This window comes from Marivivens sp. JLT3646, from assembly GCF_001908835.1.
In the GTDB taxonomy this organism is placed as follows: Bacteria; Pseudomonadota; Alphaproteobacteria; order Rhodobacterales; family Rhodobacteraceae; genus Marivivens; species Marivivens geojensis.
Genome location: NZ_CP018572.1, coordinates 2062963 through 2178305 on the forward strand (window position 1 = coordinate 2062963; position 115343 = coordinate 2178305).

General features: G+C 55.9%; 113 protein-coding genes, 1 tRNA gene, 1 pseudogene and 1 riboswitch (2 of these 116 only partly in view). Of the genes and pseudogenes, 45 read left to right on the forward strand and 70 right to left on the reverse strand.

The window, feature by feature from the left end; translation table 11 throughout:
* Both BSK21_RS10300 and BSK21_RS10305 read left to right on the forward strand, forming a co-directional pair.
* A protein-coding gene (locus BSK21_RS10300) for a Zn-dependent alcohol dehydrogenase (protein ID WP_067551325.1) crosses the window boundary here: on the forward strand, window positions 1-602 show its 3' portion. The gene continues 481 nt to the left of window position 1, outside the view; 602 of the gene's 1083 nt are visible here — the last part of the coding sequence; its start codon lies beyond the left edge, outside the window; it ends in the stop codon at window positions 600-602.
* 27 nt (window positions 603-629) lie between these two features.
* Window positions 630-1859, forward strand: a complete 1230-nt coding sequence (locus BSK21_RS10305) for a mandelate racemase/muconate lactonizing enzyme family protein (protein WP_067551328.1) — start codon at window positions 630-632, stop codon at window positions 1857-1859.
* Window positions 1860-1874: 15 nt separating this feature from the next.
* On the opposite strand, the gene BSK21_RS10310 is transcribed toward BSK21_RS10305, so the two are convergent.
* Window positions 1875-2606 (reverse strand): class II aldolase/adducin family protein, encoded by a 732-nt coding sequence (locus BSK21_RS10310; protein ID WP_067551331.1) that lies wholly within the window; start codon window positions 2604-2606, stop codon window positions 1875-1877.
* Window positions 2603-3751 carry a TauD/TfdA family dioxygenase gene (locus BSK21_RS10315; protein WP_067551334.1) on the reverse strand — a complete coding sequence of 383 codons (1149 nt, stop codon included), beginning with the start codon at window positions 3749-3751 and terminating at the stop codon, window positions 2603-2605. Before BSK21_RS10315 ends, BSK21_RS10310 begins: the two co-directional genes overlap by 4 nt.
* A 112-nt stretch (window positions 3752-3863) precedes the next feature.
* On the opposite strand from BSK21_RS10315, the gene BSK21_RS10320 reads away from it, so the two are divergent.
* Entirely contained in the window at window positions 3864-4748 is an 885-nt protein-coding gene (locus BSK21_RS10320) for a LysR substrate-binding domain-containing protein (protein WP_067551337.1), read from the forward strand.
* 1 nt (window position 4749) lies between these two features.
* On the opposite strand, the gene BSK21_RS10325 is transcribed toward BSK21_RS10320, so the two are convergent.
* The 6 genes from BSK21_RS10325 to BSK21_RS10350 all read right to left on the reverse strand — a co-directional run bounded on the left by BSK21_RS10325 (window position 4750) and on the right by BSK21_RS10350 (window position 12195).
* On the reverse strand, window positions 4750-6372 hold the full coding sequence (locus BSK21_RS10325) for an ABC transporter ATP-binding protein (RefSeq protein ID WP_067551340.1): 1623 nt from the start codon (window positions 6370-6372) through the stop codon (window positions 4750-4752).
* Window positions 6365-7183: an ABC transporter permease gene (locus tag BSK21_RS10330; RefSeq protein ID WP_067551343.1), complete on the reverse strand. Its 819-nt coding sequence runs from the start codon at window positions 7181-7183 to the stop codon at window positions 6365-6367. Before BSK21_RS10330 ends, BSK21_RS10325 begins: the two co-directional genes overlap by 8 nt.
* Window positions 7180-8139, reverse strand: coding sequence for an ABC transporter permease (locus BSK21_RS10335; RefSeq protein WP_067551346.1), 960 nt, complete (start codon window positions 8137-8139; stop codon window positions 7180-7182). Before BSK21_RS10335 ends, BSK21_RS10330 begins: the two co-directional genes overlap by 4 nt.
* A 10-nt stretch (window positions 8140-8149) precedes the next feature.
* Window positions 8150-9739 carry an ABC transporter substrate-binding protein gene (locus BSK21_RS10340; RefSeq protein ID WP_067551349.1) on the reverse strand — a complete coding sequence of 530 codons (1590 nt, stop codon included), beginning with the start codon at window positions 9737-9739 and terminating at the stop codon, window positions 8150-8152.
* 96 nt (window positions 9740-9835) lie between these two features.
* On the reverse strand, window positions 9836-11278 hold the full coding sequence (locus BSK21_RS10345) for a carnitine 3-dehydrogenase (protein ID WP_067551352.1): 1443 nt from the start codon (window positions 11276-11278) through the stop codon (window positions 9836-9838).
* The gene (locus BSK21_RS10350) at window positions 11275-12195 is read right to left on the reverse strand and encodes a 3-keto-5-aminohexanoate cleavage protein (protein ID WP_067551355.1); all 921 of its coding nucleotides are present in this window, start codon (window positions 12193-12195) and stop codon (window positions 11275-11277) included. The genes BSK21_RS10345 and BSK21_RS10350 overlap by 4 nt, the downstream gene beginning before the upstream one ends.
* 148 nt (window positions 12196-12343) lie before the next feature.
* On the opposite strand from BSK21_RS10350, the gene BSK21_RS10355 reads away from it, so the two are divergent.
* Window positions 12344-13279, forward strand: coding sequence for a GlxA family transcriptional regulator (locus tag BSK21_RS10355; RefSeq protein ID WP_067551358.1), 936 nt, complete (start codon window positions 12344-12346; stop codon window positions 13277-13279).
* On the opposite strand, the gene BSK21_RS10360 is transcribed toward BSK21_RS10355, so the two are convergent.
* The 4 genes from BSK21_RS10360 to BSK21_RS10375 are packed head-to-tail and all read right to left on the reverse strand — an operon-like array spanning window position 13276 to window position 18125.
* The gene (locus BSK21_RS10360; RefSeq protein ID WP_067551663.1) at window positions 13276-14145 is read right to left on the reverse strand and encodes an alpha/beta hydrolase; all 870 of its coding nucleotides are present in this window, start codon (window positions 14143-14145) and stop codon (window positions 13276-13278) included. The two genes, BSK21_RS10355 and BSK21_RS10360, sit on opposite strands and share 4 nt — an antisense overlap.
* Before the next feature lie 2 nt (window positions 14146-14147).
* On the reverse strand, window positions 14148-14933 hold the full coding sequence (locus tag BSK21_RS10365; RefSeq protein ID WP_067551361.1) for a carnitinyl-CoA dehydratase: 786 nt from the start codon (window positions 14931-14933) through the stop codon (window positions 14148-14150).
* The gene (locus BSK21_RS10370) at window positions 14930-16963 is read right to left on the reverse strand and encodes an acetate--CoA ligase family protein (RefSeq protein ID WP_067551365.1); all 2034 of its coding nucleotides are present in this window, start codon (window positions 16961-16963) and stop codon (window positions 14930-14932) included. Before BSK21_RS10370 ends, BSK21_RS10365 begins: the two co-directional genes overlap by 4 nt.
* A gap of 1 nt (window position 16964) precedes the next feature.
* The gene (locus BSK21_RS10375) at window positions 16965-18125 is read right to left on the reverse strand and encodes an acyl-CoA dehydrogenase family protein (RefSeq protein WP_067551368.1); all 1161 of its coding nucleotides are present in this window, start codon (window positions 18123-18125) and stop codon (window positions 16965-16967) included.
* 77 nt (window positions 18126-18202) lie between these two features.
* Between BSK21_RS10375 and BSK21_RS10380 the strand changes: the two genes are divergently transcribed.
* Entirely contained in the window at window positions 18203-19159 is a 957-nt protein-coding gene (locus tag BSK21_RS10380) for a GlxA family transcriptional regulator (RefSeq protein WP_067551372.1), read from the forward strand.
* Here the strand turns inward: BSK21_RS10380 and BSK21_RS10385 are convergent.
* The 8 genes from BSK21_RS10385 to gcvT form a co-directional block, all read right to left on the reverse strand.
* On the reverse strand, window positions 19125-20213 hold the full coding sequence (locus BSK21_RS10385; RefSeq protein WP_067551666.1) for an N-acetylglucosamine-6-phosphate deacetylase: 1089 nt from the start codon (window positions 20211-20213) through the stop codon (window positions 19125-19127). The two genes, BSK21_RS10380 and BSK21_RS10385, sit on opposite strands and share 35 nt — an antisense overlap.
* Window positions 20206-21084: an ROK family protein gene (locus tag BSK21_RS10390; RefSeq protein WP_067551376.1), complete on the reverse strand. Its 879-nt coding sequence runs from the start codon at window positions 21082-21084 to the stop codon at window positions 20206-20208. The genes BSK21_RS10385 and BSK21_RS10390 overlap by 8 nt, the downstream gene beginning before the upstream one ends.
* Window positions 21085-21159: 75 nt before the next feature.
* Window positions 21160-22407: a saccharopine dehydrogenase family protein gene (locus tag BSK21_RS10395; RefSeq protein WP_067551379.1), complete on the reverse strand. Its 1248-nt coding sequence runs from the start codon at window positions 22405-22407 to the stop codon at window positions 21160-21162.
* A gap of 60 nt (window positions 22408-22467) precedes the next feature.
* Window positions 22468-23559, reverse strand: coding sequence for a carboxynorspermidine decarboxylase (locus BSK21_RS10400; RefSeq protein ID WP_067551669.1), 1092 nt, complete (start codon window positions 23557-23559; stop codon window positions 22468-22470).
* 87 nt (window positions 23560-23646) lie between these two features.
* A complete protein-coding gene (locus tag BSK21_RS10405) occupies window positions 23647-24288 on the reverse strand; it encodes a Crp/Fnr family transcriptional regulator (RefSeq protein ID WP_067551382.1) in 642 nt (213 codons plus the stop codon).
* Window positions 24289-24599: 311 nt separating this feature from the next.
* Window positions 24600-27449: an aminomethyl-transferring glycine dehydrogenase gene (gene gcvP / locus BSK21_RS10410; protein WP_067551385.1), complete on the reverse strand. Its 2850-nt coding sequence runs from the start codon at window positions 27447-27449 to the stop codon at window positions 24600-24602.
* 109 nt (window positions 27450-27558) lie between these two features.
* A complete protein-coding gene (gene gcvH, locus BSK21_RS10415) occupies window positions 27559-27918 on the reverse strand; it encodes a glycine cleavage system protein GcvH (RefSeq protein ID WP_067551388.1) in 360 nt (119 codons plus the stop codon).
* A 22-nt stretch (window positions 27919-27940) separates the two neighbouring features.
* On the reverse strand, window positions 27941-29047 hold the full coding sequence (gene gcvT, locus BSK21_RS10420) for a glycine cleavage system aminomethyltransferase GcvT (RefSeq protein ID WP_067551672.1): 1107 nt from the start codon (window positions 29045-29047) through the stop codon (window positions 27941-27943).
* Between the two features lie 111 nt (window positions 29048-29158).
* Window positions 29159-29244, reverse strand: a riboswitch (glycine riboswitch).
* A 145-nt stretch (window positions 29245-29389) separates the two neighbouring features.
* On the opposite strand from gcvT, the gene BSK21_RS10425 reads away from it, so the two are divergent.
* Window positions 29390-30289: an MBL fold metallo-hydrolase gene (locus BSK21_RS10425; RefSeq protein ID WP_067551390.1), complete on the forward strand. Its 900-nt coding sequence runs from the start codon at window positions 29390-29392 to the stop codon at window positions 30287-30289.
* Between the two features lie 39 nt (window positions 30290-30328).
* On the opposite strand, the gene hemA is transcribed toward BSK21_RS10425, so the two are convergent.
* The 11 genes from hemA to BSK21_RS10480 all read right to left on the reverse strand — a co-directional run bounded on the left by hemA (window position 30329) and on the right by BSK21_RS10480 (window position 40004).
* A complete protein-coding gene (gene hemA, locus BSK21_RS10430) occupies window positions 30329-31552 on the reverse strand; it encodes a 5-aminolevulinate synthase (protein WP_074039023.1) in 1224 nt (407 codons plus the stop codon).
* A gap of 2 nt (window positions 31553-31554) precedes the next feature.
* Entirely contained in the window at window positions 31555-31989 is a 435-nt protein-coding gene (locus BSK21_RS10435; RefSeq protein WP_067551393.1) for a DUF302 domain-containing protein, read from the reverse strand.
* A 120-nt stretch (window positions 31990-32109) separates the two neighbouring features.
* Window positions 32110-33333 carry a c-type cytochrome gene (locus BSK21_RS10440; protein ID WP_067551396.1) on the reverse strand — a complete coding sequence of 408 codons (1224 nt, stop codon included), beginning with the start codon at window positions 33331-33333 and terminating at the stop codon, window positions 32110-32112.
* Window positions 33317-34591, reverse strand: coding sequence for a sulfite dehydrogenase (gene soxC, locus BSK21_RS10445; protein ID WP_074039024.1), 1275 nt, complete (start codon window positions 34589-34591; stop codon window positions 33317-33319). Before soxC ends, BSK21_RS10440 begins: the two co-directional genes overlap by 17 nt.
* A gap of 16 nt (window positions 34592-34607) precedes the next feature.
* Window positions 34608-36311, reverse strand: a complete 1704-nt coding sequence (soxB, locus tag BSK21_RS10450) for a thiosulfohydrolase SoxB (protein ID WP_067551399.1) — start codon at window positions 36309-36311, stop codon at window positions 34608-34610.
* Window positions 36312-36398: 87 nt separating this feature from the next.
* On the reverse strand, window positions 36399-37244 hold the full coding sequence (gene soxA, locus BSK21_RS10455) for a sulfur oxidation c-type cytochrome SoxA (protein ID WP_067551402.1): 846 nt from the start codon (window positions 37242-37244) through the stop codon (window positions 36399-36401).
* Window positions 37245-37274: 30 nt separating this feature from the next.
* Window positions 37275-37604, reverse strand: a complete 330-nt coding sequence (gene soxZ, locus BSK21_RS10460; RefSeq protein WP_067551405.1) for a thiosulfate oxidation carrier complex protein SoxZ — start codon at window positions 37602-37604, stop codon at window positions 37275-37277.
* Window positions 37605-37621: 17 nt separating this feature from the next.
* Entirely contained in the window at window positions 37622-38038 is a 417-nt protein-coding gene (gene soxY, locus BSK21_RS10465) for a thiosulfate oxidation carrier protein SoxY (RefSeq protein ID WP_067551408.1), read from the reverse strand.
* A gap of 25 nt (window positions 38039-38063) precedes the next feature.
* Window positions 38064-38540, reverse strand: coding sequence for a sulfur oxidation c-type cytochrome SoxX (gene soxX, locus BSK21_RS10470; protein ID WP_067551411.1), 477 nt, complete (start codon window positions 38538-38540; stop codon window positions 38064-38066).
* 140 nt (window positions 38541-38680) lie between these two features.
* Window positions 38681-39247, reverse strand: a complete 567-nt coding sequence (locus BSK21_RS10475; protein WP_067551414.1) for a thioredoxin family protein — start codon at window positions 39245-39247, stop codon at window positions 38681-38683.
* 22 nt (window positions 39248-39269) lie between these two features.
* Window positions 39270-40004: a cytochrome c biogenesis CcdA family protein gene (locus tag BSK21_RS10480; protein WP_067551417.1), complete on the reverse strand. Its 735-nt coding sequence runs from the start codon at window positions 40002-40004 to the stop codon at window positions 39270-39272.
* Window positions 40005-40089: 85 nt separating this feature from the next.
* On the opposite strand from BSK21_RS10480, the gene BSK21_RS10485 reads away from it, so the two are divergent.
* The 3 genes from BSK21_RS10485 (at window position 40090) to BSK21_RS10495 (ending at window position 41988) form a co-directional block, all read left to right on the forward strand.
* Window positions 40090-40446: a hypothetical protein gene (locus tag BSK21_RS10485; RefSeq protein ID WP_067551419.1), complete on the forward strand. Its 357-nt coding sequence runs from the start codon at window positions 40090-40092 to the stop codon at window positions 40444-40446.
* Window positions 40447-40548: 102 nt separating this feature from the next.
* Window positions 40549-40884: a helix-turn-helix transcriptional regulator gene (locus BSK21_RS10490; RefSeq protein WP_067551422.1), complete on the forward strand. Its 336-nt coding sequence runs from the start codon at window positions 40549-40551 to the stop codon at window positions 40882-40884.
* Between the two features lie 48 nt (window positions 40885-40932).
* On the forward strand, window positions 40933-41988 hold the full coding sequence (locus BSK21_RS10495; protein ID WP_067551425.1) for a YeeE/YedE family protein: 1056 nt from the start codon (window positions 40933-40935) through the stop codon (window positions 41986-41988).
* Here BSK21_RS10495 and BSK21_RS10500 read toward each other — a convergent pair whose 3' ends face one another.
* Window positions 41989-43050 carry a dipeptidase gene (locus tag BSK21_RS10500; protein WP_067551428.1) on the reverse strand — a complete coding sequence of 354 codons (1062 nt, stop codon included), beginning with the start codon at window positions 43048-43050 and terminating at the stop codon, window positions 41989-41991.
* A gap of 94 nt (window positions 43051-43144) precedes the next feature.
* On the opposite strand from BSK21_RS10500, the gene BSK21_RS10505 reads away from it, so the two are divergent.
* From BSK21_RS10505 to BSK21_RS10540, 8 genes are all read left to right on the forward strand, one after another.
* The gene (locus BSK21_RS10505) at window positions 43145-43804 is read left to right on the forward strand and encodes an HAD family phosphatase (RefSeq protein ID WP_067551431.1); all 660 of its coding nucleotides are present in this window, start codon (window positions 43145-43147) and stop codon (window positions 43802-43804) included.
* Window positions 43801-44760, forward strand: coding sequence for a sugar-binding transcriptional regulator (locus BSK21_RS10510; protein WP_067551433.1), 960 nt, complete (start codon window positions 43801-43803; stop codon window positions 44758-44760). The genes BSK21_RS10505 and BSK21_RS10510 overlap by 4 nt, the downstream gene beginning before the upstream one ends.
* 244 nt (window positions 44761-45004) lie before the next feature.
* Window positions 45005-46309 (forward strand): sugar ABC transporter substrate-binding protein, encoded by a 1305-nt coding sequence (locus tag BSK21_RS10515; RefSeq protein ID WP_067551436.1) that lies wholly within the window; start codon window positions 45005-45007, stop codon window positions 46307-46309.
* A gap of 115 nt (window positions 46310-46424) precedes the next feature.
* A complete protein-coding gene (locus tag BSK21_RS10520) occupies window positions 46425-47291 on the forward strand; it encodes a carbohydrate ABC transporter permease (RefSeq protein WP_067551440.1) in 867 nt (288 codons plus the stop codon).
* 13 nt (window positions 47292-47304) lie between these two features.
* Window positions 47305-48135 carry a carbohydrate ABC transporter permease gene (locus tag BSK21_RS10525; protein ID WP_067551443.1) on the forward strand — a complete coding sequence of 277 codons (831 nt, stop codon included), beginning with the start codon at window positions 47305-47307 and terminating at the stop codon, window positions 48133-48135.
* An 11-nt stretch (window positions 48136-48146) separates the two neighbouring features.
* Window positions 48147-49151 (forward strand): ABC transporter ATP-binding protein, encoded by a 1005-nt coding sequence (locus tag BSK21_RS10530; protein ID WP_067551446.1) that lies wholly within the window; start codon window positions 48147-48149, stop codon window positions 49149-49151.
* On the forward strand, window positions 49148-49921 hold the full coding sequence (locus tag BSK21_RS10535) for an L-iditol 2-dehydrogenase (RefSeq protein ID WP_067551449.1): 774 nt from the start codon (window positions 49148-49150) through the stop codon (window positions 49919-49921). Before BSK21_RS10530 ends, BSK21_RS10535 begins: the two co-directional genes overlap by 4 nt.
* Before the next feature lie 2 nt (window positions 49922-49923).
* Window positions 49924-51393 (forward strand): mannitol dehydrogenase family protein, encoded by a 1470-nt coding sequence (locus BSK21_RS10540; protein ID WP_067551679.1) that lies wholly within the window; start codon window positions 49924-49926, stop codon window positions 51391-51393.
* 32 nt (window positions 51394-51425) lie between these two features.
* Here the strand turns inward: BSK21_RS10540 and BSK21_RS10545 are convergent, their stop codons facing one another.
* The 3 genes from BSK21_RS10545 to BSK21_RS10555 form a co-directional block, all read right to left on the reverse strand.
* The gene (locus BSK21_RS10545; protein ID WP_067551452.1) at window positions 51426-52274 is read right to left on the reverse strand and encodes a DMT family transporter; all 849 of its coding nucleotides are present in this window, start codon (window positions 52272-52274) and stop codon (window positions 51426-51428) included.
* 67 nt (window positions 52275-52341) lie between these two features.
* Window positions 52342-53979: a chaperonin GroEL gene (gene groL, locus BSK21_RS10550; RefSeq protein ID WP_067551455.1), complete on the reverse strand. Its 1638-nt coding sequence runs from the start codon at window positions 53977-53979 to the stop codon at window positions 52342-52344.
* 44 nt (window positions 53980-54023) lie between these two features.
* Window positions 54024-54311: a co-chaperone GroES gene (locus tag BSK21_RS10555; protein ID WP_067551458.1), complete on the reverse strand. Its 288-nt coding sequence runs from the start codon at window positions 54309-54311 to the stop codon at window positions 54024-54026.
* A 171-nt stretch (window positions 54312-54482) separates the two neighbouring features.
* On the opposite strand from BSK21_RS10555, the gene BSK21_RS10560 reads away from it, so the two are divergent.
* Complete coding sequence (locus tag BSK21_RS10560; RefSeq protein ID WP_082959462.1) at window positions 54483-55478, forward strand: TraB/GumN family protein; 996 nt, start codon at window positions 54483-54485, stop codon at window positions 55476-55478.
* Here BSK21_RS10560 and BSK21_RS10565 read toward each other — a convergent pair.
* Window positions 55459-56121, reverse strand: coding sequence for a DUF2161 domain-containing phosphodiesterase (locus BSK21_RS10565; RefSeq protein ID WP_197498207.1), 663 nt, complete (start codon window positions 56119-56121; stop codon window positions 55459-55461). The genes BSK21_RS10560 and BSK21_RS10565 overlap by 20 nt on opposite strands.
* Window positions 56122-56259: 138 nt before the next feature.
* Here BSK21_RS10565 and BSK21_RS10570 point away from each other — a divergent pair, with 138 nt between their 5' ends.
* The 8 genes from BSK21_RS10570 (at window position 56260) to BSK21_RS10605 (ending at window position 62805) form a co-directional block, all read left to right on the forward strand.
* Window positions 56260-57180: a manganese-dependent inorganic pyrophosphatase gene (locus BSK21_RS10570; RefSeq protein ID WP_067551464.1), complete on the forward strand. Its 921-nt coding sequence runs from the start codon at window positions 56260-56262 to the stop codon at window positions 57178-57180.
* A 55-nt stretch (window positions 57181-57235) separates the two neighbouring features.
* A complete protein-coding gene (locus BSK21_RS10575) occupies window positions 57236-57709 on the forward strand; it encodes a GNAT family N-acetyltransferase (RefSeq protein WP_067551467.1) in 474 nt (157 codons plus the stop codon).
* A gap of 60 nt (window positions 57710-57769) precedes the next feature.
* Complete coding sequence (locus BSK21_RS10580) at window positions 57770-58642, forward strand: TIGR01459 family HAD-type hydrolase (RefSeq protein ID WP_067551470.1); 873 nt, start codon at window positions 57770-57772, stop codon at window positions 58640-58642.
* A gap of 93 nt (window positions 58643-58735) precedes the next feature.
* Window positions 58736-59179: a MaoC family dehydratase gene (locus BSK21_RS10585; protein ID WP_067551686.1), complete on the forward strand. Its 444-nt coding sequence runs from the start codon at window positions 58736-58738 to the stop codon at window positions 59177-59179.
* 37 nt (window positions 59180-59216) lie between these two features.
* Window positions 59217-60155 (forward strand): bifunctional riboflavin kinase/FAD synthetase, encoded by a 939-nt coding sequence (locus tag BSK21_RS10590; protein WP_067551473.1) that lies wholly within the window; start codon window positions 59217-59219, stop codon window positions 60153-60155.
* Window positions 60148-60615, forward strand: coding sequence for a YcgN family cysteine cluster protein (locus BSK21_RS10595; RefSeq protein ID WP_067551476.1), 468 nt, complete (start codon window positions 60148-60150; stop codon window positions 60613-60615). Before BSK21_RS10590 ends, BSK21_RS10595 begins: the two co-directional genes overlap by 8 nt.
* Window positions 60615-61664: a low specificity L-threonine aldolase gene (locus BSK21_RS10600; RefSeq protein ID WP_067551479.1), complete on the forward strand. Its 1050-nt coding sequence runs from the start codon at window positions 60615-60617 to the stop codon at window positions 61662-61664. Before BSK21_RS10595 ends, BSK21_RS10600 begins: the two co-directional genes overlap by 1 nt.
* A 121-nt stretch (window positions 61665-61785) precedes the next feature.
* The gene (locus tag BSK21_RS10605) at window positions 61786-62805 is read left to right on the forward strand and encodes a ribose-phosphate pyrophosphokinase (RefSeq protein WP_067551482.1); all 1020 of its coding nucleotides are present in this window, start codon (window positions 61786-61788) and stop codon (window positions 62803-62805) included.
* A gap of 77 nt (window positions 62806-62882) precedes the next feature.
* On the opposite strand, the gene BSK21_RS10610 is transcribed toward BSK21_RS10605, so the two are convergent.
* From BSK21_RS10610 to BSK21_RS10640, 7 genes are all read right to left on the reverse strand, one after another.
* Window positions 62883-63233: an H-type lectin domain-containing protein gene (locus tag BSK21_RS10610; RefSeq protein WP_067551485.1), complete on the reverse strand. Its 351-nt coding sequence runs from the start codon at window positions 63231-63233 to the stop codon at window positions 62883-62885.
* A gap of 122 nt (window positions 63234-63355) precedes the next feature.
* Window positions 63356-63784 carry a F0F1 ATP synthase subunit epsilon gene (locus BSK21_RS10615; protein ID WP_067551489.1) on the reverse strand — a complete coding sequence of 143 codons (429 nt, stop codon included), beginning with the start codon at window positions 63782-63784 and terminating at the stop codon, window positions 63356-63358.
* A gap of 11 nt (window positions 63785-63795) precedes the next feature.
* A complete protein-coding gene (atpD, locus tag BSK21_RS10620; protein WP_074039025.1) occupies window positions 63796-65220 on the reverse strand; it encodes a F0F1 ATP synthase subunit beta in 1425 nt (474 codons plus the stop codon).
* Window positions 65221-65238: 18 nt separating this feature from the next.
* On the reverse strand, window positions 65239-66108 hold the full coding sequence (locus tag BSK21_RS10625) for a F0F1 ATP synthase subunit gamma (protein ID WP_067551492.1): 870 nt from the start codon (window positions 66106-66108) through the stop codon (window positions 65239-65241).
* 23 nt (window positions 66109-66131) lie between these two features.
* The gene (gene atpA, locus BSK21_RS10630) at window positions 66132-67670 is read right to left on the reverse strand and encodes a F0F1 ATP synthase subunit alpha (protein WP_067551495.1); all 1539 of its coding nucleotides are present in this window, start codon (window positions 67668-67670) and stop codon (window positions 66132-66134) included.
* Window positions 67670-68230, reverse strand: coding sequence for a F0F1 ATP synthase subunit delta (locus BSK21_RS10635; RefSeq protein WP_067551689.1), 561 nt, complete (start codon window positions 68228-68230; stop codon window positions 67670-67672). Before BSK21_RS10635 ends, atpA begins: the two co-directional genes overlap by 1 nt.
* Before the next feature lie 300 nt (window positions 68231-68530).
* Entirely contained in the window at window positions 68531-69298 is a 768-nt protein-coding gene (locus BSK21_RS10640; protein ID WP_067551498.1) for a class I SAM-dependent methyltransferase, read from the reverse strand.
* Between the two features lie 63 nt (window positions 69299-69361).
* Here BSK21_RS10640 and gloB point away from each other — a divergent pair, with 63 nt between their 5' ends.
* The 3 genes from gloB to BSK21_RS10655 all read left to right on the forward strand — a co-directional run bounded on the left by gloB (window position 69362) and on the right by BSK21_RS10655 (window position 73591).
* Window positions 69362-70129: a hydroxyacylglutathione hydrolase gene (gene gloB, locus BSK21_RS10645; protein ID WP_067551501.1), complete on the forward strand. Its 768-nt coding sequence runs from the start codon at window positions 69362-69364 to the stop codon at window positions 70127-70129.
* A 178-nt stretch (window positions 70130-70307) separates the two neighbouring features.
* A complete protein-coding gene (gene clpA / locus BSK21_RS10650) occupies window positions 70308-72635 on the forward strand; it encodes an ATP-dependent Clp protease ATP-binding subunit ClpA (protein ID WP_067551503.1) in 2328 nt (775 codons plus the stop codon).
* A gap of 104 nt (window positions 72636-72739) precedes the next feature.
* Window positions 72740-73591: a M23 family metallopeptidase gene (locus tag BSK21_RS10655; protein ID WP_231924825.1), complete on the forward strand. Its 852-nt coding sequence runs from the start codon at window positions 72740-72742 to the stop codon at window positions 73589-73591.
* Here the strand turns inward: BSK21_RS10655 and BSK21_RS10660 are convergent.
* From BSK21_RS10660 to BSK21_RS10670, 3 genes are all read right to left on the reverse strand, one after another.
* Window positions 73578-75221, reverse strand: a complete 1644-nt coding sequence (locus tag BSK21_RS10660) for a peptidoglycan -binding protein (protein ID WP_067551509.1) — start codon at window positions 75219-75221, stop codon at window positions 73578-73580. The two genes, BSK21_RS10655 and BSK21_RS10660, sit on opposite strands and share 14 nt — an antisense overlap.
* A complete protein-coding gene (locus BSK21_RS10665; protein ID WP_067551692.1) occupies window positions 75221-76318 on the reverse strand; it encodes a biopolymer transporter ExbB in 1098 nt (365 codons plus the stop codon). Before BSK21_RS10665 ends, BSK21_RS10660 begins: the two co-directional genes overlap by 1 nt.
* A gap of 143 nt (window positions 76319-76461) precedes the next feature.
* A complete protein-coding gene (locus BSK21_RS10670; RefSeq protein ID WP_067551512.1) occupies window positions 76462-77010 on the reverse strand; it encodes a gamma-glutamylcyclotransferase in 549 nt (182 codons plus the stop codon).
* Between the two features lie 46 nt (window positions 77011-77056).
* Here BSK21_RS10670 and BSK21_RS10675 point away from each other — a divergent pair, with 46 nt between their 5' ends.
* Window positions 77057-78004, forward strand: coding sequence for a DUF2125 domain-containing protein (locus tag BSK21_RS10675; protein ID WP_067551514.1), 948 nt, complete (start codon window positions 77057-77059; stop codon window positions 78002-78004).
* A 1-nt stretch (window position 78005) separates the two neighbouring features.
* Here BSK21_RS10675 and BSK21_RS10680 read toward each other — a convergent pair whose 3' ends face one another.
* Both BSK21_RS10680 and hisC read right to left on the reverse strand, forming a co-directional pair.
* Window positions 78006-78926 carry a prephenate/arogenate dehydrogenase family protein gene (locus BSK21_RS10680; RefSeq protein ID WP_067551517.1) on the reverse strand — a complete coding sequence of 307 codons (921 nt, stop codon included), beginning with the start codon at window positions 78924-78926 and terminating at the stop codon, window positions 78006-78008.
* Window positions 78926-80011, reverse strand: a complete 1086-nt coding sequence (gene hisC, locus BSK21_RS10685; RefSeq protein ID WP_067551521.1) for a histidinol-phosphate transaminase — start codon at window positions 80009-80011, stop codon at window positions 78926-78928. Before hisC ends, BSK21_RS10680 begins: the two co-directional genes overlap by 1 nt.
* A gap of 131 nt (window positions 80012-80142) precedes the next feature.
* On the opposite strand from hisC, the gene BSK21_RS10690 reads away from it, so the two are divergent.
* Window positions 80143-81195, forward strand: a complete 1053-nt coding sequence (locus BSK21_RS10690) for a bifunctional transcriptional activator/DNA repair enzyme AdaA (RefSeq protein WP_067551523.1) — start codon at window positions 80143-80145, stop codon at window positions 81193-81195.
* Window positions 81196-81255: 60 nt separating this feature from the next.
* Here the strand turns inward: BSK21_RS10690 and rpsD are convergent, their stop codons facing one another.
* The 3 genes from rpsD to BSK21_RS10705 form a co-directional block, all read right to left on the reverse strand.
* Window positions 81256-81876, reverse strand: a complete 621-nt coding sequence (rpsD, locus tag BSK21_RS10695) for a 30S ribosomal protein S4 (protein ID WP_067551526.1) — start codon at window positions 81874-81876, stop codon at window positions 81256-81258.
* Between the two features lie 158 nt (window positions 81877-82034).
* A complete protein-coding gene (locus BSK21_RS10700) occupies window positions 82035-83105 on the reverse strand; it encodes a Hint domain-containing protein (protein WP_067551529.1) in 1071 nt (356 codons plus the stop codon).
* Window positions 83106-83221: 116 nt separating this feature from the next.
* Window positions 83222-84145 carry a lipid A-modifier LpxR family protein gene (locus BSK21_RS10705; protein ID WP_067551532.1) on the reverse strand — a complete coding sequence of 308 codons (924 nt, stop codon included), beginning with the start codon at window positions 84143-84145 and terminating at the stop codon, window positions 83222-83224.
* A 145-nt stretch (window positions 84146-84290) separates the two neighbouring features.
* On the opposite strand from BSK21_RS10705, the gene BSK21_RS10710 reads away from it, so the two are divergent.
* The 4 genes from BSK21_RS10710 to BSK21_RS10725 all read left to right on the forward strand — a co-directional run bounded on the left by BSK21_RS10710 (window position 84291) and on the right by BSK21_RS10725 (window position 86011).
* Entirely contained in the window at window positions 84291-84761 is a 471-nt protein-coding gene (locus BSK21_RS10710; RefSeq protein WP_067551535.1) for a DMT family transporter, read from the forward strand.
* Entirely contained in the window at window positions 84761-85195 is a 435-nt protein-coding gene (locus tag BSK21_RS10715) for a DMT family transporter (protein ID WP_067551538.1), read from the forward strand. Before BSK21_RS10710 ends, BSK21_RS10715 begins: the two co-directional genes overlap by 1 nt.
* Before the next feature lie 56 nt (window positions 85196-85251).
* Window positions 85252-85326: transfer RNA gene (locus BSK21_RS10720), tRNA-Glu, on the forward strand.
* Between the two features lie 208 nt (window positions 85327-85534).
* Entirely contained in the window at window positions 85535-86011 is a 477-nt protein-coding gene (locus BSK21_RS10725) for a polymer-forming cytoskeletal protein (protein ID WP_231924826.1), read from the forward strand.
* A gap of 147 nt (window positions 86012-86158) precedes the next feature.
* Here the strand turns inward: BSK21_RS10725 and BSK21_RS10730 are convergent, their stop codons facing one another.
* Window positions 86159-86833 carry a UPF0149 family protein gene (locus tag BSK21_RS10730; protein ID WP_067551541.1) on the reverse strand — a complete coding sequence of 225 codons (675 nt, stop codon included), beginning with the start codon at window positions 86831-86833 and terminating at the stop codon, window positions 86159-86161.
* Between the two features lie 127 nt (window positions 86834-86960).
* Between BSK21_RS10730 and BSK21_RS10735 the strand changes: the two genes are divergently transcribed.
* Window positions 86961-87320 (forward strand): hypothetical protein, encoded by a 360-nt coding sequence (locus BSK21_RS10735; protein WP_156529611.1) that lies wholly within the window; start codon window positions 86961-86963, stop codon window positions 87318-87320.
* A gap of 3 nt (window positions 87321-87323) precedes the next feature.
* Entirely contained in the window at window positions 87324-87752 is a 429-nt protein-coding gene (locus tag BSK21_RS10740; RefSeq protein WP_067551546.1) for a hypothetical protein, read from the forward strand.
* Window positions 87753-87754: 2 nt separating this feature from the next.
* On the opposite strand, the gene BSK21_RS10745 is transcribed toward BSK21_RS10740, so the two are convergent.
* Window positions 87755-88087, reverse strand: coding sequence for a hypothetical protein (locus tag BSK21_RS10745; protein ID WP_067551549.1), 333 nt, complete (start codon window positions 88085-88087; stop codon window positions 87755-87757).
* Between the two features lie 85 nt (window positions 88088-88172).
* On the opposite strand from BSK21_RS10745, the gene BSK21_RS10750 reads away from it, so the two are divergent.
* Window positions 88173-88469 carry a hypothetical protein gene (locus BSK21_RS10750; protein ID WP_067551551.1) on the forward strand — a complete coding sequence of 99 codons (297 nt, stop codon included), beginning with the start codon at window positions 88173-88175 and terminating at the stop codon, window positions 88467-88469.
* Between the two features lie 318 nt (window positions 88470-88787).
* On the opposite strand, the pseudogene BSK21_RS16185 reads toward BSK21_RS10750, so the two are convergent.
* The 8 genes and pseudogenes from BSK21_RS16185 to BSK21_RS10790 all read right to left on the reverse strand — a co-directional run.
* Window positions 88788-88991 (reverse strand): annotated as a pseudogene (locus tag BSK21_RS16185) (IS6 family transposase); the annotation flags it as partial.
* Window positions 88992-89115: 124 nt separating this feature from the next.
* Window positions 89116-90189: an ABC transporter ATP-binding protein gene (locus tag BSK21_RS10760; protein WP_067551554.1), complete on the reverse strand. Its 1074-nt coding sequence runs from the start codon at window positions 90187-90189 to the stop codon at window positions 89116-89118.
* 3 nt (window positions 90190-90192) lie between these two features.
* On the reverse strand, window positions 90193-91173 hold the full coding sequence (locus BSK21_RS10765) for a levansucrase (RefSeq protein ID WP_067551557.1): 981 nt from the start codon (window positions 91171-91173) through the stop codon (window positions 90193-90195).
* Window positions 91174-91187: 14 nt separating this feature from the next.
* Entirely contained in the window at window positions 91188-92066 is an 879-nt protein-coding gene (locus BSK21_RS10770) for a carbohydrate ABC transporter permease (RefSeq protein ID WP_067551560.1), read from the reverse strand.
* Window positions 92066-93145 carry a carbohydrate ABC transporter permease gene (locus BSK21_RS10775; protein ID WP_067551563.1) on the reverse strand — a complete coding sequence of 360 codons (1080 nt, stop codon included), beginning with the start codon at window positions 93143-93145 and terminating at the stop codon, window positions 92066-92068. The genes BSK21_RS10770 and BSK21_RS10775 overlap by 1 nt, the downstream gene beginning before the upstream one ends.
* 75 nt (window positions 93146-93220) lie before the next feature.
* Window positions 93221-94477: an extracellular solute-binding protein gene (locus tag BSK21_RS10780; RefSeq protein ID WP_067551566.1), complete on the reverse strand. Its 1257-nt coding sequence runs from the start codon at window positions 94475-94477 to the stop codon at window positions 93221-93223.
* Entirely contained in the window at window positions 94474-95571 is a 1098-nt protein-coding gene (locus BSK21_RS10785; protein WP_067551569.1) for a LacI family DNA-binding transcriptional regulator, read from the reverse strand. The genes BSK21_RS10780 and BSK21_RS10785 overlap by 4 nt, the downstream gene beginning before the upstream one ends.
* 209 nt (window positions 95572-95780) lie before the next feature.
* Entirely contained in the window at window positions 95781-96431 is a 651-nt protein-coding gene (locus BSK21_RS10790; RefSeq protein ID WP_067551571.1) for an IS6 family transposase, read from the reverse strand.
* Between the two features lie 618 nt (window positions 96432-97049).
* Between BSK21_RS10790 and BSK21_RS10800 the strand changes: the two genes are divergently transcribed.
* Complete coding sequence (locus tag BSK21_RS10800) at window positions 97050-98084, forward strand: IS110 family transposase (RefSeq protein WP_067551574.1); 1035 nt, start codon at window positions 97050-97052, stop codon at window positions 98082-98084.
* 414 nt (window positions 98085-98498) lie between these two features.
* Window positions 98499-98819, forward strand: a complete 321-nt coding sequence (locus BSK21_RS10805) for a sugar-binding domain-containing protein (protein WP_232230429.1) — start codon at window positions 98499-98501, stop codon at window positions 98817-98819.
* Window positions 98820-99009: 190 nt separating this feature from the next.
* On the opposite strand, the gene BSK21_RS10810 is transcribed toward BSK21_RS10805, so the two are convergent.
* From BSK21_RS10810 to BSK21_RS10840, 7 genes are all read right to left on the reverse strand, one after another.
* A complete protein-coding gene (locus tag BSK21_RS10810; RefSeq protein ID WP_067551579.1) occupies window positions 99010-99852 on the reverse strand; it encodes an SMP-30/gluconolactonase/LRE family protein in 843 nt (280 codons plus the stop codon).
* On the reverse strand, window positions 99849-100451 hold the full coding sequence (locus BSK21_RS10815) for a 2-dehydro-3-deoxy-6-phosphogalactonate aldolase (RefSeq protein ID WP_067551582.1): 603 nt from the start codon (window positions 100449-100451) through the stop codon (window positions 99849-99851). Before BSK21_RS10815 ends, BSK21_RS10810 begins: the two co-directional genes overlap by 4 nt.
* Window positions 100448-101320, reverse strand: coding sequence for a 2-dehydro-3-deoxygalactonokinase (locus BSK21_RS10820; RefSeq protein WP_067551586.1), 873 nt, complete (start codon window positions 101318-101320; stop codon window positions 100448-100450). Before BSK21_RS10820 ends, BSK21_RS10815 begins: the two co-directional genes overlap by 4 nt.
* Window positions 101317-103401 (reverse strand): alpha-galactosidase, encoded by a 2085-nt coding sequence (locus BSK21_RS10825; protein ID WP_067551588.1) that lies wholly within the window; start codon window positions 103399-103401, stop codon window positions 101317-101319. The genes BSK21_RS10820 and BSK21_RS10825 overlap by 4 nt, the downstream gene beginning before the upstream one ends.
* Window positions 103398-104243, reverse strand: coding sequence for a carbohydrate ABC transporter permease (locus BSK21_RS10830; RefSeq protein WP_067551591.1), 846 nt, complete (start codon window positions 104241-104243; stop codon window positions 103398-103400). The genes BSK21_RS10825 and BSK21_RS10830 overlap by 4 nt, the downstream gene beginning before the upstream one ends.
* On the reverse strand, window positions 104243-105148 hold the full coding sequence (locus BSK21_RS10835; protein WP_067551594.1) for a carbohydrate ABC transporter permease: 906 nt from the start codon (window positions 105146-105148) through the stop codon (window positions 104243-104245). Before BSK21_RS10835 ends, BSK21_RS10830 begins: the two co-directional genes overlap by 1 nt.
* A gap of 66 nt (window positions 105149-105214) precedes the next feature.
* A complete protein-coding gene (locus BSK21_RS10840; protein WP_156529614.1) occupies window positions 105215-106453 on the reverse strand; it encodes an ABC transporter substrate-binding protein in 1239 nt (412 codons plus the stop codon).
* Window positions 106454-106576: 123 nt separating this feature from the next.
* Here BSK21_RS10840 and BSK21_RS10845 point away from each other — a divergent pair, with 123 nt between their 5' ends.
* From BSK21_RS10845 to BSK21_RS10865, 5 genes are read left to right on the forward strand one after another with little or no spacing between them, the layout of a single operon-like run.
* The gene (locus BSK21_RS10845) at window positions 106577-107371 is read left to right on the forward strand and encodes an IclR family transcriptional regulator (RefSeq protein WP_067551600.1); all 795 of its coding nucleotides are present in this window, start codon (window positions 106577-106579) and stop codon (window positions 107369-107371) included.
* A gap of 20 nt (window positions 107372-107391) precedes the next feature.
* A complete protein-coding gene (locus BSK21_RS10850; RefSeq protein ID WP_067551603.1) occupies window positions 107392-108447 on the forward strand; it encodes an ABC transporter ATP-binding protein in 1056 nt (351 codons plus the stop codon).
* Window positions 108447-109361: a Gfo/Idh/MocA family protein gene (locus BSK21_RS10855; RefSeq protein ID WP_067551606.1), complete on the forward strand. Its 915-nt coding sequence runs from the start codon at window positions 108447-108449 to the stop codon at window positions 109359-109361. The genes BSK21_RS10850 and BSK21_RS10855 overlap by 1 nt, the downstream gene beginning before the upstream one ends.
* 12 nt (window positions 109362-109373) lie before the next feature.
* Window positions 109374-110522, forward strand: a complete 1149-nt coding sequence (gene dgoD, locus BSK21_RS10860; protein ID WP_067551608.1) for a galactonate dehydratase — start codon at window positions 109374-109376, stop codon at window positions 110520-110522.
* Window positions 110494-112692, forward strand: a complete 2199-nt coding sequence (locus BSK21_RS10865; protein WP_232230430.1) for a glycoside hydrolase family 2 TIM barrel-domain containing protein — start codon at window positions 110494-110496, stop codon at window positions 112690-112692. Before dgoD ends, BSK21_RS10865 begins: the two co-directional genes overlap by 29 nt.
* Before the next feature lie 36 nt (window positions 112693-112728).
* Here the strand turns inward: BSK21_RS10865 and glpK are convergent, their stop codons facing one another.
* Together glpK and glpD are read right to left on the reverse strand one after the other, a co-directional pair.
* Window positions 112729-114213, reverse strand: coding sequence for a glycerol kinase GlpK (gene glpK / locus BSK21_RS10870; RefSeq protein WP_067551611.1), 1485 nt, complete (start codon window positions 114211-114213; stop codon window positions 112729-112731).
* Window positions 114210-115343 carry the 3' portion of a glycerol-3-phosphate dehydrogenase gene (gene glpD, locus BSK21_RS10875; RefSeq protein ID WP_067551614.1) on the reverse strand. 435 nt of this gene lie beyond the right edge of the window, so the window shows 1134 of its 1569 coding nt (coding positions 436-1569); its start codon lies beyond the right edge, outside the window; it ends in the stop codon at window positions 114210-114212. The genes glpK and glpD overlap by 4 nt, the downstream gene beginning before the upstream one ends.

Here is a 115343-nt window from a genome sequence, read left to right on the forward strand (position 1 = left end):
CTTGTGGCGTCATCACAGGCGTCGGCGCCGTGGTGAATGCAGCTCAGATTCGCGCGGGTCAGGACGTTGTCGTGATCGGCGCTGGCGGCGTGGGCCTGAACGCAATCCAAGGCGCACGGATCGCAGGTGCGCGTCGGATCGTTGCCATCGACATGTCCGAGGAAAAACTCGAAATCGCAAAGGATTTCGGCGCCACCGATACCGTTCTCGGCACCCAAGAGAATCCGTGGCGCGCCGCGAAAGAGGCATTAGGCCGAGGCGCGGATGCGGTCTTTGTCACCGTGGGTGCTGCGGGCGCGTACAACGATGCCCCCCGCTATATCGCAAAAGGCGGCAAGGTCGTGATGGTCGGAATGCCGCCATCTGGTGCCATGAGCCAGTATGAGCCGGGTAACTTTGCTGCCGCTGGTCAGTCGCTGATCGGCTCAAAAATGGGCGACGCCGTGATCAAGCGCGACATTCCATGGATGATCGACCTCTATGGCCAAGGACGGCTGAAGCTCGATGAATTGATCTCTGAGAAATACAGCTTGGATCAAATCAACGAAGCGATTGAGTCCACGAAAACGGGCACCGCGAAACGGAACGTCATCGTCTTTTAAACCCAGCTATAAACTGGAGGGCCTGATATGAAACTGGCCGATTTGGATGTCATTGTAACCTCTCCAACTGCGCCAGGTTGGGGAGGGCGTTATTGGATCTTGGTGAAAGTCACGACCGACACAGGCATTGTGGGCTGGGGTGAATGTTATGCCTCGACCGTGGGGCCAGAGGCCATGCGCCACGTTATCCGCGATGTGTTTGAACGGCATATGGCGGGCGAAAATCCTGAGAATATCGAACTGATGTTCCGTCGCATTTATTCATCGGGGTTCACGCAGCGTCCTGATCTGACGGTCATGGGCGCTTGGTCTGGGTTGGAGATCGCCTGCTGGGATATCCTCGGCAAAGATCGGGATCGGCCCGTTCATGCCCTGATTGGCGGCAAACTTAACGACCACATTCGCGCCTACACCTACCTTTACCCGACCCGCGACACGCACACCCTGCCCAACTTCTGGGTCGATGCCGCGATGGCTGCAGAGAGCGCGCTGGATATGGTGAACAAAGGCTATACTGCGGTCAAATTCGATCCAGCTGGCCCATACACCATTCGGTCCGGCCACATGCCGGCGATGCGTGACATCAGCCGATCCGTTGAGTTTTGCGCCGCAATCCGAGAGGCAGTTGGTGACCGCGCTGATCTGTTGTTCGGCACGCATGGTCAGTTTTCGACGGGCGGGGCGATCCGCATGGGGGCAGCCATCGAAGCCTATTCGCCTCTCTGGTACGAAGAACCCATTCCGCCCGATACCCTGCGCGAAATGCAAAAGGTGGCCGAAGCCGTGAACATCCCCGTTGCGACAGGTGAACGCCTCACCACAACCCGAGAATTCGCGGAGGCACTAAGGGCTGGGGTTCAAATCCTTCAACCTGCCCTTGGGCGATCTGGCGGGATCTGGGAAACGCGCAAAATCGCGGTGCTGGCCGAGGCGTGGGACGCCCAAGTCGCGCCACACCTCTATGCGGGGCCGATTGAATGGGCTGCGAATATTCAGCTCGCCGCGACGATCCCCAACATCCTCATGGCAGAGACGATTGAGACGCCGTTCCATTCGGCGCTGATCAAGAACAAGCTAACGGTCGAAAATGGTTTTGTGACTGTGCCAAACGGTGCGGGCTTGGGCATCGAAGTGGATGAAGACCTCGCTCGTGCCAATGCCTACGACGGTGATGGCTTGCACCTGCAAATGCAGGAAGCGCCAATCAGTTATCATGAAGAGAACGTATTCGAAGGTGGGGCGCCCTCAAAAACCTGAGGCGCCCCTACCCTGTTATAACGGCGGCAAGGTACTTCGCAGATAGTCAAAGTGCTTCTGAGCCATCCCGCGATACGGCGTCCATCCATCCGCGGTATTCTGCGCCACTGCGTCCGACAAAATAGCCAATGGTTGACCACTGGACCGTGCGAGGATGATCGTCTGCGCGGCCTTCTCAAAGAAATACAAGTCTTCGAACGCGTCAGCCACCGTTTCACCAACGATAGTTACGCCATGGTTCCCCATGACGAGGACCGATTTGTCACCGATGGACTCGGCCAAACGCTCGCCCTCTTCCTCTGCGTCCGCAATGCCGCCGAAGGACAAATCATAAGCGGTGCGCCCAAAGAACCGGGCCGTGTTATTGTCGATTGGGACAACGGTCGGGTCCTTCAAACAGGCCAAGGCCGTAGCGTAGGGCGAATGGGCATGCAGGATCACGCGGGCGTTTGGCAAACGACGGTGCATGGTGCCATGAACGCACCACGCCGAAGCATCAGGTGCATTAGGGCGATCCATGATGCCTTCATCCCGACTGTCGAGCAACAAAAGGTCATCAGGCTTGATCGTCGCGAAATGTTGCCATTTTGCGTTCAACAGGAACTCTTGCCCATCGGCTGAAACTGCAGCACTGAAATGGTTCCCGACGCTCTCGCTCCATCCAAGCATATGGCAGATGCGAAACGCATCTGCCAAATCACGGCGCAGTGTAGCGGTGGCGTCCAACGTCACAGTCGGTGCGTTCATGCCTTGAACCTTCCTTCGCTGACCAGCGCGCGATAGGTCGACCGCATTTCGCCGCGATCCACGTAACATCCGCGCAAGTAACGATCCCCGCTCGTCGCCGAGTAGGCCGCACGACCGTGCACAATACGGTGATTATCAAAGACCATACATTCGCCGCCCTTCATCAGGAACCGCATCATATATTTGTCTTCCTGCAGCATTTTCCCAAAGCGACAGAATGCAGGGTAGTAGTCATCAAGCAGCGTCTGATCGAGATCGAAAATATCCGCCATATGCTGACTGATCGTGAGGCCAGAGACTTCGCCATGCTGGTCCAACTCGATCACCGTCTGACGCGACCGCGAGTCATAGGTGTCATGTTCGCAGAAGAACGGGATCGACACTTCGGACAGAAGTTTGAACCCTTCGGGATCGCGTTTGCGGAAATCATTCGCCACAGCCACACCATCCGAATAGAGGCTCTGCCCCCCGTCCACGGTGTTCACCCGACAATGCAGAAACTGAATACCCGGCGCGAATTCTTCGGCGGGAGTGTCCGTGTGTAGTTCGAGTGCCGCAGAGGTATAAGCCGTATTCGTCGGGTTGATGTGGGTCTTCACATCGAAATAGTCGCCAAAGAACGTAGGCCGCACATAGCCCATCAGCTCTGCCGTTTGGGTGAGCCCTTCGTTGCTGTCAGGCATATCGGTCACAATGGTAAATCCGTGGACCAGCATTGCCTCGATCCACGCAGCGCGCTTTGTCTTGTCGGCAACCAACTCTGGCTGGGAAAAACGTGGGACGGTCGGATAATGGTCGCTATACCACGCAACGCGCGGCAAGTCGGCGGGATCGGGGCGCGGCTTGGCGACTTTATACGTGTCCAACCAGTCGAGAGGCATGCGAGTCACATGATCCTCACCTGCCCAGTCGATCACTAAGGCATCACCGTCAACAACGGCGGAATTCGGACGCGGCGCCGCGTCGAGGTGAAAAATGTCAAAGCTCCGCTCACGGGTGACAGAGCTAAACGATGATGGGCAGTTATCACGCAGCCAATAGTAATTGAAGTAATGCGACCCGCCATCGGACAAGGTGATGTGCAGACCCTTGTCACCGACTTCGGTCACATGTGGCGCGGTCATGGTTGAGCTCAGTTCGTTCATTGTATGGCCCCAAGAGGATGTTCGCTGAGGTTAAACGTCTCACGGGAATAGCTTGCGCGATAGCTTGGTTAGTATAATCATTACTTAATCAAATGCTTATACTAATGTCACAATGAATCACTTCCCCCCACTTCGCCTTCTTGTAACTTTTGAGGCCTTATCGCGCCATGGTTCTATGCGTGATGCAGCAGCGCGACTTAACGTGACACAGCCCGCGGTGAGCCAAGCAATCAAGGCGCTCGAAGATTACATAGGGGTTAGGTTAATCGACCGATCAGTCAGGCCTTCTCGCATGACCGAAGAAGGTGAACTCCTCGCCCGTGCCGTTCGCGAAGGACTAGGCCGCATCTCTGCAACCTTGGAAGACATTCGGGCAATGCAAACAGATGCAGACCGTCAGATCACCGTGGCCTGTACGCTCGGCGTGGCCACATATTGGTTAATGCCTCGGTTATCAGGTTTTTATGATCGCCATCCGGAAATCACGGTGAACGTTCAGGCACCTGCATCCGACCTCCCCGTCCTTTCGCCGGGCGTGGATATCGCGCTTCGTTACGGCACAGGCGGCTGGCGTGAGGGCATCAACGGAAAGCTCTTTGATGAAATCGTGTGCCCTGTTGGTTCGCCCGATCTGGTCGCGCGGCTGATGGAAGATGGGGTGGACCTAGACACGGCCCCTCTCATCCATGTGCGCAATCCGCACAACCAGCACTGGGCAGGTTGGGAGGATTACCTTGCCGTAAAAGGCATCACCCGCCCACGCAGCAGCGGTCAAAGCTTCAACAACTATGTTCAAGCCATGCAGGCCGTGATTGACGGACGCGGGCTAATGCTGGGCTGGCGATCAATCACTGAACGCGCTGTCCTAGAGGGTACCCTAACCGAATGGCCGAACGGCACACATGACTTAGGCACCGCCTATTACGTCTCGACGGGTGTTGACCCGTCGAAAGACGCGCTTCTGTTCACCCAATGGCTCCGAGAGGAGGCCACATAGGTTATTCTGCAGCCGTCCCCATCACCTCTTCCATCCAACCCATGCGTAGTTCGGGTACAGATTTCAGCAGCATGTCGGTGTAGTCATCGAACGGCGGGGCGAGGACTTCGGACTTTTTGCCATAACGGACAAGTTTACCGAGGTGCATCACCGCAATCGTATCCGCAATGGCACGAACGGTTGCAATGTCATGAGTTATGAACATGTAGGATACCTGTTCACGCTCTTGCAGATCAGCGAGCAACTTCAGGATTCCCTCAGCCACCAAGGGATCGAGTGCGCTCGTCACCTCGTCGCAAATGATCAGTTTGGGCTTTGCGGCAAGCGCACGAGCGATACACACACGCTGCTTTTGACCGCCCGACAATTCAGCTGGATACCGATCAATGAACTTTTCACCCAGTTCAATCTCATCGAGCAGTTCTACCACGCGATTGCGTAGCACTTTGCCCTTCATCCCGAAATAGAACTGCAACGGACGCCCGATGATCGTGCCAACGGTCTGGCGCGGATTCATCGCAACGTCTGCCATTTGGTATATCATCTGAAGTTCGCGCAAATCATCCCGCGATCGGGATTTTTGATCGGGCGTCAATGGCCTCCCATCAAACACCATTTGCCCCGCGCTCAACGGCAAGAGCCCCGTGATCACCCGTGCTAAGGTCGATTTGCCCGAGCCGGATTCCCCCACCACAGCGAGGGTCGTCCCCGGTTGGATTGCAACGTTGATGTTCGACAGCACATCACGGGTCATTCCGCGATAATTGGCCCGCAGTCCTTTGACTTCGAGGATCGGCGGCAGATCGGAGTTCTTTTCCTCGTGATCCTTGGCGACCACAGACACCAGCGCCTGAGTGTACTCTTCTTTAGGCGCGGTGATGATCTGTTCGGCTGTGCCATATTCGACCGTCTTACCATGCCGCAGAACCATGATGTCATCCGCGATCTGCGCAACAACGGCGAGGTCGTGCGTGATATAGAGCGCGGCCACCCCCTGATCCCGAATAGCTGCCTTGATCGCCGCCAAAACACCAAGCTGGGTCGTCACATCAAGCGCCGTCGTCGGTTCGTCAAAGATCACCAAATCGGGCTGCGGACAGAGCGCCATCGCGGTCATCGCCCGCTGCAACTGACCGCCCGAAACTTGGTGTGGATAGCGGTTCCCGAAGCTTTCGGGTTCAGGCAGGCCCAACTTTCGGAATAGATCTACCGCCCGTTTCTCGGCCTCGGCCTTCGTCGCGCGGCCATGGGTTATAGCGGCCTCTGTCACCTGCTCCATCAACCGTTTCGCAGGGTTGAAAGCGGCCGCTGCGGACTGAGCGACATACGTGACTTCTGCGCCACGCAGCGACCGCAACACACGGCCACGGGCCTTGCGGATCTCACGTCCGTTCAGATGGATTTCCCCACCCGAAAGTTCGATCCCGCCGCGCCCATAGGCCATTGCAGAGAGGCCAATCGTCGACTTACCCGCCCCAGATTCACCAATCAGTCCCAGCACTTTGCCTTTTTCGAGCGACAGAGACACACCATCAACAATCGTAATCCGACGCGGTGCCTCACCCGGTGGATAGGCGGTCGCTTCAATCGTCAGGTTGTCGATCTGGAGAAGTGGCTTATCCATTGCGCCCCCCTTTCAACGATGATGTGCGGTCGAGCACCCAATCCGCCACGAGGTTGACGCTGATCGACAGCGCGGCGATTGCAATGGCAGGTAACAACGCGGCCGGGATGCCGTAAACGATACCGTCTTTGTTCTCTTTCACAATGCCACCCCAGTCCGCATTGGGTGGCTGCACGCCAAGTCCAAGAAACGACAGCGTCGACACAAAGAGCACCATAAAGATAAAGCGCATCCCCGCCTCAGCCACCAAAGGTGACAGCGCGTTGGGCAGGATTTCACGGAAGATGATCCATGCGCGGCCTTCCCCACGAAGCTGGGCCGCTTCGACAAAGTCCATGACTGCAATGTCACTGGCGACGGCGCGAGACAAACGGAACACCCGCGTTGAATCCAGAAGCCCCATAACAAGGATCAGAACTGGAATGGTGACGGGCATAACGGACAGGACGACCAGAGCAAAAATCAGAGTCGGGATCGCCATGATCAGATCGACAAAGCGCGACAGAAGCTGATCAATCCAGCCACCCACAACAGCTGCAAATAAGCCTAGGACAGAACCCGTCACAAAGCTCACTACGGTTGCGGCAATCGCAACAAGGATCGTCGTGCGGCCACCCCAAATGAGGCGGGACAACAAATCACGTCCGATGTTGTCCGTGCCCAGCCAATATTCTGACGAGGCAGGTTCCCACACATCGCCGACGATCTCGCTTAACCCATAAGGTGCGATGACGGGCGCCGCGATGGCGGAGAGGATGAAAAGACCTGTGATGAAAAGCCCGATCAGGGCCGGAATGGGAACACGTCTCATTTCGGGTGCCTCAATCTTGGGTTCGCGAGGATCGAAACGATGTCAGCAAACATGTTCAGGAAAATGTAAACCGCCGCAAAGATCAGACCGCAGGCCTGCACAACAGGTACGTCGCGTTTGGCCACGTGATCGACCAGATACTGTCCCATACCGGGGTAGACAAAGACCACCTCAACCACGACCACCCCTACAACGAGGTATGCCATGTTGAGCATCACGACGTTCACAATTGGCGCGATGGAATTGGGGAAAGCGTGGCGCCAGATCACAGACGAACGGCGGATGCCTTTAAGCTCTGCCGTTTCGATGTAGGCCGACTGCATAACGTTCAACAGCGCCGCCCGCGTCATCCGCATCATATGCGCCAGAACCACCATAACAAGGACGGCAATCGGCAGTGAAATTGCATGCAATTTGTCGAGCATGCTCATCCGATCATTGAGCATCGCAACAGACGGCGCCCAGCCGAGTTGCACAGCAACGTAATACATCAGAATGTAGCTCATCATGAACTCTGGCACGGAAATCGCCGAGAGTGTCACCGCCGAGATCAACTTGTCAGGCCACCGGCCCCGATAAAGAACCGAAATAAGCCCCAAAGTGATCGCCAAAGGCACCGAAATAATCGCAGCCCATGCCGCAAGGAAAAGCGTGTTTCCCATGCGATCCGCAATCGACTGACCGATATCACGACCATTGGTAAGGGACGTTCCCAGATCACCCTGCAAAACACCGCCCAGCCACGACAGATACCGCTGATAGGCAGGGATGTTCAGGCCCAACTCTTCGCGCAGGTTGGCGAGAGACTCAGGCGTTGCAGATTGACCAAGGATCGCTTGGGCGACATCGCCCGGCAAAATTTGTGTGCCGAGAAAGATCATAATCGACACGAAAAAGATGAGAACGAGGCCCAGCGAAATTCGCTGGACCAAGAGTTTTAGAACAAGTGCGTTCATACCGCCGGCCTCAGGCCAGCCAGCACTTGGCAGGAGCCAAACCGTTCATGACTTCCCAGACGCCGTTTTCTTCCCAGCCCTGAACTTGATCGCTGACGCCTTCGACAAAATCGTTGAACATCGGGCAGATCAGGCCGCCTTCGTCAGCAAGGATGTCTGCCATTTCACGGTAGAGCTGCTTGCGACGACCTTCGTCCAGTTCGCCTTTGGCCTCAAAGAGTTTCGCGTCAAATGCCTCGCTCTTAAAGCGGGTGTCGTTCCAGTCTGCGGTCGACAGGTAAGCGGTCGAATACATCTGGTCCTGAACAGGACGACCACCCCAGTAGGAGGCGCAGAACGGCTGAACGTTCCAAACTTCAGACCAGTAGCCATCGTTCGGCTCGCGGCTGATTTCCAGCGGAATGCCACAGGCACGTGCGCTTTCTTGGAACAGCTGCGCGGCATCAACCGCACCCGGGAAGGCACCTTCGGCAACGCGCAGGACGATCGGGCTGCCGTCGTGACCCGATTTCTCGTAGTATTCACGCGCCAGTTCAGGGTTGTATTCACGCTGCGGACGGGTGTCATCGAACAGCGGGTATGCTGCGTTGATCGGAATATCGTTACCAATCGAGCCGTAGCCCTGAAGGATTTTCTCAACCATTTCACCGCGGTTGATCGCATATTTCAGCGCCATCCGCAGGTCAGGGTTGTCGAACGGAGCTGTGTCACAGTGCATGATGAACACATAGTGACCACGGCCCGACACGTTCTTAACCGAGATACCCGGTGCGCGGTTCAGCAGAGCCGCAACTTTTGGCGCCACGCCGTTCACGATATGAACCTGACCCGATTGCAGGGCCGCGTTACGTGCGGTTGCGTCGTTGATCACAGCGAATTCAACACCATCAAAGTGACCGCGGCTGCTGTCCCAGTAATCCGCGAACTTTTCAAAGGTGTAGCGCACGCCCGGCTCGACCTCGACCACGCGATACGGACCAGTGCCGATGCCTGCACCTGGGTTGTCACGACCACCGTTCGGCTGGATCACAAGGTGATAATCCGACATCAAGAATGGAAGGTCAGCGTTCGCATCGGTGAGTTCGACGATGAAGTTGTCGCCATCGACGCTCATGTTCGCGATACCCTTCATGATACCCAGAGCACCCGACTGCGCGTTCTCATCCGAGTGACGCAGCATGGTTTCCATCACGTCGTTCGCGGTCATCTCAGAGCCGTCGTGGAACTTTACACCCTGACGGATTTTGAAGGTCCATGTTTTCGCATCGGGGCTAGAAAACACATCGGTCGCCAGACGCATATCGAGCGAACCATCGCCGTTCACATCCAAAAGCGTTTCACCAAAGGTCCGCATCGCATGGAACGAAACCTGCGCGAGCGACAGCGCCGGATCGAGAGAGTCTGTGCTCTCACCACCGCCAAGACCCATCTTTAGGATGCCACCTTTTACTGGTTCGCTTGCCAATGCCGCACGGAATGGCATTGCGCCCCCGATCAAAGCACCAAAGCCGAGCGCACTGGCTCGGCCCAACAATTGACGGCGTGACAGTCCATTGCTGCTGAAACGCTGATAAGTCGAAGTCTTTTTCTGGTCAGTCATTTCTAGTTCCCTGTTGTTGGTTAGACCATTTTTCGTCCCCGTTTTCGGGGTATTAATGGGCCCCGATTGTTCGGAGCCCTAATCTGAAATCGGCACCTATCGCGCTGTGCGCGGCTGGCCGACATATCGCCCAACACCCTCCGTTTGGTATGCTGCATGGCTTTGCGCTAAATCGGCAAGCTTTTTTGCAACTTCGGGTTTTGGTTCGCAGGTTCGGCGGGCGTTTAAATCGGTGTGAAGAAGAAGGGTTTCCACAGTCGCGGAGAGCGCTCCGTCCGACCGCCATAGGCGATGGAACAAATGCATTTTCTTGCCTTCACCGCTTAAAACCTGCGTCGTGATCGTCAGCTGATCACCTGCGTGCACCTCATCTAAGTACCGAATGTGACTTTCAACGGTAAAGTAACTTAGACCAGAAGCGACGTATTGAGCGTCAGCACCGACCAATTCCATCAACCTATCGGTCGCAAGCGACGCTGCCTCTAGGTAATGTGTTTCGTTCATGTGGCCGTTGTAATCGGTCCAGCTGGTCGGCACTTGGCGACGCACGGTGACGGGCAGTCCGTCCTTTTCTTCAGTTAAATCCAGAGAGGATTCATGAGTTTTCACCACTCCACCTGCGCCCGAGCCCGTGCGTTTCAGCGCCCGCACCATGCCAACGATATTGTCATCGCGCAGACGCTCTAATTCGCGGATCGACATATGACCCGATTGCGCATCCGATTGGCCCGCAATCAGATCAACGAGCTCATCCGTAAACTCGGGGACATCCATCAGTTTCGTCCACGGCCACGACAGGCACGGCCCGAACTGCGCCATGAAGTGCTTCATTCCAGCTTCACCGCCCGCAATGCGGTAGGTTTCGAATAGGCCCATCTGCGCCCAGCGGATGCCAAAGGCCATGCGGATGGCTTCGTCGATCTCCTCTGTGGTCGCGACACCGTCTTGGACCAGCCAAAGGCTCTCGCGCCAAACGGCTTCGAGTAAACGGTCCGCGATATGCGCGTCGATTTCTTTGCGGACAACCAGCGGGAACATCCCAATGCTTTTGAGCGTTTCGGCAGCGGCGGCTGTGCGTTCGGGCGCACCGACCAGTTCGACCAATGGCAAGAGATAGACGGGGTTGAACGGGTGCGCGACGACGGCACGTGCGCCTTTTTCGTTCAGTTCGGACGGTTTGAACCCTGACGTTGACGACCCAATGACCGCCCCTTCAGGTGCCATCTGCGAAAGGGAGCCCAGCACTTTGTGCTTTAGGTCCAACCGTTCGGGAACGCTCTCTTGAACCCAATCCACGTCAGAGACAGCATCGCCCATATCGTCGCAAAAGGTCAGCGTTCCCTCAGCGGGCAACGCACGATCATAGAGCGCCGGCAGCGCACGACGAGCGTTCGCAATCACCTCGCCGATTTTACGTTCAGCTTCGGGATCAGGGTCAAAGACATTGACGTCCCAACCATTCAGCAAAAACCGCGCAGCCCAACCGCCGCCGATGACACCACCACCAATGACGGCGGCTTTTTTACGTTTCGCGATCATGCCATCACCTTGGGTGCACGTTTCACCAAGCCGAGCTTTGCACGGACTTCTTCAGGTCCGATCACACGAGCGCCCAAGTTCTCAATAATCGTGACCGACCGTTCAACGAGTTGCGCGTTGGTCGCCAACTGCCCCTTGCCGAGCCAGAGGTTGTCCTCGAGACCGACCCGCACGTTGCCACCGGCCAGAACCGCAGCAGCCACATAGGGCATCTGATCACGGCCAAGGCTGAACGCAGACCAGTTCCAATCAGCAGGCACCGCATTCACCATCGCAAGGAAGGTGTTCATGTCGTTCGGCGCGCCCCAAGGCACGCCCATGCACAACTGAACCAGTGCCTGACCGTCAAGAGTGCCCTCTTCCACCAATTGCTTAGCGAACCAAAGGTGCCCCGTATCAAAGGCCTCGATTTCTGGCTTAACACCGAGTTTGGTCATCATGCCGCCCATCGCCCGCAGCATCCCCGGCGTGTTCGTCATGACATAGTCAGCTTCGGCAAAGTTCATAGTGCCGCAGTCCAGCGTACAAATCTCTGGAAGGCACTCTTCGATATGAACCATCCGTTCGGTCGCGCCAACCATATCGGTTGCGGCGGCATTCACAGGGAACGGTGCTTCGGTCGATCCGAAAACGATGTCCCCGCCCATGCCTGCGGTCAAGTTCAGCACCACATCGACATCAGAATCGCGGACGCGTTCGGTCAATTCACGATAGAGCGCAGGGTCGCGAGACGGTTTGCCCGTTTCAGGATCACGCACGTGACAATGAACAATCGCAGCGCCCGCTTTTGCTGCATCAATCGCGCTATTTGCGATCTGCTCTGGACTGCGAGGCACATGCGGCGACCGGTCTTGCGTCGCGCCAGACCCTGTAACAGCACAGGTGATAAAGACCTCTTTATTCATTGCCAACGGCATCGAGAACTCCTGACATACTTCGGTACGGGTCAGTTGGCGCAAAGCAGATGTTCGATTCCAACCACCTATTTGTAAAAATGGTATGGCGTAGATGTCGGTTTTATTGTTCCTATTGTGACAATAAATTATCCAATTCGGTCATAATGAAATGAAAACTGTCACCGTCCTGCTCTACGATGGGTTCTCGAATATGGTGCTGTCGTGCCTCATTGAACCGCTCCGCGCGGTTCGGGATCAGGGGCAGGCTGATCTGTCATGGCGCATTGTGACACCACATGACGGCTCTGCGCAAAGTTCGAGCGGGCTTAATATTTCGCCTGATTGTTCCATCGCGGACGTGGGGCGATCTGACCTTCTGATTGTCGTCAGCGGCTACGGATTTCGGGAGTATTCGAAACCCGAGCAACTCGCCCCACTGCGCAGACTGACGCGTCAGGCCGATACGATCCTCGCGGCAGACACAGGCAGTTGGATCTTAGCGGCAGCGGGATTGCTCGACGATCAAACGGCGACGATCCACTGGGCCGTTATCTCTGATTTCACCGAGGAATTTCCACGAACACGGATCAGTTATGATCGCTTTGTCAAAGGCAGTCGCATCTCGACCTGCGGCGGGGCCTCAACCGCGATGGAGTTGATGTTGGCCCTGATCTCGGACCAGTTTGGCCCTGCAAACGCGTTTATTGCCTCAACGATGTTCCTTCATGATGCAGAGCGCCAGCAAACGACGGGGCGTGGGGCTAATAGGTTGGAAGGCAAAGGCACAGCGCAGCTTCGGCAGATCGTTAACCTCATGGTCGAAACCATCGAAACGCCGATTACGCTCGAAGACCTAGCGCAGCGGTCAGGTCTCACGCGGCGAACCCTTGATCGTCTATTCCAAGCCGAACTCACCATGGCACCTGGTCGGTATTATCAACTGATGCGCCTCAGCCACGCGAGGGACCTCGCCGCGAGCACCGATTACGACCTCGATACGATTGCCATTCGCTGCGGATATTCATCTGCATCTTCGTTAGGAAAAGCGTTCAAACACGCATTCGGTCATCCGATCCGAAAATCACATGGCAACCGCCCGCATTAACCCGCCAAATGCGCAATCGCGTTGATGATCTGACCAAAGGCCTGTCGTGTCATATCACTGCGATCCCGCGTACGGAGCCAGCCATGCACCAGTCCGTCCTGCTGGCACAAATGAACCTCGCCTTTGATGGCATCAGCAAATCGAACGGCATCGTCACAAAGCGGATCACATTCCGCAGGGAACAACCACGTGGGTGGCAGCGCGGATAGATCGCCCAACGCGGGGATCAGGCGCGGATCATCAGGCGATCCCCCCCTCACGTCCGCGTAAAATGCCAGATCGGAAGTCGAGAGGAGAGGCGCGTGTGAGTGGACATCAAAGCTCCCGCCACGCGCAGGATACCCAATCATCGGATAGATTAGGACCTGGCCCACAAACCCCAGATCGGCCCGCGTTCCAGCGATTGCAGCGCAAAGCGTTCCACCTGCACTGTCACCACATAGGACAACTGGCCCCTCAGCGCAGAGTATTTCGGCAACCGCGACCGTATCGTCGTAGGCCGCTGGGTGGGGGTGTTCGGGCGAAAGACGGTAATCAACCGACACCACCCGACACCCTGTTCGATCCGCGATCTCAGCGCAAACGTCGTCATGGCTCTCTAACCCACCCAGAACAAAGCCGCCGCCGTGCGCGTATAGAACCGTGGTCTTGGATGGCGGTCCGTAGAGCCGCACCGGAACATCAGCAATCCACTGATCGGACACCTGCAGACCTACTGGCCGACCTGCATGAAAATGCGCAGCCATGGCGTTATAAACCCGCCGTTGCGCAGCCCAATCGGTCGGGTCGAGGTCATCGGGATAAAAGGCCAGAGTCTCGTCGATGAAGGCGAGTACCTCGGGCGAAAGATACTGGCGATAATCCACGATCAGCGGCCCTTCCAAATGGGGTCACGTTTCTCGGCAAAGGCACGCGCTCCTTCCAACTGATCCTCCGACCGATAGAGCCGTTCGACAGTAGCAAACTGGCTTTTGGTGATGCGGTTCATGGCATCTTGGAACTTCATGTCTTCGGCCTCACGCACGATCTCTTTGATCGCCGCAAAAACGAGAGGCGGACCGTCGGCTAATTGCGCGGCGAGTTTATGCGCCTCCTCCATAAGGGTCGCGGCAGGCACAATACGATTGACTAACCCCCAACGCGCCGCCTCTTCGGCGTCGAACCAACGGCCCGTCAATAGCATCTCCATCGCGATGTGATAGGGGATGCGTTTCGGCAATTTGATTGAGGCCGCATCCGCCACCGTCCCCGACCTGATTTCAGGCAGAGCAAATGTCGCGTGATCAGCGGCGAGGATGATGTCGGCGCTCAGGGCCAACTCTAACCCGCCGCCGCAAGCGATCCCGTTCACCGCAGCGATCACGGGTTTATTGAGATCGCGCAACTCTTGTAGCCCGCCAAACCCGCCTTTGCCATAATCCCCATCGACAGCATCACCACCAGCGGCAGCCTTCAGGTCCCAACCGGGGCAAAAGAATTTATCGCCCGCTCCAGTGATGATCGCCACGCGCAAATCGTCGTCGTCGCGGAACTCCGTGAACACCTCACCCATCTGGCGGCTGGTTTCCAGATCAATCGCATTGGCTTTTGGGCGGTCCAATACGACCTCAAGAACGGCACCATGACGGGTGACATGCAGCGGAGATTGGGTCATTGGTTTCCTCCCATTCGGATCAGAGCATCGACCGCGATGGCCTCTTTTTGTCCACAAAGTAGCGGATTGATTTCGACTTCTTTCAACGTGTCTTGGTTCGCTTGCACGAACTCTTGCACAGAGAGAACCGCCGCGACAATCGCATCCACATTGGCGCCAGCCTTACCACGATAGCCCTGCAATAGGGGGAAACAACGCAAGCGGCTCAGCGCATTTTCAACCTCGGCAGAAGAAACCGGCAGGAGGAGCGACACTGTATCTGACAGAATTTCCGTCAGGACTCCCCCTGCCCCAATGGTCAGAACAAACCCGTGTGCAGGGTCACACAAGACGCCGACCAGAAGCTCTGCAACTGTTTCGGTTATCATCTCTTCGATTAAGAAGTCGGAACATGGCATCGCGCTGGCGGCAGCGAGAACCGCCTTAGCACTCGTGAGACCCACGCGAACTGCGCCCGCTTCGGTCTTATGGGCAAATCCAATCCCCTTGAGCACGACGGGGAACTCCAGATCGTTGGCGGCGCCTCCTGCATCCGTGGCACTTCCGACCACGACGGATTTGGGGACACGAAGGCCATGTTGACTAAGCGCTGACTTTGCCTCTGCCTCGGTCAATGTCACCGCATCATCGCAAAGGTTCGGCAATAGCAGCGGCACCTGCGATGCCACTTTGACCTGCGACGCAGCCGCAATCGCGGCAAGCCCATCGGCCATTCCGCACAAGGGCACAACGGACCGTTCCATCGCCTCGGCCGCAATCGTCTCTGGCATCCCTTCAGCCATGCTCGCCAGCAAGGCCATCGGCTTTCCAGTAGCGGCAGCGGTGTCAGCAACGGCGTTCAGAACCAATTTCCACTCCGGCGCGGCAAAGCGATCCTCGCGTGGGAAATCCAGAACCACGCAGCCCATCGCCAAGTCTCCCTCCATCATCGCGGTGAAACAACGAGTCAAAGCGGCCTGATCACCCCAAATATAGGTATGATAATCCAGCGGGTTGGCCAAAGCGACCTTGGGGCCGAGCGCCCCGCGCAGGGCATCCGTTTGGGCAGTATTCAATGGCGGATAATCGACGCCACAGGACATCCCTATGTCCGCCATGAGCGACGCTTCCCCGCCAGAGCAGGACATCGATGCGATCTTGTTCGACGATAGTCCGCCCGTCACATGCAGGACCTTGAGCGTTTCCAAAAGGGCGGAGGGGCTATCAACCTGCGCAAAACCCAACCGCCGCATCAGGGCCTTCGCGCCTGCATCGCTCCCCGCGAGGGAGGCAGTATGGGACACAGTTGCCTGCTGCGCTTGGTCTGACACACCGACCTTCATCACAACAACGGGTTTGCCTAACCGCTTTGCCGTTTGCCCCAAGGCCTCGTAAGCGCGAAGATCATTCACCCCCTCGATATGAAGCCCCAAGGCCGTCACACGCGGATCACAGAGCAACGCCGCGCCAATATCGGCCATGCCCATCTGCGCCTGATTGCCGACCGTGACCACATAAGCCACCGGCAGCCCACGTCGCTGCATGGTCAGATTGATGGCGACGTTTGAGGACTGTCCAACGATAGCAACGCCCGTGTCACATGGCGCCATCCCATGCACATCGGGCCAGAGTGCGGCCCGATCCAACGCATTCACAAACCCATAGCAGTTAGGTCCAAGGATCGGCATATTACCCGCCGCAGCGACGAGTTGTTCTTGGAGACCATCGCCATCGGACAGCTCGGACGACGCCTCTCTAAACCCTGATGCGAAACAGACCGCACCGCCTGCCCCGCGCGCCGCAAGGTCAGAGACAACACCAATCGTTGCATCACGGTTCACCCCGATAAAGGCCGCATCAGGAGCTTCGGGCAAAGCCTCGATCGAGGCATAAGCTGTAACCCCAGCGACCTCTGCTCGGTTGGGATGTACGGGCCAGATATGTCCCTCGAACCCAATCCGCTGACATTCGCGGATGACATTGGCGCACCAACTGCCCCCTCCTACAACCGCGATGGAGCGTGGCTTCATCAGGCGATCAAGTGCCACCATGTTAGGCCCCCAACGGACGGAACAGATCACGGCTAATGATATGGCGCTGAATTTCACTGGTGCCGTCCCAGATCCTCTCGACCCGAGCATCGCGCCAGAACCGTTCGATCGGGAAGTCATCCATAAGCCCCATGCCGCCGTGGATTTGCAACGTCGCATCGGTCACACGCGCCAACATCTCTGAGGCGTAGAGCTTTGCGCTGGCGATCTCGCGGTTCGCCTCCATCCCCTGATCCAGACGCCACGCGCCAGACAGCGTCAGCCAATCCGCCGCGTCGATCTCTGTGATCATGTCTGCGATCTGAAAACTGATCCCTTGGAATTTCGCGATCTGTTGACCGAACTGTTTCCGCTCTGCCGCGTAGCTAAGCGCATGATCGAAGCATCGCCGCGCACGCCCAACGCAGAACGCTGCGACCGTCAGACGTGTCGCATAGAGCCACTCGTTCATGACAGCGAACCCACCGTCGACTTCACCCAAAACCTGCGCATCAGGAAGGCGGCAGTTGTCGAAGTAGAGGATGTAGTTCTTATACCCACGATGCGACACCGAGGCGTAACCCTCGCGCACTTCAAAACCGGGCGTTCCACGGTCGACTAGGAAACAAGTGATCCGCTTTTTCGGGCCTTTCGGCGTGTCATCGACACCCGTTGCAACAAACACGATGAAAAAGTCCGCGTGTTCGGCACCAGAAATGAAATGCTTTGAGCCGTTGATTACCCAATCGCCGCCATCGCGTTGGGCCTGACATTTCATCCCACGTACGTCTGACCCAGCATCTGGTTCCGTCATCGCAAGAGCATCCATTTTTTCACCGCGAACGGCGGGCAAAAGGTATTTCTCTTTCTGCTCACCTTCACAGGCCATCAGGATATTCTGCGGACGCCCAAAGAAGTGGGTCAGCGCCATCGATCCGCGACCAAGCTCACGTTCGACTAGGGTAAAATCGAGGTGCGACAGCCCAGCGCCGCCGACCTCTTCGGGGAAATTGCAGGCATAAAACCCAAGGTCGATGACCTTTTGTTTGATCTCTAGGCCCAGTTCCAACGGTACCTGCCCAGTACGTTCTACTATGGCCTCATGCGGGTAAATTTCGTTCTCTACAAACGCCCGCACGGTGTTCACGATCATATCCTGTTCTTCGCTCAGCCCAAAGTGCATGGCGTTCTCCCCTTGTCGCATTGGATTAAGGATGCGAGAAGTTGGCAACGAACATCATGCAGATTTAGGCCGATTTCATGCAGATTTGGAAATCATCTGACACCACTCGCACGGTCGGCATTTTGTTGTTCGATGCGTTTTCAAATCACTGCCTCGCCAACGCGGTAGAGCCACTGCGCGCCGCCAATACCCTCGCCCGCAAGCAGCTTTATCAATGGCAGTTTCTTAGCCTTCAGGGCGGCACGATCACCTCGTCCAGCGGGCTTCCTGTGCATACCGAACACACGCTCAGGGACCATTCTGGCGGCGATTATCTGTTCATCATGCCCAGCTATGACTTTCAGAGCCACGCCACATTGGCCTGCAATCAAGCCCTTAGATCGGCCAGCACCCGCTATAAAACACTGGTCGGCATGGATATGGGAAGCTGGCTTCTCGCCTCGGCGGGTCTTTTGGACGGGCGGTGTGCGACGATCCACTGGGACGAGATTGACGCTTTTGCCGAACGGTTTCCCGATGTCACGGTCAGCGAGGATCGCATCGTGAAAGACGGGAACATCTTGTCCTGCGGCGGGGTGACGACCACCTTTGATCTGGTCCTTTCCCTGATCGAAGATCACCACGGACCGATGCTTGGTTTAGAGGTCAGTTCGCTTTTTATGTACGGCGAAAAGGCGATGATAATCGGCAACCGACCTAGCACCACAAAGCCGCAGAAAATCCGAGCAGCGACAGCCCTCATGCGGCGGAATATCGAAACGCCGATTTCTATTCCTGACCTCGCAGAGCGGATTGGCTTGACCGAAAAGGCCTTCACTGCCGCCTGTAAAACGGCCTACGGATTTGGTCCGCGGCGGCTCTACCAAGCGATCCGACTAAGAGAAGCACGCCGACTGGCGACCCATTCCAGCATTTCCATCGCGGAGATCGCGGACCGTTGTGGCTATCAGAATGCCAGCGCTATGACCCGCGCGTTTCGGGCCGAATTTGGCTGCACGGTCAGTGATCTACGAAAGACGCCAACGGACCAATGAAGCGCCAATTTTGGTTCAGGACAATCACATCCTCAACAGAACGGCCAACCAGTGACGCAAGGTCTGTTCGTCCGATCAGCGTAGCGGGATTTGTGATCGCCATGTGCAAAACATCCTCGGGCGGCACTTCCAACCCGATCAGACGGGCAACGCCCTCTGCCATTGTTGTGTGAGCCCCAGCTAAGGCACCTTCGGCATTCACAAGGCGGCCGTCCTCAACCCGAATGGTAGCCCCATAGAGGTCGAACTGATCTGGACCACCAACTGTCGGCATCGCATCAGAGACAAGGAATATGCGTCCCTGCGTTGCGCGAACGGCAATCTTCAACACACGATCCTCGACATGGATGCCATCCGCGATGAGACCGACAAATGGCGCGCGCTCCATCGCCACGCCAGCTAGACCAGCAGCACGGTGCGTCATCGGCGACATGGCGTTGAACAAGTGGGTCACAGCTTGCGCCCCCGCCTCAAAGCCAGCCTCGGCTTCATCTGCCGTGGCATCGGAATGGCCGAGCGAAACGATCACCCCCATTGCGACGAGGTCTGCGATCGCCGCTGCACCGACGATTTCGGGGGCAAGGGTCATCAAGACGGTGACACCTGCGTCACGCAGTCGTTTCACCGCTGAAAGTGTGTTGTCATCCAAGGGCCGCACATGCGCAGCCGAATGGGTGCCGCGTTTAGACATGGCAATATGTGGGCCTTCGATATGAAGGCCAAGGACATCGCCTTTCATCGCAATGATCGCATCGGTGACGGCGGTCAGAACATCAGGCGCGTCAGTGATTACCGTCGGCATAAGACCAACAGTCCCAAACCGCCGATGGGCCGCACCAATTTCGGAAATGCGGCCGGGGTCTGCATTCAGCAATACGCCACCGCCACCGTTGACCTGCAAATCCAAAAAACCTGGCGCAATTGCGCCCCTGATCTCAGTCCCACGCCGCGCGAGCGGGGCGACCTCTACGATCAGACCGTTTTCGATGCAGAGCGATGCAGGCCCCAAAGAGGACTTGTCGAACACAGTCTCCGAGAAAACCCACTCAGTCATCTGCGCTTTGTCGCCATGCCACATAGGCAGCCCCAAGAGCACCAGATGCATCGCCACCTTTTGCAATTCCAATTTCAGGAATGGGGAAGCCTTTGAACTGCGCATTCGTCAGCGCCACTTTGAGGTCGTCGACTAGATGGGGAACCTTGCTCAGCCCGCCGGCCAAGATGATCAACTCTGGATCGCCAATGGTGTTGAGCGTAAAGAGCATCTCGGCCGTCAATTCGCACCAAATGTGCCAAGCCTTACCCCGTTCGGCGGCGATATCTTTCGGTGTCGTCTCGGGGCTTTTCACTGCCTTTGCGATCCGAACCAGCCCTGGCCCCGCAATGAGCGTTTCCATACAGCCGACGCGACCACAGCCACAGGTCACGAGCGGCAAGTTATACCGCTGCACCAAATGCGCAGGCAACGCGATGTGACCGATTTCACCCGAAGTTCCCGATGTCCCCGCCTGAAGCCGTCCATCGACCGACAGCCCACTGCCGATCCCCGTGCCGATGATGACGCCCGCCACCCGCTTCACGCCTTCTCCGACGCCAAAGACAGCCTCGGACAAAAGCAACGCGCGGGCATCGTTGATCCAAACCAATGGGCGCTTTGTCACTTTGATCACGTCTGAGACAAGCGTTCGGCCTGTCGCGGGAAGGTTCGACGTGAGAGCCACACCCGTTTCAGGGTGGATCAATCCAGCCGCAGAGATGCCAACAGGGACGTCACCGCAGGACGACACCAGTTTTTTGAGCGCAGAGATCAAACCCTCGTAGGTTTTCGGTGTGCTGACACGTTCAGTCGCAACCAATTTCCATCCACGGTCAAAAATCTGTGCTTCGATCTTGGTCCCGCCAAGATCAATTCCTGCTGCGATCATCCTGTCCTCGAAAAGAATAAGGTGGGTCGACGCCCACCTTATCCAAATACCAAACGAAGTTACCAGTCTATTGGATCATTCGTTCCAAGCTTTATCGGTGCCGCCTAGGCCACCAACCTGAACGCGGGTCGGCAGGCCGATCTGGTCCAGAATGGTGAAGAATGGCTTGGGGTCGAGCTCTTCGACGTTGCGCATGGTTTTTGCATCCCATTCGCCAGTGGCAACCAACATCGCCGCAGCAACGGGCGGAACACCTGCGGTGTAGGAAATACCTTGGCTGCCGACTTCTTCGTAGGCTTCTTTGTGATCGGCCACGTTGTAAACGAAAACCTCAACATCTTGGCCGTCTTTGGTGCCTTTCACGAGGTCACCGATACAGGTCTTGCCCGTGTAGTTCGGCGCGAGAGAGGACGGATCAGGCAGGACAGCCTTCACCACTTTCAACGGAACCACTTCCAGACCTTCGGCGGTCGTCACTGGCTGCTCGGACAGAAGACCAAGGTTTTTCAGAACGGTAAATACGTTGATGTAGTGGTCACCAAAGCCCATCCAGAAACGCACGTCAGCCTGTGGATAGTTCGCAGCGAGGCTGTGAACCTCATCGTGGCCCGACTGATAGGCACGGCAAGTGCCGACTACGGGTAGGTCCCAATCGTGGCCCGAGGCAAACATAGTTGTCTCTTTCCACTGCTGGTCTTCCCAATAGTAAACAACGCCGGTAAATTCACGGAAGTTGATTTCGGGGTCAAAGTTCGTAGCAAAATATTTGCCATGCGAACCGGCGTTGATGTCGACGATATCGATGGACTTTACTTCGTCCATGTATTCATCGATCGCGAACCGCGCGAATGCGTTCACAACACCTGGGTCGAAACCAGCGCCCAAGATGGCGGTTACGCCCTTCTCAGCGCAAAGATCGCGTTTTTTCCATTCGTAGTTCGCATACCAAGGCGGAGTTTCGCAGATCTTTGCGGGGTCTTCGTGGATTGCCGTATCGATATAGGCAACGCCCGTTTCGATACATGCATCCAGAACGTACATATTCACAAAGGCAGAGCCTACGTTGATGACGATCTCAACACCCGTCTCGCGGATCAGGGCTGCAACCGCCGCCGTATCCATCGCATCAACCTGATGGGCCGCCAAAACGCCCTCTTGTTTCATCGCGCCCTTTTCGCGGACCGACTCAAGGATCGCTTCACATTTGGAAAGCGTCCGGCTCGCGATATGAATCTCGCCAAGCACATCGTTATTTTGCGCGCACTTATGCGCTACGACCTGAGCGACGCCGCCAGCGCCGATGATGAGAACGTTCTGTTTCAATGCACAGGACCCCCTTTGGTGGTAAGTTTAAGGTTAGTTTATCGCCCTGAGGCGACACATTCACGACAATGCAGCCGAGAAATCTTCGTAGGTGAAATCGCGGACCAATCGTTCGGTCCCATCGAGTTCGCGAATGGCAATCGCAGGCATTTTAACGCCGTTGAACCAGTTCTTCTTTACCATAGTATAGCCTGCCGCATCCTGAATGGACAGGCGATCGCCTGCTTTGAGCGGCGCAGGGAATTTGAACTCGCCAAAAATATCGCCCGCAAGGCAGGATTTCCCGCAGACCATCCATTCTTGATCGCCGCTCTCGTTCATCTTTGCGCTTTCGCGGTAGATCAACAGGTCGAGCATATGCGCCTCGATAGAGCTATCTACGATGGCAAGGTTTTTACCGTTGTGCAGAGTATCAAGAACCGTCACCTCGAGCGTAGTCGATTTGGTGATCGCCGCCTCGCCTGGTTCCAGATAAACCTGCACTTCGTTCTGTTCGCTAAAGCGCTTCAGGCGTTCAGCGAGCTTTTCAAGAGGGTAATCGTGACCAGTGAAATGGATCCCACCACCAAGGCTGATCCATTCCATTTTACGGATAAGATATCCAAACCGCTGTTCGATGCTGTTGAGCATCCCGTCAAACCGATCAAAGTCCGCGTTCTCACAATTGTTGTGGAACATGAAGCCGGTGATCAGATCGGCGACGGGTTCGATATTTTTCGGGTCATGCTCACCCAGACGGCTAAAGGGGCGCGCTGGATCAGCAAGGTCAAAACCAGAAGTAGACACACCAGGGTTCACGCGCAAACCGCGTTTATGGCCGCGTGATACTTCCTCGTGACGGGTCAGCTGACCGACAGTGTTGAAGATAATCTTGTCGGAGTTCGCCAAAACCTCGTCCATCTCGTTGTCTTTCCAAGCGACGGAATAAGCGTGAGTTTCGCCGGGGAATTTTTCGCGGCCGAGCTTTACTTCAAAAAGTGACGACGATGTCGTGCCGTCCATGTATTCGGACATGAAATCAAACACTGACCACGTCGCAAAACACTTAAGCGCCAAAAGCGCCTTAGCCCCCGAGTTTTCGCGGAGCCAAGCAATTTTTTCCATATTAGGAAGAAGACGTGCCTTATCGATAAGGTAGTACGGCGTGTCGATCATCGGTTTCCCCCGTGCGGCAAAGGAACTCAAAGCAGAAACCGGGACATAGGGCCTTTGCCCCCATGGGACAAGGTTAATTCGTGATCAATCCTCTACGGTGTCGATCCATTGGAGCAAAACATCCTCGGACTTGATCTGGATAACACCCTTTTCAATGGCGATCACACCGTCGCGCCGCATACGACCTAGGTTTTTGTTCACGGTTTGCCGCGAACACCCGACAGTATCGGCGATAAAGGTTTGGCTATGCCGAACGCTGTTATCCGAATAGCGCAGTTGAAGAAGATAATGCGCGAGCCGCTGCGGGACGTTCATATCCTTTTCGGCACTTCGGAACATATTGAACCGTAGCATGGCCTCGTACATATGCGCCGCAAGGTTGCGAACAAAACGGGGATCGGTCGTCAGGTCTGAAAGCTGAGCCTTTTCGATCAACAGAACGCAGCTCCCTGCCGTCGCACGCCCACTAGCCGCAGCAGTTTTATTGGCAAGGCATTCGATACCCCCCAATGTCATCCCGACATTGGCAATCAATAACGGAGTGCGGGTGCCGGCAGGCGAGAGGTAGCAGATCTCTACCTGCCCCTGAGCAACCAGATAGAGCCCTAAAGGCACTTGATCCTGATGAATAAAATCTGTCGCCGCGGGGAAGTATTGCATGCGAGCCGCATCGATTAGCCGGATTTTCTCGATTTCCGAAAATCCGTCGAATATCTCGCTCCGCATCAATTGTGGGAACCTTAAGCTATTTCTTATCCCTCGGCTCGGCTTATCAGCCGTGCCTTTGTCCCCAAGCATCGGAACTCCGTCTGTATTATATTTGAAAAAGCGCAGCAGCAGCAGCGATGCGCTGCATGCTGCGCCCATACTAAATACGAACTACAATCTAAAGTATATAAGGTTTATACTTAAGGATATAATGTCTTCGAAGCGACACCATGAACCACTGGATAATTTCCAGTAGAGATTGGTTAACAAGCCCTTAACAAAAAAGGCCCGCGAACACGTCGCGGGCCTTTTCTTGTTTTGATGAAACCTTACTCGGCGGCTTCTTGGTAATTCGAAAGCGGCGGGCAAATGCACATCAGGTTGCGATCCCCCCATACGTTGTCTACGCGATTCACAGGCGCCCAGTACTTGTCCACGCGGAATGACCCAGCCGGATAACAGGCTTCTTCGCGAGTATAAGGACGATCCCAATCACCAATCAGGTCCTCAACAGTATGCGGTGCATTACAAAGTGGATTGTTGTCAGCGGGCCAAGTTCCCGAGGCAACCTTGTCGATTTCAGCGCGTATGGACAGCATCGCGTCGATAAAGCGGTCCAGCTCTGCCTTTGTCTCGGACTCCGTCGGTTCGACCATAAGTGTTCCCGCCACAGGCCAACTCATCGTTGGTGCGTGGAACCCGTTGTCGATGAGACGCTTTGCGATGTCATCAACAGTCACGCCGTGATCATCGGCGAACGGGCGCGTATCAAGGATACATTCATGCGCGACGCGACCGTTGCGGCCTTTGAACAGAACCCCGTACCCAGCCTCTAGTCGTTTCGCGATATAGTTCGCGTTGAGGATCGCGACCTTGGTCGCTTGAGTTAGGCCCTGCCCGCCCATCATCAACACATATGCCCACGAAATTAGCAGGATCGACGCAGATCCCCACGGTGCGGAGGATACCGGCCCCGTTTCGCCACCCGTTTCAGGGTGTCCGGGAAGGTATGGTGCAAGGTGCGCCTTGACCCCAATCGGCCCCATGCCGGGGCCACCACCGCCATGCGGGATTGCAAAGGTCTTGTGCAGGTTGAGGTGCGAAACGTCACCGCCGATTTCACCCGGTTTGACCAAGCCGACCATGGCGTTGAGGTTCGCACCGTCGATGTAAACTTGACCGCCGAACTGGTGTGTAATCTCGCAGACCTCGCGCACGGTTTCTTCGAACACGCCGTGTGTCGACGGATAGGTGATCATGCAAGCCGCCAGACGGTCGCCCGCTTTTTCTGCCTTCGCGCGGAAATCCTCAACGTCGATATCGCCGTTTTCTGCGGACTTCACCACGACCACATCCATACCGCACATTTGCGCCGAAGCAGGGTTCGTGCCGTGGGCAGAGACAGGGATCAAACAGATATTGCGCTGCGTATCACCGTTGGATTTGTGGTATGCCATAATGGTCAACAGACCCGCATATTCGCCCTGCGCGCCAGAGTTTGGCTGCATTGACATCGCGTCATAGCCTGTCACGACGCAGAGCTTTTCGCTGAGATCAGCGATCATCTCTTGGTAACCCGCCGCCTGATCAACAGGGGCAAATGGGTGCAAGAACGCAAACTCTGGCCACGTAATCGGCATCATTTCCGCCGCTGCGTTCAGCTTCATGGTGCACGACCCCAGCGGGATCATTGCCCGATCAAGCGCAAGATCGCGATCCGAGAGACGACGCATGTAGCGCATCATTTCCGTCTCAGCGCGGTTCATGTGGAAAATCGGGTGGGTGAGGTAATCCGACGTGCGGCTCAGATCCTCGGGGATTTCATAATGATGCGTGAGGTCTTCGTCCTTTGCGTCAATGCCAAAGGCACGCCAGACCGCTTCAATCGTCGAACGACGGGTGCGTTCATCGAGGCTGATACCAACCTTGGTTTCGCCAACTTTGCGTAGGTTGATGCCCTCTTCAACGGCCGACTTCATTACGGTGCCTTGCAGCGGGCCGACCTCAACGGTGACGGTATCAAAATAGGCATCGGGTTCGACTTTGAACCCTGCAGCTTCGAGGCCCTTCACCAATCGAACGGTCTTGCGGTGGATACGCTGAGCAATCGCTTTAAGACCGACGGGGCCGTGGAACACCGCATACATCGACGCCATTACGGCCAACAAAGCCTGCGCTGTACAAACGTTCGAGGTCGCCTTTTCACGACGGATGTGCTGCTCACGGGTTTGAAGCGACAGACGCAGGGCACGACCACCACGACTATCAACCGAAACACCCACGATCCGCCCCGGCATGGAGCGTTTGTATGCATCTTTACAAGCGAAATAGGCAGCGTGCGGGCCACCGTAGCCCAGCGGCACGCCAAACCGCTGCGTGGTACCAACGGCAATATCGGCCCCCATCGCGCCCGGCTCTTTGAGCATGGTCAGCGCGAGTGGGTCGGCAATCACGATACCAATAGCGTTAAAATCATGAAGGTCGGCGATCTGGGCCGTGAAGTCACGCACGTGGCCGTAGGTGCCCGGATATTGGAACACAGCGCCAAAGACCTTGGAAGCGTCGAGCTCATCGGGGGAACCCACGATCACTTCAATACCGAGCGGCTCGGCGCGCGTTTTCATGACTGCAATGTTCTGCGGATGGCAGTTTTCATCGACAAAGAATGCTGTTGCTTTCGACTTCGCCACGCGCTGCGCCATCGTCATGGCTTCGGCTGCGGCAGTAGCCTCGTCCAAGAGCGACGCGTTCGCAATTTCGAGGCCCGTCAGGTCACAGACCATCGTTTGGTAGTTCAACAGCGCCTCAAGGCGACCTTGCGAAATTTCAGGCTGATAGGGCGTGTAAGCCGTATACCACGCAGGGTTTTCCAAGATGTTGCGCTGAATAGCGGGCGGCGTCACAGTGCCATAGAACCCCTGCCCGATCAGGGAGGTCATCTGCTTGTTTTTCTTGGCAACATTTCCGAGAAAATACAGAAGCTCACCCTCCGACTTGGGTTTTCCAAAATCGAGAGGTTCCGACTGACGGATGGATGCGGGGACCGTCTGTTCGATCAATTGATCGAGGCTCTCAACCCCCACAACACGCAGCATCTCTTCCATCTCGGCGGGGCTTGGCCCGATGTGACGGCGGTTCGCAAAATCGTAAGGGCGGTAGTCGGTGGGTTCAAACGGCATGGGCCTGTCCTCGGGCAAAAAGGGTCTGACTGGGGGCGACGACCGCCCCCATTTCTGTCGTCCAGCACTGAATGTCACAAGGACCTAACCACATGACATATCAGAGAAATTATCCGATGTGCGCCTTATAGGCGGCTTCGTCCATGTATTCGTCAAGCACGGACAAATCTTCGACTTTCATCTTGAAGAACCAACCATCATTCAACGGATCGTCGTTCACCAAAGATGGGTTGTCAGCCAGAACGTCATTCACTTCGACGATCTCGCCATCCAGCGGAGCAAGGATATCGGAAGCTGCCTTGACCGATTCAATCACCACCACTTCATCGTCTTTGGCGACTTCGGTGCCTTCTTCGGGCAGTTCCACAAACACAATGTCACCAAGCTGCTCGGTGGCGTGTTCGGTAATACCGACAACGACCAGATCACCTTCGACGCGCAACCATTCGTGTTCTTCTGTGTATTTCATGTCCAAAATCTCCTGTCGGACCTTAACGCTTATATGTTGATGGACGGAACGGAAGTGCCGTCACTTTAGCGGGCAGGCGCTTTCCACGCACTTCGCCCCAAATCACTGTGCCTTCTGCCGAGAGGTCGGCAGGGACATAGCCCATAGACATCGGTGCATTGATGCTGGGCCCGAACGCTCCAGAAGTCACCTCACCAATAGGTTCGCCGCCAACCTCATCGGCATAAAGCATCGTATGAGCTCGCATTGGCGCACGTCCATCAGGCAAAAGCCCAACGCGTGCACGGGCAGCACCGTTTTCGAACTCCGCCAAGATACGGTCGGCGCCAGGGAACCCACCAGCGCGATCACCGACGCGACGCGCCTTTTGGATCGCCCACTTGAGGTCAGCCTGAACTGGCGTTGTTGTCGTGTCGATGTCGGACCCATAGAGGCAAAGCCCCGCCTCAAGCCGCAGGCTATCACGTGCGCCTAGGCCAATCGCCGCAACATCATCGTCCGCCAGAAGAGCACGAACAAAGGCTTCGGCCTGATCGTCGGCGACCGAGATTTCGAACCCGTCTTCGCCCGTATAGCCCGACCGCGATACCCAGAGATCTCCAAAGGCGCTCGACACAGTCGCGACGTCCATGAACTTCATCGCAGCGACATCAGCGATTTTCTGAAGCGCGGCTTCCGCTTTCGGACCTTGCAGGGCGACCAGTGCACGGTCGGTGATTTCCTCAACCTCGATGCCCTCAAGGTTTGCACGCATGTAAGCAATATCGGAATCTTTGCAGGCCGCGTTCACGACGACAAAGAGGTGATCGCCACGGTTCGCAAACATCAAGTCGTCATTAATACCGCCTTCGTCATTGGTGAACAGGCCGTAACGTTGACGACCCTCGGTGAGGCCCTGCACATCCATTGGCACCAGCGCCTCGAACGCAGCAGCTACGTCTTCGCCGTGCAGAATCACCTGCCCCATGTGGCTCACGTCAAACAGACCTGCATGCTCGCGGGTCCAGAGGTGCTCTTTCATAACGCCCAAGGGGTATTGGACCGGCATCTCATAGCCAGCGAAAGGAACCATCTTGGCCCCAAGTTCCACGTGCAGATCGTAAAGCCCCGTGCGTTTCAAATCGGACATACTGCCTCCAGCATCCGGACCAATGGCCCGTTTCATGATGCCCCCTCTGTCCATTGCGCCTGAGATCGTTATCCCTTCGGCGGACGCTGTCGCGTCACTCTCCAGAGTGTTGATACGTGTAAGGTCCTTTTGCCTGAGAGTTTCCAGGGGCGGTTGCTCCTTCGGCACTGGTGATCCAGTTCTCCCGAACACGTATGTTTCCGATAGGAAATTTTTCGCCCCTCGTCCAGTGGGAAAATGCGACTCTTTGCATTTCATTTGCGCCATCACGCAATGACTAGGCGAAAGCGAACAAAAGCGCTACATATACAAACATATGAATGTGACTTGGGAGGAGTTACAATGAAGCTTACCAGACGCGCTGCAATATTGGGTGGGGCCGCTTTGGCGGGCACTCTACCATTCCGTAGCTTTGCTTCGGTCGAGATGGGAAACCTAAAGATCGATACGCTATCCGACGGCAACCTCGTATTGCCAGGTTCAATGATCCTCGGGGATCGGGTCGGCGAAGCCGGCGATATCCTCGCTCGCTACGGTCTGACGCCTGACCAATTTACGCCCGATTGTAACGTTACGCTGCTCCGCGATGGCACTAATACTGTGCTGTTCGATACGGGCGCGGGCGCGAATTTCATGCCGACGGCAGGGCGCTTGCTCGACTCGCTCGACACGCTCGGCGTCACGCCTGAAGAAGTCACTCACGTCATCTTTACGCACGCGCACCCTGATCACCTCTGGGGCGTTCTAGATGATTTTGACGAACCTGTGTTCTACAATGCAAAACACATGATCAATCGCGCCGAACGTGATTTCTGGCTCGATCCGAATACGCCGGATGCTATCGGCGAGGCACGTATGGCCTTTGCAGCGGGCGCGATCCGCAATCTCCAAACCATCGAAGACTACCTCGAGACCTTTGAGGATGGCGATGAGGTCGTATCGGGCATTTCTGCATTTGCCACCAATGGTCACACGCCAGGTCACACGTCGTTCGAGATCCGCGGTGGGTCTGACAGCCTGATGATCATCGGTGACGCGATCGGCAATCACCACGTTGGATTCGAAGTCCCATCATGGGCAAGCGGTTCGGACCAAGATCAGGACATGGGCATTGCGACGCGCGAAAGGCTCCTCGACCGTTTGGCCAATGAACAAATGGCAATGATCGGCTTCCACTTCCCCTTCCCCGGTGTGGGACGGGCCGAAAAATCGGGCGACACTTACAAATTCGTCGCAGCATAAAAAGAAGGGCGGCTCTGAGCCGCCCTTTTCGTATCTGGATTATTGAGCCGCCATCGGCATCCGCGCCAATTCACATTGCGCCCAAAGCTCTTCGAGAGCGCCGATCAGACGATCAATGTCGTCTTGGCTATGAACGGGCGAGGGCGTGATCCGCAGACGTTCAGTGCCTTTGGGAACAGTCGGATAGTTGATCGGCTGAATGTAGATCCCGTAACGATCCATCAGCACGTCAGAAATCCACTTACATTTGACTGGATCGCCGACCATCACTGGAATGATGTGGCTCGGATTTTCGATGTGCGGAATACCTGCCGCATCCAGACGTTCCCGCACCTGCGCGACCTTCGCTTGTTGCGCTTCACGCTCGGTAGATGATTGCTTGAGATGTTTGATGGCGGCGCAGGCACCCGCAGCGACCGCAGGCGGCAGGGCCGTGGTAAAGATAAAGCCCGACGCAAAGGACCGTACGAAATCGACCAGTTCTTTCGACGCGGTGATATAGCCACCCATGACGCCGAACGCTTTACCGAGCGTCCCTTCGATCACGGTCACGCGGTCCATCAGACCTTCACGCTCCGCCACGCCGCCACCGCGCGGGCCGTACATACCGACAGCGTGAACCTCATCCAGATAGGTCATTGCATTGTATTTCTCGGCCAGATCGCAAATCTCTTTGATCGGCGCGATGTCGCCATCCATCGAGTAAACGGATTCAAACGCGACGAGCTTCGGGCGGTCGAGCGGCTGTTCGGCGAGAAGTTCCTCGAGGTGAGCCAGATCGTTGTGTTTCCAAAGTTTCCGCTCTGCTTTGGAATGGCGAATGCCTTCGATCATCGACGCGTGGTTGAGGCTATCGGAAATCACGAGGCAATTCGGAATGCGGGACGCCAAGGTGCCCAGCGCGGCCCAGTTCGACACATAGCCAGACGTGAACAAAAGAGCCGCCTCTTTGCCATGCAAATCGGCCAGCTCGCGTTCGAGCAATACATGGTGATGCGTCGTGCCAGAGATGTTGCGCGTTCCACCAGCGCCAGCGCCAACCTTATCCAGGGCATCATGCATCGCCTCAAGAACCTTAGGGTGCTGGCCCATGCCGAGATAGTCGTTCGAACACCAGATCGATACTTTGCGGACTGCGTTCTCAACAAAGTTCGCTGCCTTTGGAAAATTCCCACGCTCACGCTCAAGGTCAGCAAACACGCGATAGTTGCCTTCCTCGCGGAGCTTGTTCAGCTCCGAGGCAAAGAAATTCTGATAGTCCATGGTTATTCTCCGACAGCTTCGCGGGCGATTTCATCGAGCAAACTTTGCACAGCCTGCATCACGCCTTCAGGTTGGTTTCGGTAACCCACAACAACTTCGCCTTCGCGTTCAAAAACGAACACAGCATAAGGACAATGGGCAATATTCAGAGGATCGGCTTCCATCATCTGCCGAGAGATGGTGGCCGAACAAAATTGGAAAATATCAGCTTGATCAAAGATAACCTGATCGGCGCCCAGATCGGCACCAGTTCGGTTGAGCATTTCGCCAGTGTGACTGACCCAATCCACCACAAGACCACGGCCTACAATAGCAGATTCGACGCCAAAGGTGGCGTCGTCAAAACTACCGTCAAAGGTATAAGTGGTTGCGGCCTCTTGGGCAGAGGCGGCAGTCATCGTCAAAGTTAGCAGCGCAGCGACAAAGGTGCGGGTCATGGCGAAGGGCCCCTTCCTGTTGATCTCTCGTTAATCCCACCTCTGCGATCCGACTTTGACATGGATCATATCGGAGAAATGGAAAACCCCGCCCGATTTTCGTGCCGGACGGGGAAAGTATTAGCGCGAGAAAGTCGATAGATACGCGATAATCGCGTCGATATCTTCTTGAGTGCGCAGGCCAGCAAAGGCCATTTTGGTTCCTGCCATCGACCCACGCGGATCAGCAAGGAACTCTGCCAGACGGTCAGCGGACCAAACGTCACCAGCTTCGTTCGCATCTTTGAACGTGTTGGAATAACGGAAGCCATCGACTGCGCCGATCTGAGCACCAACAACACCATTCAGCGCAGGACCCGTTGCGTTACGTGCGCCTTCGCCAACTTGGTGACAGCTACGGCACTGACGGAACACACCTTCACCTGCCGCAATCAACTCAGCCGATGGGCCAGCGTCTGCAGCGGCTTCAGTCGGCTCTGCGGCAGCAGGTTCCTCAACCGCTGCGGCTGGGGCGGCCTCTGCCGCCGCTGCGGCTTCTGCGGCTGCGGCTGCTTTTGCAGCGGTTTCCTCTGGCGTCACGTCCAGAACGGACGCGTGCATAGTGATCTCGACTGCATCTTTACAGTTTTCCATGCAAATTTCGGGACGAACAAATGCAGGGAATTCCGTTGTCAGACGGTCGTCGTCGATGAAGTTCGCCTCGTTCGGCAAACGCACATCTTGGAAGTTCTCATTGCTGAGTTCAAAGTCGTCATCAACCAGATCGTTCACATACAGAAGGTATGCGGTGATTGCATAAACTTCGTCATCAGACAGCGAGGTCGCATCACCGAACGGCATGGCGCGCTTCACGTAGTCATAGACGGTCGACAGATACGGCCAGTAGGACCCGATGGTTTTAACCGGATCTTCATGTTCGAGAGTGCCCTGACCACCCGCGAGGACGGGCCAACGGCCAACAGCCTCACCAAAGTCGCCGTGGCACATGGCGCAGCGTTCGACGAACACTTCTTCGCCAGTGAAGACGTCACCAGAACCAACGGGCAGACCATGGCCGTCCGGACGAACGTCCGTATCCCACGCAGCAACCTCTTCCGAGAGCGCGCCGCGGCCCAAACCGTAGCCACCATCAGCAGACGGCGCAAGGCCAGCCATGGCAAGCTCTGCTGCGCGGGCTTCTGCCTCTGCACGTGCTTCTTCGGCCACGGCAGCATTAATTGCGATAGCCTCGCGAATTGGCGCAGGAATATCTACGATGAACTGGTCAGCGGCCGTGTAAGCCAGCGCGAGCATACCCGCCGCGCCCGTTGCTGCTGGGGCGAAAATCTTAAGAAATTTCGACATTTTCTGCCTCGCCGTTTTCGTTGACATACCAAGTTTGGATGCCGTTGTTGTGGTAGATCGAGTTTTCGCCGCGGAAGTGACGCAGCTCTTCTTTGGTTGGCTGGACATAGCCCGTGCTATCGTGCGCACGAGACTGCAGAAGCAGCGGCGAACCATCCCATTCGAACTCGAAGTAGAAACGGTGCATCGATTTATCGAGCGACGGACCAGACATACGCGCCTGATGCCAGTTCTTACCGCCATCGATGGTCACATCAACACGTGGGATCGTGCCACGACCGGACCAAGCGACACCCGTCAGAACAGTCCAACCTTTGCCGTGAGTGATCGGGGCCTGCGGGCTCGGGTTTGTGATGACAGACTTCGCATCCATCTCCCATGTAAAGCGACGCGCGATGCTGCCTTCGAGAAGGTCAGTGTATTTCGACGTTTCTTCACGGGCATGCCACGGCTCGTCACCGACTTCGATACGACGGAGCCATTTGATCCACATGTTGCCTTCCCAACCGGGAACAACGAGGCGGACAGGATAACCCTGCTCGGGACGTAGTGCTTCACCGTTCATTTTGAACGCGATGAGGCAGTCATCCAGTGCTTTCTCGATCGGGATCGAACGGTTCATACCCGCAGCATCGGCGCCTTCAACCATTAGCCATTTGCCGTTGGTTTTCACTCCAGCTTCTTCGAGAAGCAGACGAAGCGGAACGCCTGTATACATGACGTTGTGGATCATGCCGTGAGTGAACTGACACCCATTGAGCTGCGCGCCCGCCCATTCCATGCCAGAGTTCGCCGCACATTCGAGGAAGTAGACATGGTTCTCACGCGGGAAGCGCATGAGGTCTTCCATCGTGAACACGAGTTCTTTTTCCACGAGGCCGTTGATCATCAGGCGATATTCAGCGGGATCAACATGCGCGACGCCACCGTGGTGACGTTCAAAGCAGAGACCGTTCGGGGTGATGATCCCGTCAAGCTCGTGCAACGGGGTAAAGTTGATCGACGAAACAGCGTCAGCGGTCAGCCACGGAACGCGACGACGGATGACATCCGCCTCGTATTCCGACGGCATGCCGTAGGGTGCTGCGTCCACACCATCGCCAAGGAACTGGCGCCATGGCTGGGTTTCAGTGATTGCAGGATCAGGTGCGCCTTGCGCCCGCGCGTAGGTCGTTCCAACAGCAGCACCGCCAGCGGCAAGTGCTCCGGTCAGGAACGAACGACGGGACGGCTTGGTGCCTTTGTATTTGGTATCCATCCTATGGTCCCCTGTCTTACGCACCAACGACCTGCACCGAAGTATTCGGTGCAACGGACACGGTGCCGAGTTTGCGGATATGGCTTTCAACAACGTCCCAAATTTCAGGACCTTCTGTGCCTTCGTTCACACTCGCCCAGCCTGCGACCACATAGGATTTGGACGGATCGAGTGTTTCGCCTGTCTTGAGGAGCGTGATGTCAGAGATACGCTCACCAATCGGCTTATTGATGTCGATGCGATAGCCGAGGCCACCCATACGAACCATGTCCCCGCCCTGCTGGTAATACGGATCGGGGTTAAAGATGTTGTCCGCGACGTCTTCCATGATGGTGTGAATGAATTCACCCGTCATTTCAGTACGATACGCATTCGGATATGTCATCGAGGTAACGTTCCAGATATCCTCGCGCGTGATCTGCTGGCCCGGCATCATGGACGGTCCCCAACGCACGCCGGGCGACATTGCGATCTCTGCGTCACGTTCGGACAGAAGTGCGTCACAGATCAGGTCATCCCACGAACCGTTAAAGTTGCCGCGGCGGAACAATGTGGTGTCGTCCGCAACGGTGCCGACGACCTCGTTCAGATCGGCCTCATAGGGGGCACGTTCGGCATCAATCGCTGCGGTCATTTCTGCGTCCGCTTCGATCACATCCGAGAAAATCGGGATCAGTTTGTGACGGAAGCCCATCATGCGGCCATCGCGGATATCGAGGTCAACACGGCTGACGAATTTGCCATTCGAGCCCGAGGCCACGATAATCGTTTCACCAACCAGGGCAGGCTCTGGCAGCGCATCGTGGGTGTGGCCCGACAGAATGACGTCGATGCCTTGAACGCGGCTCGCCATTTTCTTGTCCACGTCGAAACCGTTGTGCGACAGGACGACAACGCATTCGGCGCCCATGCCGCGTACTTCGTCCACCATTTCCTGCATGCGCTCGTCACGAATACCGAAGGAGTATTCAGGGAACATCCAACCCGGGTTCGCGATGGGCATATAGGGGAAGGCTTGACCGATGACGGCGATCTTTACGCCACCACGTTCAAAGAACTTGTAAGGCGCGAAGTCTTCTGCAGGTTCGTCCCATTCGCTGTCAAAGATGTTCTGGCCGAGGGAGGCATAGGGCAGATCAGCGATCAGTTCACGAACACGATCGGAACCCAGCGTGAATTCCCAGTGGAACGTCATCGCATCAGGTTTGAGGAGGTTCATGGTGTTCACCATGTCCTGTCCCTGCGTGTGGTAGCAGGTGTAAGATCCGTGCCATGTGTCACCGCCATCGAGGAGGATCGCGTCAGGACGATCGGCGCGGATAGACTTTACGACCGTCGCAATGCGGTCGAGGCCACCCATCTTGCCGTAGGTTTTACCCAGTGCAGCAAAGTCATTGTAGGTCAGCGCGTAGTGCGAAGACGATCCATCGTCGATCCCGTAGAGACGGCGGAAATCTGCACCCGTCACATGTGGAACAGCGCCACGGCTCTCACCAACGCCGAGGTTGATCTCTGGCTCGCGGAAATAGATCGGCTTGAGCTGCGCGTGAATGTCGGTGATGTGGATCAGCGACACGTTGCCGAAGGTTTCGAACGAAAGCAGGTCGTCTTGGGTCAAGACCTGCTGCGCGGCCAAACGTCCCCAATTGCCAAAACCGGACGCGCCCCAGATGGCGCTAGCGGCCATACTGGCCTGAAGAAAATCACGGCGAGAGATCATACCAAGCGATCCTTTTTCGTATTCTTGTTTTTGAATGTTTCAGGATAGACAAAAGCCCGCACCATCGCTGGCGCGGGCCTTAATTTATTACGGACGAACCGACGGTGCTTCGACGCTCAGGCCATTGCCGCGCGACGCGACATAGAGTTCCAGAGCAACGAATTCAGCCGAACCCGGCGAGAAAGTTTCGGCGCGGGTGTCGCGAATACAACCTTTGAAGCGGTTGTGTGTCTGAACCAGACCAGCGGTTTTCAGGCGGTATGCCGGGAAACCGTTGATTTGACCCTGCGACAGGTGGTCAGCACGAATGTTGTTATCGTAGTTCTGTTCGTGGCAGTTTGCGCACGACAGTTCCAACTGACCGTAGCGAGTGTAGTACATCTCGCGGCCCTGCTCCCAAGTGGCAGCAACGGGACCGTCAATTGCAACGTTCACAGGCATGCCCCGCGACTGAACAGAGATCAGAGCTTCCATACCCGACATATCAGCGCCGTCGTACTTCCACGCATCTGCGCCCATCTGTTCGGTACGGCAGTTGTTGATCTGCATCGCAAGAGTGCGGACTTCGCCAGCAGTTTCGTTCCATTTCGGATAAACTGCACGGATACCGACCATGCTTTCCTCTGCACTGCCGTGGCAGGATGCACAGGACTTTTCTGCAGTGCCTTCAACTTGATCCCAAGCAACCATCGCGGCCTCAACAGCCAGCATTCCTGGGTTGTCGAAATCGTCGAGCTGCATGGCTTGAGTGTCGGCCGAACGGAATTCCCAACCAGAGATCAACTCTGGCAGAGCACCATCCAGATAGTCAGGTGTCGGGGCGTGAGTGGTGATCGAGACCTCTCCGTTGATCTCGAAACCACCCTCAGCCATTGCACCACTCGCTACAAGCGCGAGGCCAGCGATAGCGGATTTAAGAACCGTCATCTTCATATTAAAGATCCTCCCTTTGACGGTTCACCCTTAGCTGACAGCGATGTCTTTGGTGTCGGTGTAAACCGAACCGTCGTCATCGTACCAGGTGAAGGTGAACGTTCCCGATTCCGGCACCAGCGACTGGAACTCGAAATAGGGGTTTGTCGAAATCGCTGGCTCGAGAGTGACATCAACCACGCTCTGACCGTTAAATTCGCAAGTGAAGCGGTTGATGATCGACCGCGGGATGAGGTTGCCGTCACCGTCTTTGCGTTGACCGGACTCCATCGGGTGCGAAATCAGCGTTTTAATGACGATAGATTCGCCAGCTGCTGCATCGCGGGGAACGCGGACGCGGGGTGTTACGTTGTCTGCCATTTTGACTCTCCTAAACCTTAGCCGCCGCAGCCGCCGATGGTGACTTTGACTTCCGACGACGCCTGAGCGAACGAACCGTCAGCCATCTTAGCGATTGCTGTGACGTTCTGAGTTTTCGACAGACGGATACGGGTGGATGCGGACTGGGAACCAGCCAGCGGGCCAAAGTTGAAAGTCGCAACCGACGGGGTCGGGTTGCCGGTTGCCAGCAGCATGATCGCTACGGCACCCGGTGCGTCAACTTCTACAGGAACGGTGTTACCGTTTTCTGCGATTTCCGGCGCGATTAGGGTAATGCCAGCATCACCTACGGCAGCGCCGCCAGTGAAAGCATTGATAAGGTCCTCGACGGCTGCATTTGCGGTGAACGGTACCATTGCGGCAGCCGAAGCACCCATCGCAAGCAGGATCGAGTCTCTGCGCGTCAGCTTCATTTTCTCTCCTCTCGGGTTCGGTCGTTTAGTCTGTCAGTGTGAGCAGATAAGCGACGACATCTTCGATTTCTTGGGCGGTCAGAAGCGGAGCGAGAGGCTCGGCGCCTGCTTTGCCGGTGAATGCATCACCCGGACGGGTGTAGCCGCTGGTCTTGTAGAACGAGGGCATAACCGTGTCGGGGAAGGTGTGTTTTGCGTTCGCCACGATACCACGCAGCTCTGCTTCGGTACGATAGCCACCAACGCCGTTCAGCGCCGGTCCGACTTCGCCGTGGAACGGGTAGTCCGCAAGTGCATCAACCTGATGGCACGCAATGCAGTTCCCTTTGCCGCGGTTGGTCATGATGACAATGCCGTTCTCGACGTTGCCAGCTACGCCGGTCAGGGATTGTTCGACCGCGCCGTAATCGTCAAAAACGACTGCGCCGGGTGCGACCTCGTCTGCCGAAGCAACAGAGGCAACAACTGCCAGACCGACCGCCATTTGAATGATGCTCTTCATGAGCCCTCCCTAAATCATCATATGCGGTTCTTTGAATACCGTAGTAGACAAACCCGCCGCCTGACAATCACAAATTCAAATTTTTGAATATTGCTGCATTGCGGCGAGCTGTCGCACCCCTCGATTTGGGGTGCGAATTATCAGTCGAACAGGCCGCCCTCTTCGATCCTACGGGCATGATATTTCTGGAAATTTTCATCTCCTAGGTAACCCTCTTCAACCACCCAGTTTAGCAAGTTGTAGGTGGTCCACTTTCCAAAGGCCCCAGGCATCACCGCTGCAGCTGCAGCCTGACCGAATGCACCGTCCTCTACTTCTGTCGGATAAAAAATCAGCGTCGGAGTGAACAGAATCCCCCAGCGTTGAATCATGTCCTTTTCGGGCAATGTCGTGCCATCAAAGTCCGTGACCTCGACATCACCGAACATATTGAGCTGAACAACGAAGTAGTGGTCACGGATGTATTGATCGATTTCGGGCACGGGAAAGACTTCCTCGTACATCTTGGTGCAGTAGATACAGCCACGTTGCTCGATGATGACCATCAAGCGTTTCCCCTCAGCGTTGGCCTCTTCGAGGTCTTCGCGAAGGTCTTTGAACGTGTCACGTTGCCAATCTACTTTGTGCAGACCGTCGTCACCCAGTTCAGCGGAATGCGCGGCTTGAGCGAACAGAACAGCCGCAAGAATACCTAGTAATTTACGCATGGATTTCCTCCCCCACTGCGACTCATAAAATCGTTGAGAACCACGGCACGTGGCGGATCATCCAATCCGCAATCGTATTCACACTGCCTGTGGCGATCAGAAGGCCGAACAGGATCAGCATCACGCCCATCGCCTTTTCGACGTAGCCCAAATAACGACGATTGCGCCGCGCCCAGCCCAAGAACGGTTTCGCAAAGAGAGCCGCCACGACAAACGGCGCTGTCATCGACAAACCGTAAACCAAGAGAAGCATCCCCCCTTCCCACAGGCTGCCCATGCCGCCCGCGATCATCAGGATCGACGCAAGAGCCGGACCAACGCAGGGAGTCCATCCAAAGCCAAAGGCGAGGCCCATGAGATAGGCCCCGACCACGGTCGAAGGCTCCGCCGAACTTTCCATCCGCGCCTCACGATAAAGGAACGGAATTCGCATGATGCCCAAGAAATGCAAACCAAACACGATCAGGATCGCAGAGGCCACATAGGCCAAAATCGGCTTCCATTGTGCAACCGCCTGCCCGACTGCCGTCGCACCAAGTCCGAGCAGTACGAAGATAGTCGTGACTCCCAGCGCAAACGCTATGGATGACAGAACGAGGCGGCGTTGCGCGCCGGGGGCGATGTCGTCTTCGCCCTGCAGCTCATTCATCGAAAGACCCGCCATGTAGGACAGGTAGAACGGAACCATCGGCAAAATGCAGGGTGTAAAGAACGACAGAAGGCCGGCAAAAGCCGCGCCCATATAGGTCATATCCATCGGCTGCCGCCCTCCCTTGCGACATTCACATATTCATATTATGCTAGATGATGATGTTTCCATCCGTCAATCGGTTTGCATACAGATGCGCACATTATGGAAAGCCTTGGCTCTTTGGGCCCTGACGGCGGTGCCTGCCGCTGCTGAAACCCGACTTCTTATGGGGGTCGAGGATGGTTGCATGTGGTGTGCACGGTGGGAGGCCCAGATCGGCCCCATCTACCCCAAGACTACCGAAGGCGAGATGGCTCCGCTGTGGCAGGTCGATATCAACGACCCGCTGCCGGGCGATGTGACTTTGGACAGACCGATGGTGTTCACCCCCACTTTTGTCGTGATTGAAGACGGCGTAGAGATTGGCAGGATCGAAGGCTATCCGGGCGAAGATTTTTTCTGGGGGCTTTTAGGCCAGATCCTCGGCCTGCCTCCCGCGCAAACTTGACGAGGATGCCACAACCGGAATTTGTGTGCGCATCATCGTTGAATAAAATAGCCGTTTCGCGTAATCGCTGAACAGTACGGCAGGACAATAAGGATCGGCACAATGGGCCTTCCAATTGTAGACGATAAGATTTGTGAGGCTGACCTCGACAAACTTATGGACAACGCCCAAGAGGCGGCGAACTTCCTTAAGGCGATCAGCCATGAGGGACGTCTTCTGATCCTGTGTCACCTCTCTGCAGGTGAAAAATCCGTGACAGAGCTCGAAGATTTGATTTCTGCCCGTCAGGCGGCTGTATCCCAACAGCTCGCGCGTTTACGGCTCGAAGGCTTGGTCACGCCGCGCCGTGACGGAAAAACGATCTACTACCGCTTGACCGATGACCGTCCTCGCCAGATGATTGACCTCGTCTACGACATGTTTTGTGGCAAGTCGTGACCCTATCCGCCGACCCATCGGCGTTTAGGTAAGAGGGAGGAAAATCTGATGCTTGATCTATTGGGCGACGGCAATGCCGCGGCCATCCTTGGCTTGTTGAGTGGGCTTTTGTTGGGGCTTGCCGCGCGTTTGGGTCGGTTCTGCACCCTCGGCGCAATCGAAGATTACCTCTACGGTGATAATGACATGCGTTTGCGCATGTGGGGCGTGGCGATCGGCACGGCTGTAATCGGGAGCTTTGCCCTGATTGGCGCAGGTCTGCTCGATGCGCCATCCACGATCTACCTTGGCTTTGCCTTTGCCCCCATCGGCGCAGTGATCGGCGGATTGGTGTTCGGCTATGGCATGGCCCTTGCTGGAAACTGCGGCTACGGCGCGCTGGCCCGACTGGGCGGCGGCGATCTACGAAACTTCGTTATCGTGGTCGTCATGGGGATTGCGGCTTATGGAACGGTGTCCGGGCCGTTGGCCTATGCGCGGGTCTACCTGTTCCCACAGGACCGAATTTCGGGCGACGTCCCTGGCATCGCCCATAGCATCGCACAAATGACGGGCCTAACGCCCAGCGCAATCGGCATTCTGATCGGTGCTGTTATTCTAGTGACCACAATTGCGCCATCTCGGGTTCGGGCCTCAAAATCAACTTTGTTCTGGGGCGTTGTGGTCGGTCTAGCTGCTGTCTCTGGCTGGGCAGGCACACAATGGATTGCAACGAATGGCTTTGATGGAACGCCAGTGGTGTCGCACACCTTTGCAACCCCGATCGGAGAGACCATCCTCTGGGGCATGACTGCAAGCGGGCAGAGCCTGTCTTTTGCCATCGGGTCGGTTGCGGGCGTTTGGTGCGGCGCTTTCATCGGATCGCTGATCAAAGGTCATTTCCGTTGGGAAGCTTGTGAAGACCCGCGCGAACTGCGTCGCCAAATTTTCGGCGCCGCCCTGATGGGTGTCGGTGCAGTCGTCGCAATGGGTTGCAGCATCGGCCAAGGCCTCTCGGCCATGTCCGTTCTCGCATGGTCCGCGCCGCTCACGCTAGCAAGCATCTTTGCCGGCGCAGCTTTCGGCCTGCGTCAGTTGATCACGGGCTGGCAGCCTGTCGACTGATCAGAGATTTTGATCCAAGTAAGACATCCAGTTCCCGCTGCTGACCTTTGAAACCAGCGCGGGATCATATCCGTGGTCTATCATCGCATCGATCAAATCGGGCAGACCCAGAACGTCCCCAATCACGGACGGGATGACCGCGCCATCGAAATCAGACCCCAAGGCAACTCGATCTTCGCCCAGCGTCCCGATCAAATGATCGAGGTGCGCCATAATACGGTCGAATCCAGTGTTCGCATCCCGTCGTCCATCCTCGCGCAGGAAGGCACAGCCAAAGTTCAACCCAACAATCCCGCCACTTTCTGCAATCATCGCCAACTGACGATCGGTAAGGTTTCGGGATGACGGTGTGATCGAATGAGCGTTCGAGTGGGTAGCAATGAGTGGGCGCGATGAAATCGCAGCGACATCATCGAACCCTTTTTCATTCAGGTGTGACAGGTCGATCAGAATGCCCAGACGATCACACTCACGGATCAGGTCCTTGCCCAAATCCGTAAGGCCAGCGCCGCGGTCTGGAGTTGAGGGAAACGCGAAAGGAACGCCTTCGCCGTAGATCGTGGGACGGCTCCAGACAGGCCCGATGGACCGGAGCCCCATGCGATGCCAAACCTCTAACTGAGACAAATCAGACCCAATCGCCTCTGCCCCTTCCATGTGGAGGATGGCCGCGACTTTGCCCTTCTCAACTGACCGACGGACCTCTGCGCCGCTTCGGCAAACGGTCAGATCACCGCCCGACAGACGCTCCATCTCGAACAGCCCAGCAACCTGCGCCATCGCCGTTGGCAAGGCATCGGCTTGCCCCAAAATGGGCGGCATCGGGAGGTCATAGGGCAAGACCTCCATCATCGCTTCGAAATCGAGGCCGCCAGCATCGTCAGGCGACGGCACCCAAACCGCAAAAAATCCGCCAACGAATCCAGCAGCTTGCATCCGAGGGAGGTCGAGGTGATGCGCCCCTTCACCCTCAATCCACATCGCGGCACGCTGCGCCTTTGACGCCCGCGCATAGCGGAACAGAAAATCATTGTGACCGTCGAAAACCGTATAATCCGTCATTGCTCACCTCACCCAACAGGGTTCACAGTAACGACGCGCATAACAGGTGCAACGGCAATTCGCCCGTGCTAACGGTGCAGCACTTGGAGGCCCTATGATCGACCTGATTATTTTTGACTGTGATGGCGTTTTGATCGACAGCGAGATCATCAGCGCTGATACGCTGATCTCGGAACTTGCGCTGATCGGGATCACGATTGATCGGAATTATGTTCGGAAATATTGCCTCGGGCGCAGTTTTCCAACGGTCGCGAAAAGCCTCCGCGAACAGTTCGACGCGCCCCTGCCTGACGACTTTGAACAACGATATCGGAGCAGCCTTCTGCACCGATTTGAAACTCAGTTAGAGGCCACACAGGGAATCGAAACCCTGCTTGAAACGCTCGATCTACCGATCTGCGTCGCAACCTCGTCGAGCCCGCCACGCGTTGCGCGGTCGCTCGAATTGACGGGCCTCGCTCGGTTCTTTGGTCCGCATGTTTTCACGGCATCCCAAGTCAAAAACGGCAAACCCGCACCCGACCTTTTTCTATTTGCCGCCAAAGAGATGGGCGTCGAACCCTCCCGAACTTTGGTGATCGAAGATAGCATTCCTGGTCTTAACGCAGCGCAGCCCGCAGGCATGCCTCATTTAGCTTACACGGGGGCCAGCCATCTGCGCGGTTTAGGGGTCGAAATGCCCGACGGCGTTCAAGCCTTTGACAACTGGGCAGATTTCACGCAGGTCTTAAAGACGATCAAGGAGGCTCCGTGACAGTCGGTCGATTCACACCTGAAACCACACGTTTGGATGACGCCGCCCGCGCTGGGTGGCTCTACTACGTTGCGGGCAACACTCAGGATGAAATCGCACGCAAGCTCGGGGTGTCCAGACAGTCCGCGCAGCGCCTCGTCGCGATGGCGGTCAGCGAAAAGCTGGTTAAGGTTCGGCTCGATCACCCGATTGCGCGCTGCATGGACCTCTCCAAAGCGGTGACGGATAAATTTGGTCTAGGCTTTTGCGAAATTGTTCCCTCCGACCCCGAGGCACCAAACCTCACGACGGGCGCCGCGATTGCAGCCGCAGCCGAATTGGAACGAACGCTCAAGACAGAAGATGAACAAATCATCGCTCTGGGCACAGGACGCGCGTTGAAAACTACCGTTGAACAGCTTCCACGCATGAATTGCCCACAGCATCGGGTCGTCTCGCGCCTCGGCAACATGATGAGCGACGGGTCTGCCACGCCATACAACGCGACCATTCATCTGGCAGAGCGTATCGGGGCGATCCAATACCCCTACCCGCTTCCCGTTCTGGCGAACTCGCCCGACGAACTTCAAACGCTCCACGGTCAAGAAGCCGTCCGCAATACGTTGAGCCTGTGTGAACGTGCCGACCTTACCCTTGTCGGGATCGGTCAAATGGACATGACCGCGCCGCTGTTTGTTGATGGCTTTATTCCACGTCATGAAATCGAAGAACTGCAATCGGCCGGTGCCGCGGGCGAAATCACCTCGTGGATTTACGACGACACGGGCCAAGTGATCGACTGCGCGTTTAACCGTCGCGTAGCCTCCGCTCCACTCGCTGTAGCGGCAGACCGTCGGATCACGGCCATCGCTGTTGGTCCGTCCAAAGTCCGCGCCATCAAAGCCGCGCTCACTGGGCACCTCATCAACGGATTGATCACGAACGAAGCGACTGCAGAGTCGATTCTCGGCAACTAATTATTTCCACGACACCTTTCCTGTAACCACTCAACAGCTTCGCTGCGCTGCAACAATACGGTTAGCGCTGACAGAATTTGTGCGCGTTTGCAGACAGAAATCCCACTGCAAGACCTTATTTTTATAATGATTTATCCGTTTACTGCATTGCGGCGGGTAATTGGGATTGACAATTTTGAAGCCTTTTGTGAACATTTGCCCACTAACGTAGCATTTGCCCACACGTGGGCATTGGGAAGAAATCATGAAATACACTGTGCGTGCCCTTTTGGGCGCAACCGCTCTGTGTTCGGCTGCTGCCCTTGCGCATGCTGAAACGCTGACCATCGCGACCGTGAACAACGGCGACATGATCCGCATGCAGGGTCTGACCGACGACTTCACCGCGAAAACCGGTCACACCGTTGAGTGGGTCACCCTCGAAGAAAACGTTCTTCGTCAGCGCGTAACCACCGACATCTCGACCAATGGCGGCGCATTCGACATCATGACCATCGGCATGTACGAAACCCCGATCTGGGGTGCGAACGGCTGGCTGGTCCCGCTCGACGATCTGTCTGAAGAGTACAACGTCGCTGACATCCTGCCTGCCATGGCTGGCGGTCTGAGCTACGACGGCACCCTCTACGCTGCACCGTTCTACGGTGAATCGTCGATGATCATGTATCGCACCGACCTGATGGAAAAAGCTGGCCTCGAAATGCCGACCGCTCCGACTTGGTCGTTCATCCGCGAGGCAGCTGCTGCAATGACCGACCGTGATGCTGACATCAACGGTATCTGTCTGCGCGGTAAAGCTGGCTGGGGTGAAGGCGGCGCGTTCATCACTGCGATGGGCAACTCGTTCGGCGCTCAGTGGTTCGACATGGACTGGAACGCAACCTTTGACGGCGAAGCATGGGCAAACACCCTCAACTTCTTCAAAGGCATGATGGATGAATCCGGTCCGGCTGGCTACGCCACCAACGGCTTCAACGAAAACCTCTCGCTGTTCCAACAGGGCAAGTGCGGCATGTGGATCGACGCAACTGTTGCGGCATCCTTTGTCACCAACCCGAACGACTCGACCGTAGCTGACTCGGTTGGCTTCGCGCTGGCACCGGACAACGGTCTGGGCAAACGTTCCAACTGGCTCTGGGCATGGGCTCTCGCGATCCCAGCAGGTTCGCAGAAAACCGACGCTGCGAAACAGTTCATCGAGTGGGCAACTTCGACCTCCTACATCGAGCTGGTAGCTGCAAACGAAGGCTGGGCAAACGTTCCTCCGGGCGCACGCGTATCGCTGTACGAAAACCCGAACTACAAAGATGTTCCTTTCGCACAGATGACCCTGGACTCGATCCTGTCGGCTGACCCGCTGAACGCAACTGTAAACGAAGCACCCTACGTTGGTGTTCAGTTCGCGGCGATCCCGGAATTTGCTGGTATCGCAACAGACGTAAGCCAAGAGTTCTCGGCAGCTTACGCTGGTCAACAGACCGTTGAAGAAGCTCTGGCCAAGGCACAAGCCCTGACCAACGACGCAATGGAAGCAGCTGGCTACCGCTAAGCTTTCCTCCAATGACGGTGGGTGGCCCTCGTGCTGCCCACCGCTCATTTAAATCTACGAATTACGCAAAGAACTTTAAGGTAGCGGCACAGCTACCAACAGAGGAAGTGCATTCATGGCGACCCAACACTCACGCGCTGCAGCTCGCATTATGATGGCCCCCGCGGTCATTCTATTGCTGGGCTGGATGCTCGTCCCGCTCACGATGACGCTCTATTTCTCGTTCAAGAACTACCTGCCCCTGCGTGGTGGCGATCTTGGATGGGCTGGATTTGAAAACTACACGCGCTTTGTGACAAGCAGTTCTTTCTGGCCAAGCATCCTCACCACCCTAATTATCGTTGGTGGCGTGCTATTTATCACAGTCGTGTTTGGCGTTCTGCTGGCGCTCTTGCTCGACCGCCCAATGTGGGGCCAAGGCATCGTCCGCATCCTCGTGATTGCACCCTTCTTTGTCATGCCAACCGTGTCTGCGCTGGTCTGGAAAAACATGTTCATGGACCCGACCAACGGCCTGTTCGCCCACCTGTGGCGTGCCTTTGGTGCGCAGCCCGTTGAATGGATGTCTCAAGCCTCCCTGCCCTCAATTATCATTATCGTAAGCTGGCAATGGCTGCCGTTTGCGACCCTCATTCTGCTGACCGCGATCCAGTCGCTGGACGGCGAACAACTCGAAGCGTCTGAAATGGACGGCGCACCAGCCCTGAAACGGTTCTGGTACATCATCCTGCCTCACCTGAGCCGCGCGATCACCGTCGTGATCCTGATCCAAACGATCTTCCTTTTGGCCGTATTCGCTGAAATTTTCGTCACCACCGGCGGCGCGTTCGGCACCAAGACACTCAGCTACCTCATCTTCCAGCGCGTTTTGGAAAGCCAGAACATCGGTCTTGGCTCTGCGGGCGGCGTCTACGCGATCATCCTCGCAAACATCATCGCCATCTTCCTGATGCGCATCGTCGGCAAAAACTTGGACAACTGAGAGGGGAGCAAACATGGCACGCACCGTCACCACACGCCAAAAGGCGCTCAATACGACCCTCGCTTGGGCTATCGGTCTTCTGATCTTTTTCCCGATCCTGTGGACTATTCTGACCAGTTTTAAAACCGAAGGTCAGGCAATCTCTGATCCGCCCATTTTTTTGTTCTTTGACTGGACGCTGGAAAACTACGCGATTGTTCAGGAACGCTCCGACTACCTGCGGTTCCTGACCAACTCTGTGATTATCGCGGTTGGTTCGACCCTCTTGGGTATCGTCGTCGCGGTTCCTGCCGCATGGTCGATGGCATTCGTTCCCTCGAAACGGACCAAAGACATCCTGATGTGGATGCTCTCCACCAAGATGTTGCCGGCGGTCGGCGTTCTTTACCCGATCTACCTGCTGTTCATCAAATTGGGCCTGTTAGACAACCGTTGGGGTCTGGTCGTTGTCCTGATGCTGATCAACCTGCCGATTATCGTCTGGATGCTCTACACTTACTTCAAGGAAATCCCAGGTGAGATCCTTGAGGCGGCCCGGATGGACGGCGCAACTCTGCGCGAAGAAATCCTCTATATCCTCACGCCGATGGCTGTCCCCGGTATCGCCTCGACGATCCTCTTGAACGTCATTCTGGCTTGGAACGAAGCGTTCTGGACGCTCAACCTGACGGCTGCCAAAGCCGCCCCGTTGACCGCATTTATCGCGAGCTACTCCAGCCCTGAAGGCCTCTTTTACGCAAAACTCTCTGCTGCTTCGACCATGGCGATCGCACCGATCCTGATCATGGGCTGGTTCAGCCAAAAACAACTTGTCCGCGGTCTGACCTTCGGCGCCGTGAAATAAGGAAAAGAATAATGGGACGCATTACGCTAGATAAAGTCACCAAACGTTTCGGCGATGTCGAAGTTATCCCGCCGCTGGACCTGACCATCGAAGACGGAGAGTTCGTTGTATTCGTTGGCCCTTCGGGTTGCGGTAAATCCACCCTTCTGCGCCTGATCGCTGGGCTCGAGGACGTGTCGGGCGGGCAAATCCGCATCGACAGCAAAGACGCCACCGACCTGCCGCCCGCAAAGCGCGGTCTGGCGATGGTGTTCCAATCCTATGCGCTCTACCCGCATATGTCGGTGCGCAAGAACATCGCCTTCCCACTCAAGATGGCAAAGATGGATCAGGCCGAAATCGACCGCCGCGTGGATAACGCTGCAAAGGTTCTGAACCTCGATAGCTACATTGATCGCCGTCCGGGTCAGCTCTCTGGTGGTCAGCGCCAGCGTGTTGCAATTGGCCGCGCGATTGTGCGTGAACCAAGCGCGTTCCTCTTTGACGAACCGCTGTCGAACTTGGACGCAGCGCTGCGCGTTGGGATGCGCCTTGAGATTTCAGAACTCCACGAGCGCCTGAAAACCACCATGGTCTACGTGACACACGATCAGGTCGAAGCCATGACCATGGCCGACAAAATCGTGGTTCTGCAGGCCGGTGTGATCGAACAGGTTGGCTCCCCGCTTGAACTCTACCACACCCCGCGCAACAAATTCGTCGCTGGCTTCATCGGCTCGCCCAAGATGAACTTTATCGAAGGTGAAACCGCTGCCCAACACGGTGCGCATACCATCGGCATTCGCCCTGAGCACCTGACCGCCTCGGCGACCGAAGGTCTGTGGAAAGGCACAGTCAGCGTCTCTGAACACCTCGGTTCTGACACCTTCCTGCACGTTCATGACACGGGCCTCGCGGAATCCATGACGGTGCGTGTTGGCGGCGAATTCCCCGTACGACATGGCGATACTGTCTACCTCACCCCCGAAGCCGACAAGATCCACCGCTTTGACGAAAAAGGGCTGCGGATTGCATGACACGGTTTTCTGGTAAATCGGTTCTGATCACGGGTGCAGCCCGCGGGATCGGTTTTGAATTTGCAAAGGCCTATGCTGCCGAAGGCGCACGCGTTGCGATCGTCGACATCAACGCCTCGGCCGCATTGAAGTCCGCACAAACCATCGGCAATGGCGCAATCGCCGTTGCCTGTGATGTGGCGGATAAAGCTAGCATTGATACCGCCGTGAACACGGTCGAAACAGAACTCGGCGGGATCGATATCCTTGTGAATAATGCCGCGCTGTTCTCTGCCGCGCCGATCATTGAGATCACAGAGGCGGACTATCAAAAACTGTTCTCGATCAACGTCTTTGGCACCATGTTCATGACCCAAGCAGTCGCGAAGGTCATGATCGCAAACGGCAAAGGCGGCAAGATCATCAATATGGCGTCCCAAGCTGGCCGTCGCGGTGAAGCCCTCGTCGGCGTCTACTGCGCAACGAAGGCCGCCGTAATCAGCTTTACCCAGTCTGCGGGCCTGAACCTGATCCAACACGGCATCAATGTGAACGCAATCGCACCCGGTGTGGTGGATGGCGAACATTGGGACGGCGTCGATGCTTTCTTTGCCAAATATGAAAACAAACCCCTCGGTCAGAAAAAACGCGAAGTCGGTGCCGCTGTACCCTTTGGGCGCATGGGCAAAGCCGAAGACCTGACCGGAATGGCACTCTTTCTTGCCTCGCACGAGGCTGACTATGTCGTCGCACAATGTTTCGGTGTGGACGGCGGAAACTGGATGGCATGACCATGGCAATTGAACTCAACACCTCCGCTCTGGCTCAGCTCCCTGACACCATCGGCACCCCTTCTTATAACCGAGCCGCGTTGACGGCGGGCATCCTCCACGTGGGGATCGGCAACTTCCACCGCGCACACATGGCGGTGTATCTCGACCGCCTGTTCGCACTGGGTGAAAGCCACGACTGGGCGCTGTGCGGCGCTGGCGTCCGCGCGGGCGACGCAACGATGCGCGAACGCCTTGCCAAACAAGACTGGCTCACAACGGTCGTCGAACTGGACCCCTCGGGCCTCACCGCCCAAGTCGTTGGTTCTATGATCGACTTCGTCGAGGTCGACCCTGCGATCACCATCGCGAAAATGGCCGATCCCGCCATCAAGATCGTATCGACCACCATCACCGAGGGCGGCTATTACGTCGACGCCCTGACCGATGGTTTCGACATAAAGCATCCCGACATCGTCGCGGATGCTGCGAACCCCGATGCGCCGAAAACCGTATTCGGTATGGTTATCAAAGCGCTCCGCATTCGTCGTGACGCTGGCCTAGCGCCGTTTACCTTTATGTCGTGCGATAACCTGCCAGAAAACGGTCACGTCGCAAAACGCACGGTGATTGGCCTCGCTCGTCTGTCTGACCCAGATTTTGCCGACTGGATCAGCGCAAACGTTGCCTTCCCCAACTCTATGGTTGACTGCATTACGCCTGCGACTTCGGACCGTGAGCGCGCGATGGTTGCCGATAAATTCGGCATCACCGATGCGGTCCCTGTGGCCTGCGAACCTTTCCGTCAGTGGGTCCTAGAAGACAACTTCCCCCAAGGTCGCCCAGCACTCGAGAAGGTTGGCGCGGAATTCGTTGAGGACGTTGCAAAATACGAATTGATGAAGCTCCGCATTCTGAACGGTGGCCACGCTGCGATTGCCTATCCGTCGGCTCTGATCGGGCATCACTTTGTTCACGATGCGATGGCGGACCCGCTGATCTCAGAATGGCTCGACACTTTGGAACAGCGTGAAATCATCCCGACGCTGGCGCCGATTGAGGGCGTTGACTATCAAGCTTACCGCGAAAAGATCATCGAGCGCTTCTCGAACCCAGAAGTCGGCGACACGATCCCGCGTCTGTGCCTCGATGGCTCCAATCGTCAGCCGAAGTTCATTCTCCCGACCCTGCGTGACGCGCTGGCGACGGGTGCGGATGTGTCAGGCCTCGCGTTGGAAGTTGCGCTCTGGTGCCGTTATTGCGCCCGCGTTGATGAAGCTGGCAATGAGATCGCGCCGAATGATGACAACCATGTGGTTCTCAAGTCCCTCGCGGATGAGGCCAAAGGGCGTCCAGTCGCTTTCCTTGAAAACACCGCCGTGTTTGGCGATCTCGCCCAAAATGAGGTATTCGTGGCCGCCTTCGGACAGGCCCTGAACAGCCTCTATGACAACGGTGTCAAAGCCACCTTGACCGCTTACGTCAAAGGCTAAGCCTTTTTGACATCCTGAAACGGCGCTTCTATTCAGAGGCGCCGTTTTGCTATGATCTGCGGCGCAATCGATAGCCCTATCCCACCGAGCACCAGTGCTGCACCGATGAGCCACTGAACCGTGATCGGCTCATTGATCCAGACCAGCCCACCGAGGCTAGCCATTACGGGCACCATCAACTGCCCTACCCCTGCCAGCGCAGGGTCGATAACAGCGACAATCCGATACCAGAGTGCATAGCCTAGCCCCGAGGTGATCCCGCCCGACACCATGGCGAGCATCAATGCTGGGCCACTGAGCGCCCCATTGCCAACCATCAACAACGGCAGCACGAATAGCAGGCACAAGGCAAAGCTCATCGCATTCACACGCACAGGATCACCCGCCCCGCGGCCGAGCAGAGTGTAGAATCCCCAGCTCACCCCAGCGAAGGACATCAGCATCAGATCAATGACGGGCACACTCCCGAGGTCTGATGAGGGTTTCAACAACCAGACCAACCCGAAGAAAGCCACAATCGCACCGATCCACTGAAACACAGACGGGCGGTTACCGCGCACAACGACTGTGGCGAAGATTGTGATCTGAACCCAGCCGAACAGTAGCAGCGCTCCAAAACCTGCGTCGAGTGTCCGATAGGCGAGCGAAAAGCCAACGATATAACCCGCAAGGCATAGCGCTCCAGCGACCGACCGCGCTTTTGTCGGCCATGCCCCTCTCTTCTGCAAAAGAGCCATCGTCATCAGAACGACCGCCCCTGTCGCCACGCGCACGACGGCGAATCCTGCTGGATCTGCGCCATAATCCACCACGGCCAAACGGATCAGAACCGAATTGGCAGCCAACGCGAACAATGCGCCAAGTGCGACGAGGTAGATCATCCATGCCTCCAAACGAAAACGGGGCCGCGACTGCGACCCCGTTTCCTTATCATGCCTTCGGCGATGATTACATCATGCCGCCCATGCCGCCCATGTCGGGCATTGCAGGTGCGCCGCCGTCTTTTGCAGGCTTGTCAGCAACCATTGCTTCGGTGGTGATCAGCAGGCCAGCTACCGATGCCGCATCTTCCAGAGCGGTACGGGTTACTTTTGCCGGGTCGATCACGCCGAATTTGAACATGTCGCCATATTCTTCGGTCTGAGCGTTGAAGCCAAAGTTTTTGTCGTCGGATTCACGAACTTTGCCAGCAACAACTGCACCGTCAACGCCAGCGTTCTCAGCGATCTGACGAAGCGGAGCTTCGAGAGCGCGACGAACAATAGCGATACCGGCGTTTTGGTCAGCGTTCTGACCTTCAAGACCGGCCAGAACTTTCGCAGCCTGAACCAGAGCAACACCACCGCCAACAACGATGCCTTCCTGAACAGCAGCGCGAGTAGCGTTCAGTGCGTCATCAACGCGGTCTTTACGCTCTTTCACTTCTACTTCAGTCATGCCGCCGACGCGGATAACAGCAACACCGCCAGCCAGTTTGGCAACGCGCTCTTGTAGTTTTTCACGGTCGTAGTCCGAAGAGGTTTCTTCGATCTGGGTACGGATCTGTGCAACGCGTGCTTCGATCTCTGCTTTGTTGCCAGCGCCATCAACGATAACGGTGTTGTCTTTGGAGATCGAAACTTTCTTAGCCGAACCGAGCATGTCCATAGTGACGTTCTCGAGTTTCATGCCGAGGTCTTCGGAGATCACCTGGCCGCCGGTCAGGATAGCGATATCCTGCAGCATTGCCTTACGACGGTCGCCAAAGCCCGGTGCTTTAACAGCAGCGATTTTCAGACCACCGCGCAGTTTGTTAACTACGAGAGTTGCTAGTGCTTCGCCCTCAACATCTTCAGCGATGATGATAAGCGGCTTCTGGGACTGGATAACCGACTCGAGCAGCGGAACCATCGGCTGGAGCGACGACAGTTTTTTCTCGTGAAGCAGGATGACAGCGTCTTCCAGTTCAGCGACCATTTTGTCTGGGTTGGTTACAAAGTACGGGGAGAGGTAGCCGCGGTCGAACTGCATGCCTTCGACAACTTCTACTTCGGTTTCCATACCTTTGTTTTCTTCAACGGTGATTACGCCGTCGTTGCCAACTTTCTGCATCGCGTCTGCGATCTGACGACCGATCGATGCTTCACCGTTAGCGGAGATGGTGCCAACCTGAGCAACTTCGTCAGAGTCTGCAACTTCACGAGCCATCGACTTGATCTGCTCAACGACAGTGGTAGTTGCCATGTCGATGCCGCGCTTCAGGTCCATCGGGTTCAGACCAGCAGCAACCTGCTTAAGGCCTTCTTTTACGATTGCTTGTGCAAGTACGGTTGCGGTGGTGGTACCGTCGCCAGCTTCGTCGTTGGTGCGCGAAGCGACTTCTTTAACCATCTGCGCGCCCATGTTCTCGAACTTGTCTTCCAGTTCGATCTCTTTAGCGACAGAAACACCGTCTTTGGTGATGCGCGGTGCGCCGAAAGATTTTTCGAGCACAACGTTGCGGCCTTTCGGGCCAAGGGTAACTTTTACCGCGTCAGCCAGGATGTTCACACCCTTGAGCATACGGTTACGGGCGTCGGTGCCGAATTTGACGTCTTTAGCAGCCATTGCTGTAGTCCTCGTCTAAAATAGTTTCAGGTAAAGGTGCGATCTCAGGCGATGATGCCGAGAATGTCGCCCTCTTTCATGATGAGCAGCTCTTCGCCGTCTACGGTGACTTCAGTGCCAGACCATTTACCGAAAAGAACGCGGTCGCCAGCTTTCACAGCCATTGCGATCAGTTCGCCGGAGTCTTTACGAGCACCTTCGCCGCAAGCAACTACTTCGCCTTCAGCCGGTTTTTCTTTGGCGCTATCAGGGATGATCAGACCACCCTTGGTTTTTTCGTCGCTCTCGACACGGCGGACCAGAACGCGGTCATGCAGCGGTTTAAAAGCCATTTTTTGTAGCTCCTCAGCTATCGTTGAATCCTGTGTTAGCACTCAGTCATATCGAGTGCTAACGGCGCATAGTTAGGAACCTGACCTAAGGGTGTCAACAGTGGTGGAAAGGATTTTTGAATCGCCTCCCCTGCGTGAACAGCCTAAGTTAAGATAAGACTAACAGGAGCCATGATGCGCGCGACCCTCACCGCTATTTTCTTTTCCTCCATTTTACCCACCGCATCCTCGGCGCTCTGTTCAGGCGCATCCATTGAAACCTATCTGTCCGCAGACGTTTTAACTGAGGTAGAGCGCGCGTCAGACGCGACATTGAACGGCCAAGGCCTTATTTGGCAGGCCGATCGAAACAGCCAACAAATCACCTTTTTTGGCAGCTTGCACATCTACGACCCGCGCCTCTTGCCGCTCAGGGAAAAAGCCCGCGAGGCACTAAAAGACGCCGATGTGTTGCTGGTCGAACAGACGACCGAACAGTTGCAAGAAATGCAGCGCGAGCTGCTCGCCGATCCGGCGTTGATCCTCCTGCCCGAAGGTCAAACGTTGATCGGGATGATTGATGATGCGTCATGGGAACTCCTTGCCGAAGCGGGCCGTGCCCGTGGGCTACCCTCGCCGATGACCGCACGCTTTCAGCCTTGGTACCTCGTCGCCGCGCTCGGCACGCCGCCCTGCGCCATGACCGACATTCAGGCAGGGCTGACGGGATTGGACGCGATGGTGATGGAAGACGCCGCATCGATGGGCGTTGAAACGCAGGCGCTAGAGGATTGGCGCGACTCTCTACGTATCCTCTACGACGATCCTATCGACGCCCAGATCGACATGTTGGAGATGTCGCTCTTGCCGCCAGATATCGAAAGCGCACTGTTTGCATCCACGTTCGATGCCTATTTCGCAGGTGACGTTGCCCGCGTTTGGGAACTATCGCGAGCCGCCCTCACCCTCGTTCCGAATGTTGACCTGCCCCATGCGAACAAGGTGTTCGACGATTTCGCCGCGGGGCTCCTTGACGGTCGGAACATGAACTGGATCGACAACCTCGAGACCGCCGCCGCCGAAGGCCCCGTCGTCGCCGTGTTTGGTGCGGCGCATCTTTCGGGAGAAAATGGCGTGTTGAATTTGTTGGCCCAGAACGGCTGGCAGATCACTCGGCTGGACGAATAGCCGCCCGACCTACCTCCGTCAGCCCGTAAATGCCGACGGCCACCCGCTCGAACCAGCCATAGTGATTGTCCGCCATCAGACGGGTCGCGGTTTTGACACCTGTTGATTTGGCTACCACCGCTCCTTTGCTCGACCCTTCGCTGGCGAGGAATTCGGCACAGGCAATTGCATCCTGCCTGTAGCCCGTGACAATCCCCTGCCGCTTGGCACCACCGACATTCGGATCCCCCCTCAGTCGATCAAATTCGCGCAGCAGAGCCTTTGCCTTTTGCGATGACTTGCGCGGGGCATAGGGACCAGGGTCAGCAAGCGTTTCCGTAAACCCGTCCGAGAGGCGAACCGTAATGACGCCGATCCCAAGCCGACGGCAAAGTTTCACATTGGCCTGCAACGCCTTCCAACTCGCCCGCCCGCTCTGCCGTGGCACACAAACATAGACATTGTCCGTAATGGCCAGACGCGCGACAGCCTGCTGCAAGAGCGTAAGAGAAAAGCCCGTTTTGAGTTCGACAATGACGGGCGGCTCGTCCCCTCGACGCCCCATCACATCAACCGCACCGACCTCGGCCTTCACGACGTAGCCCTGCCGTTCCAGCAGCGCCTTTACGGGCGCATAGAGATCAGTTTCGGAAATCTTAGCCATAGCTTAGACCTACCTTGCGCAATTCAACTGCGCAATTGCGGCATGGCCTTTGGTCGCAGTGCGGCGCGAAGTGGTGACAACGGCGCTGGCCGACCATATAAGGCCCGCGAATTGATATCGCACATGAGGCAGACCTCTATGACCACGCTTGTTTTCGGCCACAAATCTCCTGACACCGACTCCACCGGATCGCCCATTGTCTGGGCTTGGTATCTGAACGAAATCAAAGGCATCGAGGCGAAGCCCGTTCTGCTAGGCGAACCCAACACCGAAGCTGCCTTTGTGATCGAGAAATGGGGCTTTGCGAAGCCTGAAATCATCTCGACCGTCGAAGCTGGCCAGAAGGTCGTCATCGTTGACACCAACAACCCAGCCGAACTCCCTGATGCGATCAATGATGCGGATATCACCGCGATCATCGACCACCACAAACTGGTCGGCGGTCTGGAAACCAAAGGCCCGATCGACATCACAATCCGTCCGCTCGCCTGCACCGCGACCATCATGTACGATCTGATGGGCGACGACGCAGACAAAATGCCAGACAACATCAAAGGCGCGATGCTGTCGTGCATCCTGTCCGACACGCTGGAATTCCGGAGCCCGACCACGACTGACGTAGACAAAGCACTGGCCGAGAAACTGGCGGCTGAGCTTAACATCAACATCAGCGCCTACGCGTCTGAACTGTTCGAAGCCAAATCAGACGTATCGTCCTTTTCTGATGCTGAACTGCTGCGCATGGACTCCAAGGAATACAACGTCGACGGCACAGAACTGCGCGTATCCGTTCTGGAAACCACCGCACCAAAAATCATCCTCGACCGCAAAGCGAGCCTGATGGCATCGATGGTTGACGTCGCCAAAGAAGACGGCGCCGATCAGGTTCTCCTGTTTGTCATCGACATCCTGAACGAAGAAGCCACCCTTCTCGTCCCGAACGATCTGGTCAAAAAGATCGCTGAAGCATCGTTCGATTGCACCGTCGAAGGCGACACCGTCGTTCTTCCGGGTGTGATGTCCCGCAAAAAACAGATCATTCCGAGCCTTAAGGTCTGATCTGGTCAAAGGGCGCTTCGGCGCCCTTTTTTACTTTGCAACAGAGGAGCGCCAAATGATTTCACCTGATTTTCTTCGTGAAATGCAACGCGGTGAAGAAGCTGCCGTTGCGGCCCTTCTGACAGATGCTTTCGGCCAACCTGACGAGGCACATCTGGTTGAAAAGCTGCGCAAATCCCGCGCGATCGCAGGGGAAATGGTGCTGCCTTCCGAACAGGGGATCGTCGGTTACCTCGCTCTATCGCAAATGATCGCACCCAAAGGGTGGCTCTGCCTCGCGCCTGTTGCTGTGCACCCTGACCTTCAACGCAACGGTTATGGCCGCCGCATGGTTGGTATGATTGTCGAATGGGCGCGTTTGTCCGGGCAGACTTTAGTCGTTCTCGGTGACCCTGCGTTCTATTCGCGCTGCGGGTTCTCGCCCGCACCTGAGGGGCTCACCTCGCCCTACCCCGTCGAATACACGATGGTTGCTGGCGCCGCCAAAGCGAAATTGATGGACCTGAAGTATCCTGCCGCCTTTGGCTAGACGCTTTTCTTTTACATGGGCGGGCTATACTCAGAACCCAACCGAATAGAAGAGCAGCCCATGACCCAAATTATCGAAAACTTCGCCGAAATCGCTGACCAATATGACGCCCTGTTTGTGGACCTCTGGGGCTGCATGCACAATGGCCTCACCTCATTCCCCGCTGCGGTCAAAGCGATGCAGGACTACCGCAAAACGGGCGGCAAAGTGGTTTTCGTGACCAACGCGCCACGGGCATGGGATCTGGTCGCAAAGCAGATGAATCGCTTCGGCATCCCTGACGATAGCTTTGACGCCATCGCAACCTCGGGTGACGCAGCTCGTGTGGCCTTGTTTACAGGCGCTGTGGGCCAAAAAGTGTATTTCATCGGCGAAGCACACGACTACAGCTTCTTCGAACCGATCAAGGTCGTCGAGAACCCGGTAGAGATCACCCGCGTTCCACTCGAAGAAGCCGAGGGCATCGTCAACTGCGGCCCCTTCGACCCTCATGCGGAGCCTGACGTGATGCGCTCAGAGTTCCTCTTTGCCCGTGAAAAAGGGATGAAGATGCTCTGCGCAAACCCCGATATCGTGATCGACCGCGGCGAAACCCGTGAATATTGCGCGGGAGCCTTGGCGCAACTCTACACTGAAATGGGCGGCGAGAGCCTCTATTTCGGCAAACCTCATCCGCCGATTTATGACCTTGCCCGCCGCCGTTTGGCTCAACTGGACGTGAACGCCGATGAAGCGCGCATACTGTGCATTGGCGACGGTATTAAGACGGACATTTTGGGTGCCGAAGGGGAAGGGTATGATTCCCTTTTCATCACAGGCGGCCTTGCAGCAGAAGAGACTGCGACCAAAGTCCAACCCGACGCAGAATTGCTAAACGCCTACTTGCAAAAGGAAAAACAGTCTCCAACCTTCGCCATAGGCTTTTTGCGCTAGCACAATAGGGGGTTGTTTTTTCTGCGGCTGCAAAGTAATAAAGTTTCAAGTGATAACCCAAAAGGGACCATTTGTTACGCAATGGAGCCGAATATGCTGGATAACTTCCCCCGCGGTACGATCTGTATCGAAGATATCGAAATCGGTATGATCCGGTCGTTGCGTAAGGTCGTCACGGACCGCGACATCGAAATGTTCGCTGAAGTCTCAACAGACCGTAACCCTGTGCACCTTGATGACGACTATGCCCAAGACACGATCTTTGAGGGGCGTATTGCGCATGGGATGCTTACCGCAGGTCTGATCTCTGCGGTGATCGGGGAACAGCTTCCGGGTCACGGCACGGTCTATCTGGGGCAATCGCTGAAATTCCTCGCCCCCGTGCGCCCCGGCGATATGGTATTGGCCGAGGTTGAGGTCACAAACATCGACCATTCCAAACGTCGTGTGACCATGGAAACGCGCTGCCTCGTCAACGGCAAAAAGGTGCTGATCGGCGAAGCAACCGTTCTCGCGCCGTCGCGGAAGTTCGACTGATCTTGCATGCGTCGGCTTGGGCAGCTACGCATCGCCCATGCGCATTATTCGAGACACCCTATTCCTAGACCCCAATGATCGTGGCGCGGCTGCGGCCATCGGAAATTTTGACGGCGTCCATCTGGGCCATCAGGCGGTCATAGATTTGACCCGTAAGGCGGCGTTTGATCTGGGCGCGCCTCTCGGCGTGATGACGTTCGAACCGCATCCGCGTCAGTTCTTTGCCCCCGATGCACCGCCGTTCCGTTTGATGAACGCCGAAGCCAAGGCACATCGCCTGCGCAAACTGGGTGTCCAGAAACTCTACGACGTGCCGTTTAATGCCGCTCTCGCCCAATTCACCCCTCGTGAATTTGCAGAGACGATCATCGTTCAGCGGCTCGGCCTTGTGCATGTCGTCGTTGGGGCGGACTTCTGTTTTGGCGCGAAACGAGCTGGCGATGTCGAAACGCTGAAATCACTTGGTGAAGATCTTGGGTTTGGCGTGACCGTCACCCCGCTTTTGACGTTTGAGGAGGAAGTCTCCTCGACGAATATCCGCAACGCCCTCTCCGATGGCCGTCCTCGTGACGCTGCACGTATGCTGGGCCATTGGCACCGCATCGAAGGCCCCGTGATCCGTGGCGATCAGCGCGGTCGCGACCTTGGCTACCCAACCGCGAATATGTCGATCACCAACCTTCACCAGCCGAAACTGGGTGTTTACGCTGTAAAGGTCGACGTCCTCGAAGGACCGCACGCAGGCAGCTACGACGGCGCAGCTTCTATCGGCGTTCGCCCCATGTTTGGCGAAGACAATGTACCGAACATCGAGACTTTCCTGTTTGATTTCAAAGGGGACCTTTATGGCACCCCGCTTTCGGTCGCGCTTGTGGACTACCTCCGCCCCGAACTAAAATTCGACAGCCTCGATGCGCTCATCGTTCAGATGGCGAATGACTGCGATACAGCCCGAAAGATTCTCAAAGATGTCTGACATCGACCGCAGCGGCCTGCGCCAGAATTACTGGAAAACCGTTCCGATGGAAAAGATGAACCGTCAGGAATGGGAAGCGCTCTGCGATGGCTGCGGGAAATGCTGCCTCAACAAGCTTGAGGACGAAGATACGGGAGAAGTCGCGCTGACCAACGTGGCCTGCCGCCTTCTGGACGACGCGACCTGCCTGTGCAGCCAATACGACATTCGCCACCAATTTGTGCCCGAATGTATCGTGCTGACGCCAAAGACCATTTTGGATAACCTATACTGGCTCCCGCAAACCTGCGCTTACCGTCTGGTTCATGAAAAACGACCACTTTACGACTGGCATCCGCTGATTTCGGGCAATTCGGAAACCGTTCATTTAGCAGGCGTTTCGATGCAATACCGCACCCTATCGGAGTTCGACATCGCCGACGAAGACTGGGAAGACCACATCATCGAGGAACCGATCTAATGTTTTTTGCCTCCGACAATACGAGCCCTGTTCATCCCAAAGTGATGGAGGCCCTTACCGCTGCCAACACAGGCTATGTATCGTCATATGGTAGCGACCCGATCATGGAGACGGTTCGTCAAAAAATCCGCACTCTGTTTGAGGCTCCCGAGGCTGCAGTCTACCTCGTCGCAACGGGATCTGCCGCCAATGCACTGGGCCTCGCCTTGATCACCGACCCGTGGCAAAGCGTGTTCTGCCATCGTAGTTCCCACATCGAAGAAGACGAATGCGGCGCGCCAGAGTTCTACATCGGCGGAGGCAAACTCTGCCTTGTTGAAGGCAAAGACGCAAAGATGTCGCCTGAGGCTCTTCGCAACGCGATCGAATTCACAGGCCGAGGTGGGGTTCACAACCTCCAACGGGGCGTTGTGTCGATCACCAACGTCACAGAGAAAGGCGCAGTCTATTCGGCTGCTGAGGTCGCAGAACTGACTGCCATCGCGCGTGACTACGACTTACCCTGTCATATGGATGGCGCCCGCTTCGCCAATGCCATCGTCGCGAGCGGCGCCACCCCCGCAGAAATGACTTGGAAAGCTGGCATTGATATCCTGTCGTTCGGAGGCACCAAGAACGGCCTCATGGGTGTAGAAGCGGTCGTGATCTTTGATCCAAAACTCGCATGGGAATTTGAACTGCGGCGCAAGCGCGGCGGTCACCTGTTTTCCAAGCACCGCTATCTGTCCGCCCAGATGGATGCCTATCTGACCGACGATCTGTGGCGCGACCTCGCAACCCATGCGAACGCAATGGGCCAATTGTTGTCCGCCGGCATCCAAAAAATCGAGGGAGCGACGCTCTTGCACCCGACCGATGCGAACATGGTATTCGCTGGTTTCCCCCGCGGCGCTCACCAAAAGGCATTTGCCGCTGGGGCCAATTACTATTTTTGGCCGTTCAACCAGAACCTTGAAGGCTCCGCCAACGAAACCCTCACAGCGCGATTGGTGGCCAGCTGGTCGACGACTGAGCAGGATATTGAGGCGTTCCTAAACGCGCTCAACTAAGAAATCCTGCGGCAAAAGCGTATTAAGGCATGGTAAAACTTTGCCTTAACGGTTCCGTGTGCTACGCGGTCCCTGCGTCACGATTCCGTCACACACGGACAACAGCTTGGGACTCTGCCACATGCCGTCGATCACTGAACCGAAACTGATTTCGGGGAACGCCAACAAACCGCTCGCTCAATCCATTGCCCGTCGCATGTCTATGCATCGTGGCATGAATGTTAACCTTGTTGATGCTCGTGTTGAGCGTTTCAACGACGGCGAAATCTTTGTCGAAGTTTTCGAAAACGTCCGTGGCGAAGACATGTTCGTCATTCAGCCGACGTCGAACCCTGCCAACGACAACCTGATGGAGCTGCTGATCATCACCGACGCGCTGAAGCGTTCTTCGGCTGGTCGTATCACCGCAGTGATCCCCTATTTTGGTTACGCACGTCAGGACCGCCGTACTAAGGCGCGCACGCCGATCAGCGCAAAACTGGTTGCGAACCTCATCGCCGAAGCTGGCGTTGACCGCGTTCTGACCATGGACCTGCACGCAACGCAGATCCAAGGTTTCTTTGATATGCCGGTCGACAACCTTTACGCGGCGCCGATCTTTGCGCTGGACATCAAGCACCACTTCAAAGGCAACATGGACGACATCATGGTCGTTTCCCCTGACGTTGGTGGTGTGGCTCGCGCACGCGAGCTTGCTAAGCGTATCAACGCCCCACTCTCGATCGTCGACAAACGCCGCGAGAAAGCTGGCGAAGTCGCTGAGATGACCGTCATCGGTAACGTCGAAGGCAAGAAATGTATCATCGTGGACGACCTTTGCGATACCGCAGGCACGCTCTGCAAAGCCGCTGAACACCTGATGGAAGCGGGCGCGTCCGAAGTGCACGCCTATATCTCTCACGGTGTGATGTCTGGCCCAGCAGTTGAGCGCGTTACAAACTCGGTCATGAAGTCGCTGGTGATCACAGATACCATCCAGCCGTCTGACGCGATCCTCAAGGCTCCGAACATCCGCGTTGTTCCGACCGCACCAATGTTCGCTCAAGCGATCCTGAACACTTGGAACGGCACTTCTGTTTCGTCGCTGTTCGAAGACGAGACCCTGATCCCGATCTACGAAGGCCTCTACAACTCCAATTGAACTGGGTCGAAAGACTAGAAACAAGAAACCCCCGAACGGCAACGTCGGGGGTTTTTCTTTGGCCACTTGCGAATAGGTCAGACAACGTCCCAATCATCGTCATGCGGCACCTCACCAATCGACTGCCATGCCACACGGACACGAGCAATTTTCGTGTCGCCCCAAGTCTGGAAAACGATTGCAAAGCCTGTTTCAGTGATGTCCTCGGCCTGCACATCCGTGCGGCAATTGGTGGTGTTCGAAATATCGACCATCGACAACCAGCACTGAACCATTGGCAGCGAACGATACGGCGACGAAAAGGTAACAGCCCGCCGCAAACTACGGTGACCATCGCCCGACCACATTGGACCGTCGGTTTCAAAGTCCGAGAACAAGACAACTTCGCCTTGATCCACACCAATAAGATGATTTTGAAGCTTCTTCATTACCCGTTACGCTATAAGTCCCAAAATACGTAGACCAGAGAAATTCGTCAAAAACGAGGTTTTCATATGAAAATAGGCCCCCAAAGGGGCCTATTTCGAAGCTTAATTCGTATAGGTCAGGATTATTCCTGATACGACAGACCCATGTGGGTACCAACGGCGACCATGTCAGCCAGAAGGTGAGCCGCATCATCAACCGGACCCGGTTCGTTCTTGAAGTTCGCAAGAGCCTTCTCGTGAGCGGCGCGGTATTCCGCAACCATCTCAGCAAAGATCTCTTGGGTCACTTCTGCGGTGGGCAGTGCGCGTTCAGCAAGAACCGAAACACTCTCTGCACCGATTTCGGCAAAGCCGCCGGAAACGACATATTCGTCGCTGCCGCCCGCATGAACGACCCGCAGGATACCTGGACGCAGGGTGGTGATGGTCGGTGCGTGACCTGCCATCGCCGTCATTGCGCCTTCAGCAGCCGGGATCTGGACCTCGGTGGCCTGAACAGAAGCGAGCTTCCGTTCAGGGGATACGAGATCAAATTGGAGCGTGTCAGCCATTATGCCTCTCCTTAGGCAGCTTCAGCTGCCAGTTTTTCGGCCTTTGCCAGAACTTCGCCGATACCGCCTACCATGTAGAAGGCAGCTTCTGGCAGATGGTCGTATTCACCGGCCACAACTGCTTTGAACGACGAGATGGTGTCTTCCAGCGGAACCTGAACACCGTCCGAACCAGTGAACACTTTCGCAACGTCGAACGGCTGCGAGAGGAAACGCTGGATCTTACGAGCGCGCGAAACGGTCAGTTTGTCTTCTTCCGACAGTTCGTCCATGCCGAGGATCGCGATGATGTCCTGCAGCGACTTGTAGCGCTGAAGGATGTTCTGGACGTCGCGAGCAACCTGGTAGTGCTCTTCGCCAACGATCTGCGGGTCAAGGATACGCGACGACGAGTCGAGCGGGTCAACTGCCGGGTAGATACCAAGTTCCGAGATTGCGCGGTTAAGAACGGTGGTTGCGTCCAAGTGAGCAAAGGTCGTTGCCGGTGCAGGGTCGGTAAGGTCGTCCGCAGGTACGTACACAGCTTGGATCGATGTAATCGAGCCGTTCTTGGTCGAGGTAATGCGTTCCTGCATCGCGCCCATGTCGGTTGCCAGTGTTGGCTGGTAGCCCACAGCAGACGGGATACGACCCAGAAGTGCCGAAACTTCGGAACCAGCCTGAGTGAAGCGGAAGATGTTGTCGACGAAGAACAGAACGTCAGTACCCGAAGCGTCACGGAACTGTTCCGCAAGGGTCAGACCGGTCAGCGCTACACGTGCACGTGCTCCCGGAGGCTCGTTCATCTGACCGTACACGAGAGCCACTTGCGACTCTTCGAGGTTGTCCGGCTTAATAACGTTGGATTCGATCATCTCGTGATAAAGGTCGTTACCTTCACGGGTACGTTCACCAACACCAGCGAACACGGAGTAGCCCGAGTGCACTTTTGCGATGTTGTTGATGAGTTCCATGATGAGAACGGTTTTACCAACGCCTGCACCACCGAACAGACCAATCTTACCACCTTTGGAGTAAGGTGCGAGAAGGTCGATAACCTTGATGCCGGTTACGAGGATTTCGGTTTCAGTCGACTGGTCGCTGAATTCCGGTGCCTCAGCGTGGATCGGACGGGTTTCCGTCGCGTTCACTGGGCCCTTTTCGTCAACGGGTTCGCCAACAACGTTCAGAATACGACCGAGGGTCGCGGTACCAACCGGAACCGAGATCGGTGCGCCGGTGTCGACCACTGCCTGACCACGGACGAGACCTTCGGTCGCGTCCATAGCGATGGTACGTACGGTGTTTTCGCCAAGGTGCTGGGCCACTTCAAGAACCAGCTTCTTGCCATTGTTTTCGGTGTCGAGTGCGTTGAGGATCGCCGGCAGGGCATCTTCGAACTGCACGTCCACAACGGCGCCAATCACCTGCGTGATTTTGCCTTTTGCGTTTGCCATGTTTCGTTACTCCGGTTCTTAGAGCGCTTCCGCGCCCGAGATAATTTCGATCAGTTCGTTGGTGATGACGGCCTGACGCGAACGGTTGAATTCAATGGTCAAGCGGTCGATCATGTCGCCCGCGTTGCGAGTTGCGTTGTCCATCGCGCTCATCCGCGCACCCTGTTCGGATGCAGCGTTTTCTAGCAGCGCCGCAAAGACCGCCGTCGACACGCTGGCAGGCAGCAGGTCTTCGAGGATTGCTTCTTCGCTAGGTTCGTAGTCGTAGTCAGCCACAGCACCGTCGGTTGCTTCAAACTTTGCTGGGATCACCTGTTGCGCAGTTGGGATCTGAGCGATCACAGACTGGAATTGCGCAAAGAAGATCGTCGCAACGTCGAATTCACCGGCTTCGAACCGCTTGAGAAGGTCTTTGCCGATGGATTGTGCGGTCGCATAGTCCATACGCTTAACAGCGGAGAGATCTACGTGATCCACAATCAGATCGCCGAAATCACGGCGAAGCTGTTCACGGCCCTTCTTGCCAACTGTCAGGATCTTGACCGTCTTGCCTTGGGCTTGAAGGTCGCGAACAGCCTGACGGGCTTTCTTCACGATCGAAGAGTTGAAACCGCCGCAGAGGCCACGTTCAGCGGTCATGACCACAAGCATGTGGACTTGATCGCTGCCCGTACCACGAAGCAGCAGCGGCGCAGTATCCGAACCACCAGCCGAAGCAGCAAGCGCGGACACTACAGCGTTGAAACGCTCAGTGTACGGGCGAGCCGATTCAGCAGCGTCCTGGGCACGGCGGAGCTTTGCCGCCGCGACCATCTGCATCGCCTTTGTGATCTTGCGGGTCGATTTGACCGACGCGATCCTGTTTTTTAGGTCCTTAAGACTTGGCACTGCCTTGTCTCCTTATCCGGTGATCAGGCGAAGTCTGCGGCGAATTCGTCCAGCGCAGCCTTCAGCTTGTCAGCATCAGCACCTTTGATCTTCGGGTCGTCGTTCGCGATCCAATCCAAGATGTCCTTACGCTTGGTGCGCAGGAATGCGAGGAGCGCTGCTTCGTAGCGGCCAACTTCTTTTACGTCGACTTTGTCGAGGTAACCGTTGGTGCCAGCGAAGATGATGCAAACGATTTCCGCGTTGGTCAGCGGCGAGTACTGCGGCTGTTTCATCAGCTCGGTCAGACGCGCACCACGGTTCAGAAGACGCTGGGTTGCAGCATCAAGGTCGGAACCGAACTGAGCGAATGCTGCCATCTCGCGGTACTGAGCGAGCGACAGTTTAACCGGACCAGCAACAGACGACATTGCTTTGGTCTGAGCGGACGAACCAACGCGCGAAACCGACAGACCGGTGTTCACAGCTGGGCGGATACCCTGGTAGAACAGCTCGGTTTCGAGGAAGATCTGACCGTCGGTGATCGAGATCACGTTGGTCGGAATAAACGCCGAAACGTCGCCGCCCTGGGTTTCAATGATCGGCAGCGCGGTGAGCGAGCCCGAACCATTGTCTTCGTTCAGCTTTGCCGAACGTTCCAGCAGACGCGAGTGGAGATAGAAAACGTCGCCCGGGTAAGCTTCACGGCCCGGCGGACGGCGGAGCAGAAGCGACATCTGGCGATACGAAACAGCCTGCTTCGAAAGGTCATCGTAGATGATCAGTGCGTGGCGGCCGTTGTCACGGAAGTGCTCTGCCATTGCGGTTGCCGCGTAGGGAGCAAGGAACTGCATCGGTGCCGGATCGGACGCGGTTGCAGCAACAACGATGGAGTATTCCATCGCGCCGTTTTCTTCGAGCTTACGAACGAGCTGAGCAACAGTCGAACGCTTCTGACCAACTGCAACGTAGATGCAGTAGAGTTTCTTGGACTCATCGTCGCCAGCAGCTTCGTTGTAAGACTTCTGGTTCAGGATTGCGTCCAGAGCCACAGCGGTTTTACCAGTCTGACGGTCGCCAATGATAAGCTCACGCTGGCCACGGCCAATCGGGATCATCGCGTCAACCGATTTCAGGCCGGTTGCCATCGGTTCGTGAACCGATTTACGGGGAATGATGCCCGGTGCTTTAACGTCAGCAACCAAACGCTTGGAAGCGTTGATCGGACCTTTGCCGTCGATCGGGTTACCCAGACCGTCAACAACGCGACCGAGCAGTTCATCACCAGCCGGAACGTCCACGATCGAGTTGGTGCGCTTAACAGTGTCACCTTCTTTAATGTCGCGGTCGGAACCGAAGATAACAACACCAACGTTGTCTGCTTCGAGGTTCAGAGCCATCCCGCGGATACCACCGGGGAATTCGACCATTTCACCAGCCTGAACATTGTCCAGACCGTATACGCGAGCGATACCGTCACCGACCGAGAGCACACGGCCGATTTCGGCCACTTCGGCATCTTGGCCAAAGTTTTTGATCTGGTCCTTCAGGATCGCAGAAATTTCTGCAGCTTGGATCGCCATTATCCGACCTCTTTCATGGTGTTCTGGAGAGCGCTGAGCTTGGAGCGGATCGACGTGTCGATCATCTTCGAGCCCACCTTAACAACAAGACCGCCAACGAGGGACTCGTCCACGGCCGCATTAATTTTCACAGTTTTACCGATATTGGCAGAGAGTGTCTTTGCCAATTTATCGGACTGAGTTTTAGTCAGCGCCTTCGCGCTGATAACCTCGGCGGTTACTTCGCCTTTCTCTTCGGCCATCAGGTCGCGCAGCGCGTTCAGAACGAACGGCAGAACGAACATACGGCGCTTTTGCGCCAGCAGGCCGAGAGTGTTGGTTACGATTTCCGACAGGCCCATCTTTTTTGCGAGCGCTGCAATCGCAGTCGCTTGCTCTTCGCGGGAGTACAACGGCGAAGAAATCAGAGCGCGCAGATCAGAGCTGCCTTCGAGTGCAGCCGTCAGTGCGTCAATGTCGGATTCAAGAGCAGCAAGACCTTTGCCTTCTTTGGCAAGGTCAAAAGCAGCAGATGCATAGCGCGAAGCGATGCCGGTTGAGATCGAAGCTGGTTCGGACACGTCCACCCTTCCGATAGTTTTGGCCCTCACGTCATACCGGGATGGTCTGAAGTTTAGGCAGCTTGAACCGCCCTCGTCGAAGCGGGGGCGCCAAAATCACGGGGGATGTAGCAGACAGGTATGACTGTCGCAACCGCCTAGACGCACTCAAGATCGATTGTTTGCGCCAATACTCTGAAAGAACAGCGCCGCAAGGTGACGGGTGCGACCATTCGCGCAACCTTTCTCGTCAAAAATTGGTACGCGACGGTATACTGAAATCCGATTTGAACCGAGAATCGAATCTCTTTTTCGTGATTGTTAGGTCGGTCGGCTATTTGACAGCCCCGCTTCGGGCACAGGTCGCCCCACCCCTTCAAGGATTTTAAGCGGGCGTTTCACCGCCTCCCCCAGACCCGGACGACGGGGAGCAGAGACCTGCTTGGACACTTCGACAATCAACACACCACCAGAAGCGATGAACGGCAATTTATGCCCCAGATCTTCGAGCACATTCGCCAGTTTGCGCCATATCCGCTTCTTAGAGGGGGGCTGATACAGCACTGACGAGGCTCGCTCGACAACAAAGTTGTGCTGCCTGAGTTGAGCCTCAAGTTGGCTCAATGAATAGGGCCGCCCGTATCCGAACGGTGTTTTGTCCGATCGGGACCAGAGGCCCGCACGGTTGGGCACCACGAAAACAGCTCGCCCCCCTGGTCCAAGAACACGCCAGCATTCCTCTAAAACCGCCGTCGGATTCTCTGACGTCTCCAGCCCATGCATCAAAACAAGCTTATCGACCACGCCATTTTCGAACGGCCACATCATTTCTTCACATAGGACACTGACATTCGGCTGCCCCGCAGGCCACGGCATAACCCCCTGTGGCCCTGGCATCAGCGCCACAACCCGACGCGCATCATCTAAGTAAGGACGCAAAAGCGGCGCAGCAAAGCCAAAGCCCGCAACGGTTTGCCCTTTCGCCTCGGGCCACATCGCAGTCAATTCACCACGGATAACCTTTTGTGCGGCCCGCCCCAAGGCGCTGCGATAATAGAAATTGCGCAGATCAATTACGTCGAGATGCATTGCGGTCGGTGGCCTTTGGGCTAGTCTCTTTATCAAAGCTTAACCGAAGATCGTGACAATGCCATGCCCCTTGAACTCATTACCTTGCCCTGTTTGACCGATAACTACGCCTATCTGGTCCGAAACACTGAAACGAATGAGGTCGCACTGATCGACGCCCCCGAGACTGGACCGATTTTGTCCTACCTAGACGCACATGGCCTGACCCTCGGCACCATTCTGCTCACCCACCACCACTGGGACCACGTGGACGGCGTTCCTGATCTTGTCGCAAGATATAATCCCAAAATCATTGGCGCCGCCGCCGATGAAGCGCGCCTACCAAAGCTCGACCACTCTGTGGTAGATGGTCAAGAGATCACCATTTGTGGCGAACCCTGCGAGGTGATCGACGTCTACGGCCACACCATCGGGCACGTGGCGTTTTACTTCCCCCAAAGCGGCTATTTGTTCAGTGCTGATAGCCTAATGGCATTTGGCTGTGGTCGCTTGTTTGAGGGAACACCCGCACAAATGTGGGTCAGCATGCAACGCCTCCGCGCCCTGCCCGACGATACTTTGGTCTGTTCTGGCCATGAATACACAGCATCGAATGCCAAATTCGTGGCCACCATTGATCCGAACACTCCAGCCGTTCAGGCCCGCATACAATCCACGGCCGAAGCCCGCGCAAGGAACGAGGCGACTGTTCCATCGCTCCTCAGCTTGGAAAAAGCGACCAATCCCTATTTGCGTGCAGACCATCCAGACCTCAAAGCCGCAGTCGGCATGGAAGGTGCATCAGACCTCGAAGTATTCACCGAAATTCGCCGCCGAAAGGACAATTTCTGATAGTTTGGTGCAAAAACATTCCGCGCTGACGCGCCGTTACAGGGCGATGACGCGAAATGTGAAGCGAATATGAAAGAAAGTCCTTGAAGGTTGGGCAAGAAAACCAAACTTTAAAGGTATGAGGCCACAGTCGAACGGAACGTGTTCCGCGAGACACCGAAAGAAAGGAGCACTCATCGTGCCATCTTTTTCGACCACACTTGAGCAGTCCATCCATGCGGCGCTGGCTTTGGCCAATGCGCGTCGTCACGAACTCGCTACACTCGAACATCTTTTGCTGGCCCTGATCGATGAACCCGACGCCGCACGCGTCATGAAAGCGTGCTCTGTCGATCTCGATGAGCTGCGCAAAAACCTCGAAGAATATATCGACGACGATCTGTCGACCCTGATCACCGAAGTTGACGGGTCCGAAGCCGTGCCCACCGCTGCGTTCCAGCGTGTGATCCAGCGTGCGGCGATCCACGTTCAGTCTTCGGGTCGTACCGAAGTCACGGGTGCGAACGTCCTCGTCGCGATATTTGCGGAACGCGAATCCAACGCGGCTTACTTCCTCCAAGATCAGGAAATGACCCGTTATGACGCGGTCAACTTTATCGCGCACGGCGTTGCCAAAGACCCCGCCTTTGGCGAGGCACGTCCGATCATGGGCGCTGACGATGACGAAGATCGCACGACGGAGACAGCGACCGAAGCAGCCGAAGCGAAAGACTCCGCTCTCGCCAAATACTGCGTGGACCTGAACGCGAAATCCGCGAAGGGTGACGTTGATCCGCTGATTGGCCGCGATCACGAGGTTGAACGCTGCATTCAGGTGCTTTGCCGTCGCCGTAAGAACAACCCGCTTCTTGTGGGGGATCCGGGCGTTGGTAAAACCGCAATCGCCGAAGGCCTCGCCCGCAAGATCGTAAACGGCGAAGTGCCCGAGGTGCTATCTGAAACGACGATTTACAGCCTTGATATGGGCGCCCTTCTCGCCGGAACCCGCTACCGTGGTGATTTCGAAGAGCGTCTGAAGGCCGTTGTTTCCGAACTCGAAGACCACGACGATGCCGTTCTGTTCATCGACGAGATCCATACCGTTATCGGTGCGGGTGCGACCTCTGGCGGCGCGATGGATGCGTCCAACTTGCTGAAACCTGCACTGCAGGGCGGCAAGCTGCGCTGCATGGGCTCGACCACATACAAAGAGTTCCGCCAACATTTCGAGAAAGACCGCGCACTTGCCCGTCGTTTCCAGAAAATTGACGTGAACGAGCCTTCGGTTGAGGACTCGGTGAAAATCCTGCAGGGCCTGAAGCCTTACTTCGAAGATCACCACCAAATCCGTTACACCCACGATGCGATCAAATCCGCCGTGGAACTATCGGCCCGTTATATCAACGACCGCAAACTGCCCGATAAAGCCATCGACGTGATCGACGAGGCAGGTGCCGCTCAGCATCTGGTCGCTGAATCCAAACGCCGTAAAACCATCGGCGTGAAAGAGATCGAGGCGGTCGTAGCCAAAATCGCACGCATTCCACCGAAGAACGTCAGCAAAGACGATGCGGAGACGCTCAAAGATCTGGAGAAATCGCTCAAGCGCGTTGTGTTCGGTCAGAACCTCGCAATCGAAGCGCTGTCCTCGGCGATCAAACTGGCGCGTGCGGGTCTTCGTGAACCTGAAAAGCCCATCGGGAACTACCTCTTCGCGGGCCCGACAGGTGTTGGTAAAACAGAGGTTGCGAAACAGCTTGCAGATACGCTGGGCGTCGAACTGATCCGTTTTGACATGTCCGAGTATATGGAGAAGCACGCGGTATCACGCTTGATCGGTGCCCCTCCGGGTTATGTCGGGTTCGATCAGGGCGGTATGCTGACCGATAGCATCGACCAGAACCCGCACTGCGTTCTGCTTCTCGACGAAATCGAAAAAGCGCACCCAGATGTCTACAACATTCTGTTGCAGGTGATGGACCACGGGAAACTGACCGACCACAACGGTCGAACGACGGATTTCCGCAACGTGATCCTGATTATGACCTCGAACGCGGGTGCCGCAGAGCAAGCGAAAGAAGCGATCGGCTTTGGTCGTGACCGTCGCGAAGGCGAAGATACCGCTGCGATCGAACGGACCTTCACACCTGAATTCCGCAACCGTCTGGACGCGGTGATCCCGTTCCAGCCGCTGCCGAAAGAGGTTATCCTGCAGGTCGTCGAAAAGTTCGTTCTGCAACTCGAAGCGCAACTCATGGACCGCAACGTCCACATCGAACTCACACCAGCTGCCGCCGCTTGGCTCGGCGACAAAGGCTACGATGCGAAAATGGGTGCACGTCCGCTGGGACGTGTCATTCAGGAACACATCAAAAAACCGCTGGCCGAAGAACTCCTGTTCGGCAAGCTCACCAAAGGCGGTGTGGTTCGTGTCTTGGTCAAAGACGACAAACTCGAACTGGAAGTCGAGCCACCACAGCAAGGTCGCCTGACAGGAAACAAACCACCGCTCTTGACCGCAGATTGATGCGTGCGGGGGCACTGATACTAATTACTCTCGCCGCACCAGCTGTGGCGAGAGACCCACTTTTCGGATTGCCGATTGATTGCGATCTGTCGGACACCTGTTACATGCAACAATTCGTTGACCATGACTCGTCTGCGGGCGTGATCGATTTTGCCTGTGGTTCGCTAACGTATGACGGCCACAAAGGAACAGACTTCGCCCTACCCTCACTCGCTATGCAAGCCCAAGGCGTCAATGTGATCGCAGCGGCCCCCGGAACGGTGCGCGGCGTTCGCAACGACATGGTCGATATCTTGCAAGGGCAAGCCGGTGCGCCCGATGTGTCCTCTAAGGAATGCGGAAACGGCGTCGTGATCGACCACGGCAACGGTTGGGAAACCCAATACTGCCACATGGCCCAAGGGTCCGTAACGGTTAGATCAGGCGATCACGTGGCAATGGGTCAAGTCCTCGGTCAGGTTGGGCTATCGGGCCAAACCCAGTTCCCACACGTACATTTTTCGGTCCGCCACAATGGAGAGGTCGTGGATCCCTTCGACCCGAACGATGAGGCCACTTGCGGACCGTCGAACACCACGCTCTGGATTGACACGCCGCCAACGCCTGCGGGCGGCCTGATCAGCACAGGGTTTGCCCCAAACGTGCCCGAATATACGGAAGTCAAAGCAGGCACTGCAGGCGTGGTAGAGCTTGATCAATCTGGCAATATCGTCCTCTGGGGTTTCTCGTTCGGCGTTCAATCCGGTGACGAAATGACGTTTGAAATCATCGGACCCTCTGGCCCAATCTTCGAACACACCGAAACCTTGACCCGCGATCAAGCGATGGTCTTTCGTGCCAGTGGCAAACGCGCACCCGCGTCAGGTTGGGACACAGGCGACTACGCAGGAATGGTCACGTTGCAACGCGACGGAACCGAGCTAGACCGCCAAGTGATCAATGTCACCGTTCGGTGAGCTTCAATTCGATCCGACGGTTCTGCGCCCGTGCTGCATCGCTGTCTTCGGTATTCAGAGGTTGATATTCACCAAATCCGTTGGCCGACAAATGGGTCGGATCAATGCCTTGGCTTTCAGACATGAACCGCACCACAGATAAGGCCCGCGCTTGCGACAGTTCCCAGTTGTCACGGAATTCGCCCAAGCCCGACAAAGGAATATTATCGGTGTGCCCATCGACGCGAATGATCCAGTCGATGCTGTCGGGGATATTGTCCGCAACTTGGCGCAAAAGCGTCGCGACCTTAGCAACTTCGGCCTGACCCAAAGGCGAGAGCGTCGCGCTACCCGGAGGGAACAGAACCTCTGAGGCAAAAACGAAACGGTCACCTTCAATACGCACGCCGTCCTGATCGGCCAAAACTTGGCGCATCTGACCAAAGAACTCCGACCGATAGTTTGCCAGTTCTTTTGTCTCTGCCTCTAGGCGCGCGCGTTCCGCCTCTTCTAACTCCAGCCGACGCGCATTTTCCGCAGCCGCACGGGCCAACGCCTGATTGAGCCGCCCAGAAAGGTTCGTGATCTGAACCTGCGCTTCGGTATCTGCCTGCTCTGCCAAATCGAGCAAACCTTGCAGGTTGGCAACTTGGCTCCGCAATTCAGCAACATTGGCGTTCAGAGCCGCCACCTGACGCTGACTTTCGGCAGAGAGCGCTTCTTCTTCCGTCAAACGCTGCTGGGCCACCGCTAAAAGGGCCGCCTGACGCTCTGCCTCGGTCAATTGCTCGGTCTGCTGCGCGGCCAAATCATCCCGCGCGGCCTCTGCCGCGGCCAAGAGCGTGAGAGTGTCCTCGGCCTCTTTGCGCTGCTGTTCGAGAGCCAATGTCATCGCTGTAATTTCGGCGTCTGCATCTGCGAGGCGTGCACGCAACGCCTCTAGCGCGGCGGCATCGGCCAAACGAGCAGCTTCTAGTTCAGATACCTGCGCTTGACGCGCAGCACCGCCAGTTTCCAACTCGGCAATTGTCGCCGCGTCCTGATCACGTTTAGCCTCAAGGTCTGCGATCAATGCTTCGAGGGCCTCACGACGAGCCGCAGCAAGACGGGCATTCTCGGCAGCATCGTCAATTTCCGAACGCGCTGTCGCGAGGGCGAGGTTCAGCGCCTCAGCCTCGGACATCAAACGCGCCTGTTCGGTTTCCAGCCCCGCGACCTGATCCCGCAAATCGGTGCGATCCGCCAGCAAACCCGCAATCTGCGCCTCAAACCCTGTGATCCGACTTTGCGCATCAACGAGTTCGGCCGTGACGCGATCCCGCTCGGCCGTCAGTGACGCGATCAAGGCAGCTTGCGCCTGACGGTCGTCTTGGGCCTGCGACAGATCCGTGGTCAACTGCCCGACCTGACTGGCCAGTTGCGACGACCGCGATTGTTCGAGGCCCAGCGCATTGGTCAATGATGCAATCTCGGACGAAAGCTCCTCAAGCCGCGTTTCCTGTCCCGTAATCTTTTCACGCAGCACAAACTGGATCACCATAAAGATAGTGATGACAAACATCAGGACCAGCAAGAGCCCCGTCATCGCATCCACAAACCCCGGCCAGATCGAGGCATTGAAACGGTTGGTGCTGCGACGACTGATCGCCATTAGCTATGTCCTGTGCCCGTTGGGCGTTTCGTTGCGCGCAGCATGCGAGTGATGTTCGCAAGATCGCCACGCAATTCACCCACGGTTTCCTGACGACCCGACGACAGCTCTTCGAGGATTTTCAGAAGCTGCACATCTATCGACCGCAACCGCATCCGGCTTTCGGCATCAATCCCGTCAACACCGCTATCTTGTAGTTTCTGGGCGAGCCGCATTTGGGCCTCAGCCGCCTCTTGCAATGCGGGACGCACGTCGGTCGCATCAATCTTCTGGGAAAGCCCCACAACGGCTTCGGTCAAGCGCACGAGATAAGCATCGGTTTGACCACGGCCTGCCTCTGCCTGTTCAAAGAGCGCCCGCAGGGTGTCGATCTGATCCGCCATTTGGTCGAGAACACCACCATAGGGGTTCCCTTCCATCGCTGGTCCCTCGTCCCCGCTCGAAAACCCGAGGCGGGTGATCGAGGACATCCATTCTTCGAGGTCGCGGTAAAAACGGTTCTGACCATGTCCCGCAAAGAGTTCCAACAGGCCAACAATCAGAGACCCCGCCAAACCGAGGAGCGACGACGAAAACGCTGTGCCCATCCCGCCCAACTGCGCCTCAAGGCCCATTTGCAGTTTGGCAAAGATATCGCCCGCAGCACCATCATCAGCGTTCAACGACCGAATGGTTTCGACCAACGCTGGAACCGTCGTGGCCAGACCATAGAACGTCCCCAAAAGGCCGAGGAAAATCAATGTATTGCCTAGATACTTGGTGATTTCGCGATCTTCGTCGATGCGGCTGGCAACGGAATCCAAGATCGACCGCGCAGACGAGCTAGACAGTTGCATACGTGCTCCGCGCGACCGCAGCAGTGTTGCCAAAGGCGCAAGCAGCGCAGGTGCGCCCTGAACCTGTTGGTCCCTTGCAAAACGTTTGATCCAGCCAACGGACGACACGAGCTGAACAACCTGCCCAAAGCACGACAATACGCCCAAGACAAAAACAGCGCCAATCAGCCCGTTCAAATACGGGTTAGACCAGAAGATCGACAGCAACGTGGACAATGCCACATAGACGCCAGCACCGATCAGCCCCAATGCGATCAGCATCATGGTGATCTGTCGCGTCGGTTGCGAAAAATACGGCTCGGCCTCGGGTTCCCTAATGTCCGCCACGGGTTGGGTTCCTCGCGTTAGTTTATTGCAGGAACCATAAGGCCCTGAGACTGAATTCCCAAATGAAATATATGGGATCAGACTGCGATTATTGCCTTAACGCGCCCCACGAGCCACGCCATTTCATCATCGCAAATGCCCATCTGCGTCAGATGCGCCGCAGTGTTGAAAAGATATTCGGTATTTGGCCCGCGCCCACCGACAGCACGCCCGATCATCTGCGCCTGCGTTTCGAGCGGCAGGTGACAGTATTGTTCGTGATCTGGGTCGATAATGTAGGTCACTGCCTCAACTGTTCGCCCGTCATGGAGCGTAATCGGTAGCACTGCCTCAAGATAGGCCGACGACACCAATTCACGTTCGCGAAGCGCAGTTATCACGGCCTCGCGGTCCGCATCGGCAACCCGAAATGCAACACCCGTGCAGCCAGCGCCATCCTGACGGTCCAAAGCCAGAACGAGTCCCGGCTCTTCGATGGTGCCACGATGGTGGATGGAGAGCATACAAAAAGACCGATGAAACCCGTCCAGTCGCGCCTGAATGGCCTCCTCGGGTTCGAAACCGGGGTTCCACAAAAGCGAGCCGTAGCCGAAGACCCAAAGCGGGGAATGTTCTTTTCCTGTCATGATCCCATGGTTAAACACGAAACAAGTTCGGGTTAAAGGGGGCGACATGAGGATCAAAGGCTGGGCGATCACGGGCGTCGTGGTTTACGGGCTCTATTGGGCCGCCGGTTCATTTGGTTTGCAAGCCTTGGTGCGGTCGGCCATTCAGGCCGACATCTCGTCAAAAGCTCAGAATGTGGCGCTTCAGTGGTCACCACTGCGGTTTACCACCCGCGTGGATGGCTACGAGAGCCAAATCGATGAATTGACCACGCTCATCGCCGAATCCGCGAAGGTGAGCATTCCCTCATACGCCCCGAACCGCGCCCGCATCGACATGCTCGGGCCCGTTCAAATCGTAGGCCCCGCATGGACGATCAAGGTTTCCGCTGACGAACTGTCAGTTGGGGGATCAGTGCAAATCACACGAAATGGCGACCTTGGACGATTTGACCTCAGCGGATCGAATGTTGTCATTGAGGACCCAGATACAAATGCGGCAACCATAGAGGCTCACCTCGTTCCCTCAGACAAAGGTGTCTACGATCTCGATCTATCGATGACAGACGTCACTCTGATGGCTGAGATAAAGACTTCCATCGACCCGACGCACCAACTGCCCGAGATGGTCAGCCAGTTCAGCGTCAACGGCGCCGTCAAATTCGACCCCGCCCCTGCTCTATTCGCGACATCTGACCCTATAATTGCAGGCATGGACTTTGCGCCGCTCAAACTCATTTGGGGTGACATTGATCTGACCGTCGACGGGCTCATCGACATTCAGTCTGACGGCACGCCAAGCGGTCAGTTGGATGTAACCATGAAAGGCTGGGAAACGGTCTTACGGATGCTTGCCGCGAACGGCGCGATCAAACCCGCCAACTTGATGGGGTATCAGGCGATGGCATCGGGTCTTGCGAGCGACGATGGCAGCATCACACTTCCCCTGATTTTTGCGGATGGGCAAATGCGCCTTGCTGCGTTCCCGCTAGGGCCAGCGCCAAAACTACGCTAACTCAATCGACTTTGGTTGGTTTGCGGCCAAAGTCGGGAGCGTCGGTGTCCTGACCCGCTTCAATGATGCCGCGACGGATCGCGCGGGTGCGGGTGAAATAATCGAACAACAGATCACCATCGCCCTGACGAATAGCGCGCTGAAGGACGAACAGTTCTTCGGTGAACCGCCCCAAAATTTCCAAGGTCGCGTCTTTGTTCGTCAGAAACACATCGCGCCACATCGTCGGGTCAGAGGCCGCAATACGGGTGAAGTCACGAAAACCCGCTGCAGAGAACTTTATCACCTCTTGATCGGTGACGCGGCGCAGGTCATCGGCAACGCCAACCATCGTGTAAGCGATCAAGTGCGGCGTGTGAGACACCACCGCGCAGACTAGATCATGGTGGTCAGGGTCCATGATTTCGATATTCGCGCCGATCCCCTTCCAGAAATCGCACAACCGATCCAACTCACCCTGATCGACAGTCTCGGGCGGCACGACCAAGCACCAACGGTTGTCGAACAGCGTCGCAAACCCTGATCGAGGGCCAGAATGTTCGGTCCCCGCCATCGGGTGACAGCCGATGAAATGCGCGTGTTCGGGCAGATGCGGCACAACGGCGTCGAACACGGACTTTTTCACCGATCCCACATCCGTGACCATCACACCCTGTTTCAGATGCGGGGCAATCGCCGCCATCACTGGACCCATCGCACCGATCGGTACGGCCAGAACAACGAGATCTGCGTCTTTAACAGCCTCTTCGGCGGTATCGACAACGCGGTCGACCAGATTGATCTCGCGCGCGATATCACGCGTTTCTGCGGACCGCGCATAGCCCACGATTTCGTTCGCGAGTTTTCCACGACGAATGGCCAGCGACATGGACCCTGCAATGAGGCCCAATCCGATCAGGGCAACACGGTTATAGGTGGCCATCAGCGGACCCCCTTAAACGTGCCGATGACATGAACCACGCGGCGGCACGCAGCCTCGTCGCCAACGGTGATCCGAAGGCAATTCGGCAGGCCATAGCCACCCACACGGCGCACGATGATCCCGTCGTCCTTGAGCGCGGCATCGCAAGCGGCTGCTTCGTCTTCGGAGGCAAAACGCGCCAGAATGAAGTTCGCAAAGCTCTCATCAACCTGCACACCCATCTGGATCAGAGCGTTGGACAGCCAATCACGCCACTTTGCATTTTCGGTCCGGCAACGTTCAACAAAGGCAACGTCGCGCACGGCAGCCTCTGCGGTCGTCAATTGTGTCTCGGACAAGTTGAACGGCTGACGCACACGGTTCAGCACATCAATGATGTCTTTGGCCGCATAGGCCCAACCGATCCGCAAACCGCCGAGGCCGTAGATTTTAGAGAACGTGCGAGTCATGATCACGTTGGGATATTGATCCACCAACCCAGAGCCGCCATCGAATCCGTCGACGAATTCAGTGTAGGCGCCGTCGTGAACGAACAACACATCGGACGGCAGACCCTCGATCAACCGCACAAGCTCTGCCTCGGTCAGCATCGTGCCTGTCGGGTTTGCAGGGTTCGCTACAAAAACGATCCGCGTACGCTCAGTGACAGCCGCCAAAATGGCGTCGACATCCACACGGCGATTGTTTTCTTTGACTTCAACAGGAACAGCACCGACCATCTTTGCGAGGATCGGATACATCGAAAACCCGTGTTCGGTGGTGATGATCTCGTCACCAACACCCGCGTAACACGTCGCGATGAACTGAAGCACTTCGTCCGAACCCGCACCGCAGATCAATTGATCGGGAGAGAGGCCATAGACTTCACCAATCGCGGCCCGAAGGCTCGCATGGTCGGTCGAGGGGTAACGATGCAAGTCCTGAACGCTGCGGGTAAATGCCTCGCGTGCTTTGTCGGAAAACCCATAGGGGTTTTCATTCGACGACAGCTTGAGCACGTCGGATTTACCAGCGACCTTGCTTTCGCCACTGACATACAGTGCGATATCCATGATGCCGGATTGCGGTTTTGGCGTCTTGGTCATGTTCTGCCCTCGGGTTGTCGGACCTTCCTTAACGATGGTTTTGACCCGTTTCCAGAGCACAGATCGACACGGATGAAATAGCTGCCCGATTTCAGGCGGCATGTGGCAGATTGATCGGTTATAACGAGTACATGTTATTCAGTTTACCAGACCCAGATACACTCTATGACGCGCTTGTAGCGCGGGACGCTTCCTATGATGGTCGCGCCTATGTGGGGGTAACGTCGACAGGCATTTTCTGTCGACTGACCTGCCCCGCACGCAAACCCTTGCGAGAGAACTGTCGGTTCTTTGCAACAACAGCAGAATGCATTGCAGCCGGGTTCCGTCCCTGCAAACGCTGCCATCCCATCGGCACGAGCGCGGAGGCTGACCCTGTAATCGCCCGTCTGCTTGCCGTGCTCGACGATGAGCCCGATCGACGCTGGACCGAAGGCGATGTGGAGGCGATGGGGTTTGACACCTCGACCGTGCGACGGGTGTTTCGGCGACAATTCGGTATGACGTTTATTCAGATGGCACGACAAAGGCGGATGAGAATGGGCGCAAAAACATTGGCCGAAGGCGGCAAAGTCATCGAGGCACAATTGGACGCGGGCTTCGACAGTCCTTCAGCGTTTCGTGCGTCATTCGCGAAACTGTTGGGCGTTGCCCCATCTGAAATGCGAACGGATGCGGCGTTGCGGGCTGATTTCATCGACACACCACTAGGTGCCATGATCGCCGTGAGTGACGCGAAATCCCTCCGGATGCTCGAATTCCCCGAACGCAAAGGTCTGGCCGCACAGCTAAATCGCATCTTCGACACCACGAAAGGATCAATGGGTTTTGGGCGGTTCGAGGCGACTGATCAGGTTGCCGAAGAATTGGTTGAATTCTTTGCGGGCAAACGATCAACGTTCGACGTGCCCCTCGCGCAAAATTACGGGACATCGTTCCAGCGCGAAGTCTGGGAGGCACTCCGTAAAATCCCCGCAGGCGAGACACGCAGCTACGGCCAACTCGCCGCAGAGATCGGACGCCCAACGGCGATGCGCCCTGTGGCCTCGGCCAATGGTGCGAACCAAATCGCGCTCGTTATCCCCTGTCACCGTGTCATCGGCGCAGATGGAACACTCACAGGTTACGCAGGTGGCTTATGGCGAAAGCAAAAACTGATCGAAATTGAACGCCAGTTTCGGTGAACCAAAAGAAAAAAGGCTGCCCGAAGGCAGCCTTTTCCCGAATATCGGCTAAGAACCAGATTAGTTCTTAGCGTAGAATTCGACGACGAGGTTCGGTTCCATCACAACAGGGTACGGAACGTCCGACAGGCCCGGAGTGCGAACGAAAGTCGCGGTCATTTTGTTGTGGTCAGCGTCGATGTAGTCAGGAACATCACGCTCGGTCAGCTGAACAGCTTCGAGAAGAACGGTCATCTGTTTCGACTTCTGACGAACTTCGATAACGTCGCCTTCTTTGACGCGGTAGGACGGGATGTTTACCGATTTACCGTTAACCAGAACGTGGCCGTGGTTTACGAACTGACGAGCAGCGAACACGGTTGCAACGAACTTCGCGCGGTAAACAACAGCGTCCAGACGACGCTCGAGCAGGCCGATCAGGTTTTCACCGGTATCGCCTTTTACACGCTCTGCTTCACCGTAGATGCGGCGGAATTGTTTCTCGGTCAGGTCGCCGTAGTAGCCTTTCAGCTTCTGTTTAGCGCGCAGCTGCAGACCGAAGTCCGAGATTTTCGCTTTGCGGCGCTGACCGTGCTGGCCTGGGCCGTATTCACGCTTGTTTACTGGCGACTTAGGACGACCCCAGATGTTTTCGCCCATGCGGCGGTCGATTTTGTACTTGGCAGACGTGCGTTTGGTCACGGCTGATCTCCTTCGTTATGGTCGACGCCCCGAAGGGCGACTATGAAGGGCGTTGTCCTCTTGGCCGAAGCCATGACAGGAATCCCCTTGCGGGGCCCACCAACACCAATGAATGGGCGGCTTATAGAGGCGAGAGCGACAGAGTCAACGCTCTTTTGTCACATAAGCCGACTGTCATGCCGTAGGATTTCCACTTCGCTGCCAGACAAAACACGACGCGCAAACATACCGTAGGTCTGCGGGTCGCCGCCAAGCTCTGGCATCCGCTGGAAGAGGCGTGAACGATCGGCCTCGTTCAAGTGGGACAGTGCCGCGCTTGCCGGGTGAAAACTTTCGGTTTCGACCTTATTCGCAAAAACGACTTCATGCTGCGGAAGAAGCATGTGGATATAGGTCACTTCACGCACCGAGCGGTCCACATAGATCGAATGATCGTTCACCAGATCGCGCGCGGTCACCAGCACCTCATCCGCATTGAACAGGGCACGCGCACGCGCACCTTTGAGGATCATGCGGTGATCAGGCGATACAAGAAGTCCCTCGTCAGGCACGTCCTTATCCAAAGCCCCCGCCCGCATACGGATCGGCGCATAGTGCGGCATCGCGAACAAACGCGCGCCCGTCACACGGCGCGTGCCGATCCAGAGAATTTCTTGACAGCCGTTGTCTTTGGTCTGAACCCGATCGCCTTCGCGCAAGGATTCAACGAGACGAGGCCCGTGTTCCGTTTGAATCGTCGTCCCAGGAGTAAAGCAAATAACACCGCCTGGCGCGGCACTGATCTGATCAGGGCGCTCTAGGTCGATGTTATGCGACACGATCCACATTTCACGATGACGCGGCGGAATATGCCCGATGAACATCAAGAGTGGCGGACGACCACGGCCCGTTTCGATCAAGGTCACTGTCCACGTGTCCCGACCATCTGTAATGCTGAAACTCTTTTCAAAAAGAGGATGATCGATCTCTACCTCGATCCCAATAGGATTTTTAGTCTCGACCGCCTGCAACATGCGTCGCACCGAATGCGCCGCTCTTTTTCGAATGTCTGCCTCTCCGGCCGCAATCCCCAAAGGAAGCACAGAATTCGGGCCATCCACCCGAACTGCATCCCCTGTCCAAGCCCAAGTCGCCCCTACGCGAAACGCGTCGCGCGGCGCGGACCAGAGCCCGTCAATCTCACATTGCGCCCAGGAAATGACAAACGTGCCTAGAAAGCCCGTTTTCATGCCCGTTCTCTGCCTCAGTCTGCCCGCGTCTTTTGTCCCGCGCGGATCTGACTTCAAAATAAGCAGGTGGATTCTCGCGAATCAACCCTAAACGTGAGAACGCGTTAACTTTTTAATTAGAAGTTGAAATTTAGCTTCAGCGAGCCGACGATTTGGCCCTCTTCTTGACCGAAGTATTGTTCGGACAGGTAGGTTGCGCCGTAATAGAATGAAATCTTCGGCGCGATTTGCCAGTTGAGGCCAGCGCGAATGCGATAGCGGGTATCTTCAACCTCTGCACCAAAGCTGGCGGGGAAGTAGATGCTATCCCCGACAATCGCGTAATCAGCCCCCAAAAGGAACGCGAGCCCGCGGTTATGAGAATCCGCCAGTTTGAACCGTTGCCCCGTGACCGGATCGCGGCCATGCGCCACGTCAACGGCCACGTCCCCGAATTGGAAGTCTGCCCCAACGCGGATCAAATCCTCTGCCCCATACTGCCCCTCAACAAACGGACGCAGGTATGAATGGCCAAAGTCGATTTCGCGGGCGATCTCGGTTGTCAGGGTCGGATAGACACCATTCGCTATTTGGTTTGCCTCGACTGAAGCCGCGATTTCTGGGGCACCCACGCGGTCGTGGAAATTCCGCTGAAACTCCATCATGCCTGTCTGAGGGCCCACGACAACGATGTCCGTCCCCACGCTGATTTCCAGATCGTTGATCTCGTAATGGGTATGCGCCCCAACCGACAAAATACCCGCATAAGCACGGTCCGATGACTTCGCACCATTCAGGTTTCGCGGCGCGATGACTTCGGAGCGCAGACGAAGCTCCATCAAACCAAAGGGCTGATCGGCATAGTCGCGTTCGTTATCTTTCGAAAATGCAAACGACAGAACGTAGCTGCCCGTGCGCCAGCGATCTTCGTTATCCCCAAAGTAGTCGTTGTTGAACAGCCGACCAACGCCCGTCAGGCCCCAGCCGCTCTCGGTTTCGGCAACAGCAGCGCCTGATGACAAGATGAGAGACGACAGGACGACAGCGCGCGCAAAGGACATACCATACCCCACAATTAGTATACACGCGGAGGTTTAGAACAAGCAGGGCAAATTTATAGCTAAAATTTCTATTCTCCCGCGCCCACGCGGTAGCACAGCGCTATCTAGCGTTGCGCAACCCAGCGGCGACTGTCAAACACAGCGCATGACGCAGCACACCACTCAGAAAACGCACCTCGTACTGATCGCCTTTCTCACGGGCGGGCTTCTAACGATTATGACGCTATTGAATGGCCAAGTCGCATTAGGAGGCGGCGCGATCTTTTCGTCATGGGTGGCGCATGGCGTCGGAACTGTTGCAGCTATCATCGCGCTCATCGTGCTCTTTCGGCGCCGCCCGAAGGGAGGCGCGCGTTCACCCGCACCGCTATGGGCCTACCTCGGCGGTATTTCGGGTGCTTTGACGGTGATCCTTACCTCAACGACGGTAAATACACCGCTTGCTCTCTCGGGCACCATTGCCCTTGGCCTCGCGGGACAGATGGTCTTTGGACTTAGCGCGGATGTGTTGGGGCTGTTTGGCCTTCCCAAACGTCGGTTGGCACGGCGCGAGCTGTTCTCTTTCGCAATGATCTGCGCGGGTAGCTTGATCATCATCTATTTGGGACGGGTCTGATGGGAATTTGGATTTATGTCTCCCTCGCCTTTGCCGCGGGATTGCTGGTCGGACTAAGTCGCCAAATCAATGGTCGCCTGTCGCTCTCCACAAGCCCCTTAGAATCATCGTTCTGGAATCATGCGGTGGGTTTCGCGGTACTCTGCGTGATCGCCCTCTCCATCGGATGGTCCCACCCCCAAGACGGCCTCTCTGACATCCCGCTGTCCGCCTACGCTGGGGGCGCGGTTGGCGTGGTCTTTATCGCGTCATCCAGTTGGCTCATCGCGCGTATTGGCGCTGCGCAAACGGCTGTATTGGTGATCGCAGGGCAAATGGTATCGAGCGTGATCCTCGATATCGCGATGGGAACTGCTGGGGTCGCGTGGGCACGAACCTTGGGGGTTGCATTAATCCTCGCAGGAATTTTCTACGGTCGACGTTCAAGAGACTGAATTTCCCGCTTGCGCCGCCGCACAGAGATGATTAATACGCCCCTCACGCACAGAGTGGCCCGTTCGTCTATCGGTTAGGACGCCAGGTTTTCAACCTGGAAAGAGGGGTTCGATTCCCCTACGGGCTGCCACTGCATTTCCCAAAATATTTTAAAAACAATATGTTAGGTACTTATTCATCTAGCGTGTATGCCGGTCCGTATACCAAATTGATTATGGACAACATTGGTCCTGAGCTGACTGAAGGTTCACACCCTCACACTCGTACTCTCCAAGAAACTTGACGATGAATGCCCTTCTGGGACATGTCACTGGTGTTTATCCAATGGCGGACTGATTATGCTCTCGAAATTCAAAAATAAAACTGCCAACGATGCACCAGCCGACGATAAGCATTCGCCGAGCGATCAGAAGCTTCAGTCATCGGCATTAGACGCGGCACCTACCAAAAAACCATTTATGCCACCCTATCGAGAAGGCAGCGTTACTGACAAACGTCGCTCAGTTCTTCATGAAGGGATCAAAATCGAAGGCAACTGGACAAGTGATGGTGTTGTCGAGTTTGGCGGGACGATTACCGGCGACCTTACCGCTGACATTCTAGTGGTGACCAAAACTGGGAAAATCACAGGCACAATTCGGGCTGATCAAGTCATGATTGAAGGACAAGTGATAGGCAAAATCTTTGCCAAATCTCTCAGCTTGAAACCGACCGCAAATGTAGAGGCCGACATCACCTCACCTACCTTGAGCATGGATATGGGTGCAAAATTCAACGGCGCAATCTCGATGCCACCCCAGAAAACTATGATCTGATGCCGCTACCTCAAAGTGCTAACGCTGATAGATGTGCCTTATAGGGCATACAGACCCTGGGGCACTCTCGCCTCCCACTAAATACTATCCGACATGCAATACCTGGAAATGAATATGTCCTAGGTTTTGGTCTCGAAGCCGCTGGCGTCAATTTTTCCCACAGCACTGCTTATATAAATATCCAGACCCACAAGTGCATGGGTCATTTCGTTTTGGCTTTTTAATTTGACGCTTTTGACGAGATGTCGGTTGTTCAAATAAGTCCGTACGAGCCTGCTGCAGCAATTCAATTAAGGCATTCGGAATGAGGTCCAGCGCTTCTTCAGAAAACGCGTGGATAAGTTGGTCGTCAAAATCACTTTGACCTTCGGCTATTTCATTGAGAACTAAAAAGAGGCTCAGAGCACTTCGCGTAACCTCCTCACTATGATCGAACAACGCCTCCCAGACATCTTTCCGGAGAGCTACGCCACGGTTGAAGCCTTGAACCCAAGGCTGCCATGAAACTTGATCTGTGTCCTCAACATTTGAAAAAATAGGCTGCAATCGCTGTCGAGTCTTTGCCCTATCGGCGATGTATTCGAGGTGGCCGACAATATTTTCAACGACCAGATCAGCAACTTTGCCACGAGGGAATTTCTCAGGAACTTTTCCTTTGAATAAATCTGTGAGCCAGCTTGATGGAGGTACAAATTCTGGACACAAGAACACTGCCGTAAGATACCCATCCAGCTCACTGAGCTTCATATCGATGCGCTGGGTAGCATCTGAAGACGAGAGAAGTTGAGCAAGTCGCTCGACATCATGTTTATAGAAGCGCATGATCTTCACCTTCCGTTGCCTACTCCAACATTCGGTTGCTTAGACTTTATAAGCTCGAAACTGTCGATGCCTTAGTGGACCACAGATTAGTCATAATTATGCCTCTTTTTTACGTGATGTAAGCTTCATGAAAGTTGTTCGCTCTCTCATTTTTGGATGGTCGCCAATCAGAATACAGGACTACCTGACATCTGAGATGATGAAGTTTGGCGTTCCTGAACACCTTGCTCGATCGATTATTAAAGTGCTTGCAGATGCGGGCTATCTGCAATCTGAGAAGACACAGCCTCCTTTAGTTTTGACACAGGAATTTCGGGTGCCGCTTAAAACGAAAGATAAAAAATTAGCACTCCGTCCAGTCGAAACTCTTGTTCAAGAAATAGAGAACACTTGTGCTGCACGTTTATCCGATGCGACAGTCAAGAGGTTGATGACACGGCAACACTACCTGAGACTTGCCACTCATCATTCTTTGGCTGAGGACTGACTAATGACCATTACGCGTCTAACTGCGATGCTACTTCCGTTTGTAGCCCTCACCACCGAAGGCCAGGCTCAAGAACCCACTGGAGGCTACTCCGTCTTTTGCGTTGTAGATGAGGCAAAATCACATCACCTGAACACTGGTGAAATCGATGATGAATATTCGGAGCAGCCTTCGAGCTTCAGCGTACTCCCATCGGGCGCAATCGTGGCAGTGAATGCCCCATTTTGCCAGTTTGTTACGCAAGTAAATCGGACAGAAGGCAAGCTCAGCTTCTACTGCAGGACGATGGAACCGGACAGCGAGGCTCTCATATCCCTCGACACTCAAACCTATGACTTTTCAAAATTCGTTCATCTAAGAGAAAAAGCGATTATCACAATGTCGGGCCATTGTATCATCGACGATGACGCGCCTGAAAGTCCCAGTAGCTGACATCAACACTCATCGAAAACCACGGCCCGGCCATGCCCATCAAAAATTTTTCCGTCAGCGGCATAGCAGAGTATCGTCTTGAGTTTCTCACGGGACTTTTTCCCCAAACCCGCCAACTGTTTTAGACGTCTTTCATCCATCCCAAGCAATTCACGCAGAAGCGAGATATCTACGGCATCAAGCTCCACATCGTCGTATCGCGTCTTAAAATCTCTCTGAAGGTGCAAAAAAATTTGCACCCAGATCGTCGGCCGGATGAGATCGATGAGCCTCCCACTTGGACACTGAAAATCTTGAATAGGGTTTGCCGCCAAATCATACTCAGTGCGTGACACTTTGCTTTCTCCGCAAGAACGAATAACACATCACAATTGATCGATTTCGAGATAGGCTTTCACATTACAGCATGAGGATACCGTGGTGAAGTACGACCGTGTCGCTGACCAGCCTTTGATAAATTTCGCAACAGTCGACGGCCCATTAGCTCGCCAAATAAGCACATTCGTGTGGGTCAAGATATTCCTAGACTGTCAACGCGACTTCAAAACGTCTCATAGCAACGTTGATCCAGCTGCCATCGATATATCGCTGATCGATCATCTAATGACGCTACAGCCAACTCAGATAGCGCAGATTTCTGGTGTTGGCCCCCAAGCGCAGAAAAAGCTTCAAGAAATCATCGAAAAGCGTCGCGATGGTAAAATCTTCGCGTTGTGAGATCGTCTGACATTAAATTTTAATTTAGACGCTAAATGGGACGCTTCGTTGAACCGGAAAAACGATGGGCGCTCAGTGTCCAATCAAAAGCATGGTCGACAGGCGGAATATCGGCACACAAACCCACGTACATATTGAAAGAATACATTAAGGTTCAGGTGTTGTTTTTGGGCTGTTGTGTATCAGAGTTCTGCGGAGGCTCGTCTATGGGCGGGAGGTTCCGAGCATCACCATCCGCGAGATGACGGATCTGGTGACGGCGAGTTGGGAAAAGCAGGAAGAGGTGGTGTTTGGGGGGTGAGGGCGGGGAGCAGGAGTTCGCTTCCTGATTTCAGCAGCAAACAGCGGACCAAATCTGTTCCACCAATAACCTATAGTTTCATGGCTAACATCGATCCCCCGCTCATGCAGGAGATCCTCCACATTACGAAGAGACAGAGGGAACCGCACATAGAGCATGACCGCTAAGCGGATCACCTCTGGGCTCGTCTTGAAGTATCGAAATGGAGAGCGCTTGGTCATACCAAAACGCTAAACACGTACCATACCCTGCTCAAGGACGTTTAGTCTGACAGTGCCCTCAAGTTCATTCGTATAACAAAAAGGCCAACCGACTTAGGGTTGGCTCTTTGATCGTTGTCAAAACCTATTCGGTCTCAGGATGAAAGAGATGGGCTTTCACCGGATCGAAGGACAGCTCAATCGATGTACCGCGATCAAAAATCGCGTCTTTTGGAAGGGCCGCAATCAGAGTGGTTCCGTCACCCATCGCAAGGTTCATCACCGTCTCGCTTCCAAGACGCTCTGTTAGGTTAATCTTACCCTTCAAAACCCCGTAACCCTCTTTCGCCTCAGGCTCGAGGTATTGCGGCCGCAATCCAAGAACGAGCTTGTCGCCGACCTTGGCCTTGATCTCAGATGGGATCGAAATCGGAGCGAGCGCCGCATTTGAAACCACATAGTGGCCCTTTTCGGCAGCCGTGACCTCCACCTCAAGGAAGTTCATTGACGGGCTGCCGATAAACTTTGCAACAAAGAGATTTGCGGGCTTGTGATAAAGCTCCATCGGCGCGCCGATCTGCTGAACTTCTCCGTCGCGAAGCACTACGATCTTATCCGCAAGCGTCATAGCTTCGACCTGATCATGTGTCACATAGATCATGGTCGCTCCGAGATCTTTGTGCAGCTTGCCGATCTCCATCCGCATATCCATTCGAAGGGCCGCGTCTAAGTTAGAAAGCGGCTCATCAAAAAGGAAGACTTTGGGATCGCGCACAATCGCACGTCCAATCGCAACGCGCTGGCGCTGACCACCCGAAAGCTGGCTCGGACGGCGATCCAACAAGTGCTCCATCTGCAAGATACGTGCGGCTTCCGCAACTTTAGCTTCTTTCTCCGCTTTGGGCGTTTTGGAGATCGTCAGGCCAAATGCTACGTTTTCGCGAACAGTCATATGAGGGAAAATTGCGTAGGATTGGAACACCATCGCAACGCCGCGCTCTTTGGGTTGGAGCTCGTTGACGACCTGCCCATCAACGGACAACTCGCCTTCCGAAATATCTTCAAGCCCAGCAATCATCCGCAAAAGCGTTGACTTGCCGCAACCAGATGGACCCACAAAGACGACAAACTCACCATGGTTGATCTCGATGTCGACGCCTTTAATCACGTCGACCGGACCATAGGATTTTTTGAGCTTCTTAAGAGAGATATCCGCCATTACTCAGTCCGCCTGCTCCAACAGCAAGAGACCATTAGCATCTACAAGCACACGCTGCGGATCATGGATATAGCCGCCAAACTTGTCTTTGCCGTAATCAGCAAACCCAAGAATGAAATGCTCGCCATCTTTCTCAACGATGCGGGCGGCATAGCGCTCGCACGGCAATGCCCCATCAAGGAAACCGGGTGCTGTTTTCCATGGACCGCGCGGATTGTCGGCGATGAGGTAATGGTTGCCCGTCACAGGCGGAACCCCAGCCTCGGCGATGCGGCCTTTGGACCAATGCTCGGCAGCTGTGCAGAAAAGGCAATACCACTTACCATTGATCTCAAAGACCTGCGGCACTTCGAGCTGGCCATAGTCGCCGGTAAATACCGGCGGCTGCAATTCCCACCGAATAAGGTCTTGCGAGGTCGCAAAGCCTACGGCGCCGCCGCCATTTGGCTCTTCAATTCCAGGCACACGTGCCGTGAAATACATGAGCCACCCGTCCCCTTTAGGGTCGCGCATCACCCAAGGATCGCGCATCGCACGGTCATGCCAGTGACCAATTGCATGCTCGCATTCATAGTATTTTGCATTCGGTCCAGTGAGGTCGAGGCACTGACCATCGCCAACACGTTCCCACGAATGCATATCTGTCGAAGTCGCATGACCAACGCGCTGATAGAGTGCGCTCTCGCTTTGGCGCGTTCCTGTGTAAAAGAGGTGCCACAGGCCGTCATCGTCCTGAACGACGGAGCCTGTCCATGTGGTCTTATCATCCCAAGCAGGACCATTGCGCCACGGGGTCAGGCAGGTGCCAAGGTGTTCCCAATTGGTCAAGTCGGTAGAAACCGCATGCCCTTGAGTAACATTGAAATGGCGCAGATCAGGATCGCCCAGCGATTTGTCGGCCTTGAGGAAATAGCAGTGGTGCTTTTCGCCATCGAAGGCATACCAGCTGTCCCAAATCCATTGGTTTTCAAGTGAAAGAACCATTGTCGTTTTCCTAATTAGCCTTTGACGCCCGTCGATGCGATCGACGCGATGAAGGCACGTTGCAAGAAGAGATAGAAGGCAAGAACGGGCACAGTGATCAGGCTGAGGTAGGCCATGATCTCGCCCCAAGCGATGTTGAGCTGGAAGAAGTATTGAAGCCCAACCATGACAGGACGGTATTGCTCCTGCTGCACGACCATAAGCGGCCACAGATACTGGTTATACATCGCCAGAAACTTAAGGATCGCTGCGGTCGCAAGCACAGGTCCGGCAAGCGGCATCACAATGCGGCGGTAAATCTGGCCCCAGCTCGCACCCTCGACGCGAGAGGCTTCGATCAACTCGTGCGGTAGATCTTTGAAATACTGCACGAAGAGATAGATGGTCAAACCATCCGCGATGAACGGCACAATCTGCACGCGATAGGTATTGAGCCAGCCAGTCGTAAACCCATCAAGACCGATCCACGGCAGCTTGGACGCCAGCAAAAGCATCGGAATTGCGATAGTTTCGAACGGCACGATCAAAGTCGCAAGGATGATTGAGAGCACAAGGTCTCGCCCCCGCCAGTTCAAGAAAACGATCGAGAACGCGGTCATCGAACAGATGAGGAGCGAGAGAACGACCGTAACGCCTGTGACAAGCATTGAGTTAAAGACGAAGAGTCCAACAGGTGCGCGTTTAAAAGCCGCCGAATAGTTATCAAGACTGATGTCGCCGATTGGCAGGAATGCCCGCAGCGATGCGGTGTCGAGCAAAAGTTGCTCGCTCGGCTTGAGCGACGACATAATCATGAAGACAAGCGGAAAGCAGAAGATCAAAGCGATGATCGTCAATACCGCATAGCGTGTCGCAAGGCGCAGACCGCGGTTATCAGGTGAAACAAGTGCCATCAGCGACGCTCCCGTGTAAGCCAGCGTTGGATGAGAGAAATCGACAGAACGATAACGAAGAGGATCACCGAGATAGTGGAACCGCCCGAAATGTCCTGTTTGCCATAGCCACGTTCAACTGCTTGGAAGACGATGGTCTGTGTGCTGTCGAGAGGGCCACCGCTCGTCATAACGTCGATCTGACTAAAGAGAGCAAAGGCCTGCATTGTGATGACGATGAGAACAAGAACCGCAGTATTGCGAAGCCCTGGCCAGGTCACATAGCGGAAGGTCTGCCACTTGCTGGAGCCTTCGATTTCAGCTGCCTCATAAAGGGTGGGCGAAATGGTCTGGAGACCAGAAAGCCAGATCACCATGTGGAACCCAACGGCTTGCCAGATCGACATTCCGATGATCGAGCCAAGAGCGGTATCTGGATTGCCGAGCCAATCAATCGGAGAGAACGCACCGAAAGTGAGCGAGCTTAGGATATTGTTCAGAAGACCATTGTTGCCATCATAGATGAACCGCCACAGAAGTGAGACAACCACGATCGAGACCACGACGGGCATAAAATAGATCGCGCGGTAGACATTGATGCCGCGAAGTCTTTGGTTGATCAGCAGCGCAAGTCCGAGAGCAAGACCACCTTGAACCGGAGCGACCACCAACACAAAGATCAGCGTGTTCAGAACGGCGCGCATAAAGACAACGTCTCGCGCAAGGACATAGGTGCGATTTTCACCCGATTGCCAGCTGGTCCATTCGCGCATCCCGTCTAGCTTGGGATAGTCAGGGTTCTTGCGCGTGAAATTACGAAGCTTGGGATAGGTCGGCGCGCCGCTGTCGTCGCGAATGATATCTCCGCTTGCATCGCGTTCGGGCTCAAGCGTGATCATGCCTACGCCAAGGAGCGATTTATAATTCGCCATGCCGACAAACTCGGTCGGGTTGGGAGAGATTAGTCGCTGATTGGTAAAGGAAAGAGCGATCGCAAAAAAGAAGGGCAGGATGATGAAGACAACCATCAAACCAAAGCCCGGAAGTGCGAAGAGCCATCCTGCTCGGTTCGATGAAGTGAGTTTGGAGGACGTCGCCATAATGCTGACCTTGAAGACGTATTGAAAAGCAGTTCCCCCGAGCCGAAGCTCGGGAGAACCATCCACTAGGGAGGATTAGTGGCCGTAGCCGCCGTTCTTCTCGATATCTGCTTCGATTTCATCGACCGCAGCATCAAGAGTGTCGGCAACGTCTGCACCGTTTGCGATGTCAGCAGCAGCCTTTTCAAAGACTTTTGCCTGAACAACGTAGCCAGGGGTTACAGGGCGAAGAACGCCTTGAGCTTGGCTCAGAGCAAAGAAGCCGTGGAGCGGACCACCTTCTTTGTAGTTCTCGGTCATCGCAGCAGCCGCTGGGGTTGCTGGGATCAGGCCAATGCCGTTCGAGAATGCTGCAAGGTATTTATCCTGAAGCGCGAACTCGATGAAGGCCGAAGCACCATCTGGGTGCTCAGAGCTTGCCGAAACGCCGAACTGCCAGGATGCAGCACCGATCTTCGGACCATTGCCGAGGTCAGGTGCAGGAAGGAAGAGAGCGTCGTCATAAGCAGCGAGAGTGCCGAGAGCTGCCCAGTTGCCGTTCCAAGAGAAGGCATACTTACCGGTGTTGAAACCGGTATCGCGGTCAGCACCGTCCTGAGTTGCCTGAGCGTAGCCGTTTGCGAAGAGACCCTGCCACCAGTTGCCCCAAGCGTTTGCTGCGTCGCCGTTCAGAGCGCCTTCAGCCGACTTGTAGGACGAACGATCGATGATATCACCACCGAACGACTGGAGAAGCGGCGAGAATGCATATGGGAACCATTCACCTGTCCAAGCTGTACCGAGGTCAAGTGCGAAGTCATACTTGCCAGACGCCTTTGCTGCATCAAGTGCGGCCATGAATTCGTCTTGGGTCCAAGGCTGCTCGAGGGTCGGCGTGCGCAGGCCAAGCTCATCGATGATCGACTGACGGGTTACGAGGGCAACAGCTGCGTCCCAAAGACCGATCGAGTAGAGCTTGCCATCCCAAATACCCTTGGTGCCGGGGAGGAAGTTGGCGATTTTGGCTTCGTCGATTTGCAGCGGCTGCATATAGCCCGACCACGCCCAGTTCGGCATGTTGGGTCCATCAACGTCGAGAATGTCCGGCAGGTTGCCAGCGAGCGCGCCAGCGGTGACGGAGTCGTTGTAGGCAGCTTGCGGGAACGACTCGAGCGTTACAGACCAGTCGGACTGGCTGGCGTTAAAGTCCGAAACGATCTGGTTGATGATCTGGCTTTCGACTTCATTGCCTGCGCCGTGATACCACATGGTCAGTTCGGTCTGAGCGAAGGCAGCGCCAGACATCCCTGCGGTGAGCGCCATAGCGCCAGCAGAAAGTGTAAACAGTTTCATTGGGGGTTCCTCCCGTTCGAAAGTGGAAAGCGGATCGTTTTGCCATCCGCCGAGGCATTAGCAGTCACAGAGGACCGCCAGTTCACAGGACCAGACACGAGGGTCGGGTTGGTCTGTTGGTGGGTCTCGTCATTTATGAGCGACAAAAGCCAGTCAGCTGCGCGCGCACCCATCGCCGCATAGGGCAGCTCAGCGGTGGTCAATGGCGGGAAAAGGGTTTCAGCGATAACGCGGTAGTTATCATAGCCGGCAACAGAGATATCTTCGGGCATTCGGATGCCGCGCGTGCGCAAAATGCCATAGGCGCGCATTGCCATCTCATCGTTACCGCAGCACAAAACAGTCGGTGGATTGGGCAGAGACAAGACGCGATCAATCGCATCCCAAAGGACCGCTGAGTTGCGATGCTTGTCATGCATGAAGCCTGTAGAAATCAGCTCGGGATCAAACTCGATACCCGCTTCGGCAAGCGCGCGCTTATAGCCTTCAAGGCGAAGGCGCGTTGCGTCCATCCCTTTAGGCAACGTGAGATAGCCAATCCGTCGATGTCCTGCCTCGATAAGACGCGCTACAAGATCGTGCTGTCCGCGCTCATCATCAGGAAGCACCGAAGGCGTTCCGCGATCATCATAACAATTGACAAGGACGAGTGGCGTCCCCTTAGGAGCGGGAGGCAGTTCGACGTGCTGGTGATAGTCGGCAACATAAATGATGCCCTCTGCGCGATGCTCGACAAAGGTGCGAATGAGCTCCGGCACACGCGCCGAGCTACCGCCCGTGTCTGCGATCATCAGCGTCATACCAGTCGCAGACATGACCGACTGAATGCCCTGAACGATAAGCAAGTCAGGGAGACCCTTGGGATCATTGCCGTCTGAAGTCGTGGAAATTGCACCGGTAATCAGCCCGATGAGACCTGAGCGCGAGGAACGCATCATTCGAGCGGCGTTTGAGGGGACATAGCCAAGTTCGAGAATTGCCTTTTCGACCGCCTCGCGGGTCTTCTCACCCACAGGCGCGTCCCCATTGAGCACTCGGCTCACAGTCTTTGGAGAGACCCCTGCTATCTTTGCTACGTCGTAGATCGTCGCCAAACGTTCCCCTCCCGTGGCCCAAATGGAATCGTGACACCGATGTCATGACACCGATGTCACAGTTAATCAAGTAACTTGATTTATCACTATTCTTTCGAGGGTGCTGTCAGACTAATTCTGAACTCGTCTCCGTTTGTCGCTCCACCAAGTCTTCAAATCGTGCCAAGTTGGCGCCACTCGGCGAGAGCCGCGGCGCGTAAGGTCTTAAATTAGCTTCGGCTGTAGTGCTGTCGTTCCTGATTGAAGTGATTGTGGATGGGAGAGTGAACGGCGGCGAATTTCTGCAAACATCGCATTTGCCGAAACCTCAGCATGGCACGTTCTCGTCGTCGAAACGGAAGGTGAGAATTCTCAATACGGTTGTTGAGCCACCTGCCCGTTTTCTGCTTCTCAGTATTTCCTATGTCTCTCATAGCAACGCCATAAGTCCGTAGATTATCGGTAACTATTTCCTGAGGGCTTCCGTATCTACGCATAGATTTCCTAAGGAATTTCAATGCTGCCTTACGGTCTCGGCGCTTAGTGACATAGCTTTCAAGCACCTCCCCTTCATGATCAACAGCACACCACATGTAATGCCGCACGCCTTTCACTTTCACGAAGACCTCGTCCAGGTGCCATTGCCAATTCGAGCTGGATTTCAATCTGTCCGCTCTTCGCTTCCTGATTTCAGAAGCAAACAGCGGACCAAATCTATTCCACCAATAACGGATCGTTTCATGGCTAACATCGATCCCCCGCTCATGCAGGAGGTCTTCCACATTACGAAGAGACAGAGGGAACCGCACATAGAGCATGACCGCTAAGCGGATCACCTCTGGGCTCGTCTTGAAGTATCGAAATGGAGAGCGCCTGGTCATCCCAAAACGCTAACCACGTACCCTACCCTGCTCAAGGCCGTTTAGTCTTACAGTGCCTTGTCATCGATATCCGCACCGAGGCCATCGGCGGGGTTATTCAAGATCTGATCACCCCCACCAAAGAGGAGGCCGCTTGATCATGACCACTCCTAACAGCATCCAAATCTTTGTCCCCCTCACCATTCGGAAGCGCAGCGGGCGGCCGAGGATCGTTCCACCGGGCAACATCACTCAGGAACCCGCGGAGTCTGGCGAATGTTGCAACCTTCTCCGCGCCATTGGACTTGCTTAGTCATGGCGGCGCAGGCTCGGCTCCGGTGAATTTGAGACCGCGAAGGATCTTGCGGCCGCTATCGGCAATCACGAGCGTTACGTCACCCGGCATTTGCGGCTGACCTATCTTGCGCCCGAGGTTCTGCGGAGGCTCGTTTACGGTCGGGAGGTTCCGAGCATTACGATACGGGAGATGACCGATTTGGTGACGGCGAGTTGGGAAAAGCAGGAAGAGGTGGTATTTGGGGAGTAAGGGCGGAGAGCATGCGTAATTGGGCTGACCCTACTCAAAGGTCGAGCTCCCGTTAAGATCGCAGCATTGCTGTGAGAAGAGGGAGACAGAAAATGGAATACTTCGTTGGTTTGGATGTGTCGCTTCGGTCTTGCGCGCTTTGCATTTTGGACGGTCGTGGCAAGGTTTGCATGGAGCGAGAGCTCCCGTGTGAGGTCGATGAAATCGTCAATTGCCTGAACGCGTTCGGCCACCCGATAGTGCGGATCGGCTTTGAGGCTGGTGCGCTGAGCCAGTACCTCTTCTTCGGCCTGAAAGACAAGGGCTTCGAGATCGTGTGCATGGAGGCTCGCCAGGTCAGTGCTGCACTTTCAGCGATGCGGAATAAGACTGACAAGACGGACGCGAAAGGCATTGCTCAGATTTTGCGGACGGGTTGGTTCAGCCCGGTGCATATGAAGAGCCGAGAGGCGCACGGGCTACGGGCTCTGCTGAGCACCAGAAAGGCCTTGTTGAAGAAAACAATGGACTTGGCAAACGAAGTGCGTGGTTTGCTGAAGATATTTGGTGTTCGCCTTCCCCGGACCGTTAAGCACGGTAGCTTCGACGATCTCGTTAGGCCCATGATCGAGATGGATGAAGTTCTCGCGCATGCGGTCATTCCGTTGCTCGATGCACGTGCCGTCCTATTCCAGCATTATCTTGAACTGGATCGACGGGTGAAGCATGCGGCGTCGCAAGACGAGGTCTGTATGCGGATGATGACGGTGCCTGGTGTGGGCCCGATCGCGGCTCTCACATTCAAAGCAGCGGTCGATGACCCCAATCGGTTCAAACGTTCTCGCACAGTAGCCGCGCACTTTGGCCTCACGCCGAGGCGATACCAGTCCGGCGAACATGACAACCCAGGTCGTATCTCCAAGGCCGGTGATCAGAATGTCCGAGCGACGCTTTACGCTGCTGCAAATGCGTTGCTCATGCGAACGATGGCCGGATCGCAGATAAAGTCATGGGGCATGCGCCTAATGCGCACCAAAGGTCGGCGTCGAGCCGTTGTGGCCGTCGCCCGTAAACTCGCCGTTCTTCTCCATCGAATGTGGATCGACGGCACAGAATTCCGTCAGGAAAAAGTGGGAGGCCAGGCATGACCCAATAGCCCACCACCTGACCTGAACGGGATCGTCCATCCGGACGAGGTGTGTGGATGAAGCCGAAAATGTCTGCTGCGCAACTTGAAGCGCGCCGGAAAGCGGGGCTCTCCACTACCAATCCGACGCATGCATGCAGCGGCGCCCTTCGAACGCCAATCCAGACTGCGAAGAGAAGCGTGACCCGGAAAAACGATCCTTCTGACGAATGAAAGAAAACGAGCTTGACCAAGATGCCCAATTAGAGAAGCGGTCATTGACTCAAGGGGCAGCCAATGACCGCTTTCAGCATTTACATCAGTCCGCTTGTTCTGCACCTCCAGCGTCTTTTTCGATCGTAGCGGTGACAGGGGCAGAGCCATCAAGTTGGAGGGATACGGAGACGTGTTTGCCAGCTTGGCTGAGCCATCTTCGATGCTATCACGAAGCGGCAACGTATTTTCTTCACGCGAATTGGCAGATGTAACTGAGGCGGGTGGTGTCGGCGATACCAGTCTTCGTTTCTTTGACAGTGACGGTAAAACGGTAAAGACACCGTTGGATGATCGGGTTATCGGCATGACACTTGACGAACTTGCAAAGGTAGATCGCGTGATGGCCTTAGCTGGTGGGGAAAGCAAGACTGACGCCATTCGCGGGGCTCTGCGTACCGGCGTCATCGACCTGCTAATCACCGACAGGTTCACTGCCGAGCGTCTTATTGGGGAAGAGTACCAGGTAAACGCAGTCGAATAGTCTGAGCTATTGTCTGAGCATGCTTACGCAACGACATCGGCGGAATGCGGTCTTCGCTGTGCTTTGAAGCAATTCCACAATACTCTAAAAGAAATCAAATGCTCTCGCCCAAGACGTACAAATTTTCTACATCTAAAATATCGACTTAAACTCCCCCAAAGCGGTGCTTTCATGTGTAAACGGTGCCGTTTCAAAGGATCACGCGAGCACTTGGCAATCCTACTGCGGTGAACGGAGCGGCATATACCGCGCCATCCACGTCATTTGGTTCCGCCAGCCCTTCGCGTGCCGTCGTGACAAATAGTGTGTCAAACTCTACCCCACCAAATGTAGGACAAGAAGTGTGGCTGGCTGGAAAAGAAACAGACCGCAGAAACGTTCCATTGGGACTATAGCAGGCTACACGAGATGCGCCCCATTGCGCAGACCAGAGGTTTCCATCACGATCGGTAACTGCACCGTCGGGGTTGAGGCCGTGTTCACGAAGGTCAACAAACACATCTGGAGTGCCAACAGGCCATCCCTCTGTGTCTAATGACACGCTCATAATCTGGCCAGATATCGTATCAGCAAAGTAGGCGGTTTTACCTTTTGGGCAAAAACAAATAGAGTTCGTTATTGTGAGATCCGTGTAAAGGCGCTTCAGTTCACCTCTATAAAAACGCCATATAGATCCTGCACCTTTTTCAGCATTCTTGCCCATAGTTCCTATCCAAAAACCACCAAAAGGGTCAGCGCGTCCATCGTTTGATCTTGTGACATCATCATCAGCTTCAAGATTTGTAACGAACGAAAGATTGCCGGTCTCAAGATCCAAAATGGACAAGGCAATCTCTGATGCGACCAGTAAACTATTGTCGTCGACAATGGCCGCAGCACTAGTCAAATGATCAAACTCAAAAACCGAAACGTGACCATCGAGAGTTCTTTCAAACAGCTTCCGGTTCATTATGTCGAACCAAAATAGGCTTTGCCGGCCATCGTGCCACAAGGCGCCCTCACCAAGTTCACAAGGTGTCGGATCGAACATCATTGGACAGCATCCCACGCATCCACAATTTCACGTGCCTTACGGGCAATTACAGTAGTGCTATCCCCCGGCTTATAGATTGAAGACCCAATGCCGAAACCTGCAGCGCCAGAACGGATCCAGTCGCCCATATTTTGGGCCGATACGCCGCCAACAGCGAACAATGGCACCTCCTGCGGAATTACCGCTCTCATTGCTTTTAGACCAACTGGCCCAATCACTTCACCCGGGAACAATTTCAGACCATCAGCCCCAGACGCCAGAGCAGAAAACACTTCTGTCGGTGTCATGATCCCCGGGAAACTCAGCATATTTGCAGCCTTTGTTGCCCTAATGACTGATGGATCGTTATTTGGCGACACTATTAGTCGCGCACCGGTTGCAGCAACCTGCGCAACTTGCGACACCGAAATCACTGTACCGGCTCCGATTAGTGCCTCTTCACCAAACTGTTTCTGCATTCTGGCAATACTGGAAATCGGATCTGGTGAGTTGAGCGGAACTTCAATCTTGGTCACACCCGCATCTATTAATACTGCCGCGACTTCCAAAGCCTCATCTGGAGTTATTCCGCGCAGAATGGCAATAATATTTCTTGTCATAAAGTATCCTTAAGGTTCGACCAAGCCGCACATAATCCTGCGAGCGTGGCGTCTTCCCCTGACATTACGGAAGATGCCGCACCGATGCCCTGCAACGCTTCGTGATACAACGCGAACAAACGTGGAGCACCAATCACCATGACTTCATGTTCATCCCAATACCGCTTCGCACTTGCAAGTTCCCAACCGATCAAGAGCCCTGACAACCGATCACCAGCTTTCTCGCGCGTCAAATCTCCAACAAGTCCACCCGCACGCAGTTGGAAAAGCCTGCCGAAACTGGCTGTTGGATCGGCCAGCGCCTCCTTGACGGCCCTCATGAACTCGGCGGGATCATTTCCATCCCCAACAGAGTGCCGCAACACAGACTGATTACTCAAAAGAGAATACAACTCACCCGTCATAAAACTCTGAAAACTGATTATCTCACCATCTTCAACTCGCACCCATTTTGTATGTGTACCAGGCAAACAAACCGTCCCGGAAAAGGTGGGCAATCTCTTTAAAAGGCCTGCGATCTGGGTCTCTTCACCCCGCATAACATCGGGTGGGTCCATCTGCTTAACACCGCTGACAATCCAGACATCCTGACCAGGCACGGCAACCAGATGAGGCGAAACTAAAGTAGGCGTGGCCGTGTAAGGTGCTTCACGCCAACCCTGACGCGAACCGACCATTCCGCAAGCAATAACCGGCGCCTTGCCCCATCCATCAATAACTCGCGCAAGAACCGCGGGATACTGATCCGGCTTGAGAACTCCCATCCCATCAGTAGATGACCGACTTTCGAGAATCCTGTCGCCATCCATCGCCCAGATCCTGAGATTGGTGGTACCCCAGTCTGCGGCTATCCATTCGGGGCGGATCATACCCGCTCTCCTTCAACAACCCAAATGGACTGGGGGAAACATTTTGGCAAGGACAAGCCCTGTTGCATTAGGAACCGGCCGGACAGGACTACAGGTGCGGTCGACAGTGTCACACCTTTGCGCGAGGCCGGATTGTTACCAACCGAGTCCAGCAGAGCGACTTTATACATCGCATCGACTTCCAACCCAGACAGACGTAAGGGACGCGGCAGAACCTGCGCCGAGGTACCCGTTTGTCCGACAAACACAATAAACCGGCTACCATCAGCCGCTCGCTGTAGTTCCGCCGTGACCTCGGGATCGACCGAATCGAGACGCAAGATGTCTGCGGCAATGGTCCAGTTGCGGTTGGTCTTCCACCACGCAGTAACGTCTTTCAGAACGACCGCTTCGTCATCGGTTAATTCGCGGGGGTCCATTTCGAAACCCATATGTCGCTGCGCAGCAACCCAGGCCCGCACATGAATATCGATCACCCGGCCTGAAGTATGGCAATGGCGCGGCCCCACGTGGCTACCGGTAACGGCCATCGGAAGGAAAAGAGCAGCTTCGTGCTGGATGCGGAGCCGCTCAATCGCGTCATTACTATCCGACAGCCAGACCCGCTGGGTCCGGCCGAGAATCCCAAAATCAATTCGTCCACCGCCCGAAGAACAGCTTTCGATCTCAACTTCAGGGAAATCACGCCCAAGACGTTCCAACAACTCCCAAGTGCCCTCAGCCTGTGCGGCGTCGGGGTAGGGAAGAACGCGGTTGTGGTCCCATTTGATATAATCAACGTCGTAAACCGACAGTACCGCGGCGATCTTTCTATATAAATATTCAACCACCGCGGGATTCGACATATCCAGAACAAGCTGCTGCCTACCCGTAATCTGGTCAGCATCCCCCAGCGCCCAGTCGGGGTGCGCTCGATAAAGATCACTGTCAGGATTGACCATCTCGGGTTCGAACCAGATTCCGAAAGTCATGCCCAGTGATTTGACATGACTGACAAGCGGATCAAGACCATCGGGATATTTGCGCGCATCGATGTCCCAATCACCCAGCGAACTGGTGTCATCATCTCGTCGCCCGAACCAGCCATCGTCCAGTACGAACCGTTCCGCGCCAAGTGCGGCAGCCCGCTCTGCAATCTCTTTCAGTTCGTCGAGCTTGTGATCGAAATAGATCGCTTCCCAGCAGTTATAATGTACAGGACGCGGACGGTCGGGATGCGGCCAACGCACGACATGATCCCGCAAGTGGCGCTGGAATGCGACGGCACAGCCGTTCATGCCATCCTCGGACCTCGCCGCAAACACCGTGGCCGAAGCGAAAGACGTGCCCGTCGCAAGGTGTGTTCCAGGCGCATGGCCGAACTGGATCTGCCTGCGTCCATCGGGCAACTCCTCGGCCACCATACGGTGCCCTCCGGACCAACCGTAATGGAATGCCACCACCTCGCCAGCCGTGTTTCGCGCATCACCGACCGGCAGAATAATCGCGGGGAAATATTCATGTCCTGTGCGGCCGGTGCGATTATCCCGCAAGCGCGCGCCCGGTGTCCAGGGGGTATCGACCCGCTGGAACTCGCCACACCAGCGGCCGGAAAAATCGATCATCCTGTCGGCCAGTTGCGGTGCTGGGAAAACAGGCGCAGCCAGCCAATCCAGCCAAATCGGAGAGAGAGAGCCAATCTCCGACCGCGCCTCGATCACGCTGGTCGAATGGACCAACGTGAAGACCGCCCGATAGGTCAACCCTAGCGCTGCATCCCTTGCCGTCACCGTCAGGGTGTCATCTGTATTGTCCACAGACTCCAGAGCGAAACGTGGGCGCAGCGGCGTTCCGTCTTCGGAGCGGATCGCTAGACCGGGCTGACCGGAAAAGCTTTGCGAGACCTCTGGACAGATTGACAGGTCCGGCGACCGGTCCAGCATACCGCTGGTCACATCAAGGCGCGTAGCTTGCGCTAGCACCGCCAGATCCTCGCCTTTGGGAAGTTTCCCGCCCCAATAGACGACCGAGGGCATTCGCCCGTCTTCCGACGCCAAAACCAGCGTCTGGCGTTGGTCTTCGAGTTTCCAGACCTGCATCATTTCACGGCTCCAAGGGTCAGGCCCGCAATAAAGTGGCGCTGCATAAGGAAGAACATCAGAACCGGCGGCAGCGCGGCAAGGATCGACCCCGCCGACACAAGGTGCCACGCGGCAATCCATTGTCCGTTCAGACTGTTCAGACCTGCCGTGATCGGTTGGGTCGCAGCACCGGTGGTCAGAACCATCGCCCAGAAAAAGTCGTTCCAGATGAAGGTGAACACCAGCACCGAAAGCGCCGCGATTGCCGGCCGCATCAGCGGCATCACGACATGGCGGAAAATCTGCCATTCGCTGACACCCTCGACGCGGGCCGCCTCGACCAGTTCGAACGGCAGCGCCTTGATGAAGTTGCGCATGAACAGCGTACAGAAACCGGTCTGGAACGCGATGTGGAACAGCGCAAGTCCCATGGTAGTGTTGTACATGCCCATGCTGACGGTCAGGTCACGGACCGGCACCATCAGGATCTGGGACGGAACAAAGTTCCCTGCCACGAAAATGAAGAACAGGATCAGGTTCGACTTGAACTTGTAGATTGCCAAGGCAAAACCGGTCAGGCACGACAGGCCGACCGCTCCGATCACGGTCGGGATCGTCACCTTGAAGCTATTGAGCAGATAGCGCTCCAAATCGGTGTTGCGGAACACAGTCAGGTAGTTGTCGAACGCCAACCGAGACGGGATGCCAAAGTAGTTCCCCGCAGCAAGGTCGCCAGACGGGCGGATCGACGTCATGGCCACGCCAAGTAACGGCAAAAGCCACAGGACCAACATCACCGGAAGCGCGATCTTATAAGCCACCTTCGACGCAGGCGACATGCTCTGAATGGGACGCGGAAACATCAGCGCACTCCTTTTTCGTCGCGCCACATCTTCCAGATGAAGCCCGAAATGAAGATAATCATGATGGCGAACAGAACAACGGCAATGGCCGCACCATAGCCCATACGGTAGCCGTATTCGGACAGGGCCTGTTCATACATGAAATAGGACAGGACGCGGCTCGACCCGAAGGGACCGCCGGACGTCATAATGGAAACAAGGTCAAAGCTGCGCAACGCGCCGATCACCGTCACCACAATCGCGATAAAGGTCGCGGGGCGCAGTTGCGGGATCACAACGTACCAGAGCATCCTCCATCCCTTGGCACCGTCCAGACGCGCGGCCTCGATCTGGTCGGACGCAACGGCGTTCAGGCCGGTCAGATACAGGATCATACAATAGGCGATCTGCGGCCAGAGGCCCGCCGCGATAATGCCATAGGTGACAAGGTTCTCGTCCGCCAGAATAGCGACGCCCTGCCCGGTCACCAGTTCGATCAGTTTATACAAAAGACCGAAGCCCGGGGCATAGAACCACGAAAAGATCAAGCCGACGACAACTTGCGAAATCACGAACGGGAAGAAGAACAGCGATTTGTAAATGCGGATACCGCGGACGGTCTGGTTAAGAAACAGAGCAATCATCAGCCCCGCTGGAACCGACAGCATGTATAGTACAAGCCAAATGATGTTGTTTTTCAGGCTAGTGTAAAACGCATCGTCGTCCAGAAGTTCTAGATAATTCGCGATACCGATCCATTTGGCGTCACTCAGCCCGTCCCAATCATAGAAAGACACCCAGAGCGACTGGAAAATCGGGATAATCACATAAAAGAGGAACATCGCCATACCGGGGGCCAAAAAAAGCCACGGCGCAAACGCACGAGGCCGCCGGCGGGAATTTAGGGAATCGGTTGAAGCGGACATTCTTGGACTTTCTCCCAGTCGTCTTGAAGGCCGGAGGGCAGCCAAAACCACCCTCCGTTATTGCTTTTATTGATAGACGCGGACTCGTACTTTTTCGAGGCGCTCAAGGATATCATCTAGACGTTCCGGCTTGACCATGAATTCCTGGAAGCCTTCCATACCTGCCTTTGCCATTTCAGCCGGAGCATCACGATCAAAGAACTGGGCGATGCCGCCGTCTGCGGTCGAGAGCATCTCGAAGCCAGCAGCAAGGTAGGGATCGTCACCCACGCTTGAACCGCTATTAATCGGCAACTGACCGAGGGTACCGTTCATCTTGGTCTGCACTTCCGACGAAGCAAGGAAGGCAAGGAACAGTTTAGCGTCTTCGACGTTCTTGGCACCGGCCGGAATGTGAATGGTGTCGGTCGGAGCTTCTTCGGCGCGTGCCAGACCCGGGGTGATTTCCGGGAACTGCATAAAGCCGAGATTGTCGTTGGTCAGACCACCGTCTTTGAACGCGGCCACGGCAAAGTTGCCAATGACGTAGTTCGCAGCCGATCCTTGAACGATGTTCGACACAGCATCCTGCCAGTCAATCGCGGCGTGGTTTGCAGTGGTATACGGCAGAACCTTGGCCCATTCGGCAAAGACGGCCTTCACGCGATCATCGGTCCACGCGATGTCGCCGCTGGTCAGCTGCATGTGGAAGTCGTAACCGTTGGTGCGCAGGTCGAGGTAGTCAAAGATACCGGCGATCGGCCAGAGGGCCTTGGAACCGGTGGTCAGACAGTCGATGCCAGCCGCCTGGAACTTTTCACAAGCCGAGATGAAATCATCCCAGGTCTTGATCGAGGCAGCGTCCACGCCTGCTTTCGCGTAAGCGTCTTTGTTGTAGTAGATGCCCCACTGGTAGTAGGTATAAGGCACGCCCCACTGCTTGCCATCGATGGTCATCGACGACAGAGCCGAACCAAGGCTCTCGTACAGTCCATTTTCCGCCCAGACGTCGGAAACGTCGATGAACTGACCTACTTCAACGAACGGACGCATACGGTTACCGGCGTACCAGTTGGCAAGGTCAGGGCTGTCTGCGGTCAGGAAGTTGCGGATCGCGGTCTTGTAGCCTTCGTGGTCGAAGGTGTTCACGACAACGTCGATCTCCGGGTAGGCGGCCTCGAAATCAGCCACCAACTGTTCAAACGCGGCCTTCGGCGCAGGATCCGACGCATCCGTGTTGAACACAAGTGTACGCTGCTCTGCGAGTGCCGGAACAGCGACCGAAGCTATCAGCGCAGCTACGGCAAAAGTTTTCATCGCTTTCATCATTATCCTCCCTTGATGATCCATGATTCAATATGCTAGGTTTCACATTATGGAACCAAATTTTGGATATTGAAACCTTGCCGCGAATCAACCAAGCTGTCAACAGTCAAATGGAGGGGAGCCATGGCTGACGCCGATCCACAGAAATCGAAACAGGATGGAACCGTAGGCCGTACGCTTGCGGTGCTGGACCTTGTTGCGGAATTAGGGCGCCCCGTCCGGTTTTCGGAACTGATGCCCAAGGCCGGCCTGCCGAAAGCAACGCTTTTCCGTTTCATCCAGTCGCTGACCAATCAGGGCATGTTGAACTATGACGAGGATCGGCAGACCTATGCGCCGGGCCTGCGACTAGTGCGTCTGGCCCATGCTGCGTGGGCGCAAAGCAGCCTTGCCCCGATTGCCGCGCCGGATCTGGATGCCCTGTCGGCAGCCACCGGCGAAACCATCCACCTTGCCCAGTTGGATCAGGGAATGGTGCTATACGTGGACAAGCGGAACGCCAAACGCCCTGTCGAGATGTTCTCGCAATCGGGCAAGATCGGCCCCGCCTATTGCACAGGCGTCGGCAAGGCGATGCTGGCCCACCTGCCCGAAGAGAAACTCGCCGATGCCATTTCGCGCCAGTCGTTCCACCGCTTTACCGCGAACACACTGACCACCGACGAAAGCCTGCGGGCCGAACTTGCCAACATCCGCGCCCGTGGGTTCGCGTGGGATGACGAAGAACACGAAATGGGTATCCGCTGCATCGCCGCTCCGATATTGTCGTCTGCCGGTCGGATCATGGGCGCGCTATCCATCACGACCGCCGACGCATCAGACCGCGCGCGACTGATGTCCTACGCACCGCTCGTGCGCGAAACCGCCGCCAAAATTGCCGACGCCGCCAATGCCTGGCGGTTCCCGGAACAGAAATAATACGCTTGGGAGGACATTAAGTGTCAGGAGTAACGCTCAGAAATATCGTCAAACGATTTGGCGAGGTCGAAGTGATCCACGGGGTCGATCTGGACATCGAACATGGCGAGTTCTGCGTTTTCGTCGGGCCTTCGGGCTGCGGCAAATCCACATTGCTGCGTATGATTGCCGGACTTGAAACCACGACGGACGGTCAGGTCGAGATCGGCGGGGATAATGTCACCCACGCGGATGCCGCCGACCGTGGCGTTGCCATGGTGTTCCAGACCTATGCTTTGTACCCTCATATGACGGTGCGCGAAAACATGGGTTTCGGCCTTAAAATGACCGGCCATCCCAAAGCGGAGATCAAGTCCAAAGTTGATGAAGCCGCGCGTATCCTGAAACTTGACCCGCTGATGGATCGCAAACCGGCCGCACTTTCGGGTGGCCAGCGCCAGCGCGTTGCCATCGGTCGCGCTATTGTCCGCGGCCCCAAGGTGTTCCTGTTCGACGAACCCCTGTCGAACCTTGATGCGGAACTGCGCGTGGAAATGCGGACCGAGATCGCCCGCCTGCACCGCGAAATCGGCGCGACGATGATCTATGTAACCCACGACCAGGTCGAAGCGATGACCATGGCCGACAAAATCGTCGTCCTGCGCGCGGGCCATATCGAACAGGTCGGCGCACCGATGCAGCTGTATGAAGATCCCGACAACAAATTTGTGGCCGGGTTCATCGGTTCGCCATCGATGAACTTTCTCAAAGGTCAGGCCTTGAAAGGTGCCGTCAACGTCGCTGCCTTCGATGCCTCTTTCCCAACCGCGATCACGCTTCCTGAAGCCGGGGCCGATATAACCGTGGGCCTACGCCCCGAATTACTGACCGTGACCAACGACGGCTCCATGACCGTTGAACTGGTCGAGGCACTCGGCGGTGTGTCCTACATCCACCTACGTGCCGCGACGGGAGAAACACTGATCGTCGAGGATCGCACAAAGGCCGCCGTCAAAATGGGGGATCGCATGGGTGTCACATTCGATCCCGCGCGCGCCTATCTGTTCGACGCGAAAACCGAACTGCGGTTGCGCTGATGTCGCTCCGAATCGGGCTGGTCGGCCTTGGCACCATCGCGCGAGCACAGCACCTGCCTGCCATCGCCGCGACGGATGGTATCGACCTTTGCGCGGTCGCAAGCCGCAACGCGACAGCAGACGTACAAAGCTATACCAACATCCATACGATGCTGGCGATTGAGCCGTCGTTGAACGCGATCACGCTGTGCACCCCGCCTCAGGGCAGGTTCGAACAAGCTATGGCGGCGCTGGAGTCTGGCCGTCATCTGATGCTGGAAAAGCCCCCGGGCGCGACCCTTTCCGAGTTGGACGCCCTACGCCGTGAAGCCGTCCGCCAGGGCGTGACGCTCTTCGCGACATGGCATTCGCGCGAAGCAGCAGCGGTTCCTTTTGTCAGATCGTGGCTGGCAGGCAAAACAATCCGCTCCATCCATATCGATTGGCGCGAGGACGTGCGCAAATGGCATCCTGGACAGGAATGGATCTGGCAAGCAGGCGGCCTGGGGGTCTTTGATCCTGGCATCAACGCCCTGTCCATCCTGACAGCCCTCGTCAAAGATGTCTTAATGACAAAAGCGGACCTCTACGTCCCTATCGGTCGCCAAACCCCAATTGCAGCAGACCTTGTGATGAAATCGGGCTCTACCCCGATCACTGCGAATTTTGACTGGCGGGAAACCGGCGACGAGTTCTGGCGGATCACGTTCGAGACAACCGAAGGCACCCTCGTTCTGGATCAGGGTGGTGCGTTTGCAAGCATCGACGGTGTAATTGTCGCGCAAGGAGAGAACCGCGAATATGCGGGACTTTACGCGCGCTTTCGCGACCTCATTGCAGCGGGCCAAAGCGATGTCGATCTGTCTCCATTTACCCTTGTCGCGGATGCGTTCCTGAGTGGAGCTTACCATCTGACCGACCCATTCACCGACTGATCGGAGACCCAAATGAAAATCACGTCTATCGAAACCTTTATCGTCCCGCCGCGCTGGTGCTTTGTCAAAATCAACACAGACGAAGGCATTTGCGGATGGGGTGAACCCGTTCTAGAAGGCCGCGCGCAGACTGTTGCCGCTTGCGTGGACGAAATGTCGGACTACCTCATCGGCAAAGACCCTACGTTTATTCAGGATCACTGGACGGTCATGTATCGAGCCGGTTTCTATCGCGGCGGCGGCATCCATATGTCAGCCATCGCGGGGATCGATCAGGCGCTCTGGGATATCAAAGGCAAGGCCCTCGGCGTGCCGGTCCATGCACTTCTGGGTGGCCAACAGCGGGACAAGATCCGCGTCTATAGCTGGATCGGCGGCGACCGTCCGGGCGATACGGCCCGTATGGCCCGCGAATGTGCGGATCGTGGCTTCACCGCTGTGAAAATGAACGGGACCGAAGAACTCCAGATCATCGACACCTACGACAAGGTCGATCAGGTTCTGGAACGTGTTCAGGCGATTCGCGACGAGATGGGACAAGATTTCGGAATCGGCATCGATTTCCACGGTCGCGTACACCGTCCGATGGCAAAGGTGCTGACCAAGGAACTCGAACCGTTCCGCCTGATGTTCATCGAAGAACCGGTGCTGTCCGAACATGTCGAAGCGCTGAAAGAAATCGCCAACCATTGTTCGACCCCGATCGCCTTGGGCGAGCGGCTTTATTCGCGCTGGGATTTCAAGACCATCCTCCAGCAAGGCTATGTGGACATCATCCAACCCGACCCGAGCCACTCGGGCGGTATCACAGAAACCTTCAAGATCGCCGCAATGGCAGAAGCACATGATGTGGCAGTCGCGCTCCATTGTCCCCTTGGGCCCATCGCGCTTGCGGCCAACCTGCAACTGGATGCCGTCTGCTACAACGCGTTCATTCAGGAACAGTCGTTGGGCATCCACTACAATCAGGGTTCGGATCTGTTGGATTACATCGTGGATCGCAGCGTGTTTGAGTACAAGGACGGCTTTGTCGCGATCCCGCAGGGACCGGGCCTTGGCATCGAAGTAAACGAAGAGAAAGTCCGCCGCGCGGCCACAGAAGGCCACCGCTGGCGCAACCCCGTCTGGCGCCATGCCGACGGCAGCTTTGCAGAATGGTGATATGATGCGTGCCGAAACAAAACTGAACGACGACTGGACGTTTGCCTGCGGTTTTGACGCAGCTTGGACAACGCAACCGGTCAGCGGCGAAAGCGTGACACTCCCCCACAACGCAGTCGACCTGCCGCTGAACTATTTCGACGAAACCTCCTATTGGAAGACATTCACCTACCAGCGGGTGATCGACAACATGTCGGATATGGTCGCAGAGCTTCGCTTTGACGCAGCGATGGCCGATGCGCATGTTTGGGTCAACGGCGAACTGGTCACGCGTCACCGCGATGGCTACACCCCATTCACCGTGCCACTGGTGCAAGGCCGCAACCTTGTCACGGTGCGGATCGACGGATCGGAAAATCCGAAAATCCCGCCGTTCGGAGGTCGGATCGACTACCTGACCTACGCGGGCATCTACCGCGATTGCTGGCTTTGCGAATTTCCCGCGTCGCGTATCCGGAGCGTCAAGATCGAAACGCCGGATGTGCTCGCCGCCACCAAAACCGTGCGAGTGCTGGTCGATACCGATGAAGAGGCGACCGTCACGATCTGCGATGCGGAAGGCATTGCAATCGGTCAAGCGACCGGCAACGGCACCGTGACGATCACCGGCCTCGCGGCCCGCCTGTGGTCCACCACTGATCCGGCGCTTTACACGGCCGAAGTGGCGATCCCCTCGGGCGATCGGGTGATCGAACGGTTTGGTTTCCGGTCAGTCGAATGGACCCCGAACGGATTCCTTTTGAATGGCGAACCGCTGAAACTGCGCGGCCTGAACCGCCACCAGTCGTTCCCCTATTCCGGCTATGCCCAAGGCAAGCGGTCGCAGGAAAAGGACGCCGAGATCCTGAAATACGATCTGGCGTGCAACATCGTGCGCACCTCGCATTATCCTCAAAGCCATTACTTCCTGGATCGCTGTGACGAAATCGGCCTCCTCGTGTTCGAGGAAATCCCTGGCTGGCAGCACATCGGCGGCGAAAGCTGGAAGGATGAATCGGTGGCCAACGTCGAACGGATGATCCGGCGCGACTGGAACCACCCGTCGATCATCATCTGGGGCGTCCGCATCAACGAAAGCCCCGATGACCACGATTTCTATATCCGCACCAACGTCGCCGCCAAGGCACTGGACACCACCCGACCGACCGGCGGCGTGCGCTGCATTCCGGATAGCGAACTGCTTGAAGACGTTTACACAATGAACGACTTCGTGCTTGGCGAATTCGAGATGCCGGGCAACAACCGCCCGCGCACTCCGCTGCGCGGCCAAAAGGAAGTAACAGGTCTGGATCGCAACGTTCCTTATCTTGTCACCGAATATAACGGTCACATGTATCCGACCAAAGCGGGCGATCCCGAAGAGCGTCAGACCGAACACGTGCTGCGGCACGCCGATGTTCTCAACGCGGCGATGGGCGACGACCGGATTGCGGGCTGCATCGGCTGGTGCATGTTCGACTATAACACCCACAAGGATTTCGGCGCGGGCGACCGTATCTGCCATCACGGCGTGATGACGATTTTCCGCGAACCGAAATTTGCGGCCTATGTCTATGCCAGTCAGAAAGCCCCATCCGAAGGCATCGTGATGGAACCCGTCACCGTCTGGGCGCGTGGGGAACGCAACATTGGCGGCGTGTTGCCATTGGTGATCCTCACAAACTGCGACGAGGTCGAACTGTCCTATGCCAACGTTGTCAAACGCGTCGGCCCTGATCGCGAACGGTTCCCGCATCTCGAGCACCCGCCGGTTATCATCGACGATCGCCACTTCTCGGCCGAGGAACTGGGCAGTTGGGGGCAAAGCTGGCACGCAGGCCGCGTCACCGGTTTCGTAGACGGCAAAGCGGTCGCGGAACATGTCTATCCTGCCGACAACCTGCCGCAAAGGCTGATTGTTGCGCCCGATGTCACCGAAGCCGCAGCCGAGGATGGCGAAATCCGTGTGATTGTCCGCGCACTCGATCAGGCGGGCCACAAATTGATGTTCCTGAACGATCCAGTCACGGTCACGCTGGACGGCCCTGCCACGCTGATCGGCCCCGAGACCACCGTTCTTGCCGGTGGGACAGCCGGTTTCTGGCTTCGCCCAACCGGCGCGGGTACCGTCACGATCACGGTGAAAACCCCGCGCTTTGATCCCGTCGAAACGCAAATCGTCCTTCACTAAAACAAAGATGCCGGACCAAGGTTCCGGCATCTTTGTTCAAAACGCCATCGTCGCGGTGACGGCCCGTTTCCATCGGCCGTATCTGGCGTCGCGATCCTGACTGTCCATCACCGGTACAAACTGCCGGTCCCGCGCCCAGGATGCCGCGAAACCGGTGGGCGATGGATAGATGCCGGCCTTGTAACCGGCCAGCCATGCCGCTCCTTTTGCGGTGGTTTCCAGCACGGTTGGCCGGTCGACCGGCACATCGATAATATCGGCCACGAACTGCATCGTGAAATCCGACGCGCTCATCCCACCATCGACCCGCAGCGTAGTCCGCCCGTCGCCACCCCAATCGGTCTTCATCGCCTCGAGCAGGTCACGGGTCTGAAAGCCCACACTTTCCAGCGCAGCCCGAGCGAATTCCGCAGGGCCGGAATTGCGGGTCAACCCCAACACGGCGCCACGGCATTCGGCATTCCAATAGGGCGCGCCCAGTCCGGTAAAGGCAGGGACAAGCATCACCCCCTGCTCTAAATCGGCCTGTTCGGCAAGCGGCTGGGTTTCTTTTGCATCACGGATGATCTTCAAACCGTCGCGAAGCCACTGAACAGCCGCACCGGCGATAAAGATCGACCCTTCGAGGGCGTAGGTAGTCTTGCCGTCTATCTGATAGGCAATCGTAGTAAGGAGTCGGTTGTTCGACCGCACTGGAACAGACCCCGTATTCAAAAGCGCAAAGCACCCCGTGCCATAGGTCGACTTCATCATACCCGGCTCGAAGCAGGCCTGCCCGACAGTCGCCGCCTGCTGATCGCCCGCAATGCCCGTGATCGGAATCGATCTCCCAAATAGGTCGGCACGGGTTTCACCAAAGTCGGCCGCGCAATCCAGAACCTCGGGCAGCATATCAATTGGCACGCCGAGGCTGTCGCAAATTGTTTTTGACCACCGACCATTGCGGATATCGTAAAGCATTGTACGAGCTGCGTTCGTGGCGTCCGTGACATGGCGTTTGCCGCCTGTCAGGTTCCAGACCAGCCAGCTGTCCACAGTGCCAAAGGCCAACTCGCCCTTCTCTGCTCGCGCCCTTGCACCATCAACATTGTCGAGGATCCACGACAGTTTTGTGCCGGAAAAGTAAGGGTCCAAGAGTAAACCGGTCCGGTCTGTTACCGTCTCCTCAAACCCTTCGGCACGCAGTCCGGCACAGAATTGCACGGTCCGGCGGTCTTGCCAGACGATAGCGTTGTAGACCGGTTTGCCGGTTTTGCGGTCCCAGACCAGCGTGGTTTCGCGTTGGTTGGTCAACCCGATCGAGGCCACATCCCCAATAGAGATACCAGCCCGTTCGATGGCCGCACGGCATGTTGCAGCCGTGGTCGCCCAAAGATCAGCAGGATCATGTTCGACCCAACCGCTCGCCGGATAGATCTGCGGAAACTCTTCCTGCGCCGAGGCAACCACGGACAAGGCCTGATTGAACACAATCGCCCGCGTAGAGGTCGTGCCCTGATCAATCGCCAAAATGAATGTCATTTTTCCTCCCTCAACCACGCCTCCAGAGCAGCTATTTCTCCGGCTGTCATGCGCAAGCCCAGTTTACTCCGCCGCCAGAGAATGTCTTCGGCGGTTTGGGCAAATTCATGCTCGATTAGCCAGATCACCTCTGCTTCTGTCAGACTCGCGCCGAAATTCCGACCCAGATCTTCGGCAGTCTCCGCACCAGCCAGGATATCCTGCGCCTCTGTGCCATAGGCCCGAACCAACCGCCGCGCCCAGCGATCATCCAGGAACTCGAACCGCGCCAAGAGGTCCGCGACCAGAGCATCGAACTCGTCGGCATCAAAATCGCCGCCCGCCAGGGGAACACCAGCAGTCCAAGGTCGATTATGTTGCTGCAAACACTCATTTATCTGCTCAAGTGCACTTTCCGCCAGACGCCGGTAGGTGGTGATTTTACCACCGAAAATATTCAGAACCGGCGCACCGTTACGATCCACTCGCAGGGTATAGTCGCGGGTGGCGGCTGTCGCGCTGCTGGCCCCGTCATCATAAAGCGGCCGCACACCGGAATAGGTCCAGACGACGTCACCAGGAGTGATCTGCTTTTCGAAATAGCCGTTCGCAAACCCGATCAGATAGTCCCGCTCGGCTTCTGTGCAGACCGCCGGATCGTTAGCATCGGCATGTTCGGCATCGGTCGTGCCAATCAAAGTAAAATCGGTTTCATAGGGAATTGCGAAGATGATCCGTCCATCCTGACCCTGAAAGAAGTAACATTTATCGTGGTCATAGAGTTTGCGTGTGACGATATGGCTCCCGCGTACGAGCCTGACGTTGTCTTTTGTTTCCAGCCGCGCGACGTTGTGGATCACGTTGCCAACCCATGGACCGGCGGCATTCACCAGCATCCGCGCATAATGGATAGCGGTTGCCCCATTTTCGTTATTGCTCGTTTCGATGCGCCAAAGATCGCCTTCGCGCACCGCCGAAACCACTTTGGTCCGCGTCAGTATCATCGCACCACGCATTTCGGCATCTCGGGCATTAAGCGCGACGAGCCGTGAATCCTCGACCCAGCAATCCGAATATTCATAGGCCTTTTCGAACCGCGCATTCAGCGGGGCACCTTCGGCTGTGCCCTGCAGACCTATCGTCTTAGTCCC

Coding starts and splice junctions, on each gene's coding strand:
- soxC (WP_074039024.1), bottom strand. CDS start 34,591: ATGGATACCAAATACAAAGGCACCAAGCCGTCCCGTCGTTCGTTCCTG.
- BSK21_RS10435 (WP_067551393.1), bottom strand. CDS start 31,989: ATGACCCGCACCTTTGTCGCTGCGCTGCTAACTTTGACGATGACTGCC.
- BSK21_RS10305 (WP_067551328.1), top strand. CDS start 630: ATGAAACTGGCCGATTTGGATGTCATTGTAACCTCTCCAACTGCGCCA.
- dgoD (WP_067551608.1), top strand. CDS start 109,374: ATGAAAATCACGTCTATCGAAACCTTTATCGTCCCGCCGCGCTGGTGC.
- BSK21_RS10380 (WP_067551372.1), top strand. CDS start 18,203: ATGCAGATTTGGAAATCATCTGACACCACTCGCACGGTCGGCATTTTG.
- BSK21_RS10355 (WP_067551358.1), top strand. CDS start 12,344: ATGAAAACTGTCACCGTCCTGCTCTACGATGGGTTCTCGAATATGGTG.
- BSK21_RS10515 (WP_067551436.1), top strand. CDS start 45,005: ATGAAATACACTGTGCGTGCCCTTTTGGGCGCAACCGCTCTGTGTTCG.
- BSK21_RS10530 (WP_067551446.1), top strand. CDS start 48,147: ATGGGACGCATTACGCTAGATAAAGTCACCAAACGTTTCGGCGATGTC.
- BSK21_RS10765 (WP_067551557.1), bottom strand. CDS start 91,173: ATGGTTCTTTCACTTGAAAACCAATGGATTTGGGACAGCTGGTATGCC.
- BSK21_RS10505 (WP_067551431.1), top strand. CDS start 43,145: ATGATCGACCTGATTATTTTTGACTGTGATGGCGTTTTGATCGACAGC.
- glpK (WP_067551611.1), bottom strand. CDS start 114,213: ATGACATTCATTTTGGCGATTGATCAGGGCACGACCTCTACGCGGGCG.
- atpA (WP_067551495.1), bottom strand. CDS start 67,670: ATGGCGATCCAAGCTGCAGAAATTTCTGCGATCCTGAAGGACCAGATC.
- BSK21_RS10560 (WP_082959462.1), top strand. CDS start 54,483: ATGATGCGCGCGACCCTCACCGCTATTTTCTTTTCCTCCATTTTACCC.
- BSK21_RS10725 (WP_231924826.1), top strand. CDS start 85,535: ATGCTCTCGAAATTCAAAAATAAAACTGCCAACGATGCACCAGCCGAC.
- BSK21_RS10370 (WP_067551365.1), bottom strand. CDS start 16,963: ATGGTGGCACTTGATCGCCTGATGAAGCCACGCTCCATCGCGGTTGTA.
- BSK21_RS10600 (WP_067551479.1), top strand. CDS start 60,615: ATGTTTTTTGCCTCCGACAATACGAGCCCTGTTCATCCCAAAGTGATG.
- BSK21_RS10595 (WP_067551476.1), top strand. CDS start 60,148: ATGTCTGACATCGACCGCAGCGGCCTGCGCCAGAATTACTGGAAAACC.
- BSK21_RS10575 (WP_067551467.1), top strand. CDS start 57,236: ATGATTTCACCTGATTTTCTTCGTGAAATGCAACGCGGTGAAGAAGCT.
- BSK21_RS10845 (WP_067551600.1), top strand. CDS start 106,577: ATGGCTGACGCCGATCCACAGAAATCGAAACAGGATGGAACCGTAGGC.
- BSK21_RS10715 (WP_067551538.1), top strand. CDS start 84,761: ATGGGAATTTGGATTTATGTCTCCCTCGCCTTTGCCGCGGGATTGCTG.
- gcvP (WP_067551385.1), bottom strand. CDS start 27,449: ATGCCGTTTGAACCCACCGACTACCGCCCTTACGATTTTGCGAACCGC.
- BSK21_RS10540 (WP_067551679.1), top strand. CDS start 49,924: ATGGCAATTGAACTCAACACCTCCGCTCTGGCTCAGCTCCCTGACACC.
- BSK21_RS10840 (WP_156529614.1), bottom strand. CDS start 106,453: ATGAAAGCGATGAAAACTTTTGCCGTAGCTGCGCTGATAGCTTCGGTC.
- BSK21_RS10385 (WP_067551666.1), bottom strand. CDS start 20,213: ATGACTGAGTGGGTTTTCTCGGAGACTGTGTTCGACAAGTCCTCTTTG.
- BSK21_RS10545 (WP_067551452.1), bottom strand. CDS start 52,274: ATGATCTACCTCGTCGCACTTGGCGCATTGTTCGCGTTGGCTGCCAAT.
- BSK21_RS10320 (WP_067551337.1), top strand. CDS start 3,864: ATGAATCACTTCCCCCCACTTCGCCTTCTTGTAACTTTTGAGGCCTTA.
- BSK21_RS10615 (WP_067551489.1), bottom strand. CDS start 63,784: ATGGCTGACACGCTCCAATTTGATCTCGTATCCCCTGAACGGAAGCTC.
- BSK21_RS10835 (WP_067551594.1), bottom strand. CDS start 105,148: ATGTCCGCTTCAACCGATTCCCTAAATTCCCGCCGGCGGCCTCGTGCG.
- BSK21_RS10520 (WP_067551440.1), top strand. CDS start 46,425: ATGGCGACCCAACACTCACGCGCTGCAGCTCGCATTATGATGGCCCCC.
- BSK21_RS10315 (WP_067551334.1), bottom strand. CDS start 3,751: ATGAACGAACTGAGCTCAACCATGACCGCGCCACATGTGACCGAAGTC.
- hisC (WP_067551521.1), bottom strand. CDS start 80,011: ATGACCAAGACGCCAAAACCGCAATCCGGCATCATGGATATCGCACTG.
- BSK21_RS10705 (WP_067551532.1), bottom strand. CDS start 84,145: ATGTCCTTTGCGCGCGCTGTCGTCCTGTCGTCTCTCATCTTGTCATCA.
- BSK21_RS10805 (WP_232230429.1), top strand. CDS start 98,499: ATGCTATCACGAAGCGGCAACGTATTTTCTTCACGCGAATTGGCAGAT.
- atpD (WP_074039025.1), bottom strand. CDS start 65,220: ATGGCAAACGCAAAAGGCAAAATCACGCAGGTGATTGGCGCCGTTGTG.
- BSK21_RS10655 (WP_231924825.1), top strand. CDS start 72,740: ATGCAACAATTCGTTGACCATGACTCGTCTGCGGGCGTGATCGATTTT.
- BSK21_RS10570 (WP_067551464.1), top strand. CDS start 56,260: ATGACCACGCTTGTTTTCGGCCACAAATCTCCTGACACCGACTCCACC.
- BSK21_RS10665 (WP_067551692.1), bottom strand. CDS start 76,318: ATGCTGATCGCATTGGGGCTGATCGGTGCTGGCGTCTATGTGGCATTG.
- BSK21_RS10330 (WP_067551343.1), bottom strand. CDS start 7,183: ATGAGACGTGTTCCCATTCCGGCCCTGATCGGGCTTTTCATCACAGGT.
- BSK21_RS10310 (WP_067551331.1), bottom strand. CDS start 2,606: ATGAACGCACCGACTGTGACGTTGGACGCCACCGCTACACTGCGCCGT.
- BSK21_RS10790 (WP_067551571.1), bottom strand. CDS start 96,431: ATGACCAGGCGCTCTCCATTTCGATACTTCAAGACGAGCCCAGAGGTG.
- BSK21_RS10820 (WP_067551586.1), bottom strand. CDS start 101,320: ATGATCCGCCCCGAATGGATAGCCGCAGACTGGGGTACCACCAATCTC.
- BSK21_RS10500 (WP_067551428.1), bottom strand. CDS start 43,050: ATGACGGATTATACGGTTTTCGACGGTCACAATGATTTTCTGTTCCGC.
- BSK21_RS10855 (WP_067551606.1), top strand. CDS start 108,447: ATGTCGCTCCGAATCGGGCTGGTCGGCCTTGGCACCATCGCGCGAGCA.
- BSK21_RS10675 (WP_067551514.1), top strand. CDS start 77,057: ATGAGGATCAAAGGCTGGGCGATCACGGGCGTCGTGGTTTACGGGCTC.
- BSK21_RS10825 (WP_067551588.1), bottom strand. CDS start 103,401: ATGATGCAGGTCTGGAAACTCGAAGACCAACGCCAGACGCTGGTTTTG.
- BSK21_RS10525 (WP_067551443.1), top strand. CDS start 47,305: ATGGCACGCACCGTCACCACACGCCAAAAGGCGCTCAATACGACCCTC.
- BSK21_RS10535 (WP_067551449.1), top strand. CDS start 49,148: ATGACACGGTTTTCTGGTAAATCGGTTCTGATCACGGGTGCAGCCCGC.
- BSK21_RS10605 (WP_067551482.1), top strand. CDS start 61,786: ATGCCGTCGATCACTGAACCGAAACTGATTTCGGGGAACGCCAACAAA.
- BSK21_RS10490 (WP_067551422.1), top strand. CDS start 40,549: ATGGGCCTTCCAATTGTAGACGATAAGATTTGTGAGGCTGACCTCGAC.
- soxY (WP_067551408.1), bottom strand. CDS start 38,038: ATGAAGCTGACGCGCAGAGACTCGATCCTGCTTGCGATGGGTGCTTCG.
- BSK21_RS10730 (WP_067551541.1), bottom strand. CDS start 86,833: ATGCGCTTCTATAAACATGATGTCGAGCGACTTGCTCAACTTCTCTCG.
- BSK21_RS10710 (WP_067551535.1), top strand. CDS start 84,291: ATGACGCAGCACACCACTCAGAAAACGCACCTCGTACTGATCGCCTTT.
- BSK21_RS10800 (WP_067551574.1), top strand. CDS start 97,050: ATGGAATACTTCGTTGGTTTGGATGTGTCGCTTCGGTCTTGCGCGCTT.
- BSK21_RS10865 (WP_232230430.1), top strand. CDS start 110,494: ATGCCGACGGCAGCTTTGCAGAATGGTGATATGATGCGTGCCGAAACA.
- soxA (WP_067551402.1), bottom strand. CDS start 37,244: ATGAAGATGACGGTTCTTAAATCCGCTATCGCTGGCCTCGCGCTTGTA.
- BSK21_RS10735 (WP_156529611.1), top strand. CDS start 86,961: ATGAAAGTTGTTCGCTCTCTCATTTTTGGATGGTCGCCAATCAGAATA.
- BSK21_RS10325 (WP_067551340.1), bottom strand. CDS start 6,372: ATGGATAAGCCACTTCTCCAGATCGACAACCTGACGATTGAAGCGACC.
- BSK21_RS10775 (WP_067551563.1), bottom strand. CDS start 93,145: ATGGCGACGTCCTCCAAACTCACTTCATCGAACCGAGCAGGATGGCTC.
- gcvT (WP_067551672.1), bottom strand. CDS start 29,047: ATGTCCGATTTGAAACGCACGGGGCTTTACGATCTGCACGTGGAACTT.
- BSK21_RS10335 (WP_067551346.1), bottom strand. CDS start 8,139: ATGAACGCACTTGTTCTAAAACTCTTGGTCCAGCGAATTTCGCTGGGC.
- BSK21_RS10390 (WP_067551376.1), bottom strand. CDS start 21,084: ATGATCGCAGCAGGAATTGATCTTGGCGGGACCAAGATCGAAGCACAG.
- BSK21_RS10425 (WP_067551390.1), top strand. CDS start 29,390: ATGAAGCTTACCAGACGCGCTGCAATATTGGGTGGGGCCGCTTTGGCG.
- groL (WP_067551455.1), bottom strand. CDS start 53,979: ATGGCTGCTAAAGACGTCAAATTCGGCACCGACGCCCGTAACCGTATG.
- BSK21_RS10830 (WP_067551591.1), bottom strand. CDS start 104,243: ATGTTTCCGCGTCCCATTCAGAGCATGTCGCCTGCGTCGAAGGTGGCT.
- gloB (WP_067551501.1), top strand. CDS start 69,362: ATGCCCCTTGAACTCATTACCTTGCCCTGTTTGACCGATAACTACGCC.
- BSK21_RS10580 (WP_067551470.1), top strand. CDS start 57,770: ATGACCCAAATTATCGAAAACTTCGCCGAAATCGCTGACCAATATGAC.
- BSK21_RS10585 (WP_067551686.1), top strand. CDS start 58,736: ATGCTGGATAACTTCCCCCGCGGTACGATCTGTATCGAAGATATCGAA.
- hemA (WP_074039023.1), bottom strand. CDS start 31,552: ATGGACTATCAGAATTTCTTTGCCTCGGAGCTGAACAAGCTCCGCGAG.
- BSK21_RS10405 (WP_067551382.1), bottom strand. CDS start 24,288: ATGCGGAGCGAGATATTCGACGGATTTTCGGAAATCGAGAAAATCCGG.
- BSK21_RS10780 (WP_067551566.1), bottom strand. CDS start 94,477: ATGAAACTGTTTACACTTTCTGCTGGCGCTATGGCGCTCACCGCAGGG.
- BSK21_RS10475 (WP_067551414.1), bottom strand. CDS start 39,247: ATGCGTAAATTACTAGGTATTCTTGCGGCTGTTCTGTTCGCTCAAGCC.
- BSK21_RS10350 (WP_067551355.1), bottom strand. CDS start 12,195: ATGCCGTTGGCAATGAATAAAGAGGTCTTTATCACCTGTGCTGTTACA.
- BSK21_RS10365 (WP_067551361.1), bottom strand. CDS start 14,933: ATGACCCAATCTCCGCTGCATGTCACCCGTCATGGTGCCGTTCTTGAG.
- BSK21_RS10565 (WP_197498207.1), bottom strand. CDS start 56,121: ATGGCTAAGATTTCCGAAACTGATCTCTATGCGCCCGTAAAGGCGCTG.
- BSK21_RS10670 (WP_067551512.1), bottom strand. CDS start 77,010: ATGACAGGAAAAGAACATTCCCCGCTTTGGGTCTTCGGCTACGGCTCG.
- soxZ (WP_067551405.1), bottom strand. CDS start 37,604: ATGGCAGACAACGTAACACCCCGCGTCCGCGTTCCCCGCGATGCAGCA.
- BSK21_RS10340 (WP_067551349.1), bottom strand. CDS start 9,739: ATGACTGACCAGAAAAAGACTTCGACTTATCAGCGTTTCAGCAGCAAT.
- gcvH (WP_067551388.1), bottom strand. CDS start 27,918: ATGAAATACACAGAAGAACACGAATGGTTGCGCGTCGAAGGTGATCTG.
- BSK21_RS10590 (WP_067551473.1), top strand. CDS start 59,217: ATGCGCATTATTCGAGACACCCTATTCCTAGACCCCAATGATCGTGGC.
- BSK21_RS10480 (WP_067551417.1), bottom strand. CDS start 40,004: ATGGATATGACCTATATGGGCGCGGCTTTTGCCGGCCTTCTGTCGTTC.
- BSK21_RS10740 (WP_067551546.1), top strand. CDS start 87,324: ATGACCATTACGCGTCTAACTGCGATGCTACTTCCGTTTGTAGCCCTC.
- BSK21_RS10810 (WP_067551579.1), bottom strand. CDS start 99,852: ATGATGTTCGATCCGACACCTTGTGAACTTGGTGAGGGCGCCTTGTGG.
- BSK21_RS10760 (WP_067551554.1), bottom strand. CDS start 90,189: ATGGCGGATATCTCTCTTAAGAAGCTCAAAAAATCCTATGGTCCGGTC.
- BSK21_RS10495 (WP_067551425.1), top strand. CDS start 40,933: ATGCTTGATCTATTGGGCGACGGCAATGCCGCGGCCATCCTTGGCTTG.
- BSK21_RS10440 (WP_067551396.1), bottom strand. CDS start 33,333: ATGTCGAAATTTCTTAAGATTTTCGCCCCAGCAGCAACGGGCGCGGCG.
- soxB (WP_067551399.1), bottom strand. CDS start 36,311: ATGATCTCTCGCCGTGATTTTCTTCAGGCCAGTATGGCCGCTAGCGCC.
- soxX (WP_067551411.1), bottom strand. CDS start 38,540: ATGAAGAGCATCATTCAAATGGCGGTCGGTCTGGCAGTTGTTGCCTCT.
- BSK21_RS10610 (WP_067551485.1), bottom strand. CDS start 63,233: ATGAAGAAGCTTCAAAATCATCTTATTGGTGTGGATCAAGGCGAAGTT.
- BSK21_RS10700 (WP_067551529.1), bottom strand. CDS start 83,105: ATGAAAACGGGCTTTCTAGGCACGTTTGTCATTTCCTGGGCGCAATGT.
- BSK21_RS10485 (WP_067551419.1), top strand. CDS start 40,090: ATGCGCACATTATGGAAAGCCTTGGCTCTTTGGGCCCTGACGGCGGTG.
- BSK21_RS10770 (WP_067551560.1), bottom strand. CDS start 92,066: ATGGCACTTGTTTCACCTGATAACCGCGGTCTGCGCCTTGCGACACGC.
- BSK21_RS10345 (WP_067551352.1), bottom strand. CDS start 11,278: ATGATCGCGAAACGTAAAAAAGCCGCCGTCATTGGTGGTGGTGTCATC.
- BSK21_RS10660 (WP_067551509.1), bottom strand. CDS start 75,221: ATGGCGATCAGTCGTCGCAGCACCAACCGTTTCAATGCCTCGATCTGG.
- BSK21_RS10555 (WP_067551458.1), bottom strand. CDS start 54,311: ATGGCTTTTAAACCGCTGCATGACCGCGTTCTGGTCCGCCGTGTCGAG.
- BSK21_RS10690 (WP_067551523.1), top strand. CDS start 80,143: ATGTTATTCAGTTTACCAGACCCAGATACACTCTATGACGCGCTTGTA.
- BSK21_RS10815 (WP_067551582.1), bottom strand. CDS start 100,451: ATGACAAGAAATATTATTGCCATTCTGCGCGGAATAACTCCAGATGAG.
- BSK21_RS10375 (WP_067551368.1), bottom strand. CDS start 18,125: ATGCACTTTGGGCTGAGCGAAGAACAGGATATGATCGTGAACACCGTG.
- BSK21_RS10640 (WP_067551498.1), bottom strand. CDS start 69,298: ATGCATCTCGACGTAATTGATCTGCGCAATTTCTATTATCGCAGCGCC.
- BSK21_RS10680 (WP_067551517.1), bottom strand. CDS start 78,926: ATGGCCACCTATAACCGTGTTGCCCTGATCGGATTGGGCCTCATTGCA.